The sequence below is a fragment of the Streptomyces sp. NPDC020681 genome, assembly GCF_044334895.1.
GTDB lineage: Bacteria > Actinomycetota > Actinomycetes > Streptomycetales > Streptomycetaceae > Streptomyces.
On the sequence record NZ_JBIRTX010000004.1, the window covers coordinates 57672 to 173014 of the forward strand.

92 protein-coding genes, 1 tRNA gene and 1 pseudogene (1 of these 94 only partly in view) are annotated in these 115343 nt (G+C 69.8%); 53 read left to right on the forward strand and 41 right to left on the reverse strand.

Translation table 11 applies throughout. The features are described 5' to 3' along the window. The 3 genes in view from eboE to ACH4YL_RS10480 are tightly spaced (at most 33 nt apart) and all read left to right on the forward strand, a layout consistent with a single transcriptional unit that may run on beyond the window. Positions 1-24 carry the 3' portion of a metabolite traffic protein EboE gene (eboE, locus tag ACH4YL_RS10470; RefSeq protein ID WP_398506734.1) on the forward strand. Its footprint begins 1146 nt before the window's first position, so only the last 24 of its 1170 coding nucleotides appear in the window; the start codon falls outside the window, past its left edge; its stop codon occupies positions 22-24. Beyond that, positions 21-1418: a nucleotide pyrophosphatase/phosphodiesterase family protein gene (locus tag ACH4YL_RS10475; RefSeq protein ID WP_398506736.1), complete on the forward strand. Its 1398-nt coding sequence runs from the start codon at positions 21-23 to the stop codon at positions 1416-1418. The genes eboE and ACH4YL_RS10475 overlap by 4 nt, the downstream gene beginning before the upstream one ends. Before the next feature lie 33 nt (positions 1419-1451). Continuing rightward, complete coding sequence (locus ACH4YL_RS10480; protein ID WP_398506738.1) at positions 1452-2522, forward strand: sugar phosphate isomerase/epimerase family protein; 1071 nt, start codon at positions 1452-1454, stop codon at positions 2520-2522. A gap of 83 nt (positions 2523-2605) precedes the next feature. Here the strand turns inward: ACH4YL_RS10480 and ACH4YL_RS10485 are convergent, their stop codons facing one another. From ACH4YL_RS10485 to ACH4YL_RS10500, 4 genes are all read right to left on the reverse strand, one after another. Continuing rightward, positions 2606-3991 (reverse strand): OFA family MFS transporter, encoded by a 1386-nt coding sequence (locus ACH4YL_RS10485; RefSeq protein ID WP_398506740.1) that lies wholly within the window; start codon positions 3989-3991, stop codon positions 2606-2608. 111 nt (positions 3992-4102) lie between these two features. Beyond that, positions 4103-6244 (reverse strand): acetate--CoA ligase family protein, encoded by a 2142-nt coding sequence (locus ACH4YL_RS10490; RefSeq protein ID WP_398506742.1) that lies wholly within the window; start codon positions 6242-6244, stop codon positions 4103-4105. Further along, positions 6244-7473 (reverse strand): formyl-CoA transferase, encoded by a 1230-nt coding sequence (gene frc / locus ACH4YL_RS10495; protein ID WP_398506744.1) that lies wholly within the window; start codon positions 7471-7473, stop codon positions 6244-6246. The genes ACH4YL_RS10490 and frc overlap by 1 nt, the downstream gene beginning before the upstream one ends. Positions 7474-7485: 12 nt before the next feature. Next, a complete protein-coding gene (locus ACH4YL_RS10500) occupies positions 7486-9186 on the reverse strand; it encodes a thiamine pyrophosphate-binding protein (protein ID WP_398506746.1) in 1701 nt (566 codons plus the stop codon). A 152-nt stretch (positions 9187-9338) separates the two neighbouring features. Here ACH4YL_RS10500 and sucC point away from each other — a divergent pair, with 152 nt between their 5' ends. The 3 genes from sucC (at position 9339) to ACH4YL_RS10515 (ending at position 13140) form a co-directional block, all read left to right on the forward strand. Further along, the gene (gene sucC, locus ACH4YL_RS10505) at positions 9339-10472 is read left to right on the forward strand and encodes an ADP-forming succinate--CoA ligase subunit beta (protein ID WP_398506747.1); all 1134 of its coding nucleotides are present in this window, start codon (positions 9339-9341) and stop codon (positions 10470-10472) included. 11 nt (positions 10473-10483) lie between these two features. After that, the gene (gene sucD, locus ACH4YL_RS10510; protein WP_398506749.1) at positions 10484-11371 is read left to right on the forward strand and encodes a succinate--CoA ligase subunit alpha; all 888 of its coding nucleotides are present in this window, start codon (positions 10484-10486) and stop codon (positions 11369-11371) included. A 197-nt stretch (positions 11372-11568) separates the two neighbouring features. After that, positions 11569-13140, forward strand: coding sequence for an aldehyde dehydrogenase family protein (locus ACH4YL_RS10515; RefSeq protein WP_398506750.1), 1572 nt, complete (start codon positions 11569-11571; stop codon positions 13138-13140). 33 nt (positions 13141-13173) lie between these two features. Here ACH4YL_RS10515 and ACH4YL_RS10520 read toward each other — a convergent pair whose 3' ends face one another. Beyond that, on the reverse strand, positions 13174-14478 hold the full coding sequence (locus ACH4YL_RS10520; RefSeq protein ID WP_398506751.1) for a DUF2254 domain-containing protein: 1305 nt from the start codon (positions 14476-14478) through the stop codon (positions 13174-13176). A gap of 185 nt (positions 14479-14663) precedes the next feature. Here ACH4YL_RS10520 and ACH4YL_RS10525 point away from each other — a divergent pair. Together ACH4YL_RS10525 and ACH4YL_RS10530 are read left to right on the forward strand one after the other, a co-directional pair. Then, a tRNA-Leu gene (locus tag ACH4YL_RS10525) sits at positions 14664-14748 on the forward strand. A 176-nt stretch (positions 14749-14924) separates the two neighbouring features. Next, the gene (locus ACH4YL_RS10530) at positions 14925-16598 is read left to right on the forward strand and encodes a DUF262 domain-containing protein (RefSeq protein ID WP_398506752.1); all 1674 of its coding nucleotides are present in this window, start codon (positions 14925-14927) and stop codon (positions 16596-16598) included. A gap of 209 nt (positions 16599-16807) precedes the next feature. On the opposite strand, the gene ACH4YL_RS10535 is transcribed toward ACH4YL_RS10530, so the two are convergent. Then, entirely contained in the window at positions 16808-17161 is a 354-nt protein-coding gene (locus ACH4YL_RS10535) for a hypothetical protein (protein WP_398506753.1), read from the reverse strand. Positions 17162-17352: 191 nt separating this feature from the next. Between ACH4YL_RS10535 and ACH4YL_RS10540 the strand changes: the two genes are divergently transcribed. Continuing rightward, the gene (locus tag ACH4YL_RS10540; RefSeq protein ID WP_398506754.1) at positions 17353-17976 is read left to right on the forward strand and encodes a restriction endonuclease; all 624 of its coding nucleotides are present in this window, start codon (positions 17353-17355) and stop codon (positions 17974-17976) included. Positions 17977-18037: 61 nt separating this feature from the next. Here the strand turns inward: ACH4YL_RS10540 and ACH4YL_RS10545 are convergent, their stop codons facing one another. From ACH4YL_RS10545 to ACH4YL_RS10600, 12 genes are all read right to left on the reverse strand, one after another. Further along, the gene (locus ACH4YL_RS10545) at positions 18038-18352 is read right to left on the reverse strand and encodes a hypothetical protein (protein WP_398506755.1); all 315 of its coding nucleotides are present in this window, start codon (positions 18350-18352) and stop codon (positions 18038-18040) included. Positions 18353-18363: 11 nt separating this feature from the next. Beyond that, positions 18364-18558 carry a hypothetical protein gene (locus tag ACH4YL_RS10550; RefSeq protein ID WP_398506756.1) on the reverse strand — a complete coding sequence of 65 codons (195 nt, stop codon included), beginning with the start codon at positions 18556-18558 and terminating at the stop codon, positions 18364-18366. An 87-nt stretch (positions 18559-18645) separates the two neighbouring features. After that, positions 18646-19485: a helix-turn-helix domain-containing protein gene (locus ACH4YL_RS10555; protein WP_398506758.1), complete on the reverse strand. Its 840-nt coding sequence runs from the start codon at positions 19483-19485 to the stop codon at positions 18646-18648. Next, positions 19482-20015 (reverse strand): DUF6879 family protein, encoded by a 534-nt coding sequence (locus ACH4YL_RS10560; RefSeq protein WP_398506759.1) that lies wholly within the window; start codon positions 20013-20015, stop codon positions 19482-19484. Before ACH4YL_RS10560 ends, ACH4YL_RS10555 begins: the two co-directional genes overlap by 4 nt. Before the next feature lies 1 nt (position 20016). Beyond that, complete coding sequence (locus ACH4YL_RS10565; RefSeq protein ID WP_398506761.1) at positions 20017-20700, reverse strand: hypothetical protein; 684 nt, start codon at positions 20698-20700, stop codon at positions 20017-20019. Between the two features lie 557 nt (positions 20701-21257). Next, positions 21258-24581, reverse strand: coding sequence for a type ISP restriction/modification enzyme (locus ACH4YL_RS10570; RefSeq protein ID WP_398506763.1), 3324 nt, complete (start codon positions 24579-24581; stop codon positions 21258-21260). Between the two features lie 296 nt (positions 24582-24877). Then, positions 24878-26287 (reverse strand): aldehyde dehydrogenase family protein, encoded by a 1410-nt coding sequence (locus tag ACH4YL_RS10575; RefSeq protein ID WP_398506764.1) that lies wholly within the window; start codon positions 26285-26287, stop codon positions 24878-24880. Beyond that, positions 26263-27981, reverse strand: a complete 1719-nt coding sequence (locus tag ACH4YL_RS10580) for an asparagine synthetase B family protein (RefSeq protein ID WP_398506766.1) — start codon at positions 27979-27981, stop codon at positions 26263-26265. Before ACH4YL_RS10580 ends, ACH4YL_RS10575 begins: the two co-directional genes overlap by 25 nt. Positions 27982-28040: 59 nt before the next feature. After that, entirely contained in the window at positions 28041-28595 is a 555-nt protein-coding gene (locus ACH4YL_RS10585; protein WP_398506768.1) for a hypothetical protein, read from the reverse strand. A gap of 40 nt (positions 28596-28635) precedes the next feature. Continuing rightward, positions 28636-29463: a hypothetical protein gene (locus tag ACH4YL_RS10590; protein ID WP_398506770.1), complete on the reverse strand. Its 828-nt coding sequence runs from the start codon at positions 29461-29463 to the stop codon at positions 28636-28638. A gap of 46 nt (positions 29464-29509) precedes the next feature. After that, on the reverse strand, positions 29510-30532 hold the full coding sequence (locus ACH4YL_RS10595; protein ID WP_398506771.1) for a hypothetical protein: 1023 nt from the start codon (positions 30530-30532) through the stop codon (positions 29510-29512). Then, positions 30529-31299 carry a cupin domain-containing protein gene (locus ACH4YL_RS10600; RefSeq protein WP_398506772.1) on the reverse strand — a complete coding sequence of 257 codons (771 nt, stop codon included), beginning with the start codon at positions 31297-31299 and terminating at the stop codon, positions 30529-30531. Before ACH4YL_RS10600 ends, ACH4YL_RS10595 begins: the two co-directional genes overlap by 4 nt. A 328-nt stretch (positions 31300-31627) precedes the next feature. Between ACH4YL_RS10600 and ACH4YL_RS10605 the strand changes: the two genes are divergently transcribed. The 3 genes from ACH4YL_RS10605 to ACH4YL_RS10615 all read left to right on the forward strand — a co-directional run bounded on the left by ACH4YL_RS10605 (position 31628) and on the right by ACH4YL_RS10615 (position 36125). Beyond that, the gene (locus tag ACH4YL_RS10605; RefSeq protein ID WP_398506774.1) at positions 31628-33955 is read left to right on the forward strand and encodes an AbfB domain-containing protein; all 2328 of its coding nucleotides are present in this window, start codon (positions 31628-31630) and stop codon (positions 33953-33955) included. Between the two features lie 138 nt (positions 33956-34093). Beyond that, positions 34094-35248, forward strand: coding sequence for a S1 family peptidase (locus ACH4YL_RS10610; protein WP_398506775.1), 1155 nt, complete (start codon positions 34094-34096; stop codon positions 35246-35248). A gap of 103 nt (positions 35249-35351) precedes the next feature. Further along, the gene (locus ACH4YL_RS10615; RefSeq protein ID WP_398506776.1) at positions 35352-36125 is read left to right on the forward strand and encodes a methyltransferase domain-containing protein; all 774 of its coding nucleotides are present in this window, start codon (positions 35352-35354) and stop codon (positions 36123-36125) included. Positions 36126-36144: 19 nt separating this feature from the next. Here the strand turns inward: ACH4YL_RS10615 and ACH4YL_RS10620 are convergent. Both ACH4YL_RS10620 and ACH4YL_RS10625 read right to left on the reverse strand, forming a co-directional pair. Next, positions 36145-38537 (reverse strand): annotated as a pseudogene (locus ACH4YL_RS10620) (RICIN domain-containing protein). 129 nt (positions 38538-38666) lie between these two features. After that, positions 38667-41363, reverse strand: coding sequence for a PA14 domain-containing protein (locus tag ACH4YL_RS10625; protein ID WP_398506778.1), 2697 nt, complete (start codon positions 41361-41363; stop codon positions 38667-38669). Between the two features lie 91 nt (positions 41364-41454). Here ACH4YL_RS10625 and ACH4YL_RS10630 point away from each other — a divergent pair, with 91 nt between their 5' ends. The 12 genes from ACH4YL_RS10630 (at position 41455) to ACH4YL_RS10685 (ending at position 55953) form a co-directional block, all read left to right on the forward strand. Next, on the forward strand, positions 41455-42486 hold the full coding sequence (locus tag ACH4YL_RS10630) for a LacI family DNA-binding transcriptional regulator (protein ID WP_398506780.1): 1032 nt from the start codon (positions 41455-41457) through the stop codon (positions 42484-42486). 161 nt (positions 42487-42647) lie between these two features. Continuing rightward, on the forward strand, positions 42648-43733 hold the full coding sequence (locus ACH4YL_RS10635; RefSeq protein ID WP_398506782.1) for an ABC transporter substrate-binding protein: 1086 nt from the start codon (positions 42648-42650) through the stop codon (positions 43731-43733). A 3-nt stretch (positions 43734-43736) separates the two neighbouring features. Next, a complete protein-coding gene (locus tag ACH4YL_RS10640; RefSeq protein WP_398506784.1) occupies positions 43737-45278 on the forward strand; it encodes a sugar ABC transporter ATP-binding protein in 1542 nt (513 codons plus the stop codon). Continuing rightward, positions 45271-46236, forward strand: a complete 966-nt coding sequence (locus tag ACH4YL_RS10645; RefSeq protein ID WP_398506786.1) for an ABC transporter permease — start codon at positions 45271-45273, stop codon at positions 46234-46236. The genes ACH4YL_RS10640 and ACH4YL_RS10645 overlap by 8 nt, the downstream gene beginning before the upstream one ends. Continuing rightward, positions 46233-47255, forward strand: coding sequence for an ABC transporter permease (locus ACH4YL_RS10650; RefSeq protein ID WP_398506788.1), 1023 nt, complete (start codon positions 46233-46235; stop codon positions 47253-47255). The genes ACH4YL_RS10645 and ACH4YL_RS10650 overlap by 4 nt, the downstream gene beginning before the upstream one ends. 111 nt (positions 47256-47366) lie before the next feature. After that, complete coding sequence (locus ACH4YL_RS10655; RefSeq protein WP_398506790.1) at positions 47367-47615, forward strand: hypothetical protein; 249 nt, start codon at positions 47367-47369, stop codon at positions 47613-47615. Next, on the forward strand, positions 47612-47701 hold the full coding sequence (gene kdpF, locus ACH4YL_RS10660; protein ID WP_242330691.1) for a K(+)-transporting ATPase subunit F: 90 nt from the start codon (positions 47612-47614) through the stop codon (positions 47699-47701). Before ACH4YL_RS10655 ends, kdpF begins: the two co-directional genes overlap by 4 nt. Positions 47702-47708: 7 nt before the next feature. Continuing rightward, a complete protein-coding gene (kdpA, locus tag ACH4YL_RS10665; protein ID WP_398506792.1) occupies positions 47709-49373 on the forward strand; it encodes a potassium-transporting ATPase subunit KdpA in 1665 nt (554 codons plus the stop codon). After that, positions 49370-51514: a potassium-transporting ATPase subunit KdpB gene (gene kdpB, locus ACH4YL_RS10670; protein WP_398506794.1), complete on the forward strand. Its 2145-nt coding sequence runs from the start codon at positions 49370-49372 to the stop codon at positions 51512-51514. Before kdpA ends, kdpB begins: the two co-directional genes overlap by 4 nt. Positions 51515-51519: 5 nt before the next feature. After that, positions 51520-52242, forward strand: a complete 723-nt coding sequence (locus ACH4YL_RS10675; RefSeq protein WP_398506796.1) for a potassium-transporting ATPase subunit C — start codon at positions 51520-51522, stop codon at positions 52240-52242. 259 nt (positions 52243-52501) lie between these two features. After that, entirely contained in the window at positions 52502-53191 is a 690-nt protein-coding gene (locus ACH4YL_RS10680) for a response regulator (protein ID WP_398506798.1), read from the forward strand. 8 nt (positions 53192-53199) lie between these two features. Further along, positions 53200-55953 (forward strand): ATP-binding protein, encoded by a 2754-nt coding sequence (locus ACH4YL_RS10685; protein WP_398506800.1) that lies wholly within the window; start codon positions 53200-53202, stop codon positions 55951-55953. Here the strand turns inward: ACH4YL_RS10685 and ACH4YL_RS10690 are convergent. The 4 genes from ACH4YL_RS10690 to ACH4YL_RS10705 all read right to left on the reverse strand — a co-directional run bounded on the left by ACH4YL_RS10690 (position 55853) and on the right by ACH4YL_RS10705 (position 62251). Continuing rightward, positions 55853-58717: an NHLP bacteriocin export ABC transporter permease/ATPase subunit gene (locus tag ACH4YL_RS10690; RefSeq protein WP_398506801.1), complete on the reverse strand. Its 2865-nt coding sequence runs from the start codon at positions 58715-58717 to the stop codon at positions 55853-55855. The genes ACH4YL_RS10685 and ACH4YL_RS10690 overlap by 101 nt on opposite strands. Position 58718: 1 nt before the next feature. Beyond that, complete coding sequence (locus ACH4YL_RS10695; RefSeq protein WP_398507326.1) at positions 58719-60959, reverse strand: NHLP family bacteriocin export ABC transporter peptidase/permease/ATPase subunit; 2241 nt, start codon at positions 60957-60959, stop codon at positions 58719-58721. 35 nt (positions 60960-60994) lie between these two features. Then, complete coding sequence (locus ACH4YL_RS10700) at positions 60995-61801, reverse strand: HlyD family efflux transporter periplasmic adaptor subunit (protein ID WP_398506802.1); 807 nt, start codon at positions 61799-61801, stop codon at positions 60995-60997. A 213-nt stretch (positions 61802-62014) separates the two neighbouring features. After that, complete coding sequence (locus tag ACH4YL_RS10705) at positions 62015-62251, reverse strand: type A2 lantipeptide (protein ID WP_398506804.1); 237 nt, start codon at positions 62249-62251, stop codon at positions 62015-62017. A 668-nt stretch (positions 62252-62919) separates the two neighbouring features. On the opposite strand from ACH4YL_RS10705, the gene ACH4YL_RS10710 reads away from it, so the two are divergent. Then, positions 62920-64791, forward strand: a complete 1872-nt coding sequence (locus ACH4YL_RS10710) for a cellulase family glycosylhydrolase (RefSeq protein ID WP_398507327.1) — start codon at positions 62920-62922, stop codon at positions 64789-64791. A 32-nt stretch (positions 64792-64823) separates the two neighbouring features. Here the strand turns inward: ACH4YL_RS10710 and ACH4YL_RS10715 are convergent, their stop codons facing one another. Genes ACH4YL_RS10715 through ACH4YL_RS10725 form a run of 3 tightly spaced genes read right to left on the reverse strand, consistent with a single transcriptional unit; the run spans position 64824 to position 66692 of the window. Beyond that, a complete protein-coding gene (locus ACH4YL_RS10715) occupies positions 64824-65627 on the reverse strand; it encodes an N-formylglutamate amidohydrolase (RefSeq protein WP_398506806.1) in 804 nt (267 codons plus the stop codon). After that, positions 65611-65817: a DUF397 domain-containing protein gene (locus ACH4YL_RS10720; RefSeq protein WP_398506808.1), complete on the reverse strand. Its 207-nt coding sequence runs from the start codon at positions 65815-65817 to the stop codon at positions 65611-65613. Before ACH4YL_RS10720 ends, ACH4YL_RS10715 begins: the two co-directional genes overlap by 17 nt. Further along, positions 65814-66692, reverse strand: a complete 879-nt coding sequence (locus ACH4YL_RS10725; RefSeq protein WP_398506809.1) for a Scr1 family TA system antitoxin-like transcriptional regulator — start codon at positions 66690-66692, stop codon at positions 65814-65816. Before ACH4YL_RS10725 ends, ACH4YL_RS10720 begins: the two co-directional genes overlap by 4 nt. A gap of 183 nt (positions 66693-66875) precedes the next feature. On the opposite strand from ACH4YL_RS10725, the gene ACH4YL_RS10730 reads away from it, so the two are divergent. The 7 genes from ACH4YL_RS10730 (at position 66876) to ACH4YL_RS10760 (ending at position 72018) form a co-directional block, all read left to right on the forward strand. After that, positions 66876-67145: a hypothetical protein gene (locus ACH4YL_RS10730; protein ID WP_398506811.1), complete on the forward strand. Its 270-nt coding sequence runs from the start codon at positions 66876-66878 to the stop codon at positions 67143-67145. Positions 67146-67285: 140 nt separating this feature from the next. After that, on the forward strand, positions 67286-67729 hold the full coding sequence (locus tag ACH4YL_RS10735; RefSeq protein ID WP_398507328.1) for an ATP-binding protein: 444 nt from the start codon (positions 67286-67288) through the stop codon (positions 67727-67729). A 59-nt stretch (positions 67730-67788) separates the two neighbouring features. Further along, entirely contained in the window at positions 67789-68412 is a 624-nt protein-coding gene (locus tag ACH4YL_RS10740; protein WP_398506813.1) for a GNAT family N-acetyltransferase, read from the forward strand. 108 nt (positions 68413-68520) lie between these two features. Beyond that, positions 68521-69333, forward strand: a complete 813-nt coding sequence (locus tag ACH4YL_RS10745) for an SAM-dependent methyltransferase (RefSeq protein WP_398506815.1) — start codon at positions 68521-68523, stop codon at positions 69331-69333. 54 nt (positions 69334-69387) lie between these two features. Then, the gene (locus ACH4YL_RS10750; protein WP_398506817.1) at positions 69388-70293 is read left to right on the forward strand and encodes a LysR family transcriptional regulator; all 906 of its coding nucleotides are present in this window, start codon (positions 69388-69390) and stop codon (positions 70291-70293) included. Between the two features lie 97 nt (positions 70294-70390). After that, on the forward strand, positions 70391-70987 hold the full coding sequence (locus ACH4YL_RS10755; RefSeq protein WP_398506819.1) for a cysteine dioxygenase: 597 nt from the start codon (positions 70391-70393) through the stop codon (positions 70985-70987). Continuing rightward, positions 70987-72018, forward strand: a complete 1032-nt coding sequence (locus ACH4YL_RS10760) for a YeiH family protein (RefSeq protein WP_398506821.1) — start codon at positions 70987-70989, stop codon at positions 72016-72018. The genes ACH4YL_RS10755 and ACH4YL_RS10760 overlap by 1 nt, the downstream gene beginning before the upstream one ends. 56 nt (positions 72019-72074) lie before the next feature. Here ACH4YL_RS10760 and xylB read toward each other — a convergent pair whose 3' ends face one another. Continuing rightward, the gene (xylB, locus tag ACH4YL_RS10765; protein ID WP_398506823.1) at positions 72075-73547 is read right to left on the reverse strand and encodes a xylulokinase; all 1473 of its coding nucleotides are present in this window, start codon (positions 73545-73547) and stop codon (positions 72075-72077) included. A 187-nt stretch (positions 73548-73734) separates the two neighbouring features. Here xylB and xylA point away from each other — a divergent pair, with 187 nt between their 5' ends. Beyond that, complete coding sequence (xylA, locus tag ACH4YL_RS10770) at positions 73735-74907, forward strand: xylose isomerase (protein ID WP_398506825.1); 1173 nt, start codon at positions 73735-73737, stop codon at positions 74905-74907. A 250-nt stretch (positions 74908-75157) separates the two neighbouring features. On the opposite strand, the gene ACH4YL_RS10775 is transcribed toward xylA, so the two are convergent. The 5 genes from ACH4YL_RS10775 to ACH4YL_RS10795 all read right to left on the reverse strand — a co-directional run bounded on the left by ACH4YL_RS10775 (position 75158) and on the right by ACH4YL_RS10795 (position 80294). Further along, on the reverse strand, positions 75158-76405 hold the full coding sequence (locus tag ACH4YL_RS10775; RefSeq protein ID WP_398506827.1) for an ROK family protein: 1248 nt from the start codon (positions 76403-76405) through the stop codon (positions 75158-75160). Then, positions 76402-77847, reverse strand: coding sequence for an FAD-dependent oxidoreductase (locus ACH4YL_RS10780; RefSeq protein WP_398506829.1), 1446 nt, complete (start codon positions 77845-77847; stop codon positions 76402-76404). The genes ACH4YL_RS10775 and ACH4YL_RS10780 overlap by 4 nt, the downstream gene beginning before the upstream one ends. After that, the gene (locus tag ACH4YL_RS10785) at positions 77844-79031 is read right to left on the reverse strand and encodes an MAB_1171c family putative transporter (protein WP_398506831.1); all 1188 of its coding nucleotides are present in this window, start codon (positions 79029-79031) and stop codon (positions 77844-77846) included. Before ACH4YL_RS10785 ends, ACH4YL_RS10780 begins: the two co-directional genes overlap by 4 nt. Positions 79032-79034: 3 nt before the next feature. Then, positions 79035-79565: a toxin-antitoxin system, toxin component gene (locus ACH4YL_RS10790; RefSeq protein ID WP_398507329.1), complete on the reverse strand. Its 531-nt coding sequence runs from the start codon at positions 79563-79565 to the stop codon at positions 79035-79037. 78 nt (positions 79566-79643) lie between these two features. Continuing rightward, positions 79644-80294 (reverse strand): helix-turn-helix domain-containing protein, encoded by a 651-nt coding sequence (locus tag ACH4YL_RS10795; RefSeq protein WP_398506833.1) that lies wholly within the window; start codon positions 80292-80294, stop codon positions 79644-79646. Positions 80295-80532: 238 nt separating this feature from the next. Between ACH4YL_RS10795 and ACH4YL_RS10800 the strand changes: the two genes are divergently transcribed. The 16 genes from ACH4YL_RS10800 (at position 80533) to ACH4YL_RS10875 (ending at position 101685) form a co-directional block, all read left to right on the forward strand. Then, positions 80533-81606 (forward strand): helix-turn-helix domain-containing protein, encoded by a 1074-nt coding sequence (locus ACH4YL_RS10800; protein WP_398506835.1) that lies wholly within the window; start codon positions 80533-80535, stop codon positions 81604-81606. Between the two features lie 73 nt (positions 81607-81679). Next, positions 81680-83155 (forward strand): M28 family metallopeptidase, encoded by a 1476-nt coding sequence (locus ACH4YL_RS10805; protein WP_398506837.1) that lies wholly within the window; start codon positions 81680-81682, stop codon positions 83153-83155. 100 nt (positions 83156-83255) lie between these two features. Next, positions 83256-85136, forward strand: a complete 1881-nt coding sequence (locus ACH4YL_RS10810; protein WP_398506838.1) for a glycoside hydrolase family 15 protein — start codon at positions 83256-83258, stop codon at positions 85134-85136. Between the two features lie 352 nt (positions 85137-85488). Continuing rightward, positions 85489-87282, forward strand: coding sequence for a fatty acyl-AMP ligase (locus tag ACH4YL_RS10815; RefSeq protein WP_398506840.1), 1794 nt, complete (start codon positions 85489-85491; stop codon positions 87280-87282). After that, a complete protein-coding gene (locus ACH4YL_RS10820; protein ID WP_398506842.1) occupies positions 87279-89129 on the forward strand; it encodes an acyl-CoA dehydrogenase family protein in 1851 nt (616 codons plus the stop codon). The genes ACH4YL_RS10815 and ACH4YL_RS10820 overlap by 4 nt, the downstream gene beginning before the upstream one ends. Then, a complete protein-coding gene (locus ACH4YL_RS10825; RefSeq protein WP_398506844.1) occupies positions 89123-90865 on the forward strand; it encodes an acyl-CoA dehydrogenase in 1743 nt (580 codons plus the stop codon). The genes ACH4YL_RS10820 and ACH4YL_RS10825 overlap by 7 nt, the downstream gene beginning before the upstream one ends. Positions 90866-90891: 26 nt before the next feature. Beyond that, complete coding sequence (locus tag ACH4YL_RS10830; RefSeq protein WP_398506845.1) at positions 90892-91221, forward strand: acyl carrier protein; 330 nt, start codon at positions 90892-90894, stop codon at positions 91219-91221. 2 nt (positions 91222-91223) lie between these two features. Further along, the gene (locus ACH4YL_RS10835; protein ID WP_398506847.1) at positions 91224-94130 is read left to right on the forward strand and encodes a beta-ketoacyl synthase N-terminal-like domain-containing protein; all 2907 of its coding nucleotides are present in this window, start codon (positions 91224-91226) and stop codon (positions 94128-94130) included. Positions 94131-94132: 2 nt separating this feature from the next. Continuing rightward, the gene (locus tag ACH4YL_RS10840) at positions 94133-95188 is read left to right on the forward strand and encodes a 3-oxoacyl-ACP synthase III family protein (protein WP_398507330.1); all 1056 of its coding nucleotides are present in this window, start codon (positions 94133-94135) and stop codon (positions 95186-95188) included. Next, positions 95189-97117, forward strand: a complete 1929-nt coding sequence (locus ACH4YL_RS10845; RefSeq protein ID WP_398506849.1) for an HAD-IIIC family phosphatase — start codon at positions 95189-95191, stop codon at positions 97115-97117. Further along, positions 97096-97323, forward strand: coding sequence for an acyl carrier protein (locus ACH4YL_RS10850; RefSeq protein ID WP_398506851.1), 228 nt, complete (start codon positions 97096-97098; stop codon positions 97321-97323). The genes ACH4YL_RS10845 and ACH4YL_RS10850 overlap by 22 nt, the downstream gene beginning before the upstream one ends. After that, positions 97320-98162 (forward strand): 2-oxo acid dehydrogenase subunit E2, encoded by an 843-nt coding sequence (locus ACH4YL_RS10855; RefSeq protein ID WP_398506852.1) that lies wholly within the window; start codon positions 97320-97322, stop codon positions 98160-98162. Before ACH4YL_RS10850 ends, ACH4YL_RS10855 begins: the two co-directional genes overlap by 4 nt. Then, on the forward strand, positions 98068-98934 hold the full coding sequence (locus tag ACH4YL_RS10860) for a 4'-phosphopantetheinyl transferase family protein (RefSeq protein ID WP_398506854.1): 867 nt from the start codon (positions 98068-98070) through the stop codon (positions 98932-98934). Before ACH4YL_RS10855 ends, ACH4YL_RS10860 begins: the two co-directional genes overlap by 95 nt. Then, the gene (locus tag ACH4YL_RS10865; protein ID WP_398506856.1) at positions 98931-100193 is read left to right on the forward strand and encodes an FAD-dependent oxidoreductase; all 1263 of its coding nucleotides are present in this window, start codon (positions 98931-98933) and stop codon (positions 100191-100193) included. Before ACH4YL_RS10860 ends, ACH4YL_RS10865 begins: the two co-directional genes overlap by 4 nt. Beyond that, positions 100190-101305 (forward strand): alpha/beta fold hydrolase, encoded by a 1116-nt coding sequence (locus ACH4YL_RS10870; protein ID WP_398506858.1) that lies wholly within the window; start codon positions 100190-100192, stop codon positions 101303-101305. The genes ACH4YL_RS10865 and ACH4YL_RS10870 overlap by 4 nt, the downstream gene beginning before the upstream one ends. Next, positions 101302-101685 carry a DUF4260 family protein gene (locus ACH4YL_RS10875; RefSeq protein ID WP_398506860.1) on the forward strand — a complete coding sequence of 128 codons (384 nt, stop codon included), beginning with the start codon at positions 101302-101304 and terminating at the stop codon, positions 101683-101685. The genes ACH4YL_RS10870 and ACH4YL_RS10875 overlap by 4 nt, the downstream gene beginning before the upstream one ends. Before the next feature lie 27 nt (positions 101686-101712). Here ACH4YL_RS10875 and ACH4YL_RS10880 read toward each other — a convergent pair whose 3' ends face one another. Further along, entirely contained in the window at positions 101713-102912 is a 1200-nt protein-coding gene (locus ACH4YL_RS10880) for a cytochrome P450 (RefSeq protein ID WP_398506862.1), read from the reverse strand. A 126-nt stretch (positions 102913-103038) separates the two neighbouring features. Between ACH4YL_RS10880 and ACH4YL_RS10885 the strand changes: the two genes are divergently transcribed. Continuing rightward, positions 103039-103644, forward strand: coding sequence for a DNA-binding response regulator (locus ACH4YL_RS10885; RefSeq protein ID WP_398506864.1), 606 nt, complete (start codon positions 103039-103041; stop codon positions 103642-103644). 38 nt (positions 103645-103682) lie between these two features. Here the strand turns inward: ACH4YL_RS10885 and ACH4YL_RS10890 are convergent, their stop codons facing one another. The 3 genes from ACH4YL_RS10890 to ACH4YL_RS10900 all read right to left on the reverse strand — a co-directional run bounded on the left by ACH4YL_RS10890 (position 103683) and on the right by ACH4YL_RS10900 (position 107614). Next, a complete protein-coding gene (locus ACH4YL_RS10890) occupies positions 103683-104900 on the reverse strand; it encodes a sensor histidine kinase (RefSeq protein WP_398506866.1) in 1218 nt (405 codons plus the stop codon). Positions 104901-105029: 129 nt separating this feature from the next. Next, positions 105030-107285 carry a TOMM precursor leader peptide-binding protein gene (locus ACH4YL_RS10895; protein ID WP_398506868.1) on the reverse strand — a complete coding sequence of 752 codons (2256 nt, stop codon included), beginning with the start codon at positions 107283-107285 and terminating at the stop codon, positions 105030-105032. Then, entirely contained in the window at positions 107282-107614 is a 333-nt protein-coding gene (locus ACH4YL_RS10900; protein WP_398506870.1) for a TIGR04351 family putative TOMM peptide, read from the reverse strand. Before ACH4YL_RS10900 ends, ACH4YL_RS10895 begins: the two co-directional genes overlap by 4 nt. A gap of 296 nt (positions 107615-107910) precedes the next feature. On the opposite strand from ACH4YL_RS10900, the gene ACH4YL_RS10905 reads away from it, so the two are divergent. From ACH4YL_RS10905 to ACH4YL_RS10915, 3 genes are all read left to right on the forward strand, one after another. Beyond that, positions 107911-108732 carry a BTAD domain-containing putative transcriptional regulator gene (locus ACH4YL_RS10905; RefSeq protein ID WP_398507331.1) on the forward strand — a complete coding sequence of 274 codons (822 nt, stop codon included), beginning with the start codon at positions 107911-107913 and terminating at the stop codon, positions 108730-108732. Between the two features lie 129 nt (positions 108733-108861). Further along, positions 108862-109632: a thioesterase II family protein gene (locus ACH4YL_RS10910; protein WP_398506872.1), complete on the forward strand. Its 771-nt coding sequence runs from the start codon at positions 108862-108864 to the stop codon at positions 109630-109632. Between the two features lie 29 nt (positions 109633-109661). Next, complete coding sequence (locus tag ACH4YL_RS10915; RefSeq protein WP_398506874.1) at positions 109662-110516, forward strand: BTAD domain-containing putative transcriptional regulator; 855 nt, start codon at positions 109662-109664, stop codon at positions 110514-110516. A gap of 22 nt (positions 110517-110538) precedes the next feature. Here ACH4YL_RS10915 and fabI read toward each other — a convergent pair whose 3' ends face one another. Genes fabI through ACH4YL_RS10935 form a run of 4 tightly spaced genes read right to left on the reverse strand, consistent with a single transcriptional unit; the run spans position 110539 to position 115281 of the window. Further along, the gene (gene fabI / locus ACH4YL_RS10920; RefSeq protein WP_398506876.1) at positions 110539-111330 is read right to left on the reverse strand and encodes an enoyl-ACP reductase FabI; all 792 of its coding nucleotides are present in this window, start codon (positions 111328-111330) and stop codon (positions 110539-110541) included. After that, on the reverse strand, positions 111327-112460 hold the full coding sequence (locus ACH4YL_RS10925; RefSeq protein ID WP_398506877.1) for a hypothetical protein: 1134 nt from the start codon (positions 112458-112460) through the stop codon (positions 111327-111329). The genes fabI and ACH4YL_RS10925 overlap by 4 nt, the downstream gene beginning before the upstream one ends. After that, entirely contained in the window at positions 112457-113863 is a 1407-nt protein-coding gene (locus tag ACH4YL_RS10930; protein ID WP_398506879.1) for a hypothetical protein, read from the reverse strand. The genes ACH4YL_RS10925 and ACH4YL_RS10930 overlap by 4 nt, the downstream gene beginning before the upstream one ends. Beyond that, positions 113860-115281 carry a DUF6002 family protein gene (locus tag ACH4YL_RS10935; RefSeq protein ID WP_398506881.1) on the reverse strand — a complete coding sequence of 474 codons (1422 nt, stop codon included), beginning with the start codon at positions 115279-115281 and terminating at the stop codon, positions 113860-113862. Before ACH4YL_RS10935 ends, ACH4YL_RS10930 begins: the two co-directional genes overlap by 4 nt. Between the last annotated feature and the right edge of the window lie 62 nt (positions 115282-115343).

The window sequence follows — 115343 nt, forward strand, 5'->3', positions numbered from 1 at the left end:
CTCGGACTCAAGGAACTGCCATGACCGACGCCGCGCACCGAGCCGCCCCGACCCCGCTCCTGGTCCTGGACGTCGTCGGCCTCACCCCCCAGCTCCTGGAGCACATGCCCCACCTCAAGGCCCTCGCCCACTCCGGCTCCCGGGCCCCGCTGTCCACCGTGCTGCCCGCCGTCACCTGTGCGGCCCAGTCCACCTTCCTCACCGGCACGCTGCCCGCCGAACACGGCATCGTCGCCAACGGCTGGTACTTCCGCGAACTCGGCGACGTCCTGCTGTGGCGGCAGCACAACGGCCTCGTCTCCGGCGACAAGATCTGGGACGCCGCCCGCCGCGCCCACCCCGGCTACACCGTCGCCAACATCTGCTGGTGGTACGCCATGGGCGCGGACACCGACATCACCGTCACCCCCCGGCCCGTCTACTACGCCGACGGCCGCAAGGAACCCGACTGCTACACCCGGCCGCCGGCCCTGCACGACGAACTCACCGAGAAACTCGGCACCTTCCCCCTGTTCCACTTCTGGGGTCCGGGCGCCGACCTCGTCTCCAGCCAGTGGATCGTCGACGCCACCCGCCACATCATGCGCACCCGCCACCCCGACCTGACCCTGTGCTACCTCCCGCATCTCGACTACGACCTGCAGCGCTACGGACCCGACGACCCACGCTCCTATCGGGCCGCCGCCGAACTCGACACCGCCATGGCCCCGTTGCTCAAGGACGCCGAGCAGGAAGGCCGCACGGTCGTCGCCCTCTCCGAGTACGGCATCACCCGTGTCAGCCGCCCCGTCGACATCAACCGCGCCCTGCGCCGCGCCGGCCTCCTCGAAGTCCACACCCAGGACGGCATGGAGTACCTCGACGCAATGGCCTCACGCGCCTTCGCCGTGGCCGACCACCAGCTCGCCCATGTCTATGTACGGCGCGCCGAAGATCTCGACGCCACCCGCGAGGCACTGGCCGGCCTCCCCGGCATCGACCAGCTCCTCGACGACGAAGGCAAAAAGGCCCATGGCCTCGACCATCCCCGCTCCGGCGAGCTCGTCGCCATCGCCGAACCCGACGCCTGGTTCACGTACTACTACTGGCTCGACGACGCCCGGGCGCCCGACTTCGCCCAGCTCGTCGAGATCCACCGCAAACCCGGCTACGACCCCGTCGAGCTGTTCATGGACCCGCTCGACCCGTATGTACGCCTGAAGGCGGCCAAGGCGATCGCCCGCAAGAAGCTCGGCATGCGCTACCGGCTCGCGGTCGTGCCCCTCGATCCGTCACCTATTCGCGGCAGCCACGGCCGCCTCCCCGAGAGCGACGACGAAGGTCCGCTCATCATCTGCTCTACCCCCCGCGCTGTAAGCGGCCGCGTCGCGGCCACCGATGTGAAGTCCCTGCTGCTTCAACTCGCTGGTCTCCACTGAAGCAGACGACACTGACAACGAGGAGTTATCCACATGAGCCGTACGAGCCGCATCAGCAAGAGCAGCGACCCCGAACTCGCCCACAGGCTCAGCAGACGAGGCGTGCTCGGCGTCGCCGCCGGCGCGAGTGCCGCCGCCATCATCGGCGCGGCCGCCCCCGCCACAGCGGCAACCACCACGGCGGCCGAGCAGACCGGGAGCAGCGGCCATGGACACGGCCGCCCCGTCCTGCCTCCCGGCCGCCTCGGCATCCAGCTCTACTCGCTCCGCGACAAGGTCTCCACCCTCGGCTTCGCCGCCGTGTTCGCCGAGCTCGAGAAGTACGGCTATGACGAGATCGAGTTCGCCGGCTACACCCAGGGAACCGCCGGTGCCATCACCCTCGCGCAGCTCAAGAGGCTCACCCGCGACTACGGCCTGAACCCCATAGGCAGCCATGTCGGTTACTACTCCAACGACCCCAACGCCTACACCTTCGCGCAGAACCTCGAGAAGGTGCTCGACGACGCCGAAGCCCTCGGCCTCAAGCACATCGGCACCGCGTCGGGCCCGTTCCGCTACGGCGCCACGGTCGACGCCTGGAAGAGGGCAGCCGAGGAGTTCAACACCTACGGCGCGGCCGCCAGAAAGCGCGGCATGAAGTTCTACCAGCACAACCACGCCGAGGAGTTCTCCTTCGCGACCGACCAGCCCGGCGTCCGGCTCTACGACGTACTCCTCAAGGAGACGGACCCCAAGCTGGTCCACCTCGAAATGGACATCTACTGGGCCTACGCAGGCCAGTTCCGCTTCAGCAAGCAGGTCGACGGCACCCCCGCCCCCTTCGACCCGCTCCGTTACGTCCTCAAGCAGCCCCACCGCTATCCGCTCTTCCACGTGAAGGACGGCATCCGCGACGAAGCCGCCCGCGACGGCTACCGCATGGTGGACGTCGGTGACGGTGACATCGACTACAAGCGCTTCATCTCCGCGGTCAACAAGACCCCCGGCGGCTACCGCGACCACCACTGGCAGGCCGAACACGACAACCCCGTCGAGTCCTTCGCCTTCGCCCGCAAGTCCAGCGCGCACCTCCACTCGCTGCGCGAGCGCTGCGGCGACTAGCGGTCCAGTAACGGCGTCGTTCTGTGCGCAAAACGCTCGGCCGGGAATCCCCGGCCGAGCGTTCTGCATGGACTGTTTGCGGCTCAGTCCGTCTCCCGGCTTATGGGCATCGGATTGGCCTCGATGCCATTTTTCGGTCGACCTGGTGCGGTGAGGAACAGCGCGATGAATGCGGCGAACAGTGAGATCGAGCCCGCCAGCGTGAATGCCCCGCTGTGGCCCCAGTTGTCCACCACGACCTTGCCCATGCCGGCTCCGAGCAGGCCGGACACCAGCTTGGAGCTGTAGACCAGGCCGTAGTTGGACGCGTTGTTGTTCTCGCCGAAGTAGTCCGCCGTCATCGCCGCGAACATCGGGAAGATGGCGCCTCCGCCGAACCCGGAAATGCTGGAGAAGAGCAGGAACAGCGGGAGGTTCTTCATGTCGGCCGCCCACAGGATGGCGTACTGCGAAAGGCCAAGGACGATACAGACGAAGATCAGGCAACGCTTGCGCCCGTAGCGGTCCGACAGCCAGCCGATCACGCCGCGTCCGGTGCCGTTGACGATGGCCTTCATCGACATGGCCGTTGCGACGATTCCGCCGGCGAAGCCGGCCTCTTCGCCTATGTCGACCTGGAAGGCGATGCCGAAGATGTTCACGCCCGAGGTGCACAGCAGGCAGAACCACATCAGCGCGACCCGCCCGGTCCGCCAGGCCTCACCGGGGGTGTACTGCTTCACGGCAGGAGGGTTCATCGCCAGTGCGCGACGGGCGCGTGGGTCGTCCGGTGCCCGCAGCGGGTCGACCTCGGCGGGCCACCAGTTCTTCGGCGGGTCCCGGAAGAAGTAGCCGGCCACGGCCACCGTCGCGGCCAGGAAGACACCGACCGAGACAAGCACCCAGCGGAAGTTCGTCAGATCCATGTAGTTGGTGAAGAGGAAGACGAACGGCACGGAACCATAGGCGAAACCGCCGTTGACGAAGCCCGTCTTGCCGCCCTTGCGTTCCGGATACCACTTGCCGACCATGTTCACGCAGGTCGCATAGACCATGCCGGCGCCCATACCGCTGAACATGCCGAACCCGACGTACGCGACGATCACATGCGGCGCGAACGCGAGGGACAGATATCCGAACAGCGTGCCCAGTGCGCCGAGCATCATCGCCCAGCGGGCCGGCAGTTTGCCGCTTTCCCTGAGCTTTCCGGCGGGAAAGGCCACCGCCGCCTGGAAGAACACCCAGACACCGAGCATCCAGAAAATGTGTCCGTCGTTCCAGCTGTGTGCGATGTGCAGAGTGTCCTCGGCCGAAGCGAACGCGTACTCGGCCGAGCTGATGCCCATCATGCCGACCCACGGCAGGATGACCATCCACTTGCGCTTACGGCCCATGATGTCGATATCGGTCTCGCCGAGCCGATAAACGCGGCCGTTCCGGTCCGTCACCTCCCTGAAGGCGACGGGTGTTGAGATGTCGGTGGTAGTCATGACGGATTGCACCCCTTGTGTCGAAAGAGCTGGCCAGCGCCCCCTGTCCAATACCTTTCGTTCTCTTGGGGTCGGGGGCGGCCCGCCTCGGCCGCCCCCGCCTCGCTCAACTCATTGACCACCACCCAGCAGGCCCGCCGCCCGCGCCCAGCGGTACTTCGCGCCGAGGGCCGCCACCGGCTTCTCCGTCGTGTACGGATACGCCACGACGCCCCGCTCGAAGAGGTACTGGCAGGCCGCTTCGACCTCGACGTCGCCCGCCAGCGAAGCCACTACGGGCTTCTCGATGCCGCGTGCCCGGAACTCCTCGACCACCTGCGCCGTGAGTTCGGCGAAGACCATCGGCGGAGTGACGATCGTGTGCCAGTAGCCCAGCACCAGCGCGTGGATCCGCGGATCCTCCATACCCAGCCGGATCGTCGCCTCGTACGTGGCGGGCGGCTCGCCGCCGGTGATGTCGATCGGGTTCCCGGCCGCCCCGAACGGCGGAATGAACGCCTTGAACGCCGCGTCCAGATCCTCCGGGATCTCCATCAGCCGCAGCCCGTTGTCGACGATCGCGTCCGAGAGCAGCACGCCCGACCCGCCGGCCCCGGTGATGATGACGACGTTGTCGCCCTTCGGCGTCGGCAGCACCGGCAGGGCTCGCGCGTACTCCAGCATCTCGTTCAGACCGGGCGCGCGGATCACTCCCGCCTGCCGCAGGATGTCCTCGTACACCGCGTCATCGCCGGCCAGAGCACCCGTGTGCGAACCGGCCGCCTTCGCGCCCGCCGCCGTACGGCCCGCCTTGAGGACCACGACCGGCTTCTTCGGAACGGTCTCGCGCGCCGCCGCCACAAACGCCCGGCCGTCCTTCAGATCCTCCAGGTGCATCGCGATGCACTCGGTGTTGGGATCCTCACCGAACCAGGTCAGCAGATCGTCCTCGTCGAGATCCGACTTGTTGCCGAGCCCGACGATCGCCGAGACACCGGTCTTGGTCGTACGGGCGAAACCCAGGATCGCCATGCCGATGCCGCCCGACTGCGAGGTGAGGGCCACACCGCCCTTCACGTCGTACGGCGTGCAGAACGTGGCGCACAGGTCCTGCCAGGTGGAGTAGTAGCCGTAGATGTTCGGGCCCAGCATGCGGATGCCGTACCGCTCGGCGATCGCCACGATCTCGGCCTGAAGCTCGTGCTCTCCGGTCTCGGCGAAGCCCGACGGGATCAGCACGGCGTTCGGTATGCCCTTGCGGCCGACCTCCTCCAGCGCCGATGCCACGAACTTCGCGGGAATCGCGAATATCGCCACATCGGGCTCACCCGGAACATCCATCACGCTCTTGTACGCCTTGCGGCCCTGAATGTCATCGGCCTTGGGGTTCACCGGATGGATGTCTCCGGAGAAGCCGCCGTCGATCAGATTGCGCATGACCGAATTGCCGATCTTGCCCTGCTCGTTGGAAGCGCCGATCACCGTCACCGACTGCGGCTTCATCAACCGCCGCATCGACGTCAGGATCTCCTCGCGCGAGTACTGGCGACGCCGCGCCGGAGCCTCGGTCGTGAGCAGGATCCGCACATCCGCCGCCATCACTCCGGCCGCCGAAGCGAACACGGGGTTGAGGTCCACCTCCGCGATCTCCGGGAAATCGGCGGCCAGCCGCGAGACCTTGACGATCAGCTCGGCCAGGGCATCACGGTCGACGGCCGCCCCGCCGCGCACCCCGCGCAGGATCTCGGCGGCCCGGATCCCGTCGAGCATCGACAGCGCGTCGTCCTTCGAGGCGGGCGCGAGGCGGAACGTGACGTCTTTGAGGACCTCGACCAGCACACCGCCGAGCCCGAACGCCACCACCTTCCCGAAGGTGGGGTCGGTGACCGTGCCGATCAGGACCTCCGTGCCGGCCGGCACCATCTGCTGCACCTGGACGCCGAGAATGCGCGCATCCGGGTCGTACGTCTTCGCGTTGGAGACGATCGCCGTGAACGCTCCCCGCACCTCGGCCGACGAACCGAGCCCGATCTGAACTCCGCCCGCATCCGTCTTGTGCAGGATGTCGGGCGACACGATCTTCATCGCCACCGGGAACCCGATCCGGTCGGCGAGCGCGACGGCCTCGTCCGCGGTCTCCGCGAGCGCCTCGGCCGGCGTCGGGATGCTGTACGCGTCCGTGATGACCTTGCCCTCGGGGGCGGTCAGGGCCGTACGCCCCTCGGCGAGCGCCGCGTCGAGCACCGCCCGTACAGCCGCTGTTTCGTGCGCCACTAGATGACTCCGTTCGTCTTGAGCAGCCGCAGCTCCTCGTCGCCGAGCCCCAGCTCACCGACGTACAACTCTTCGTTGTGCTCGCCCAGCAACGGCGGGGACAGCACTTCCACCGGCGAGTCCGACAGCTTCAGCGGACTGCCCACTGTGGTGAAGGAACCCCGCTTCGGGTGCGGCACCTGGACGACCATCTCGTTCGCGACCAGCGACTCGTCCTCGATGATCTCCTTCGTGGACAGGATCGGACCGCACGGAATGTTGTGGGCGTTGAGCCGCTCCAGCACCTCCCACTTGGGCAGCGTCGAGGACCACTCCTCGATCAGCTGGAACATCTTCGACAGCTTCGGAAGCCGTGCCTCCGGCGTCGCCCACTCCGGGTCCTCGGCCAGCTCGGGCCGGCCGATCAGCTCCGACAGCGGCTGCCAGCCCACCGGCTGCACAATGACGTACACATAGTCATTGGGGCCGCCCGGCGCGCACTTCACCGCCCAGCCCGGCTGACCGCCACCGGACGCGTTGCCGCTGCGCGGCACCTCGTCACCGAAGTCCTCGTTCGGATACTCCGCCAGCGGACCGTGCGCGAGGCGCTGCTGGTCCCGCAGCTTGACCCGGCAGAGATTGAGCACGGCGTGCTGCATGGCGACATTGACGCGCTGACCGCGCCCGGTGGACTCCCGCTGGAACAGCGCGGCGAGAATGCCGGCCACGGCGTGGACACCGGTACCGGAGTCGCCGATCTGCGCGCCGGTGGCCAGCGGCGGCCCGTCCTCGAAACCGGTCGTCGCCATCGAGCCGCCCATGGCCTGCGCCACGACCTCGTACGCCTTGAAGTTGGTGTACGGGCCGTCGCCGAAGCCCTTGATGGAGGCGTACACGATCCGCGGGTTGATCTCCTGGATCCGCTCCCAGGTGAACCCCATCCGGTCCACGGCGCCGGGGCCGAAGTTCTCCACCATCACATCGCTGCGCCTGATCAGCTCGGTGAGGATCTCCTTGCCGCGCTCCGTCTTGGTGTTGAGCGTGATGCTCCGCTTGTTGCAGTTGAGCATCGTGAAGTAGAGCGAGTCGACGTCCGGGAGATCACGGAGCTGCTTGCGCGTGATGTCGCCGCTCGGGGCCTCCAGCTTCACCACGTCAGCGCCGAGCCAGCCCAGCAGCTGGGTGGCCGAAGGGCCGGACTGCACATGTGTCATGTCGAGGACGCGCACGCCCTCAAGAGCCTTGGTCATGAGAGGGCTCCTCTACTTGTACATGGTCTGGTTCATGGTTCCGGGGGCGTACGCGTCCGGGTCGACCCAGACATTGATCAGCGAGGGCTTCCCGGACTCGCGGGCGCGCTGCAGCGCCGGCGCGATGTCGGCCGGGTCGCGGACTTCCTCGCCGTAACCGCCCAGCATCTGGGCGAACTTGTCGTAGTGGACGTCCCCGAGCGTGTTGCCGATCCGCTCGCGCTCCAGGCCGTACTTCTGCGCCTGGCCGTAACGGATCTGGTTCATCGACGAGTTGTTGCCGACGATCCCGACGAAGGGGAGGTTGTAGCGGACGAGCGTCTCGAAGTCCCAGCCGGTGAGCGAGAAGGCGCCGTCGCCGAAGAGCGCGACGACCTCCTTGTCCGGCCGCGCCTGCTTGGCGGCGAGGACGAACGGGACGCCGACCCCGAGAGTGCCGAGCGGCCCCGGGTCCATCCAGTGGCCCGGCGACTTGGGCTGCACGACCTGGCCGGAGAAGGTGACGATGTCGCCGCCGTCGCCGATGTAGATCGAGTCCTCGGTGAGGAATTCGTTGATCTCGCTGACCAGCCGGTACGGATGGATCGGTGAGGCATCCGACTTCAGGTTCGGCAGCCGCTTCTCGATGGCGGTCTGCTCGGCCGCCCGCAGCTCGTCGAGCCACTCCTTGTGCTTGGACGCACCGCCGTTGCTGTATCCATTAAAAGCGTGCCCGGAGACGGCCTCGGTCACCGACTTCAGGACCAGGCCGGCGTCCCCGACGATCCCCAGGTCGATGTCCCGGTTCTTGCCGACGGTCCGGTAGTCGAGGTCGATCTGCACGACGGTCGCGTCCGGCGAGAGCCGTTTGCCGTATCCCATACGGAAGTCGAAGGGTGTGCCCACGATGACGATGACATCGGCGTTGGAGAACGCGTACCTGCGCGACAGCTGGAAGTGGTGCGGGTCGCCGGGCGGCAGCGTGCCGCGCCCGGCGCCGTTCATGTAGGCGGGGATGTTGAGGCTGCGGACGAGGTCGATGGCGGATTCGGTGCCGCGGGTCGTCCATACCTGGCTGCCCAGCAGGATCGCGGGCTTCTCGGCGTGCACGAGGAGGTCGGCGAGCTTCTCGATCGCCTCGGGGTCACCGGCCGAGCGGGTCGAGGCCCGGTACTGGCCGGCCGCGGGGACCCGGGCCTTGTCCACCGGCACCTTGGCGTCGAGCACATCACGCGGGATCTCCAGGAACGAGGGTCCGGGCGCGCCGTGGTAGCACTCGCGGAAGGCCATCGAGACCATGTCGGCCGCGCGTGCCGTGTCCGGCACGGTCGCCGCGAACTTGGTGATCGGAGTCATCATGTCGACGTGCGGCAGGTCCTGCAGGGAGCCCATCTTGTGCTGGGTGTGGGCTCCTTGGCCGCCGATGAGCAGCATCGGGGACTCGGCGCGGAAGGCGTTGGCGACTCCGGTGACCGCGTCGGTCGTGCCGGGTCCCGCGGTCACGACCGCGCAGCCGGGCTTGCCGGTGATGCGTGCGTAGCCGTCCGCCGCGTGCGCGGCCACCTGTTCATGGCGTACGTCGACGACTTCGATGCCTTCGTCCACGCAGCCGTCGTAGATGTCGATGATGTGGCCGCCGCAGAGCGTGTAGATGACCTCCACTCCCTCTGCCTTGAGCGCTTTGGCGACCAGGTGACCACCTGAAATGAGTTGCTGGCTGTTGTCGTCGGGCATGGCGAAGTCCTGTCCCTTCGTAGGGGATCGGCTGGCGTCCCAGTACATTGCATACAGTCGACGAATACTGTATGAAGCTTGTTATCCCGCATCCGGTGGGTGGTGTCCAGGGGGCGTGCGGCACTTTTCACTCGTGAAATCGAGGGGCTGGCATGGATCTGTACGAGCACCAGGCAAGGGACCTCTTCGCGGACTACGGCATCCCGGTGCCGAACGCCGAGACGGTCGACACGGCCCGAGAAGCACAGCAGGCGGCCGAGCGACTCGGCGGCCGCGTCGTCGTCAAGGCCCAGGTCAAGACCGGTGGCCGGGGCAAAGCCGGAGGAGTGAAGCTGGCGGCCGACCCGGGCGCGGCCGAGATCACGGCACGCCAGATACTCGGCATGGACATCAAGGGGCACACCGTACGGAAGGTGATGCTGGCCCAACCCGTCGACATCGAGGCCGAGTTCTACGTCTCCTACGTGCTCGACCGGGCGGCCGGGACCTTCCTCGCCATCGCCTCGGCAGAAGGCGGCATGGACATCGAGGAAGTCGCCGCCACCCGCCCGGCGGCGGTGGCACGTATCCACGTCGACCCCGCGCTCGGCGTCAGCGCCGCCAAGGCCGCCGAGATCGCCGCGGCCGCCGGCCTGCCGCCGGAGACCGCCGGCGTGCTCTCCGCCCTGTGGCAGGTCCTCGTCCGCGAGGACGCGCTGCTCGTCGAGGTCAACCCGCTCGTACGGACCGCCGGCGGGAAGATCCTCGCGCTCGACGGCAAGGTCACCCTCGACGACAACGCGCGCTTCCGGCAGGCCCGTTGGGGCGAGGCCGACAACGACCCGGGCGGTGACCCGCTGGAAGCCGCGGCGGCCGCCAAGGGCCTCAACTACGTCAAGCTCGACGGCGAGGTCGGCATCATCGGCAACGGCGCGGGCCTCGTCATGTCCACTCTCGACGTGGTCGCCGGCTGCGGCGCGCGGCCCGCCAACTTCCTGGACATCGGAGGAGGAGCCTCCGCGCAGGTCATGGCCGACGGACTGTCCGTCATCCTCTCCGACCCGGAGGTCAACGCCGTACTCGTCAACGTCTTCGGCGGCATCACCGCGTGCGACGCCGTCGCCGAAGGCATCGTCCAGGCGCTCGAGTCCGTACGGCTGACCAAACCGCTGGTCGTACGGCTCGACGGCAACAACGCCGCACGCGGCCGCGCCATCCTCGACGACCGTGCCCACCCGCTCGTCCAGCAGGCCACCACGATGGACGACGCCGCCCGCCAGGCAGCCGATCTGGCTCTGGCCAACTAGAGGAGACAGACATGGCCATCTTCCTCACCAAGGAGAGCAAGGTCCTCGTCCAGGGCATGACCGGCGCCGAGGGCATGAAACACACCCGTCGCATGCTCGCCTCCGGCACGGACATCGTCGCCGGCGTCAATCCGCGCAAGGCGGGCACGGTCGTCGACTTCGACGACCGCGCCGTCCCCGTGTACGGCACGGTGCGCGATGCCGTCGAGGCCACCGGCGCGGACGTCAGCGTCGTGTTCGTGCCGCCGCCGTTCGCCAAGTCCGCCGTGACCGAAGCCGCGGAGGCCGGGATCGCCCTCGCCGTCGTCATCACCGAGGGCATCCCCGTCCACGACGCCGTGGCCTTCCACGCCTACGCCGCCGAGCGAGGCACCCGTGTCATCGGACCCAACTGCCCCGGCCTGATCAGCCCCGGCCAGTCCAACGCCGGCATCATCCCCGCCGACATCGCCGCCAAGCCCGGCCGCATCGGACTGGTCTCCAAGTCGGGCACGCTCACCTATCAACTGATGTACGAGCTGCGGGAGATAGGTTTCTCGTCCGCGGTCGGCATCGGCGGCGACCCGGTCGTCGGCACCACCCACATCGACTGCCTCGCCGCCTTCGAGAAGGACCCGGACACCGAACTCATAGTGCTCATCGGGGAGATCGGAGGTGACGCCGAGGAGCGCGCCGCGGCGTACATCGCCGAACACATCACCAAGCCTGTCGTCGGCTACATCGCAGGCTTCACCGCTCCGGAGGGCAAGACGATGGGCCACGCGGGCGCCATCGTCTCCGGGTCCTCCGGCACCGCGCACGCCAAGAAACAGGCCCTCGAAGCGGCCGGTGTACGCGTCGGAGCGACCCCGACCGAGACCTCGCGACTCGTCATCGCCCGCCTCGACGGATCCCGTTGACGTCTCGACGCCGTGACGTCCTGACGTCGCACTCGTTGTCGAGGCTGACGTTCCGCTGACGCGGCGACGCGGTCACTTTGACGTGCTTCCCGCCGATGCGGTTGCGTTGGCGCCACCGATCAACGACGCCCGGCGTGCCACCCCTCACGGCCCACCGTCCGGCCCCTCCCGCCCCCTTTCGAGCGGAGACCACCCTCATGGCACCCACCCTCACCGCACCGACTCCGACCACTTCGACTCTTTCCCTCAAGCCGGGCACCGCCTGGTACGACGCGTGGCAGCGCGCTCTCGCCGTCGCGCCGGAAGCCTTCCGCCACGACCGCGTGCTGAACCTGTGGGCGGCTGAATGGAAGGCCGACGGCAACACGCTGCCCGCCGCCAGCCCGGTCGACGGCAGTCCCATCGCCGGACCGCCGCGGCTGGACGCCGCCACCGCGGGGCAGGCCGTGCGCGCCTCGCTCGACCAGCACCGCGCCTGGCGGCACGTGCCGCTCGAAGAGCGCCGCGCCCGCGTCGGCGCCGCCCTCGACGCACTCACCGAACACCGCGAACTGCTCGCGCTGCTGCTGGTCTGGGAGATCGGCAAGCCGTGGCGGCTCGCCCAGGCCGACGTCGACCGTGCGATCGACGGAGTGCGCTGGTACGTCGACGGAATCGAGCCGATGCTTCAGGGCCGCACCCCGCTCGCGGGCCCGGTCTCCAACATTGCCAGCTGGAACTACCCGATGTCCGTGCTCGTCCACGCCATGCTGGTGCAGGCCCTGGCCGGCAACGCGGTGATCGCCAAGACGCCGACCGACGGCGGACTCGCCTGTCTCACCCTGGCCTCGGCGCTCTGCGCCCGCGAAGGCATCCCGATCACGCTGGTCAGCGGCAGCGGCGGCCAGCTCTCCGAAGCGCTGGTCAACTCACCGGAGATCGGCTGCGTGTCCTTCGTCGGCGGCCGCGACACCGGCGCGCGCATCGCCACGGCGGTCGCCGACCTCGGCAAGCGTCACATCCTGGAGCAGGAGGGCCTGAACACCTGGGGCATCTGGAACTACAGCGACTGGGACGCGCTCACCGCCGTGATCCCGAAGCTCTTCGACTACGGGAAGCAGCGGTGCACCGCCTACCCGCGGTTCGTGGTGCAGCGGGAGTTGTTCGCAGACTTCCTCGCGGCGTACCTGCCCGCCGTACGGTCCATCCGCACGGGCCATCCGCTGGCCGTCGAGAACCCGTCCGACCCGCTGCCGGTCCTGGACTTCGGCCCGCTGATCAACGCGGCCAAGGCCCAGGAACTCGCGGGTTATGTCAGTGACGCGATCGACCGGGGCGCTGTCCCGCTGCACCGCGGCAGCCTGGAGGACGGCGCGTTCCTGCCCGGCCAGGACACCTCCGCGTATCTTCCGCCGGTCACGCTGCTCGGCCCGCCGCCGTCGTCGCCGCTGCACCACGCGGAGCCGTTCGGACCGGTCGACACGATCGTGCTGGTGGACACCGAGGCGGAACTGCTCGCGGCGATGAACGCCTCGAACGGCGCGCTGGTGGCCACCTTGTCGACCGACGACGTGGAGACGTACGAGCGGCTGGCGCCACAGATCCGCGCCTTCAAGACGGGCCGGGGCAAGCCGCGGTCCCGTGGCGACCGCGACGAGCTGTTCGGCGGCTTCGGCGCGTCGTGGCGCGGTGCGTTCGTCGGCGGTGAACTGCTCGTCCGCGCCGTGACGGACGGCCCTGAGGGGGAGCGGCTGCCCGGCAACTTCCCCGACTACCACCTGATGCCGTGACGTCTCACCAGACCCAGGCCCAGGCGTAGCGGGTCAGCCGATCCCCTGGCGGTCGGGCCGGAGCGAGAACTCCCGCTCGGCCGCCTCGGGCACCTGCCGCTCGACCGCCTGCGCCAGCAGCGCGCGTTGCCGGTTCAGCGGCTCCTTGCGGTCGTCCGACGCGAGCAGCAGCAGATCGTCGATGGCGGCCACCAGACGCCGGGTGACCTGCGGGCTGCCGGTGGCGAACAGACGGATCTCGGCCAGCGCCAGATCCACCAGATCGGCCCACTCGGGCACGTCCTGCACCAGCCGCACCGCACCCTTCCGGTCCCGGTGCTGCACCGCACCGAGCGGTTCGTTCACGACGTACGTCAGGAACTGCACGATCCGGTCCAGACACTGCACGGCGGTCGTCGGGTCGTTCACGGCCGGCGACAGCGCACGCAGCGCGATGTCGGACAACTGCCGCAGCCCGAACCCGAGATCCTGGTGGAAGCTCCGCTCCACGCTGACATTCACGGGACGGGGCAGGGCCCGCCGCTGCAACCCGCCTTCGCCGTGCACGGCCAGCACCGGCGTCCCCGGAACGACGAAGTCCCCGATCCGCGGAATGAGCCGCAGGACGACACCGTGCCGCCGGGCGACCCGCACGAGCCGCCGGACGTTCACATCCCGCAGCACTCCGGCCCGCCCCCGGTACGGAATCCGGGCGCTCTCGGCCGCGAGCGGCTCCGGATCCGCCGTACCGGCTGGCAGCCTCCTCAGCACCCCGAACGACTCCCGCGCGATCCGGTCGACGACCGGCCCGATCTGCATCAGCCGCAGCGTCGACGACACATAGGCGATGAAGAGCAGCAGACTCAGCAGGACGAGCAGCATGGTCACCAGGCCCTGGATCACCGGCACCGACGTGACTTGCTGCGGGTCGGTTTCGCTCTCGTACGACGTCAGCACCAGCAGCGAGAACAGAAACGTCGCCAGGAACACGGTCAGCGTCAGCTTGCTGATCCGGCTCCGTACGAAGATCCGCACCACGCGCGGTGTGAGCTGCCCGCTCGCCATCTGCACGGCGACCAGCGAGATGCTGAAAACGACACCGATGAAGGTCATCATCGCCGCGCTGATGGTCGTGACGACCGTCTGGGTGTCGTCGGCGATCGAGACCAGGTCGGCGACGACCTCGTACTCCTGCTCCCGCTGCAGCAGCTCGATCAGCCAATCGTCTCCGGTGGCCGACACCACCCACAGTAGGAAGGAGCAGATCAGTCCCACGGTGGGCGCGAACCAGAAGGTGTCCCGCAGATACTCGCGCAGCGGCGAGAAGGGGCGGGGCCGTCGATAGCTGCGTTGCGTCACCTAGGTGAAGGTAGCGTCACCGAGCGCATGCGTATGGATACACGCTGTACGGGCCCCTCGGTGAGGTTGGAGCGGGTGCTTGATCGTCGCGGCTGCACCCCACTGACCACGGGAAATGCGGGTGAGGGGCAGCTGAAACCCCTGGTATTGTTGTCCCTGTCGCCGCGGGAGACCGCGGTCACCCTGTCCGGGTGGCGGAATGGCAGACGCGCTAGCTTGAGGTGCTAGTGCCCTTTATCGGGCGTGGGGGTTCAAGTCCCCCCTCGGACACTCAGCTGTACTCCATGTGGTCCTCATTAGCAGGTCTCATCAGCGCCCTCTCCGGCCGTAGGCCGTGAGCGGGCGTTTCTGCGTGTAGCCGCTCATCCCGCCCTGGATAGCGCTTAAGCGACCACAATCCCGGCAATCCGGCACCCGGCCACCACGCGTCTCGCCATCATTGGTTCATGCAAAAACTCGAGGCGCACGAGATGCCCCTGCACAAGGTCTTCAGCAGCGACTACGACTTCCAGATCCCGGACTACCAGCGTCCGTACGCCTGGGAGGAGGAGCAGGCGGTCCAGCTGCTGACCGACTTGGTGGAGGCACTCGACCGCGGGACCGAGGAGCCGTACTTCTTGGGCTCGGTCGTCCTCGTCAAGGGAAACGGGACACCCAGGGCTGACGTCATCGATGGCCAACAGCGTCTCACCACGCTGACCATCCTGTTGTCGGTGCTCCGTGATCTCGCGGAGGATCCCGATCTGTGTGGCGATCTTGACAGGTTGGTGACCGAGCCGGGCAACCGGATCCGTGGACTGGCTCCCAGGCCGCGTCTCACCCTGCGCCAGCGCGACGCCAAGTTCTTCGCTAAGTATGTGCAGACGAAAGGGACCATCGAGGCACTGCTGGCGCTGAACGCGAGCACCTTGCACACAGACGCGCAGAAGGCTGTTCTCCGCAATGCCGCTGCGCTTCACAGCAAGCTGGTCGGCTGGCCAGAGGATCGCCGGCTCAACCTCGTCCAGATGCTCGGGGAGCGCACCTTCCTGGTCGTGGTCAGCACTCCCGACCTCGACAGTGCGCATCGCATCTTCAGTGTCATGAATTCGCGAGGACTCGACCTGTCGCCCACGGACATCTTCAAGTCGCGCATCATCGGCGATCTCGGACAGGAGGCTTCCGACGAGTGTGCCACCAAGTGGGAAGACGCCGAAGAAGCCCTGGGCCGGGACGACTTCGCCGACCTCTTCCTCCACCTCCGCATGATCTTCGCCAAGAAGCGCGCCGAGCAGGAATTGCTCAAAGAGTTCCCGGAGCAGGTGCTCAACCACTATCTGCCGGGCAAGGCCCAAGCATTCGTCAACGACATTGTCCGCCCGTACGCCGACGCCTACGTCCAGATACGTGACGCCGCCTACGAGGCAGCATCTGGTGCGGAGAAGGTCAACGCTTGGTTCGAACGACTGCGGCAGGTCGACAACAACGACTGGCGGCCCGCGGCCCTGTGGGCGCTGCGCCACTACGAGAACGACTCGGTCTGGCTCGATCAGTTCCTCCGCGCTCTGGAACGGCTGTCGGCCAGCATGTTCGTCCGACGCGTCTACACCACACCCCGGGTCACTCGTTATGCCGAGCTTCTCCGTCAGCTTGATCTCGGCCAGGGACTGGACTCCCCGGCGTTCGAGTTGACGGACGGGGAGCAGGCAGAGACGCGGGCCCGGCTCGACGGCGACTTGTATCTCGTGGGCAGGATCCGCAAGTACGTGCTGCTCCGGCTCGACGAGTTGCTCGCCCGCGGGCAGGGAGTGACGTACGACCACCCGCTCATCACTGTCGAGCACGTCCTCCCGCAGAACCCCACATCCGATTCACAGTGGGTCGCATTCTTCGACGAGGACCAACGTGGCCGATGGACACACCGCCTCGGCAACCTGGTCCTCCTGAACCGGGCAAAGAACTCGGCGGCCCAGAATTACGACTTCGCAGTCAAGAAGGCCAAGTACTTTACGGGCCGCGGGGGAGTGGTGCCCTTCGCGCTGACAAGCCAGGTGCTCCAGCACACGGAATGGACCCCGGAACTCCTCCAGGCCAGGCAGGAGCAGCTGCTCGATCTGCTTGCCGAGGAGTGGCGCCTGTGAGGGGGGCGGCGCCGCGTTTGATCATCGACGTCCACTCGTACCCGACCGAGCGCCTGCCACGGTCCCGTCCTCTGGAGGCGGAGTTACTAGCGGAGTGATACGGCGGGGGCGGGGTAAAGACACGCCTCGCGGCGCACTGCACAGGGCAACCGGTGTGGCGCTGTGCTAGGTATGAGCGCATGCCGCTCCCGCACCTTGAGCTCACGGATTCACAGCGCCGCCTGCTGGCGGAGCTGGTGCTTCAGCCGATCCCGAATCCGGCTGTCGGCGAGGAAGCGCACATGGCGATCAATGGACGTGGGCTCGACTTGAGCGAGGTTCTCGCGGATGTCCGGGAGCTTGGTTTCCTGGGGCTGGCTGTAGACGAGGACGGCGCGGTGGCTGCCACTGATCTGGGCACCGCCGTCCATTACCAGGCGCTCCACGAAGCCGCGGAGTTGCGGCTGGCGGAAGTGGTGCGACTGGCCGAGGCCGTTGAGGACGGCCACCATCGTCTGGCGCGCGCCGTACGGCAGTTGGCGCAGGGTGACGTCTCGCTGGATCAGGCGCTCGCGAGTGTGCACCGGTAGAACTCGTTGCCCCTGCTCGGATCGTGGCCACATGCAGCATCCGGTAGGGCCGCCACACAGCCACTGACCGAAGGTGTGCAACTAGGTGCAAAGGCGGGAACCGCTGCTGTCTACCCGGACGTTCGGCTGCCCAGTGCACCAATGGGCCGATAGCATCCCAGCCTTACGCAATCCTGGGGGAACGTATGAGCGCACCCGCACGCCGCAGAACTTCCGATCCTGCCCCGCTGGGGCTACCCGGTTGCGCCTTCACCGCAGCCGTCCACGTGTTCGGGATCGTGGCGTTGCTGATGTGGGCGGACGGCCTGCGCGGCGGTGCCGTCTTCTTCGTCCTTCTTATCGTCGCCAGCGGCATCGCCCGTGGCGTGGCCAAGGCGAAGCGATCGGCAGAGACCAGGCGCGTGCGCGCCATCCAGTCCACGGAAGTCGTCCGCTATCACGCCATGAATCCGCGTCAGTTCGAGGAGGCCATCGCATTCCTCTGTGAGCGGGATGGATGCCGGGATGCCCGCGTGGTAGGCGGTGCCAACGACCTCGGCGCCGACGTTATCGCTACCGCTCCTGACGGACGACGCATCGTGATCCAGTGCAAGCGATACGGGCCGACTACCAAGGTCGGCAGCCCAGACCTACAGCGCTTCGGGGGTACGTGCTTCAGCGTGCACGGTGCGCAGGTGGCCGCTGTGGTGACGACGAGCGTGTTCACGCGCCCGGCTGCGAACTATGCAGCACAGCACGGAATCCTCGTCTTCGACGAGCAGGGCCTTGCGGCGTGGGCGACACACACCGGTCCCGCGCCTTGGATGTGAGAGCAGACAATACGACGGCCCCCGAGCGCGGACACGCGTACGCGCTTCGCGGGCCGCGCCGTCACCGGGGGGCGGTGGTCTCGGTAATCAGAACGGGCACCATCGCACCGGGCCCCGAACCGGTGTCGAGCCAGCGCCACTCGACGCGGTCGTCGTCCGGGCGCGGCCAGGCCCCGCCAGGCATCAGAGCCTCAGCGATCACCTCGACGGCAGCGGCAGGCAGCGCACCCAGATGCACCAGCGGCCGGCCGGACGCAGTCACCATGGGCCGTACGCCGCTCCACGCGCTCTCGGGCAGGCCGATGGACGCCAGCGCGGCCCGTACCGCCTCCGAAGCGTCAGTAGCCCGTGCGCGAGCGTCTCTCCATGTCCCCATCTCCAGCACGCTCACCGCCCCGCGTGCGCATGGTTGAGGAGTTCCACGTTCGCGTCCGAGACGGCCGACAAGTCGCACCGCTCGCGCGCTGCATCGCGCTGCTTCACGAGGGCCTCGCACACTCCGCAGCCGTCCATCGGCGTCGGCTCCGGGCCAGGCAACGGAAGGTGTACGGGATCGGCCATCGTCGTCTTCAGGCTCGTCATGCTCAGGACCGTAGGCCGGACTGTTTCTCAGAATCCGGCGTGTTTCTCGCTGTTTCTCATCCACCCCGGAGCGTTTCCCGATGTTGCTCAGGCAGCGATCAGCGCGCCCCGGGCACGGGAGATGAGCCGGTGCGCGTCCCGCCCGCGGACCGCGCCCGCAGCGAGCGCGTCCCACACCTTCGCGTACAGGGCTACGTCCTCTGCAGAGTCCAGCCACATCTCCGCATGCCACGACTCGGCGATGACGAGCCGGTCATCGTGGATCCAGAAGTCATCGCCGGCCGCGACCCGTACGTCCGCCGTGAGGGGGATGATGCCGAGCTCCACCGTGGACAGGCCGTTGACGGACATTAGCCGGTCGAGCTGGTCCGCGAGGACGGCAGGCGAGCAGATACGCGCGTGCAGCGCCGATTCGCCCATCAGCACCCGGTACCTCTTGCCCGGCACGTACAGGCCCTCTTGGCGCCGCAGCCGGGACGTCACCCCAGCCTCAATGTCCCGCGTCACGCCATGCAGCTCGGCGTACCGGGCCAGCACAGCGCGCGCATACTCCGGGGTCTGGAAGACGCCCGGCACGACCGATGTGAAGCCCCGGAACATGACGGTCCTCTCATGCTGCGCCCCCAGCGCGTCCTGAACCGCGCGATGCCCGCCGGCCAACTGCCGCCGCCACGAACGGTACGTCGACTCCAGCCCGGCGAGACGGCCACGTAGCTCCGCCGCTGCCTCCGGTCGCCCGACTCCCGCGGCCCACGCGTCCAGGTCGGCACCGGTGGCGGTCTGCTTCCCGTTCTCCAGCTTCGAAATCTTCGACGGTGCCCACGCGCACTCGGCGGCCAGGGCCCGAACTGTGAGCCCGGCCTCGGTGCGCAGCTCACGCAGCCGCGCACCGAGGGCGACTCTGGCCTGCTGGTAGTCAGTGCTCACACATCGGAACGTACCCGTGCCGCGAAGGTCTCGTACCGCTCCGCGTAATGCCAGGCGGCATCACGTGCCTGGCAAGCAAGGGCCACCGCTTGCGGATCGGTCGTCAACCCCATGCGCTTCTCAGCGTCCTCCCAGTTGAAGACGGCGAGAACGCGGGAGTCGAACAGCCAGAAGTCGAAGTTGGGCAACTCCAGTTCGTGCGCTCTTGAGCGGAGCATGTATCGGATGTCCTCGCCCGCGGCGAGGTTGTCCGGGGTGGTGGCCAGGAGGTACCGCTGCCCGTCCGTGGCGGGCTCGTCGACCAGGCGCACGCGCTCGATCCGCTTGCCTGCCGCGGTCTGTGCTCGAGCATTGGCGAACCACGGGCCGTCCACATCGGGCGGCGGCGCGATGCCGTCGAGGAACTGCTGGTACTCCTCGGTGTCTTCGTCTGCTGCGTACGACCGGCGGGTCTCCAGCCGCCACGCGGTGTGCTCGAAGCCGTGGCGGAAGAAGTCGAGGATCGCGCTGGCGGGTACGTGGTCCTGCACGTCAGGCCTTGGGTGCGAAGTTCACGAGGAGAGCGCGGTCGACGACGACCAGCGACTCCCCTTCCAATGGGTTGGCCATCTGCGCCAGTACCTCGGGGTCCGTCACGGTGTAGCCCTGTACGAGGATCTCGCCAGTCTCGACGTCCTCGTACAGGGTGGGGCATTCGCCGGTCTTGCTGTTGGTGCCGAGCATCCGCAGCCTGCGGGCCATGGGCGTCCCCTCTCGTGGTCCGGCGAAGTGCCGCCGAGAGGTGCACCGTAGCCCGGTGATCAAGAAACAGGTAAGGGCGGATCCTTCGCGGCCCACCGGCGCGCGGAGGATCGGGTCTCCGGTCATGCTGACCCCATGAGCGAATACACAGGCTTCGCCACAGTCATCGCAAGTGGCACGTGGATCGAGGTCGAAGCCGACCTGTGGAGCAGGCAGGCCGTTCTGCAGGCGCCGGGCGCGGCGCAGCAGCTCGGCACGTAGCCCCTCCGCGACGCGGGCCCGGTTACCGGGGTCACGGACGTCCACATCGCCCGGCATGATGGACCCGAGTGCCAGGGATGCGATCGAGCAGACCACGGTGACGAGGTCGTCCCACACGAGATCGACGAGCAGTTCATCGACGTCGCCGTCCCGGTTCTCTGCGGCGGCCGTGAGGATTGCCCAGCAGCGACCGTGCAACTCGGCGTCGGTCAACGGTCGGTCGGTCGGTCATGGCCTGCCTTCCTCGTCCTGGTGCAGGTTCTCGGCCCTGTGCCGAACGCCGAGGGCTTGGGCGAGCGCTCCGAGCATCGAGCGGGCCTCCTCCCCTCAGCCTCGGTGCCGTCCACCCCCGCGAGGCTTACGTGCGCGTCGGTGAGCACCGCAACCGAGCGGGCCAGGTCGAAGAAGTCCCGCGGCTCGGTTGTCCGGTGCAGCCGAACGCGCGCCTCAGCGATGTCATCGAGCAGGTTCGCGCGAGGTGAACTCTCCCCGCTTTGAGGTCGATCACGCGGGCCTCGACAGCGACGGCGGTAGCGGTCCGGTCGAAGGAGACGCCGGCCGCCGAGCAGATACGCGTGACCCTGGCCGGGGACACCCCGGTCTGTCGTGCCACCTCGTTCCGTGCGGCGCCGGGACGGCGAGCAGCAGTGAGAACGGTCTCGCGCTGTTCAGCGGTGAGGGGTGCAGGCATTGGCGTTGATCTCCTCGCGCGCGTAAGCCTTGAACTGGACCGTCCGCGCGGTCATATGGACTGAACTCGCGCCCCGGCCTCATCCGCCGCTGGTGCTCCCTCCATCCGGGTCGAACAGCCCGCCGATCGCCCGCAGTCTCGCCCTGCGAGCCGTCGGGCGTACCGGCAGGACCCCTCCGCTCTTCAGGTCTTCCTGCGTCGTGGTCGGACCGGCCAGGATCTCAGAGAGCAGCTTGGCCTGAGCCGGGGCGAGATCGGTGAGCCGGCGCAGCACGGAGAGCAGCTCGATGAGCTCGCCGGTCCACTCCGGATCCCAGCTGTCGACGTGGATGTCGTCCAGCGGACTGGTCCTCTTGCTGTTCGGCGACGCCTTGCGATAGCCGAACCACTTTTTGACGATCTCCATGCCGCCGACGTCGTACGTCCACACTGCCTCGGGCACCGGACCGAACGCGCCGTCACCGACAAGAAGCGTCTCGGACTCGGGCTCGTACCGGATCCGGGCGGGCAGCACATCACCGATGTGAGTCAGGTACTTCACCTGCCGTGCGTCCCCCGGGGCGAACGTGATGTTCCCAGCCGGGCGTCCGGCGGCCGGGTCAGCGCACCGTTCGCCGAAGGTGGAGATCCACAGGACCTCCCGGCCGAGGGCCACTGCTCTGTCCCAGAGACCGCTGGTCCGGGTGAGGGGCAGGCGCACGCCGGGAGTCAGCAACTCCTCCGTGAAGCGTTCGGTGAAGCCGGAATGCCCGGCAACGGCGAGGGTGTAGGCCGCAAGCTCGTCAGCGCCGACGCTTGCGCGGCCGAGAGCTCGGGCCAGGTACGGCAGGAGGCCGTGGGGAGTGTTGGGGGAGCCATCGGGGTGAAACAACGGCAGGATGCGACCGCCACGGCCGTTGAAGTGATGTGTATCGGGGATCAGTTGTGTCGCCACCACGGCCGGACCAGTGCTGATCTCGTGTGACGACTGTTGGTTGAGGAACAGCTGGCCCTCTTGGAGCGTGGCCCAGAGATCAGGGCGCGGGTAGTCGATGACTCGGTTGTCGGCGATGACGTACTGGCGGTCGAAACTGCGGAGAGCCATGCGTACGAGAGGCGGCGTGGTATGCGTCTCTTCGATGAGACGGCGGGTCGAGGAAGTGATGCCGGGTAACGGCTGTCTCCTGTCCGTGAGCTTGCGGTCGCGTGTCTCTTTGAACAGCTCGGCCTTCTGCCCCCGGTCCGACTCACGGATGAGCCGTGCCCATCTGCGGCGCAGGATCTCAGCGGACGGCGCGCTCACCCATGAGCGGTTCGCCTTGGTTCCCGGGCTCCCCCAAGGAAACAGGTCGTTCAGCTCGGGGAAGTCCTCCCAGCCGGACTCCGTGACCGGAGTCAACGGGCGTGCTCCTTGCGTATGGGTGTCACGCCATTCGCTGTCGTCGAGATGGATCTGCTGGAGCTGGCTGAACTTGTCGGCACGCGTGCCGGTCACGGCCCGGTAGTGGATGTGGGCCCGGTGTTCCGGTCCGCGTTCCATGCCCGCTTTGCGGACGAAGATGTAGATGGCGAGCGGCTGGGCGACTCCGGGAAACACGCGCGTCGCGATGTCGGGCCGCTGGCCTTCGGGTGAGAGATTGATGACCCAGCCCTCGTCGCAGGTGCGCCGCAGGTAATCCCGCATGCCACGGCCGCCGGGTCCGGTGGCCCAACCGGACGGGGTGATGAGACACACCACACCGTGCCGGTCCTCGTCATGGGCGTCGAAGACCTTCCAGGTGGCCCAACGCCAGAAGTACACATACATGTTCTTCAGCACGTGCTCATAGCGGCCGTTTCCCTCGTACCGAAAGGCGTCGAGAATGGGCGGCTCCTTCCCCTCCGGCCGTTTCTCGACCCAGCCACCGCGGCCCTCTGCCTTGTCGTCGTAAGGCGGGTTCGCGGTGAGCGTGGTGATGGGGATGTCGGCCTTGACCCTGTTGGCACGTCTGCGTGAGAGGGAGAGCGCCCCGTAGGTCGAGGCCAGGTACTCCTCCTCTGCGTAAGGATTGTCCAGGGTGTCGGTGACGAACAGGTTGAGCCCGCCCTCGGGCAACGGCACCTTGTACTTCTTCAGCAGGTCCGAGGCGCGTAACTCGGATACGGCGAAAGGCCCCATCTGCAACTCGAAGCCGAACAACCTTGACGCGAGCCGGGAGATGGCGTCACGGGCCATCGCCGGGCCGTGCCGCTCGACGGCCTGCTCGGCGACCCGTTCGATGATCGTGTGGAGGAACGTGCCTGTGCCCATGGCGGGGTCGACGATTCTGATGTCATCCGCCGCGAAGCCCAACTCCTGGTCCAGCCGTGTGCGGAGCACCTCCTCGGTGAGGCGGACCATCTCCGTGACGACCTCGCGAGGCGTGTAGTACGAGCCGCTCTGCTGGCGGAGCGCGGGGTCGTAGACCGTGAGGAAGTTCTCGTAAAGGTGCAGGTAGGCATCCCGGTTGCCGCTCCGGATGGCGGGCCAGTTCACCTCGGCGATCGTGCGGGTCAGTAGGTCGAGGGTGACAGTGAAGCGGGCGTTGACGTTGTCTGTGAGCAGTTGGAGTGCCTTGCCCATGAGGGCGTGGTCGGCGTCGAGATGCCGACCGATCTCGTGGAAGGAGTCCGGTGCGAGTGGAATGTCCTCGGTGCGGGCCAGGAGGAGAGCGAACGTGATGGTCTGCGCGTAGCCGTCAGCGAAGGTGGCATCGTCCGCGGTCGGGAACAGATACCTGCGCCAGTCGTTCTTGAGCCCCGTGAACGGCCGTGCGCGCATGTCGTCGTCCGCAGCGCTCGATCTGTTCTCGGCGGCCAGCTGCTCCAGCACGGCGGCCCGCAGGAGCCGGCACAGCGGGGCAACGTGCTGCACGAGGCGAGCGACCTGTGCGATGGGCCTGGGCTTCCACATCAGGAACTGCTTGAGCAGGATGTCGAAGGCGGCCGGATCACCCATGGCCAGATTGTCGCCCGAACCCTTGAGGGACCCTGAAAAGAGGACCGCGTTCCCGATCTGTCGCCCGTCACGGAAGAGCCGCCACTCCGTCCCGTTGGAGTACAGCAGGTTGGGCAAGTCCCGGAGTTTCTCCCATTGTTCGCGGTTGCTCTTGCCGAAGGTTTCCGGGTCCACGGACAGGCCGGGCCGCTTCAGCTCGATGTAACCGATGATGTCCTGCCCGGCGCGCACCGCGTAGTCCGGCCGCACGCCCAGGTCGGGCAGCCGGTACTCGTCGTGCCAGGTCACCTCGTGCTGTTCATGGTGTTCGCCGACCGCCTGTAGCAGTACTTCCAGGGGGCCACGTATCGCGGCCTCCGGACTGCCTCCACCCGACAGTTTCAGCTTGCACGAGGCGCCGAACCGTGTCACGGCAGAGCGCAGCCAGCTGTACTCGTCTCTGTGCACAGGCCCCCCAGGAAGAGGCCGCTGTAGGTGATGGCCGTCAGCCTCAACTGCACCATTTTTGAGGCTTTATGGCTGGGATGTCAGCAGGGCTGCACGTCTTTTCCGTCGGTATATGCGGCGCAACAGGCGCACACTGCGACACCGCGCTCCCCGCGTGCGCCCAGCTCACAATCCGGCGTCGAGCAAGACGTGGCTCGGTTGCCCCGACCACGAGGCCCATAGCCCGTCGCGGACCCGGGTGCACTCCCTCTTTAGCTGTGCAGTCGATCTTCGGATCGGCCCGCACAGCTGTTTTCTCAGACGGACCGCGCCGTCAGCCGCGCCGTAACCGTCTTCGGCCGCTGATACTCCTGCAACGCCAGCGTGCTCATGTCCGTCCCGTGCCCCGATGCGCCCCGCCCGCCGTGCGGGAGTTCCGCCGTCTGTACGAGGTGGCAGTTCAGCCAGACCTCCCCGGCGTCGATCCGGTCCGCCAGGTCGAGGCCCGTGCTCAGGTCCTGTGTCCAGACGCTGGCCGCGAGCGCCTGAGGGACGCCGTTGGCGAGGGCGATCGCAGAGTCCAGGTCGTCGGCCGACTGGACCGTCAGCAGCGGGCCGAAGACCTCCTCCACGACCGCCGGGTCGTCGTCCGGGAGGTCGGCCAGGACGCGGGCGGGGCGCCAGAAGCCGGACTCCTCGCCGGGGGAGGGGGCGATCTGAGCGGCGGTGTTGCGCTTGGCGGCGGAGGACGTGACCAGCCGGTCGTAGCGGGTGGCCTGGTCCGGGTTGTTGAGCGGGCCGAAGTCGCGGCCGGCCAGGCGTTCGGCCATCGCGGCGGTCAACTCCTCCACCGCCGTCTCGTAGTTGTCCCGGAGAGTGATCACACGCGCGGGGGCCGCGCAGCTCTGGCCCGCGTTGTACGTGCTCGCGCGGGCCAGTTCCGCCCAGGTGTCCGCCGGGGCGTCGGGCAGCACGATCGCGGGCGCGTTGCCGCCGAGTTCGAGGCTGATCCGGCGGGCTCCGGCGCGTGCCGCCACATCGGAGCCGGCGCGGCCGCTGCCGGTGAAGGCCACCATGTCGACGTCGGACTCGACCAGCAGCCTGCCGGTTTCGCGGTCACCCGGGAGCGTCTGGAGGACGGCCGCGCCCAGGGCGTCCGCGGCGTGTTCGGCGAGCAGGGTGAGGGAGTCGGGGGTGGTCTCCGCGGGCTTGGCCACCACCGTGTTGCCCGCGGCCAGCGCGGGCGCGCACCGCCACGCGGCCATCATCAGCGGGTAGTTCCACGGGACGACGACGCCCACGACCCCGATGGGTTCCCAGCGCACCCAGCTCTCGTGCCCGGCCACCAGCCGCCCGGCCGCCGGGGCCGACTGGGCGCGCACCGCGGAGGCGTAGAACCGGAACAGGTCCGCGACCTGCTCGACCTCGCCCGCCGTCTCGGCCTCGGGCTTGCCAGTGCCGGCCCGCTCACGGGCCCCGTACTCGGCGGCGTGCTCCTCGATCAGCGCGGCCAGCCGCTCAAGACGGCGCGACCGGTCCTTGGGGACGAGCCCGCGCCAGCCGGGCAGGGCTGCGCGTGCGGCGGCGACGGCCGAACGCACCTCGTTCTCCCGCGCATTGGGGACGGTTCCGCGTATCCGGCCGGTGCGGGGATCGACGAGCGGGGTGTTCATGACGGTGCAGGCCTCCATGCCGATGAGATTCAGAGTCCGTACGAGCGCAGCCACAGCTCCAGCGTGAGTACGAGCCACAACTTGCCGCCCTGACGCGGCAGCAGCGTGCCTTCGCCGCGCATCCAGGTGCGTACGGTGTCGGGGCGGAACAGCCCCCGCTCCCGCGCGGCCCTGCCCAGCAGCAGATCGCCGCCCAGCTCCCGCAGCGGTCCGCTCAGCCACTGCTGCACCGGCACTCGCATTCCGCTCTTGGGCCGGTCGACGACCGTGGCGGGCAGAAGGTCCCGTACGGCCTCCTTCAGCACCCATTTCTCCACGGTGCCGCGGAGTTTGAGGCCGGGCGGGGTCGCGAAGGCGTGGTCCACGACCCGGCGGTCGAACAGCGGGGCGCGGCCCTGGATGCCCTGGGAGGCGGTCAGGCGCTCGACCTTGGTGAGGATGTGATGGGCGCCCTTGGTCCGCAGATTGCAGTGCAGCAGCTGATTGAGCAGGTACGTCATCCGGTCCGGGCCGGTGAGGTACGGCTCGACGAACCGCTGCGGCGGCGGGGCGTCGTCGAGGGCGCGGAGGGTGTCCGCAGTCAGCAGCTCGGGCAGGTCGGTCCAGCACTTGCGGTACGAGCGCAGATACGCGGTGGCGCGGTCCTCCGCGGACGCGTCGTCGTGCATCGAGTGGACGAGCATCGGGAGGTTCTTCGGCCCGCCGAACACCGGGTCGCCGCCCTCCCCGTTGAGTACGACCGACAGACCGTCGGCCGCCACCGCCTCGGCGAGCATCAGGTTCGGCACCGTGAGCGGGTCGCCCACCGGGCTGTCCAGGAGCGCCGCCGCCTCGGCGAGCCGCGAGGCGACGGCGGCGCCGGAGACGGTCAGCACCCGGTGCCGGGTGTGGCAGTGGGCGGCGACGAGGCCGGAGTAGCCCAGTTCGTTGGGGAGTTCGTCGCCGAAGCTGATGGAGTACGTGTGCACGGGGTGCGCGTGCAGCTTGGCGGCAAGCGCGGTCACGAGCGAGCTGTCGACGCCTCCGGACAGCAGCACGCCGACCGCCTCGGCTTCGGGAAGCCGTCGCGCGGTGGCGTCCTCCAGCAAGGCGCGCAGAGTGAGGACATGGTCCGACTTGTCGGTGAGGTTTTCGCGAGGCTCCCAGTGGACCCGTTCCGTGACGGTGCCGTCCGGCGCGAGCCGCAGCACCCGGCCCGGGAGCACCTCGCGTACGCCGCTCAACAGCGTCTCGTCGCCGGGCAGATAGGCGAAGGTGAGGAACGAACGCACGGCGGACAGGTTCAGTCCGGTGCCGAGTGCGGCCCAGCGGCGCAGTGCGCGCAGGGACGTCGAGGCGGCCCAGCAGCCGTCGGCGCGGGCGTAGAAGAGAGTGCGTGCGCCGACGTGGTCGCGGATCAGAACGAGGTCGGCGCCGTCCAGGACGGCGAGCGCGAACATGCCCTCGGCGCCCTCGATTCCGCTCTCGCCGAGCCGGGCCCAGCAGCGCAGCAGCAGTTCACCGTCCGGGCAGTCGGGCGGCGCTGGGGCGTCGGCGGCGGCGAGGGCGGCGAGCAGTTCGGCGCGGTTGTGCAGGGTGACCTCGCCGACGGCGGTCAGGCCGTGAGCGGTGAAGGGGCCGTCGGCGTGGCCGGGTTCGTCCTCGACCAGCGCGAGGCCCAGCGCGTCGCCCACGGTGGCGCCCATCGCGGCGAGGTGGTCACGGGCCTGCCCGTGGGAGGGCGCGAGGCAGGCGCAGAAACGCGCCATCAACGGCTCCTTTCATGGGTCACTTGTCGGGTGTCACTTATCGGGTGTCGGTGTCCGGGTCAGCCGAAGTCGTCGTCGGTCCAGCCGCCGTCGTCGCCGTCCCAGGACGAATCCCACGAGTCGTCCCCGCCTTGGTCCCCTGAAGGGTCACCCGAGTCGCCCCCGCCCCCGTCGCTCCCGCCGTCCGAGCCGGACGACGAACTCTGTGCCGCCTGCTGTTGGCGCAGTGCCTCTTCCTGCTCCGGCGACAGATACAGCGGCGGGAGCTGGGCGGCGGTGACGGCGAGGCCCGTCACCCCGAGGCCGACGAGGATCGCGCCCATCCGGCCCCCGAACGAGGTCCGGTTGATCATGACGGTCTCGCCACGGCCCCAAACGGTCCGTCCGTAGCCGATGTCCCGGCCGTAGATCACGGTGCCGTCGGCGAGCACGCGCTTGAGGATTTTCATTCCGAGGAGTTCGTCGGTGCCGGAACCGCCCTGGCTGTCGTGCCAGTGCACGACATGGCGGGTTCCACGGCGGCGCCATTCCTGCCGGCCGTCTTCGTAGGCGCGGTGGACGCTGCCGTCGGCGAGCAGCCCGTCCGTGTAGCCGATCTCGCGTGGCCGGTTCATCGTCTGCGGTCCTCGGTTGTCGGGGCCTTGGGAGTCGGGGTCATGCGGTCGGCCAGGTCAGGAAGCCCGCGGTGCGCAGATCGCGCAGTTCGGTCCACACCGAGTGCCGGGGCGGCCGCGGTCCGCGGGTGAGCCGCAGCACCGTGCGCAGCAGTTGTGCCGGAGGAACGGCCGCGACCTGGGTGAACCTGCCCTCCGCCAGCCACGTGACCTCCTGCGGCCGCAGTCCGGCGGGCAGGGGCCCCGTGGGCGGTACCGGGTCGGGCCTGCGCCCGGACACCAGGTGCAGGGCCGCGGCGTGCCGGGGCACGAGCCCGAGCGAGGAGACCCGTACGCCCGGGACCGGCCCGAGCGCGGCTCGTACGTGCGCGGGCAGGGCGATTCCTGCCGCGCCGGCGTCGTGCACTACGTGGACGGTGGCGCCCTCGGCCTGTTCGAGCGCAGCCATGAGACGTGGGGTCGGCGGCAGGTCCTCGGCCGCCAGGACGGGGCAACCCGCTTCCAGGTGTATGTGGTTGGCCAGGAGCATCCGGGCGATGGAGCGGTCCTGGCAGACGAGGAGCCGGGGCAGCCCGTAGTCGTACAGGTCGGGCTCGCGGGGTGCCTCATCTCCTGGCCGGGGCCCGGGTGTCGGCTCCGGCAGCAGCCCGGGTACGGCGTCCCTGCCGAGGGTGTCCAGCGCCCGCGTGAACCGGGAGAGCCGCAGTGGCGGGGCCGGGGTGCGGGGGATGCGGTGGAGGATCGCGGGCGTGGGCCGCAGGACGCGGCAGGTCTCGTAGTACAGCTGGCGCTCGGTGAAGCGGATGCCACCGGGCGCGGCGGCGCGGGTGGCGGCCACGGTGATCGCCCGCTCGAGCGGTCTGGTCATCATGGCCTCCCGCCTCCCGGCGACGATCCGGACGGCTGAGGCCCGGTCATCGCTGCTCCCCGGGCCAGGTCAGGAAGCCGACTGAGGCTGCCCGCCGCCGTTGCGGGTCGGTGGCGGTGGCCACCTGCTCGGCGACCCGGGTGACGGCGGCCCGCAGCCGGGCGGGCGGTACCCCGACGAGCGGGAACGCCCAGCCCTTGGCCAGCCATTTCAGTTCGTCGGCTGTGTATTGACCCGTCGCGGTGAGCTCGGCGATGACGTCCTTGTCCGGCCTGCCGGCCCGGTAGGGCACCGCGCTCTTCAACTTCCTTACGGTGCGCAGCGGGAGCCCTGCGTCGATCACCTGGCGTCCGGGCATGGCCTGGCGGACGCGCCGGACGAGCAGCAACCCGTGCGGGTCCGCGTCGTGCAGGACGATGACGGGTCCGTGACCGCGTACGTCGCGCAGGTCGGCTTCGAGCGTGAGGCCGTAGCGGCCGGGGAGGCCGTCGGCGGCGAGGAAGTTGGCGATGGACAGGTCCGGACACAGCAGTACGGCACCGGAGCCGTCGGCCTTGGCCACGCCGCCGTACCCGGGCGTCGGGTACCGGTCGTCTTCGACCATGCCCGGCGGCAGCGATCCGTAGACGCTTCGCCATTGATTGATCACGCCGGAGCGGAAGGCGTTCCGGTTCATCCGCGGCTTCCCCCGGCCCCAGCCCAGCGCGGACGCGATCACGATGCCGAGGGCGATGAGCAGCAGCACGCCGCCGATGACCGCAAGCGACGGGTCACCGATGATCCCGATGGAACCGAGGACGAGCCCGATGATCAGCGCGATGCCGGCCCGGCCGAGGTGGGACTTGCCCTCGCGCAGCGACTTGCGGGACAGCGCGTACCACAACTGGCCTGGTGTGCACGGCACTTGGCCCTGGTCGGTCAGCTTGGCCATGACCCGGCGTATCCGCAGGTCATTGAGTTTCATCGGGTTGGTCTTCGGGTCCATCGCGTACCTGCGCCGGCATTTGCCGCACACGTTGCCGGTGCGCTCCTTGCGCAGCAGCGACTGCTCGCAGTTCGGGCAGATCACGGGGAGACCTCCAGTGCGCTCGCGGCCCGGCGCAGCCTGGCGGCCAGCCGTTCCCGGACGGTCGTGGTGCCCGTGCCGCGGATGCGCTGGACGTTCTCGATGTCGCGCAGCGCGGCGGCGAGCGTGCGGTAGTCGGTGCCTGGAAGGGTGACCGTGTTCAGCGGTCCGTTGCCGGTGGCAGTGGCAGTGGCAGTGGCGGGCGCGGCGGCGGCCGAGCGGCGCTCCGCCTCCTGGGCGGTGATCGCGTAGTCCTCGTGGTCGATGCCGTAGCCGGTGTTGGCGGCGAGGATGGTCAGCGGCGCGCTGCCCCGGTTGGCGAAGGAGTGGGGCATCATCTCCGGGATACGGATCATCAGCCCGGGCACCAGCGGGACTTCGACGACCTGGCCGCGGGCCGGGTCGTACAGGCCGCACGCCGCATGGCCGAGGCTGAGGACGAAGTGCTCGCCGCCGTGGGCGTGCGGCGTGAAGGCGCTGCGCGGGCCGACGACGCCGAGTTTGACGGTCGCGTTGGACGGCCGCTCGGGCGAGGTGGCGGCGTCGCCGACGAGGTAGTGGGCGAACTGGCCGTCGTCGATGAAGCGGAGGAAGTCGCGTTCGGGGCCTAGTTCCCGGGCGCCGTTGCGGTCGGCCAGGACGATGGAGCCGTCCAGCCCCAGGTGGAACAGCTCGACACCGCCGGGCAGCTTTCCGGCCAGGCGTCGCAGTTGGCGCAGCCCGCCCGGTCCCGTTCTGCCTGGTGTGCCGTCATGGGATATGTCGGACATCGAGCCTCCCCCAGCGCCCGGTTGCGCATAGGCATGGTAAGGCGCTGATCCAGAACCCGGTGAGCCTGCGTGGCGACTCTCGCCCAAGACACCGGTGAATGCTGGGTGAACGGCAGTGGTGTCGCCTCGGCCATCGACGTGAAAGGTCTGGACAAATCCTTGTGCCGATGCTGTCGTATGGTGCGCCGCGAATTTCTAACGTGAGAAAAGCACCGCTCCCAGCGTCACGCAGGTGATGGAGAGAACCGTGCCGAGACTTGCCGCACAACCCGACGCACAACCTGACGCACGACGTGGCGTGTTACGCCGCGCATCCCGTCCGCGCCGTATGCGTCGTCCACGCCGTGCGCATCGTCCGGTCGGCGTCTGGGCCATCGTGGCGGGCCTGATCCTTGCCCTGCTCACGGGTGCCGACACCGCCGCGGCGAGCGTGCCGGCCGCGGACTGGAACCCCAAACCGCCGCCGATGACCACGCCTTGGACCGCCGGCGTCCCGGTGGACAACCCGCTCCCCGAATACCCGCGCCCGCAGCTCACCCGGCCCGACTGGGCCAATCTCAACGGGATCTGGGACTTCGCCGTCACCTCCCGTGACGCCGGCCAGCCTGCCGCGTTCGCCGAACAGATCCGCGTGCCGTTCGTCCCCGAGTCGGCTCTCTCCGGCATCCAGCGCAAGATCACGGAGAACGACAAGCTCTGGTACCGGCGCACCTTCACCGTCCCGCCGGACTGGAACGGCCGCCGCGTCCAGCTCAACTTCGGGGCCTCCGACTGGCAGACCACGGTCTGGGTCAACGGACAGCAGGCCGGGGCCGTGCACCGCGGCGGCTACGACTCCTTCGGCCACGACATCACGCCGCTGCTCAACGGCGGCACGAACACCGTCGTCGTCTCGGCGTACGACCCGACCCAGACCGGCGGCGGCGCGGTCGGCAAGCAGCGCATCAACGACGTCACACCGCATCCCGGCGGCGGCATCTTCTACACCGCCGCCTCCGGCATCTGGCAGACGGTCTGGCTGGAGCCCACTCCCGCCGCGCGCATCACTCGGCTCGACCTGGTCCCGCGGCTGGAGGACCGCACCCTGCGCGTCACCGCGCACGCCGCGGGTGCGACCGGCCAGACCGTCACGGTCACCGTCTCCTCCGGCGGAAGCCCGGTCGGCAGCGCCACCGGACCGGTCGGGAGCCAGCTCTCCGTGGCCCTGCCCGGCGCGCGTCTCTGGACGCCCGAAGACCCGTTCCTCTACGACGTGACCGCCCAGCTCAGCAGTGGTGACAACGTTGGCAGCTACGCCGGTATGCGGTCGATCGCCGTCAAGGACGTCGGCGGCGTCAAACGGCCGGTCCTGAACGGGCAGTTCGTTTTCCAGACCGGCACGTTGGACCAGGGCTACTGGCCCGACGGCATCTACACCGCGCCCACCGACGCAGCGCTCCGATCCGATCTCCAGGCCCACAAGGACCTCGGGTTCAACATGGTGCGCAAGCACATCAAGGTCGAGCCGCAGCGCTGGTTCTACTGGGCCGACCGGCTCGGCCTGCTCGTCTGGCAGGACATGCCCGCGATGGACAGCGGCAAGACGCCCGACGCCGCGGCCCGCGCGCAGTGGGAGAGCGAGTTCCGCGCCGTCGTCGACCAGCACCGCAGCTCCCCGTCGCTGGTGATGTGGGTGGACCAGAACGAGGGCTGGGGCCAGTACGACCAGGCCCGTATCGCGGACGAGATCAAGGCGTACGACCCCTCCCGCCTGGTCGACAACATGAGCGGCGTCAACTGCTGCGGCGCGGTCGACGGCGGCAATGGCGACGTGGTGGACAACCACATCTACGTAGGGCCCGGGAACACGGCGCCGTCGGCCACCCGGGCGGCCGTGCTCGGCGAGTTCGGCGGACTCGGCTTCAAGGTCGCGGGCCACGAGTGGTACCCCGGCGGCGGGTTCAGCTACGAGGACCAGCCGAGCCTGACCGCGCTCAACAACCGGCTCACCGGACTCATCGACACCCTGCGCCTGCACTCGATGCCGGCCGGGCTGTCGGCCTCGGTCTACACCGAGATCACCGATGTCGAGAACGAGGTCAACGGGCTGCTGACGTACGACCGTCAGGTGCTCAAGGTGGACGCGCCGCGGATCAGAAGCGCCAACCAGGCGCTGATCGAGGCCTCCCGGGTGGCGGGTCCGCCGGTGGCGCTGCCCGTCGGCCAGTACCGGTCGCTGCGGGTGACCACGCCCGGCCACACCAACCGCTACGTCCGGCACTTCGACGGCCTCGGCTTCACCGAGGTGGTCGACGCGGCGAGCGGCGCGGTTCTGAAGAGCGACGCCACCTGGAAGATCGTGCCGGGGCTCGCCAACGGAGTCTGCCACTCCTTCGAGTCCCGCAACTATCCCGGCGAGTATCTGCGCCACCGCGGACACCGGATCCGGCGGGAGGCGAACGACGGCTCCGGCCTGTTCCGGGAGGACGCCACCTTCTGCGCGAGCCATACCGGCACAGGCGTACGGCTGTCGGCGGCCAACTTCCCCGGCAGCTATCTGCGGCACATCAACGCCGAGCTCTGGCTCGCCAAACCCGGCGGCCCGAACGCCTGGGACAACCCCGCCTCCTTCACCGAGGACACCACCTGGGCGATCGAAGCCGCCTGGGCGCCCTGATCCGCATCCCCACCGCGCAGGCCGGTGCCCACCCAGCACCGGCCGACGCGCCACATACCTGCTGAGAGCGCTCTCGGCAGCCTGCTCCACCCGTCTGTTCCACCCCCACATCAACGGAACAAAAGAAGGGTTCACCTCGTGAGACGCAAGATCGGAATACGTGCCGCCGTATCCGCACTCCTCGTGCTCGGCGCACTCACCGCCCCCACGGCAACCGCCGCCCCCGCCCCCACTCCCGCTCCCACTGCCAGAGAAACGCTCCAGGCCACGCCCGCCCTGGTGACCGCCATGCAGAAGGACCTGGGCCTGACCGAACAGCAGGCGCGGCAGCGCCTCGCGCAGGAGAAGGCCGCCTTCGCCGTCCAGAGCAAGGCGGAACGCGCCGCCGGAACCTCCTTCGCCGGCACCTGGTTCGACGCGGACAGCGGAAAGCTGACCGTCGCCGTGACCAGCCGTCAGAAAGCCGACGCCGTACGGTCGACCGGCGCGCTCACCCGGGTCGTCACGCACAGCGCCGCACAGCTCGATGCCGTCAAGAAGCGCATCGACAGCCAGTCCGCACCGGCCGGTGTGAGCAGCTGGCATGTCGACCCCAGGGCCAACACGGTCGTGATCAGCGTCGTGGCGGACCAGCGCCAGAACAGCGACGTACGGGCCTTCCTCGACCGCGCCCGCAAGGCCGGACCCGTTCAGGTCGAAACCGTGACCCAGGCCCCGACCACCTTCGCCGCCGGAACGGTCGGCGGCGACCCGTACTACACCGGCAACGTGCGCTGCTCCATCGGCTTCTCGGTGCACGGCGGCTTTGTCACCGCCGGGCACTGCGGCGGAGCGGGCAGCCATGTCCGCGGCTGGGACGGCTCCGCCATGGGCACCTTCCAGGGCTCGTCCTTCCCGGACAACGACTACGCGTATGTGAGCATCGGCTGGGGCTGGTGGACCGTGCCCGTCGTGCTCGGCTGGGGCCAGGTCTCCGACCAGTTGGTGCGCGGCTCGTGGGAGGCCCCGGTCGGCTCCTCGATCTGCCGCTCCGGTTCCACCACGCACTGGCACTGCGGCACGGTGCTCGGCAAGAACGAGACCGTCAACTACAGCCAGGGCTCGGTCCATCAGATGACCAGGACCAACGTCTGCGCCGAAGGCGGCGACTCGGGAGGCTCGTTCATCAGCGGCGACCAGGCCCAGGGCGTGACCTCCGGAGGCTGGGGCAACTGCAGCACGGGCGGCAACACCTGGTTCCAGCCGGTCAATGAGATCCTCGGCCGATACGGACTGACCCTGCACACCGCCTGACCTCGCCACCTCCCCGGCGAGGGCGGGGGCGCGGCTGTCCCACTGTCGTGGCAGCCGCGCCCCCGGTAGCGCCCCGGCCGACCGTGATGTTTGACTCTTGCCCATGTCGACGACCCTTGGTGCCTCCCGGCCCGACCAGGCTGCCTACATGCTCCGAGCCGCTGCCGGCGGGGCCGGACGTGCGTACAAGCAGGAGTTGCTCGATCTGCTGGACGTCCGGCCGGGTCAGACCGTGCTGGACGTGGGATGCGGACCGGGCACCGACCTTCCGGCGCTGGCCGACCGCGTCGGCGCGAGCGGCACGGTGATCGGCGTGGACCGGGACCCGGCCATGCTCGCCGAGGCCCGCCGGCGCACGGACGGCCTGCCTGCGGTGGAGATCCGCGAGGCCGACGCGCATGCCCTCCCGGTCGATCCCGGCACGGCGGACCGGGCCAAGATCGACCGGGTGCTGATGCATGTCGCCGATCCGGCGGCGGTCCTTGCCCAACTGCACCTGGCCACCCGGCCCGGCGCTCTGATCGGTCTCGCCGAACCCGACTGGGACACCCTGGCCGTCGACGCGGAAGATCTCGGCACAAGCCGCGCCTTCACCCGGTACACCACGTCGGACGTGGTCCGTAACGCCACCATCGGCCGGAGCCTCGCCCGCCACGCCGAGCAGGCGGGCTTCGTCGTCGAGACGGTGCTCGCGACGACACCCGTCTTCCGCGACTTCCAGGACGCCGATCACACCCTGGGACTCGGCCGCAATATGCAGCAGGCCATCAAGGACGGTCATATCGACGAGGCGCGCGGCCGCCGCTGGTTCGCCGCGCTCTCCGAAGGGCCGTTCTTCGCCTCCTTCACTCTCGTCAGTGTGATCTGCTCCCGCTGAGGTCCGATTCGGCCGGCGGTCAGACGAACCGCCACAGATGGTCGGCGGTGCCGTTGTCGTCGAACTGCACCACCTGCGCGCTGTTGGCCGTGGACATGCCGTCGACCCCGAGGACCTTTCCGCTGTGCCGGTTGCGGATGCGGTACCAGCCGTCGGCATCCGTGACCAGGGTCCACAGATGGTCGGCGGTGCCGTTGTCCTCGAACTGCACCACGATCGCGCTGTCGGCGGTCGACATGCCGTCGACCCCGAGCACCTTTCCGCTGTGCCCGTTGCGTACGAGGAACCAGCCGTCACCCCTGTCCACGAGTTGCCAGGCGTGGTCGCCGGTACCGGAGTTGTCGAACTGGACCACCCGCGCGCTGTTCGCCGTGGACATCCCGTCGACCGCGAGCACCTTGTTGCTGTGCTTGTTGAGGATGCGGCGGAACGGCGGCTCCGGAATCCAGGCCGTGCCGTTCGGCGCGGCCGTCGGGAACGCGGTGATGCGCAACCGCGCCGCCGCCATGGGAATGAGCGTGACCGTCTCCGCGAGCGCGTCACTGCGGGCCGGGCTCTGCTGAAGCGGTGCGACCACCTGCTCGTTGTCCGCGATCCACTCGTCGATGCGGCGCGCCCGCGCGGTCATGCGGACCGGCGTGGTGTCGTGGGTGAACGGGTTGTCGGGGACGGGCCCGCGCGGGCGGTGGAAGGCGAGTGAACTGCCGGGCACCAGACCGTAGTTCCACGCGGTTGTGGCATGCACCTCGTACTCCGGGAAGTTGTCCGAACCTCCGTGGCGGACGTACTCCTCGCCGATGCGCAGCGAGTACGTCAGTGGGCCGCGGTCGACGCTGACCGAACCGTGGTTGGCCGGCCAGGTGCGTACGGTCGTGCGCTGCGGCAGGCGCAGCGTCACCACATCGCCGTCCGACCAGGTGCGGTGGATCCGTACGAACGCCGGACCGTCCTGAGCGGCCACCGGCCGTCCGTTGACGGCGACGGACGGGCCACGGCACCAGCCCGGGATGCGCAGGTGGAGCGGGAAGGCCGACTGCCTGGGCGTGGCCAGTGTGAAGGTGACCGTGTCGGTGAAGGGGTAGCCCGTGGTTTCGGTGAAGGCCACGGTCGTGCCGCCGGCGACCTGCGCGGTCACCTCGCACGGCGCGTACATCGCGGCGGCGAGACCGCCGTCGGGCGTGGCCAGCCACAGCTCCTCGGTGAAGTACGGCCAGCCCATGCCGTAGTTGTGCGGACAGCAGCGGTACTGGTCCACGCCGGCTGGTACGACTGCATCGCAAAGCCGTTCTGGAACTGACCCTGGGTCTTGCGCGCATTGTCCAGGTCGACGCTGTTCGCGCTGGTGATGTAGTGCACGCCGGCCCCTTGCGGGTCGAGCGAGGCGGGCAGCATGTTGAACGCCAGGTCCTCGCACCTGTCCGCCCACACCGGGTCTCCGGTGATCCGGGTCAGCAGCTCGTGGCTGGCCATGAACTCGACGATTCCGCAGGTCTCGAAGCCCTGCCGCGGATCGCCGAAACCGGGCCGGACATTCTCGTCGCCGCCCAGACCGCCGCCGGGGAACTGGCCGTATGCGCCCATCACTTGTGCATAGTTGCGGTACGCGGCCCGGGTCAGCGCGTCGGCGCCGGTGAACTGCGCGTACTGAGCCGGTTCACGGAAGCCCTGGGCGATGTTGACGTTGTGCGGCGTCGGGATGTTGTCGTTCCAGTTCGCGCCATGGGTGTGCATCTTGGCGGCGAGGTCGAGCAGGAACGGCTCGCCGGTGCGCCGGTACAGCCACAGCGCGATGTCCAGCCCGTCGCCCCAGCGGTAGGAGATCCAGCTGGTGTTGAAGGCGCCCGGGCCCTGTGCGTTCATATAGCGCAGAAAGCGGATCAGGAACGGGACGATGCGGGCGTCCTGCGCGTACTCCTCATGCGTACGCAGGGCCATCAGCAGCGGCAGGAACGGCCAGAAGTCGGGGCCGCCGTTGAGCGAGGTGCGCAGCGAGCGCGGGCCGAAGAAGCCGTCGGCCTGCTGGGTGGCGAGAACGGCGTCGATCCACCGGCGGGCGTTCGCCAGCGCGGCCGCGTCACCGGTGGCGATGGCGAGCGGCACATAGCCGCGCAGCCAGTACGGCACCTCCTCCCAGCCGCCCCGGTCCGGGTGCACCCAGCCGGTGGTGTTGAAGTCGAGGAAGTGAGAGCGCTGTTCGTAGCGGCCGAACAGCCCGCTGAGCTGAAGCCGCAGCTGCCCGGCCAGCCAGCCGCGCGCGGTGACGCTGCCGGGCGGCAGCCTGAGGAAGGCGTCGGAGGCGGGTGCGGCGGCGCGGGGAGCCGCGGAGGCGGTGGTGACGAGAGGTCCGGAGAGGGCGGCGGCGCCGAGGGTGAGCGCGCCGGTCCGCAGGAAGCGGCGACGGTCGAGGGGCATGGAGGTGCTCCTTGCCGGTGGTGGGTGGGGAGCGGGAAGAGGACGGCCCGCCCGCCTCTGGCGGGAGGTGGGCGGGCCGGGGTTTGCCCGTCAGCGGGCGGTCATGAGGCGGCAGTCATGACGTGGCTGTCATGACGTGGTGCAGCTGAGCGTGCCGTTCTCGGCGCCCTTGATCAGCGCCTCGTGAGCGGCCTTGAGCCGGCCGGCGTCGGCCTTGAGCACCTTGCGGTCGTATGTGAGGAGTCCGTTCAACTCGCCCTCCAGATCGGTGATCTGGGTGTAGACCGCGCCGTTGCCGCCCTTGCACGCGGCCAGCTGCTCGACCTCCTTCAGCCGGTCGAGATAGACATCGGTGTACTTGTCCTTGGCGACGCCGACATAGGTGTGCTGGACCGGGAAGGAGTGTCCCGGCACGGCGAGACCGAGGCCGCCGTACTCGCCGCTGACCAGTGCACGTTTCCCGTCGGGAGCGGGCACCTGCGCGCTCGGATAGCCGTGTGCGTCGGCGATGTCGCCGTTGCCGCCGTCCACCGCGCCGCAGCAGTTGAGCCCGCTCATGTTGTTGACCAGACGGCTCGGGTCGAGCGACTTGGCGTAGTCGGCGATCCTGGCCTGGTCGTACTGGCCCCAGCCTTCGTTGAAGGTGACCCACATGACCACCGACGGATGGCTGTCGTGCTGCTCGATCATCTCCGACAGCTCGTGCTCGAACTGGGCCTTCTCGGCGCCGGACCTGGGGCTCCTGGCCATGGAGGGCATGTCCTGCCAGACCAGCAGGCCCAGCTTGTCCGCCCAGTAGAACCAGCGGTCGGGCTCGACCTTGATGTGCTTGCGCACCGAGTTGAAGCCCATCGCCTTGTGCGCCTTGAGGTCGTACGCCAGCGCCTCATCGGTCGGCGGGGTGTGCAGGCCGTCCGGCCAGAAGCCCTGGTCGAGCGTGGCCATCAGATACATTGGCTTGCCGTTGAGGAACGTGCGCTGCTTCCCGTCGAGCGTCCTGACCTCGACCTGGCGCATGCCGAAGTAGCTGCCCACCCTGTCGTTTCCGACGGTCACCTTCAACTGGTACAGATGCGGGTCGGCCGGTGACCACAGGCGCGGCTTCGGCACCGGAACGGACAGCGGGCTGCCGGTGGTTCCGTACGCCCTGCCGACCTCGCGCTTGCCGTCGTACGCGACAGCCGTGACGCGCACCCCGGCCCTGACTCCGCGCACCTCGACGGCCACCTTCTCGCCCGCGACGTCCGGGGTGGTCCTGACGTCCTCGGCGTGGACGGCGGCGACGGGCTCCATCCACACCGTCTGCCAGATGCCCGACGACGGGGTGTACCAGATGCCGCTCGGGTCCAGGCGCTGCTTGCCGACCGGCGGGTTCTCGCCGGCGGCGGAGTCGGTCGGGTCGTACACGCCGACGATCAGTTCCTGTTGGCCGGTTCGCTTCAGGGCGTCGGTGACGTCGACGCTGAAGCGGTCGTAGGCGCCCTTGTGGGTTGTCACCTTCTTGCCGTTGACGTACACCTCGGCCTGCCAGTCCACGGCGTCGAAGTTGAGCTTCAGCCGCTGGCCGCCGCCGACGTGCCAGTCCTTCGGCACGGTGAAGGTGCGGCGGTACCACATCCGGTCCTCGTGGCGCCCGATGCCGGAGAGCTGGGACTCGACGGGGTAGGGCACCAGGATCTTCTCGCCGAGCTGTTTGCCCACCGGCGGCCGCTCGCCGGGACGGGCCGACGCGAACTGCCAGGTGCCGTTGAGGTTCTGCCACGCGTCGCGGGTCAACTGCGGGCGCGGGTACTCGGGAAGGGCGTTGTCCGGACCGACCTGGTCGGCCCACTTGGTGCGCAGCTGGTACGTCGAGTTGATCGGGCCGCTCGTCCAGAATCCGGCGACGGCCTTGCCGTCGGCGCCGGACAGGCCGCCCTGGCCGTCGTAGCGCACATCGGCGGAGCCGCCGTGGCCGCCGACCACCGGCTCGTCGAGCGGGACGATCAGCCGTTTCGGGTTCGCCGGGTCGAGTCTGGCCGCACCGCGCGGCCAGGCGGTGCCGCCGATCTCGATGTCCAGATGCTCGTCCAGGCCGGCCGCGGGAGCGGCCAGCGGGGACGCGAAGTCGAGGCTGAGCGTTCGGCCGTCCTTCTCGACGGCGACGGCGGTCGGGCCGTCGTAGTCGAAGCCGTCGGGCAGCGTGAAGGCGGACTGGGGCACGGCCTTCTTCTCGCCGCCCGGCGGGGTCCAGCGCAGATGCAGGTTGGAGCCGCCGAAGTGCTCGAAGTACTCGACCTTGAAGTCGTAGGCGCGGCCCGCCTCGAGCGAAACGGGCTGGGAGTGCTGCTCGATGTCCCAGTCGTCGACCCAGTGGTCGATGACGAGCGCGCCGTCGACCCAGAGCCGGAAGCCGTTGTCGCCGGAGATCGAGAACACATGGTCGCCGGTCTTCTCCGGCGTGAGCTTTCCGGTCCAGCGGACGCTGGCGTCGTCGGCCTGGCCGGTGCGGGCGCGCAGCCGCGGTTCGAGGTCGTTGAAGTCGAGCGCCGGGTCGACCGCGGTGGCCTTGAGCGTGCCGAAGTCAAAGGCTCCTGGGGCGGACTGGATGTAGTAGTCGCCCTTCAGCCCGTGTGGCGCGGCCGGTTCCACGGCCTCGGCTCTGGTGGCTCCCGGGCCGGTCGTGGTGGCGAAGAGGGCGAAGACGGCGAGCAGGGCGACGGCCCAGCCGTACAGGCCGCGCCACGGACTGGGGGAGGATGTTCGCACGGTACCTCCGAGTGCGGAGAAGCGGGAGCTTGCTCTTACGGAGAAGCAGGTGCTGGCTCTGCCGGTTGTCTCCACCATCTTGTATAACGTTGGAAACAAGGGCAGTTGGCATGACAGCACGCCTCCTGCGCTCTGTCCAGGTGCCTGACGAACAGGGTTGGGGGAGTCGGTGAGGGTGAGTCTCAAGGACGTCGCCGAGCGTGCGGGTGTCTCCATCAAGACCGTCTCGAATGTCGTGAACAACTATCCGCATGTCACTCCGGCGATGCGGACACGCGTGCAGGAGGCCATCGACGAACTCGGCTACCGGCCCAATCTCACCGCCCGCCACCTGCGCAAAGGGCGTACGGGCATCATCGCGCTGGCCCTGCCGGAGCTGGGCAACCCGTACTTCGCCGAGCTCGCCGGCGCGGTCATCGACGCGGCCGCCCGGCACGAGTACACCGTGCTGCTCGATCACACCCAGGGCAGCCGGGAGCAGGAGATCCTCGTATGCCAGGGCTTCAGGTCCCGGGTCATCGACGGACTGATCCTCAGCCCGCTGGAGCTGGAGACCGACGACCTCGCCGCGCGCACGGACGACATTCCGCTGGTGCTGCTCGGCGAGCGCCGCTACGACCTGCCGTACGACCACATCGCGATCGACAACATCTCCGCGGCGCGTGCCGCCGTACGCCATCTGCTCGACCTCGGGCGCCGCCGCATCGCCTTTCTCGGCGCCCGGCAGGACCGCGTCCATCAACCCGCCCACCTGCGCCATCTCGGCTGGCAGGCCGAACTCGCCGCGCAGGGCGTGCCGATCGACGAGAAGCTGGTCGTGGCCAGCAGCGGCTGGGGCCGGGAGGACGGGGCCGCCGCCATGGCCCAGCTGCTCGACTCCGGCATGCTGCCGGACGCCGTGTTCGCGTACAACGACCTGGTCGCGGTGGGTGCGATGCGGGTGATGTCGGAGCGTGGGCTGCGGGTGCCCGAGGACATCGCGGTGGTCGGTTTCGACGACATCACCGAGTCGCGGTTCGGCGCGGTCAGTCTCACCACCATCGCGCCGGACAAGCAGGCCATCGCGCGGCTCGCCGTCGAGTCCCTGGTCGGACAGCTCAACCGCGACCAGGACGCCGAAGCGTCGCGGCCGTCACGGGAGCTCCAGCCCGGGTTCGTCCTCGTGGAGCGGGAGAGCACGCTGGGACGGAGAGGCGACTGAGGGTCCGTCAACTCACCTCCGTGCTGTGCTCGCTGTCGGCGGTGGTCGTCAAATCTCTTGCTGCGCGGGGTGTTTACACGGCTCTTCCAACGATGTAAAAACCTGTCCGGATGAGGTCCACCGCCGACCCCGGTCCTCGGCGCCTTGAGATGGGGAGTCCCATGAAGCCGCACGCCCGTGTCACCGTCACCAAGACCCTGCTCTCCATAGGCCTCGCGGCAAGCCTCACTCTGGCCGCCGGCTGCGCCAAGTCCGAGGACTCCGGCAGCAAGGACAGCGCCGCCGAACAGACCCAGGACAGCGGTCAGAAGGTCGCCGAGGGCGGCGGTGGCGAGAAGTGCGCCATCGACGCCTACGGCGGCAAGAAGCTCGACCTCAAGACCGCCACCGTCGGCTTCTCGCAGTCCGAGAAGGAGGCCAACCCGTTCCGTATCGCCGAGACCGCCTCCATCAAGGCCGAGGCGGGACAGCGCGGCGTCAAACTGCTGACGGCCAATGCCCAGTCGCAGTTCGCCAAGCAGATCAGCGATGTGCAGGACCTGATCTCCAAGGGCGTCGACCTGCTCGTCATAGCGCCGCTCAACTCCGACGGCTGGGAGCCCGTGCTCCAGCAGGCGAGCGCCAAGAAGATCCCGATCGTCACCATCGACCGGAAGATCAACGCCGAGGCGTGCAAGGACTATGTCAGCTTCATCGGCTCCGACTTCACCGAGCAGGGCAAGCGCGCCGCCGACCAGATGATCGAGGCCACCGGCGGCAAGGGCGAGATCGCCATCCTGCTCGGCGCGCCCGGCAACAACGTCACCACCGAGCGCACCAAGGGCTTCAAGGACCAGATCCAGGCGAAGGCCCCCGGACTCAAGGTCGTCTTCGAGCAGACCGGCGAATTCGCCCGCGAGAAGGGCCAGTCGGTCACCGAACAGCTCATCCAGTCCAAGCCCGGCATCACCGGGATCTACGCCGAGAACGACGAGATGGGCCTCGGAGCGGTCAACGCGCTCAAGGGCGCGGGCAAGAAGGCCGGCGACGTCAAGATCGTCACGATCGACGGCACCCGCAACGCGGTCCAGGGCATCGTCGACGGCTGGATCTTCGGAGTCGTCGAGTCCAACCCGCGCTTCGGCCCCCTCGCCTTCCAGACCCTCGACAGCTTCACCAAGGGCGAGGCGGTCGGCGAGAACATCGTCATCCAGGACAGCGAGTACGCGGCGGCCAACGCCAAGTCCGACATCGGCAAGGCGTACTGACCGGTGACGGCGGCCGCCGAGGTCCTCGCCGTACGAGGGCTGACCAAACGATTTCCCGGCGTCGTGGCTCTCGACGACGTGACGTTCACGCTCCGCTCCGGCGAAGTGCACGCGCTCGTCGGCGAGAACGGCGCCGGCAAGTCCACCCTGATCAAGGTGCTCACCGGCGTCTACCAGCCGGACGATGGCGAACTGGCCCACCAGGGACGGCAGGTGTCCTTCGCGACGCCGCTCGCCGCCCAGCACGCCGGCATCTCGACCATCTACCAGGAGGTCAACCTCATCCCGCTGATGAGCGTGGCCCGCAACCTCTTCCTGGGCCGCGAGCCGCGCACCCGCTTCGGCCTGATCGACTTCGGCCGGATGCACCGTGAGGCGGACCGGGCGCTGCGCGAGTACGGCGTACACGTCGATGTCCGCAGACCGCTGCGCGAACTCGGCGTCGGAGCCCAGCAGATGGTGGCTCTCGCCCGCGCAGTGTCCGTCGACGCCCGCGTGGTCGTCATGGACGAGCCCACGTCCTCGCTCGAACCGCGCGAGGTCGAGACCCTCTTCGGCGTCATCCGGCAGCTGCGCGAACAGGGCATCGCGGTCGTCTATGTCAGCCACCGTCTGGAGGAGCTGTACGCGGTCTGCGACACGGTCACCGTGCTGCGGGACGGCCGCGTCGTACACACCGGACCGCTCGCCGAGACGGACCGGCTGCGGCTCGTCTCCCTGATGCTCGGACGGCCGCTCGGAGAGGTACGCAGCGAGGGAGTCACGAAGTTCACCGGCTCGCACGACACCGGCGAGGAGCCCGTGCTGCGCGCCGAAGGACTGACCCGCCGCCATCAACTCCACGGCATCTCCCTGCAGATCCGGCCCGGTGAGGTCCTTGGTCTCGGCGGACTCCTCGGCTCGGGACGCACGGAGACGGCCAAGGCCATCGCGGGCGCGCTGCCGCTCGGCGCGGGCCGGGTCACCGTCGCGGGCACGCCCGTGCGCACCGGCTCGACGCCTGCCGCCATCCGCGCCGGGATCAGCCTGCTGCCCGAGGACCGCAAGTCCGAAGGCATCGTGCCGGGCCTGTCCGTACGGGAGAACATCGCGCTGGCCGCGCTGCCGAGGCTGTCCCGCCTCGGCCTCGTCTCCGAGAAACGCATCGACGCCGTCGTCGACACCTTCATGAAGCGGCTGCGCATCAAGGCCGCCGGCCCGCACCAGAAGGTCGGCGAACTCTCCGGAGGCAACCAGCAGAAGGTGCTCCTCGCCCGCTGGCTGGCCATGCATCCACGCGTCCTGCTGCTGGACGAGCCGACCCGCGGGATCGACGTCGGCGCCAAGGCCGAGGTCCAGAAACTCATCGACGAACTCGCCGACGACGGTCTCGGCGTGCTGCTGATCTCCTCGGACGTCGAGGAGCTGATCGAAGGATCCGACCGCGTGGTGGTCCTGCGGGACGGCGCGGTCGTCGGCGAGCTGACCGGTGCCGACGTCACCGAGGACCGGCTGATGCAGGCGATCGCCGCCGCGGCCGAAGGAGAGGTGGCCGCCCATGGCTGACCTGGCGCTGCGCAAGGCGGTCCCCGCCGACCGCGCCGAACTCGTCCGCAGACTCCAGGAGTACGGGGTCTACGGCGGACTCGTCGTCCTGCTGCTCTTCAACATCGCCTTCACCGACAACTTCGTGTCCGCCGAGAACTTCCGCACCCAGGCCGTCCAGGTCTCGCCCATCCTGATCGTCGCCCTGGGCATGGCCCTGGCGATCGGCACCGAAGGCGTCGATCTGTCCGTCGGCTCGGTGATGGCGCTGTCCACCTCCCTGCTGTCCCTCTACCTCGGCTACGGACCCTGGCTCGCGCTGCTCGTCGTTCTGGTCGGCGGCGCGGTCGTGGGCCTCGTCAACGGATCGCTGATCGCCTTCATCGGTGTGCAGCCGATCGTCGCCACCCTGGCGCTGATGGTCGGCGTACGCGGCCTCGCGCTCGTGCTGCTCCCGCAGTTGAAGGACGTACGCAACCCGAGCATGGCCTCGCTCGGCTCCGGCGACATCGCCGGCATCCCGTATCTGGTGCTCATCGCCGCGGCGCTGGCGGTTGTCGTCGGCTTCACGGTCCGCCGCACCACCTTCGGCCGGCAGCTGCTGGCCATCGGCGACAGTCGGCCCGCGGCCCAGCTCGCTGGACTTCCCGTGCGCCGGGTCCTCATCGTCGTCTACATCTGCTGCGGCATGCTCGCCGCGGTCGCGGGCTTCCTCGCCACCGCGCGCCTGCAGGCCAGCGACCCGACCTCGCTCGGCAACCTGATGGAGCTGTCCGCCATCACCGCCGTCGTCGTCGGCGGCACACCGCTCACCGGCGGCCGGGTGCGGATCGCCGGAACGGTGGCCGGAGCGGTGCTCATCCAACTGCTCACGGCCACGCTCATCAAGCACGATCTGCCGCCGTCCTGGACACAGATCGCCCAGGGCGCGGTGATCGTGCTGGCGGTCTACGCGGCTCGCGAGAGGGGTAAGCGGTGACCGTCATGAAGGAGCAGCCGAGCGCCGTGGCAGCGGCAGCGGACGAGGACCCGCCGGGCACCGGCCGCGGCGAGCGGCTCAGCGCACTGGCCCAGCAACACGGGGCGCTGGTGGCGCTCGTGGTGCTCGCCGCCGTCGCCTCGTTCTCCTTCGACTCGTTCGCCACCGGCGACAACCTCGAGAACATGGCGGTCTCCTCCGCCTTCCTGGCCGTCGTCGCGCTCGGCATGACCTTTGTCATCATCACCGGCGGCATCGATCTGTCGGTCGGCTCGGTGTTCGTGCTCGGAGGAGTGCTGGCGGCCTGGGGATCGCAGTACGGCACGGTGGTGGCCGTACTGCTGCCGCTGGTGGTGTGCGGTCTCGTCGGGCTGGTCAACGGGTTGCTGATCGCGAAGGCGCGGCTCGCGCCGTTCATCGTCACGCTCGCCACCATGCTCGCCGCCCGCGGCGTCATGCTGAACATCACGGACGAGGGCGGCAGGACCTATCTCGTCGACAAGAACGCCTTCTTCGCCCAGCTCGGCCAGGGCAAGCTGCTGGGCATCGGCGCGCCGGTGTGGATCACCGTCGTGCTGTTCGTCATCGGCGCCGTCGCACTGCGGCGCAGCCGGTTCGGCCAGCATGTGTACGCCGTGGGGGGCAACGAGGACGCGGCGGCGCTGATGGGTGCGCCCGTCGCCCGTACGAAGATCACCGTGTACGTGCTCTCCGGCCTGCTGGCCGGACTGGCCGGCATGCTCAACGCGGCCTGGCTCACCTCCGGCGTCACGATCCTCGGCATCGGCATGGAACTCGACGCCATCGCCGCTGTCGTCATCGGCGGGACGCTGCTCTCCGGCGGGCTCGGCTTTGTCAGCGGTTCGCTGGTCGGCGTGCTGCTGCTGAAGGTGATCCAGAACATCATCAACCAGATCGGCTCGCTCGACTCGGCCTATCAGCAGGTGGCGAGCGGGGCGTTCCTGGTGGTGGTCATCATCGCGCAGACATGGCTGGGGAGGCGGCGTCAGGTGCTCTGAGCCGCGGCCGGTCAGCCGGTCTGGTCAGTCGGATGTGGGGGCGGCCCCGAGTCGGGGCCGCCCCCACTGGCACGCTCAGCGCTGACCGGCGGTCAGCCGAGCCCGGGGATCGTGGAGACAAGCCATGACCTGCGCGGTATCCGGCCGGGGGCCCGTACGGGATCCGTAAAGAGCGAGGCCCCGGCCGTAAGGGACGCGTCAACGGCGGCCGCGTCGTGGCTGAAAAGCGGTTTCCTCGAACAGTCCGAGAATCCGAACCTCATCCAGGAGCTCACGATGGCCGACGTGGCCTTCGTCGTCACCACGATCGCGGTTTTCGCGCTGGTGGCTCTTATCGCCAAGGGGGTGGCAAAGCTGTGACTGCCGAGAACATTGTCGGTCTGATCGTGGCCGTCGCCCTGCTGGGCTATCTCGTCCTCGCTCTCGTCAAGCCGGAGAGGTTCTAGCCCAGACATGAGCCCCTTCCTTGCCGGTGTGCTCCAGTTGCTCGCGCTGATCGCAGCCCTTGCGCTGGCCTACCGCCCGTTCGGCGACTACATGGCCAAGGCCTACTCCTCCGACAAGCACCTGCGTGTCGAGAAGTGGATCTACAAGGCCATCGGCGCCAACCCGAACGCCGAGATGCGCTGGCCCGCCTATCTGCGCGGTGTCCTCGCCTTCTCCGTGGTGAGCGTCCTCTTCCTCTACCTGCTTCAGCGGCTCCAGGGCAGCCTGCCCGGCTCGCTCGGCTTCTCCGCCATCGACCCGGACCAGGCGTTCAACACCGCCGCGTCCTTCGTGTCGAACACCAACTGGCAGTCGTACTACGGCGAGCAGGCCATGGGCCACGTCGTGCAGACCGGCGGCCTCGCGGTGCAGAACTTCGTCTCGGCCGCCGTCGGCATGGCCGTCGCCGTGGCGCTGGTCCGGGGCTTCGCCCGCTCGCGCACCGGTGAGCTGGGCAACTTCTGGTCCGACATGGTCCGCGGCGTTGTCCGCATCCTGCTCCCCATCTCGGTGATCGCCGCGATCGTGCTGGTCGCCGCGGGCGCCATCCAGAACTTCTCCGGCATCCACGAGGTCGGCCAGTTCATGGGCGGCTCGCAGGAGTGGAACGGCGGCGCGGTCGCGTCGCAGGAGGCCATCAAGGAGCTGGGCACGAACGGCGGCGGCTACTTCAACGCCAACTCGGCCCACCCCTTCGAGAATCCCAACGCGTTCACCAACCTCTTCGAGATCTTCCTGATCCTGCTGATCCCGTTCTCGCTGACCCGGACCTTCGGAAAGATGGTCGGCAGCGTCAAGCAGGGCTACGCGATCCTCGCCACGATGGTCACCATCTGGATCGGCTTCGTGCTGCTGATGTGGTGGACCGAATTCGCGCACCATGGCCCGGCCTTCGAGGTCGCCGGCGGCGCGATGGAGGGCAAGGAGACCCGCTTCGGCATCGGCGCCTCGTCGATCTTCGCGGTCTCCACCACGCTCACCTCGACCGGTGCGGTGGACAGCTTCCACTCCTCGTTCACCGGCCTCGGCGGCGGGATCACCATGCTCGGCATGATGCTGGGCGAGATCGCGCCCGGTGGTGTCGGCTCCGGCCTCTACGGCATGCTGATCATGGCCATCATCGCGGTGTTCATCGCGGGCTTGATGGTCGGCCGCACGCCCGAGTACCTGGGCAAGAAGATCGGTACCCGCGAGATCAAGCTCGCCGCGTGCTACATCCTCATCACACCGGCGCTGGTGCTCATCTTCACCGCCGCGGCGATGGCGATGGACACCCCGGCGAACTCGATGACCAACTCGGGTGCGCACGGATTCTCCGAGATCCTCTACGCCTACACCTCCGGCGCGAACAACAACGGTTCGGCCTTCGCCGGACTCAACGCCGACACGCAGTGGTTCAACAGCACCATCGGACTCGCGATGCTGCTGGGCCGGTTCCTGCCGATGGTCTTCGTGCTGGCGCTCGCGGGTTCGCTCGCCGAGCAGAAGCCCGTACCGGCGACCGCGGGAACCCTGCGTACCGACAAGCCGCTCTACGCGGGCCTCCTCGTCGGCACCATCCTGATCATCACCGGTCTGACCTACTTCCCGGCGCTCGCGCTGGGACCGCTGGCCGAGGGGCTGGCGTCATGACCACAAACGTAAAGAAGCAAGAGGACGGAATGTCCACTGCCACTCCGACCCGGGCGCCGCACCAGGACGTGCCGACCGGTCACAAGCCCGAGAGCGGACGCATCGGCGGGGGTCTGTTCGACCCCAAGCAGCTGATCAAGTCCTTCCCGGACGCCCTCCGCAAGCTCGACCCGCGGGTGATGATCAAGTCCCCCGTGATGTTCGTGGTGCTCGTCGGCTCGGTGGTCACCACCGTGCTGGCGGTCAAGGACCCGAGCGACTGGTTCGGCTGGGCGATCGCCGCCTGGCTGTGGCTGACCACGATCTTCGCGAACCTCGCGGAGGCCGTGGCCGAGGGCCGCGGCAAGGCGCAGGCGGACACCCTGCGCAAGGCCAAGACCGACACCGTGGCACGCCGCCTCGGCAAGGACGGCACGACCGAGGAGCAGGTGCCCGGCACCGAGCTGCGCATCGGTGACCTGGTCGTCTGTGAGGCCGGAGACATCATCCCCGGCGACGGTGACGTCGTCGACGGTGTCGCGAGCGTGGACGAGTCCGCGATCACCGGTGAGTCGGCTCCGGTCATCCGGGAGTCCGGCGGCGACCGCAGCGCGGTCACCGGCGGTACGAAGGTGCTGTCCGACCGCATCGTCATCAAGATCACGACGAAGCCGGGCGAGACCTTCATCGACCGGATGATCAGCCTCGTCGAGGGCGCCGCGCGTCAGAAGACGCCCAACGAGATCGCGCTGAACATCCTGCTCGCCTCGCTGACGATCGTCTTCCTGCTGGCCGTGGTCTCGCTGAAGCCGTTCGCCATCTACGCGGGCGCCAACGAGCAGACCTCGCTCATCGTGCTGACGGCATTGCTGGTCTGCCTGATCCCGACCACCATCGGTGCACTGCTCTCCGCGATCGGCATCGCGGGCATGGACCGGCTCGTGCAGCGCAATGTGCTCGCGATGTCCGGCCGCGCCGTCGAGGCCGCCGGCGACGTGTCCACCCTGCTGCTCGACAAAACCGGCACCATCACGCTCGGCAACCGTCAGGCCGCCGAGTTCGTGCCGGTCAAGGGCACCACCGAGGCGGACCTCGCGGACGCCGCCCAGCTCTCCTCGCTCGCCGACGAGACGCCGGAAGGCCGCTCCATCGTCGTGCTGGCGAAGGAGAAGTACGGGCTGCGCGAGCGCCACCAGGGCGAGCTGGCGCACGCCGAGTGGATCGCCTTCACCGCCCAGACCCGTATGTCGGGTGTGGACGTGGACGGACGCAAGGTCCGCAAGGGCGCGACCGCCTCGGTCATCGCCTGGGTCCAGGAGAACGGCGGCGAGGTCGCCGACGACGCCGACGTGATCGCGAACCGGATCTCCGAGGCCGGCGGCACGCCGCTGCTGGTCGCGGGCAAGGACGAGAAGGGCGCCCGCATACTGGGCGTCATTCACCTCAAGGATGTCGTCAAGGACGGCATGCGCGAGCGGTTCGAGGAACTGCGCCGGATGGGCATCAAGACCATCATGATCACCGGTGACAACCCGCTGACGGCGAAGGCCATCGCGCAGGAGGCCGGCGTCGACGACTTCCTCGCCGAGGCCACGCCCGAGGACAAGATGGCCCTCATCAAGCGTGAGCAGGCCGGCGGCAAGCTGGTCGCGATGACCGGCGACGGTACGAACGACGCACCCGCGCTCGCGCAGGCGGACGTCGGCGTGGCCATGAACACCGGTACCTCGGCCGCCAAGGAGGCCGGGAACATGGTGGACCTGGACTCCAACCCGACGAAGCTCATCGAGATCGTCGAGATCGGCAAGCAACTCCTCATCACCCGGGGCGCGTTGACGACCTTCTCGATCGCCAACGACGTCGCGAAGTACTTCGCGATCATCCCGGCCATGTTCGCGATCGCCTACCCGGGCCTGGACAAGCTCAACGTCATGGACCTGTCCTCGCCGCAGTCCGCGATCCTGTCCGCGGTCATCTTCAACGCGCTGATCATCGTCGCGCTGGTCCCGCTCGCCCTCAAGGGTGTGCGGTACCGGCCGACCAGCGCGGACAAGATGCTCCGCCGCAACCTCGGGATCTACGGTCTCGGCGGCCTGATCGCTCCGTTCATCGGCATCAAGATCATCGACCTGCTCATCTCTCTCATCCCCGGAATCGGCTGATCGACATGAACAACTCTTTCGGCAACGCCGGCCGGTTGATCATCGCCGGTCTGCGCGCACTGCTCGTCCTCACCGTGGTGACGGGCGTCATCTACCCGCTGGCCGTCACCGGTGTGGCCCAGGCCCTGTTCAACGACAAGGCCAACGGGTCGGAGATCAAGAGCAACGGCAAGGTCGTCGGCTCCGAGCTCATCGGGCAGACGTACAACCTTCCCAAGAAGGACCCGAACGACGCGGAGGAGGCGGCGGTCGCGGACCTCAAGTTCTTCCAGCCGCGTCCGTCCAACGGCCTCGGCTCCAACAGCGTCAACACGCAGTATTCGCTGATCCTGTCCGGCGCGACCAACCGGTCGGGTGACAACGGCGCGGTGGACGGCGAGTGCCCCACCGACCCCAAGAAGATGGTGGACCCCAGCCTCTGCAAGTGGGTCGTGGACGCCAAGGACGCCGTCGTCAAGGACAACTCGGTTGACGGCTACAAGGTGAAGCCCTCCGACGTGCCGGCCGACGCCATCACGTCCTCGGCCTCGGGTCTGGACCCGGACATCTCGCCCGAGTACGCGGACATCCAGGTCCACCGGGTCGCCAAGCTGAACGGCCTGGACGTCAAGCAGGTCCAGAAGCTTGTCGACGAGAACACCGACGGCCGGATCCTCGGCTTCATGGGCGAACCCACCGTCAACGTCCTCAAGCTCAACATCGCGCTGAGGGAACTGACTCAGCGCTGATGGGCTCAGGGGGTGTCTCTTGGATCAGGCCGGGCTCGCGTGCCCTGGCACGGCGCCTCGCTGCGTTGTCGTCAGTCGCCGACGCTCCGCGTGGGCTCCTTCCTCCGCCTTGCGATGCACCATGCCAGACCCCGCTCGCTGATCCGGCCTGATCCAAGAGACACCCCCTACCGGACACATGCGAGAGCCGGCGGGCTTCAGAACACTCCGAAGCCCGCCGGCTTCCGCACAGCTACAACAACAGGAAGGCAGCACACCGATGACCCGGGTGCTGGTGGTGGAGGACGATCCTCAGCTCGTACGGTCCCTCGTGATCAATCTGCAGGCGCGCCAGTACGGAGCCGACGCCGCACCGGACGGCGCGACGGCGCTGCGGCTCGCCGCGACGAACCGGCCGGACGCGATCCTGCTCGATCTCGGCCTGCCCGACATGGACGGCATCGACGTGATCAAGGGACTGCGGGGCTGGACCAGCGCTCCGATCCTGGTCGTCTCCGCCCGCCACGGGGCCGCCGACAAGATCCAGGCGCTCGACGCCGGGGCCGACGACTTCATCACCAAACCGTTCAGCATGGACGAACTGCTCGCCCGGCTGCGGGCAGCGACCCGGCGTGGGGCCGACAGGTCTCCGGCGGGCACCGCCGAGACGACCGTCGTCAACACGCCCTCGTTCTCCGTCGATCTGTTCGCGAAGAAGGTCCGGCGCGACGGCCACGAGATCCGGCTGACCCCTACCGAATGGCATCTGCTGGAAATCCTGATCTGCAATCCCGGACGGCTCATCAGCCAGCGGCGGTTGCTCCAAGAGGTCTGGGGCAGTGGCGCCGGCGGAAAGACCAACTACCTCCGGGTCTACATGGCCCAGTTGCGCAGCAAACTCGAGGCGGACCCTTCGCGTCCGCGTCATCTCATCACGGAGCCCGGCATGGGATACCGCTTCGAGGTCTGAGGGAAAACATGGGACGCGGGAAACTTCGGATCTATCTCGGCGCGGCGCCGGGCGTCGGCAAGACGTACGCCATGCTGTCCGAGGCGCATCGGCGCGTGGAGCGCGGCACGGACTGTGTCGTGGCGTTCGTGGAGCACCACGGGCGGCCGCGCACGGAAGTGATGCTGCACGGCCTGGAGCAGATCCATCGCCGTGAAATCGAGTACCGGGACGCGGTGTTCACCGAGATGGACCCGGACGCCGTGCTCGCACGAAATCCCGCCGTGGCCCTGGTGGACGAGCTCGCGCACACCAATGTGCCGGGCTCGCGCAACACCAAGCGCTGGCAGGACGTCGAGGAACTGCTGGCCGCCGGGATCGACGTCATATCGACCGTCAACATCCAGCACCTGGAGTCGCTCGGCGACGTGGTCGAGTCGATCACCGGCGTACGGCAGCGGGAGACCGTGCCGGACGAGGTGGTCCGGCGGGCCGACCAGATCGAGCTCGTCGACATGTCGCCACAGGCGCTGCGACGGCGGATGGCGCACGGCAACATCTACAAGCCGGACAAGGTCGACGCCGCACTCTCCAACTACTTCCGGCCCGGCAACCTGACCGCACTGCGCGAACTGGCGCTGCTGTGGACGGCGGACCGGGTCGACGAATATCTCCAGGAGTACCGGACCGAGCACAGCGTCTCCACCATCTGGGGCTCGCGCGAGCGCATCGTCGTCGGCCTCACCGGCGGACCCGAGGGCCGCACGCTGATCCGCCGGGCCGCGCGGCTCGCGGAGAAGGGCGCGGGCGGCGAAGTGCTCGCCGTCTACATCTCCCGCAGCGACGGACTGACGTCCGCGTCGCCCAAGGAACTCGCCGTCCAGCGGACTCTGGTCGAGGACCTCGGCGGCACCTTCCACCATGTCATCGGCGACGATGTCCCGGCGTCCCTGCTGGAGTTCGCCCGTGGCGTCAACGCCACCCAGATCGTGCTCGGAGTCAGCCGCCGGCGCTCGTGGCAGTACGCCTTCGGCCCCGGCGTCAGCTCCACCGTCGCCCGCGAGTCGGGCCCGGACCTCGACGTGCACATCGTCACGCACGACGAGGCTGCCAAGGGCCGCGGACTGCCGGTCCCGCGCGGCGCGCGGCTCGGCCGCTCGCGGATCATCTGGGGCTGGCTGGTGGGCATCGCTGGGCCCGCCCTGCTGACGCTGCTGCTGGACAGGCTGGTTCCGGAAGTCGGGCTCGCCAACGACATGCTGCTCTTCCTGACGCTGACGGTCGCCGCCGCCATGCTCGGAGGGCTGCTGCCCGCGCTGGCTTCCGCGGCCGTCGGCTCGCTGCTGCTCAACTACTTCTTCACGCCGCCGATCCACGAACTCACCATCGCCGACCCGAAGAACATGGTCGCGCTCGCGATCTTCATCGGCGTGGCTTTCGCGGTGGCGTCGGTGGTCGACCTGGCGGCCCGGCGTACGCATCAGGCGGCGCGGCTGCGTGCCGAGTCGGAGATCCTGTCCTTCCTGGCCGGCAGTGTGCTGCGCGGCGAGACGACGCTGGACGCCCTGCTCGAACGGGTCCGCGAGACCTTCGGCATGGAGTCCGTGGCCCTGCTGGAACGGAACAGCGACGTCGACCCGTGGACCTGCGCGGGCAGCGTCGGACCGAGTCCGGTCGCACGTCCCGAGGACGCGGACGTCGACATGCCGGTCGGCGACCACATGGCGCTCGCGCTCTCCGGCCGGGTGCTGCCCGCCGAAGACCGGCGTGTGCTCGGGGCGTTCGCGGCTCAGGCCGCGGTCGTGCTGGACCGGCAGCGGCTGGTCGGCGTGGCGGAGGAGGCGCGTAAGCAGTCGGAGGGCAACAAGATCCGTACGTCGCTGCTGGCGGCGGTCAGTCACGATCTGCGCACCCCGCTGGCCGCCATCAAGGCCTCGGTCTCCTCGCTGCGCTCCGACGACGTCGCCTGGTCCGAGGAGGACCAGGCGGAGCTCCTCGAAAGCATCGAGGAGGGCACGGACCGCCTGGATCACCTGGTGGGCAATCTGCTCGACATGTCGAGGCTGCAGACCGGCACGGTCACTCCGCTGTTCCGCGAGACCGATCTGGACGAGGTGGTGCCGATGGCACTCGTCGGCGTGCCCGAGGACAGTGTCGAGCTGGACATCCCGGAGATCCTTCCGATGGTCGAGATCGACAGGGGTCTGCTGGAGCGGGCCGTCGCCAACATCGTCGAGAACGCGGTCAAGTACAGCCCCGACGGCGAGCCGGTCCTGGTGTCGGCGAGCACGATCGGCGACCGGGTGGAGGTCCGTGTCATCGACCGTGGGCCGGGCGTCCCGGACGAGGTCAAGGAGCGGATCTTCGAACCGTTCCAGCGCTTCGGCGACGCGCCGCGCGGCAACGGGGTCGGCCTCGGCCTCGCGGTCGCCCGCGGCTTCGTCGAGGCGATGGGAGGCACGATCGCGGCGGAGGACACTCCGGGCGGTGGCCTCACCATGGTGCTCACACTGAAGGCGGTCCCGACGCCCGTCTCGGACCCGGCGCCACCGGGCCCCGAACTCCCGGCCTCGCCAACCTCCCAGCGACCCCAAGCCCCGACCCCTGAACGCCCTTCGCCCGCGCGGGGTTTCGGGGCTCCGCCGGATCCCGCGATGCGGGGTCCGGGGCCGAGCCCCGGGGTCATGTCAGTTGACGGCGCACCAGGTCGTGCAGATGGCCGCCCGGATGCGCCAGCAGGTCCGCCGGGCGGCCCTCCTCGACGACCCGGCCGTCCGACATGACGATCACGCGGTCCGCGTCCATGACCGTCGACAGGCGGTGTGCGATCACGATGCGGCTGGCGCTCAGCCGGCGGGTGCTGTCGATCACGGTGCGCTGGGTCTCGTTGTCCAGCGCACTCGTCGCCTCGTCGAAGAAGAGGATGCGCGGGCGGCGGATCAGCGCCTGCGCGATCATCAGCCGCTGCCGCTGTCCGCCGGAGATCGCGCCGCCGCCGGCGATCATGGTGTGCAGGCCCATCGGCATCCGCTTGATGTCCTCGGCCAGGCCCGCCATCTCCGCGGCCTCCCACACTTCTTCCTGGGAGAAGGTCTCCGCCCCGCTGATGCAGTCCAGGATCGATCCGGTGAGCGGCTGCGCGTTCTGCAGCACGACGCCGCACTGACGCCGTACGGCCGCCTGGTCGAGCGCGGTCAGATCCTGGCCGTCGTACAGCACGCTGCCCGAGACCGGCCGGTCGAAGCCGATGAGCAGCCGCAGCAGCGTCGACTTGCCGCAGCCGCTGGGGCCCACGACCGCCACGAACTCGCCGGGACGCACATGCAGCGACACGTCGTCGAGGACCAGCGGGCCCTCGTCGCCGTAGCGGAACGAGAGCTTTCGGGCCTCGATGGCGCCGGACAGCACGCCCGGCTGCGCACTGGAGCCGCGGACTTCCGGCTGCTCGTCCAGGACCGGTTTGATCTGCTCGAACATCGGCAGCGCCGCGGCCACCGACACCAGTGCGCCGGTCACTTGGGTGACCGAGGCGAGCAGCAGGGTCACCGAGGTGTTGAAGGTCAGGAACTCGCCCGCTGTCATCGTGCCGCGCGCCGGACCGGCCAGCAGCATGAACATGATCAGCGAACAGAGCGGCAGATAGACCGAGTCGAGCACGGTCGTCAGATTCTTGATCCGGCCGGCCCGCTGCTGCAGCTCCCGGGAGCGCGCGAACTCCCGTGCCCACGCGGCGTACGCGAAGCTCTCGGCGGCCGCGACCCGCAGCTTCGGCAGTCCGCGCAGGGTCTGGAACGCCTGGTTGTTGAGCTTGTTGCCGAGTTCGACCAGCTCCCGCTGCCAGCGCAGCTGCCACAGCCCCATCCCGAGGAACACCGCTCCGATGACGGCCAGCATGCCGATCGCGGCCAGCGCGAGCGGCACGCTGAAGACGAGCAGCAGGATCACGTTCATCACACCGACGGTGCTTGCCTGCAGGGCCACCGGACCGAGGCCGGAAAGCACCCGGCGCACCGCGCTGACGCCCATCGCCGCGCTGGCCAGTTCGCCGGTGGAGCGTTCGGTGAAGAACTTCGTCGGCAACCGCAGCAGCCGGTCCCACACGGCCGGTTGCAGCGCGCTCTCGATGCGCCCCTCCATCCGCAGCACCGTGAGGTTCTGCAGCAGCATGAATGCCGCGGAGACGACACCGGCGATCATCACGGCCAGCGAGATCTGGACGATCAGGCTCCGTTGGGCCGTCGGCACCAGCACACCGAGGACCTGACCGGTGGCGATCGGCACCAGCGCGCCGAGCCCGACCGTCACCAGCGTGCCGACGGCCAGATTCCGCAGATCCGTCCGGGTGCCGCGGAGGCTGAAGCGCAGCAGCCGCCAAGGCGTCAGCGGCTTCTCCGGCAGCGGACGGTAGAACATCACGGCACGCGAGTCGAACTCCTCCGCGTTCTCCTCGCCGATGCGCAGCCGCAGACCCGACGCCGGGTTCACCGCCTCGTACCCGCCGCGCCGCCAGAGCAGCGAGACCGGCGCCTGGGACTTGGCCCAATGGCCCACCAGCGGGCCGGAGTTCGTGCGCCACCAGCGGCCGTCGAGCCGCACCGGACGGGTCCGGATCCGTGAATGCACGGCGACCCGCTCCACCGCGCTGACCCGTTCGTCGACCGCGCCGCCCTTCGGCGGCTCGGAGAGCGTGATCCCGGCCGCCTCGGCGACCCGGCGGCACACTGCGAACGTGGCGTCGTCGGCCGCCGTGTCGCGGCCCGCCGCCACCCGTCCGGCCCGGTCGCGGCCGATGGAGGCGATCAGCGCCTGGTCCGCCCGTGCCCGTACGGCCTCACCGGCGCGGATGCCGGCGGCCGTACGGTCCTCGTGCGCGCGCTCCAGTTGTTCGATCCAGCGGTCCACCGCGGAGAGCAGCCGGTACTGCTGGTTGACCATCTGCTGCCACATCGCGGCGTCGACCAGCAGGTCGCCGGCCGCGTCGGCGCTGTAGACCGCGCCGTACTGCACGCTGCCCGGAGAGACCGGCATCCAGAGGATGTCGTCGTCGGCGACGGCCATGTCCTCCGTCGGACGGCCGTTGAGCGCGGCCTCGAAGAGGACGCCGAGACCGCGTCCGGTGCCGAGCGCGTAGGCGTGCTCCAGCGGGGTCGGCGGGGTGCCGTCCTGACCGGTGTAGCCGTACTGCGGGTATCCGTGGTCGGCGTACTGGTGCTCAGGGGGCCGGTACAGCTCCCGCAGCTGGATCCTGCGCAGCAGGCAGTCCTGCGAGGGCCTGCCGAGCAGCGTGTGCTGCGGCCCCTCGACCGGGCCGAGCAGCAGCGTCCCGGCCTCAAGACGGCCGAGGAAGTGCCAGTGCCCCTCCGAAACGGCGTCGACGGCGAACACGTCGAGCGAGCCGGCCGCGACGAGCCACAGCACATGCGGACCCTCCAGCGGCACACTGCGCAGACCGGCGCAGTCGATCGGATGGCCGAGGCCGCCGAGGTGATGGGTCACCGGATCGGCCTCGCCGGGCCCCGCGACCGCGGACTGGGGTACGGACGACACGTCAGTGCTCCTTGACCAGCTCGGCGTACGCGCCCCGGGCCGCGACCAGTTCCTCGTGCCGGCCGCGTTCGACGACCGTTCCGTGGTCGAGGACGACGATCTCGTCGCTGTCGCGGACCGTGCTCAGCCGGTGCGCGATCACCACGCACGCACAGCCGCGCCGCCGCAGGTTGTCGATGATGGTCTGCTCGGTCTGCGCGTCCAGAGCGCTGGTCACCTCGTCGAGCACGAGGATGCTGGGCCGTCGCACGAGCGCCCGGGCGATCTCCAGACGCTGGCGCTGGCCGCCGGAGAAGTTGCGGCCGTCCTGTTCGACGCGGCTGTGGATGCCGTCCGGCCGGCGCCCGATCACGTCGTACAGAGCGGCGTCCTGGAGCGCGGTCACGACGGCGTCGTCCGTTATGGACGGGTCCCACAGAGCCACGTTGTCGCGGACCGTGCCTTCGAAGAGGAAGACGTCCTGGTCGACGAAGGAGACCGAGGCGGCGAGCGCGCTGCGCGGAATGTCCTCGAGCCGCTGTCCGTCGATCCGGATCGTGCCTTCCCAGGGGCTGTACAGTCCGGCGATCAGCCGCGAGACGGTGGACTTGCCGCTGCCGGAGCCGCCGACGAGCGCGACCTGCCGGCCCGGCCCGACCGTCAGCGAGAAGCCGCTGAGCAGAGGCTTGTCCAGCGGGCTGTAGCCGAACGTGATGTTCTCCAGCGTCACATGGCCCTTGAGCCTGCGGGTGCTCGGGTCCGGCTGCTGACGCGAGTACAGCTCGTCGACGGGGAAGTTCTCCACATCCTTGAGCCGTGCCACGTCGGCGGCGAAGTCCTGGATGCGCCCGGCGACGCCGTTGAGCCGGGTGATCGGCGCGGTGAAGCGGGTCACCAGCGCCTGGAAGGCGACGAGCAGACCGATCGAGATATGTCCTTCGACCGCTCGCATTCCGCCGATCCACAGGATCAGCGCGCTGTTCAGCGTCGCGAGCGTGGGCGCGACGACGGCCAGCCATGCGCTCGGCACGCCGAGCTTCTGCTGTTCCTCCAGCGTGGTCGCGTGCTGGCCGGCCCAGCGGCGGAAGTAGCCGTTCTCGCCGCCGGTGGCCTTCATGGTCTCGATCAGCTGGAGACCGGTGTACGAGGTGTTGGTGAGCCGGGCGCTGTCGGCGCGCAGCTTCTGCGTGTGGGTGGCGCGCAGCCGGATGACGATGCGCATCGCAACGACGTTGAGGAGGGCGATTCCCACGCCGATGACAGTGAGTTGAGGATCGTAGGTCCACAGCAGCACCGCGTAGAGGATGACGACCACGCCGTCCACGCCCGCCGCGGCAAGGTCCCGCGCCAGCGTCTCGGCCACCGCGTCGTTGGACTGCAGCCGCTGCACCAGATCGGCCGGGCTGCGCTGCGCGAAGAAGGTGACCGGCAGTCTCAGCAGATGCCGCAGAAAGCGTGCGCTGCCGAGGGTGGAGGAGATGATCCGGCCGCGCAGCAGGTTCGCCTGTTGCAGACCGGTCAGCACGGCGGTCAGCGCCACCATGGCGGCCATCGACGCGAACAGCGGCCCCAGCAGCGAGGTCTGGGAGCCGATCAGGAACATGTCGATGTATGTGCGGCTCAGCGCGGGCACCGCCGCGCCGACCGCGACCAGCAGCAGGCTGGCGATCAGCGCGGCCAGCAGTGTGCCGGTCGTGCCGCGCAGCCGCGCCGGGACGGCGCCCGCGATGCCCGGCTTGCGGCCGCCGCGGCGGAAGGCGTCGGTGGGCTCGAAGACCAGGACGACACCGGTGAAGCTGGTGTCGAAGTCCTCCATCGCCACGAAGCGACGGCCCTTGTCCGGGTCGTTGATGTAGACGCCGCGGCGGCCGAGCCGGCGGCCCATGCCGTCGTAGACGACGTAGTGGTTGAACTCCCAGAACAGGATCGCCGGCGCCTGCACCTCGGCCAGGGCGGCGACTTCCATCTGCATGCCCTTGGCCTGGAGTCCGTAACTCCGCGCGGCCTTGAGAAGGTTGCTGGCCCGCGAGCCGTCGCGGGACACGCCGCAGTCGATGCGCAGCTCCTCGAGCGGCACATGGCGGCCGTAGTGCGCGAGCACCATGGCGAGCGAGGCGGCGCCGCACTCCAGCGCCTCCATCTGGAGGATGGTGGGCGTACGGACGGACGCGCGCTTCTTGGGCTTCGGCTTCGGCGGACGGCCGCGCCCGTGTCCCTTCGGCGCGGTTTCCGGGCGATGGCGGCGGCGGCCCGGCGGCGGCAACTGCTGCTGCCTCGACGCGGATCTGCTCGGGGCGGTCACGGCAGCAGCCAATCGATCGGATGCTGTTCGTCGAGCCGGATGGCGGCGCTCGTCGGTGTCATGGAGTCGATCTCGAACGGCGGGCCGTCCGACGACGACCAGCGGTAGCCGGACTTCGTGCCCGACGACACCTCGAGCCGGACCAGCACCGACACGGGCTGTCCGTCCTTGGAGAACTGTTCGCCGAGCTGGCTGCTGCCGAGGAAGCCGGTGATGCGCTGCCGCGGCTGGGCGGTCCTGCCGACGGCCTTGACCCGGCCGCGGAGCACTCCGTACTGCTGGGTCGGCACCGACTGGACGGTGAGGTCGACGTGCGCACCCACCGGCACGGACGCTCCCTTGTCGGCGGGCACATAGATCATGGCCATCAGTGGATCGTCGGCCTTGCCGATGCGTTCGACGGCGGCCACATCGGCTCCGGTGGTGATCACGGAGCCGATGGTGGCGACGAGGGCGGTGAGCCGGCCCGCGGCGATGGTGCGGACGACGGCGTTGCCCTCGGCGGTACGGACCTTCACCAGAGGGGCGTTGGCGGACACCCGCTCGCCTTCCTCGGCGAGTACCTCGGTGACCTGGCCCGAGACCGGGCTCTGCAGGACGTAGCTGCCTTGTGCGTGGGTGAGGACGCCGGGCGCGTCGAGTGTGGAGGAGACGGAGCCGGTGACCGCCCAGAAAGCGGCGGCGACCATGACGACGACCGTCACCGTCATCACGAGCAGGCCCTGCGGCCGGGCGAAACGCACCGGCAGATCGATTTCCTCCGGCGACTGCAGCTTGGAAAGGGCCTGTTGGCGAAATTGCACGACACTCTTCCCTCTACTGCCCTTTGCTCCTGCGCAAACTGCGCTGTTCAGTCATGGACGACGCGTCGCCCGCGGTGGGGCACGGGCAACGGCCGCATTGCCCCGGAACCTGGACGGATCCGGGGCAACACGGCCCGGCGATCGGCAAGGAGGGGTCGCCGACGGCCGTCATCGACCGGTCGCTGCGCCGCCGTGTGGCGGCACACGGCCGAATCAGAGACCGGCGACCAGGCCCGTCACGCCGGCGGTGTTCAGGCCGGTGAGGCCCTCGACCGTGCCGACGACCGAGCCGGCCGTGCCGGAGGCGGCGGCGACAACGCCGGAGACCGGGACAACCGAGTCGAGGGTGCCGAGGACGGCGCCCGCCGCCTGGCCCACCAGGCCACCGGACACGTTGTCCAGGTCGGCGTCGGAGATTTCCTGGGTCTCAACCTGGGGGGTGTAGTTCATGATGTGAGCTTCCCTTCGCATGGATATCTCGAAATGGCCGCGACCGAGCCATTTGATGAGCGTCCGGCCGCGACAAGCGGTCGTCGGATGCCCGAAATACGGGAACCCTTGGTGCGACTCCCGCGGTGCGAAGGATCAAAGCACGCAGGTGTGTTGCTCAGCCAATCGGACGGCATTCGAACAGGCTCGTACAAGGGGCCTGGATTACCCGGACGTGCATGAGTGTCCATGAGTTGCAAGCAGCTTCTTCACGTGTGTGCACGGCTCGATCACCGCATGTCAGCGCTGCTTGGGCGGCGAACTGGACATTAACTCACCAAAGTCCTGCGGGTTTGGGCCGTGCCGGGCCCGACTCGAAAGGCAGTGCGGGACGCGGTGTGACGCCTGCGTATTCAGTGTGCAGATTCGCCGGAGAACGCCAAGTGTTTCGGCAATATGTCGGCCGGTGTAGCAGGGCGTAATCGGGGGGCTATTGCGGGCTACCGTCGGGCCGTTCAGGGGTGCACATAGAGGCATAACGGAGTTGCGCCGGACGAGCACCGGAATGTCGAGTTCCGGTGGATACCTCGGTTACCTGCGGATAGTGCGGACTTTGGTGCACTCGGAGTCGATCACGGTGCAGCCGTTGACAGTCTGACGGTCTGTCAGGAAACGTGATGGGCATGGGCATGTCGAAGGTGCGCGCGCATCTCATCGGTCTCCTCGTCCTTGTGACGGCGTCTCTGACCACGGGAGGCGCGCCGTCCGCCGTGGCGCCCGCACCCGACTCCCTCTGGTTCGACGAGCAGGCAGCGGCTGCCTTCACGGTCGAGGGCGGCCGGTTCACCGACGGCCTCGGCCGCGAGGTGGTCCTGCGGGGATACAACGTCTCCGGCGAGACCAAGCTGGAGGAGAACGGCGGACTGCCTTTCGCGTCCGTCGCCGACGCCGAGAAGTCCGCGACCGCGCTGCGTGCGCTCGGCGGCGGCAACACCGTCCGCTTCCTGCTGTCATGGGCCCACGCCGAACCCGTGCGCGGGCAGGTCGACCGCACCTATCTCGCGGCCGCCACCGCACAGCTGCGTGCCTTCCTCAAGGCAGGAATCCGGGTCTATCCCGACTTCCACCAGGACCTCTACTCCCGGCACCTGTTCAACCAGGGCAGTTGGTACACCGGCGACGGCGCTCCCAAGTGGGCGGTCGACGCCGGCGGCTACCCCAAGGAATCGTGCGGGATCTGCCTGTTCTGGGGCCAGAACATCACCCAGAACGAGGCCGTGAAACGCGCGACGTACGACTTCTGGCACAACAGAGGCGGCGTCCAGGACGCCTTCCTCGCGACCGCCCAGACCACCATGACGTACCTCGCCGAGCACCTCAGCGGCGCGGAGTTCGCGGCGGTCGCCGGATTCGACCCGTACAACGAACCGCACGCGGGCTCGTACGACTCCGGCCAGTCCAGCCGGGCCTGGGAGCGCGAGCTGCTCTGGCCCTTCTATGAGAAGTTCCGCGCCCGCATGGACGCGGCCGGCTGGCAGAACAAGCCCGCCTTCGTCGAACCGAACCTCTTCTGGAACGCCAACCTCTCCTTCCAGAAGCAGGAGGGCGGCCTGCTCGACGCGGGCACGGCGCTCGGCCCGCGCTACGTCTTCAACACCCACTTCTACGACCAGAAGGCCATCTCCGGCGTCTTCATGTGGGGCAAGGCCGCCGACGGCCAGTACGCGGGTGACTTCGGCACGGTCCGCGACCGCGCGGCGGGAGCGGGTACGGCAGCCATCGTCAGCGAGTTCGGCCACCCGCTGGCCGGGAGCGTCTCCGACAAGGCTCCGACCGTCGGCAAGGCGATGTACCAGGCCCTGGACTCCCGCCTGCCGGGCGCCGTTTGGTGGTCCCGCCCTCAGGACTCGGGACCGGTGCTGTCCGGCACGCAGTGGCAGTGGGACATCTACAACGGCCGCCACCACGAGCTGATGAACGGCAACCCCGACAAGGTCCTGACCGCCGCCGACGCCTGGAACGACGAAGACCTCTCCGCCGTCCGCCTCGACGACTCGGGCACGGCGGTGCTGCGCCAGGACGCGCGGCTGCTGGACCGCCTGTACCCGAGCGCCACGGCCGGCCACGCCTTGGCCTTCACCTACGAGGACCGCTCACGCGACGGCTCGACCACGCTCACCTGGAATCCCGTGCCCACGTCGCTCCCTCGGGTCGCCGAGCTCGTCGGCTCGGGCCAGTACGGCCTCCTCGTATGGCGCTCGGACGGCACCGCGGCCCCCACCGAGGTGCATCTGCCCGCGTCCTTCGGCACTGCTCGTACGACGGTGGTCTCCGACCTCGGCGCGATCACCGGACCGCCCGCGTACGCACAGTCGACACCGATCGCCGTCGCCCCCGAGCCGGGCGGGACGGGCAGCCGCCGCCTCCTGCTCACCACACAGAACGCGGGCGGCGTGCACTACGCGCTGGTGACGAACGGCGCGACGGATCCGTCGGCCGCCCTGCTGAAGGGCGCCCAGGACGAACTCGCCGCGTGGGCGGCGGGGCGGACGTGGTCCTGACGACATGCTCCTGACGCGGACCAGGTTCCGGCTCAGACCGACAGCGCGTCGACGAGCCGCGCCAGCGCGGCGGCCAGGTTGGTGAGTCCGGGCCCGGCCGCCCCGCCCGGTTCCGACATGTATGTGTCCCGGCGGATCTCGATCATCAGAGCGCTGACGCGCGAGTCCCTGCCGTAGTACTCCAGCGGCACATACGTCCCGGCGAAGGGGCTGTTGACCCCCGTGCCACCGAACCCGGCGAACGCGCTCTCCGCGTGGGCGAGCAGCTCCTCGGGAGTGTGGAAGCCGTCCGTGCCGAGGCAGACCGGTGGCCGTGGGCCGTCGCCGTGCAGCTCGTACGGCAGGGGCTCGGACGGATACGAATGGACGTCGACGACGACGGCACGGCCCGTCGCCGCCAGCCGCTCGCCGACCGCTGCGGTCATCGCCTCCGCATAGGGCCGGAAGTAGCGCTCGATCAGCGGCCGGGGATCCGTGTGCACGGGCCGGAGCTGCTTGCGGTGGGTGGTCCGCGTGTAGACCGCGCCCATGCCGACGGCCAGCATCTCCTCGCGCTCGTCGGGGAAGCGCTCGGGGTCGACGACCAGACGGGAGAGCTGGTTGACGAACCGCCAGGGCGTGGTGCTCGCGGCTTCCGCTGCGGCGGCGGCGATCTCGGCCGTGTGGGAGTCGGTGATGTGGTCCAGCTCCAGCTCGAGCGCTTCGTCGTCCAGCACGATGCCGCTGCGCACCGACTCGGGAATGACACGCGAGGAGTGCGGGACGTGGAGGATCACGGGGGAGTGGGCGACGCCGGGGAGGAGCACGGTGGACTGCTGATCAGTTCCCGGCGGCATACCGCACGAAGTCGGACCAGCCGGTCAGGCCGACGGAGAGATGGGGCCGGCCGAGGTCCTTCGAGTCGCGGACGAGCACGGCACCTGTGGTGGCGGCGACCTCGACGCACTCGCCGCCGTCCCCCGCGCTGTAGCTGCTCTTGAACCAGTGGAGCCCGGAGTCGAAGGCCGAGCTGCGCTCGATGTTCATGCTTCTCCCAGCAACTGCTCAATGAGTGCCAGGGACTCACGAGGATTGAGTGCCTGGCCGCGGATGCTTCCGTACCGTGCGGCCAGGATACGTACCTCTTCCGCATCGGTGATCAGCCGGTTCACGCTCTGGACCTCAACATAGGCGAGCTGCGGCCGGTCCTTGGGGGTGAGCAGAATGAAGGGGCCTTCCAGAGCGGCGTGGTCCTCGCATGCCATGGGGAGCACTTGGATCGTGGTGCTGCGCAACTGGCCAAGTCGCTTCAGGTGCTTCAGCTGACCCTGCCGGACCTCGTGACCGCCAACGCCTCTTCGGAGGACGGACTCGTCAATCACCACGCTGACCATGGGAGATGGCCATCCTGTGAGGATCTCCTGACGTGCCAGGCGAGCGGCGACACGCTGCTCGATCGTGGCCTCCTCCAGTAGGGGCTGCCTGGCCATGAACGTAGTCCGGGCGTATTCCTCGGTCTGGAGCAGACCGGGCACAGTCAGCGTGCTGAAGAAGCTGATCTCGACCGCGTCGACTTCCAGCTTGGCGTAGTCGCGGAACCACGCGGGATGCTTCACGCGCGCCCGCGCTTTCGCTCGCGCCACGTCCTCCGTCGCCGCCCGCAGCAGCCCTCCCGCACCGAGCAACTCGTCCGCCGCGTCCAGGAACTCCGCCTGCGGCGTTCTGCGCCCGCGCTCCAGAGACCGGATCAGCTCCTCGCTGTAGCCGAGTTGCTCGCCCAGCTCCTTCTGCGTCAGCCCGGCCCGTTCCCGCAGCAGCCGCAACTGCCGCCCGATCACGCGGAACAGGTCCGACGCGTCCTCGACCTCGTCGCTGTCGTCCGCCGGCCCGGTGAGCTCCACCCGTACCGCCCCGTTCTGCACGATCGACCCCGCCGGTACCCGACCCGCCCTGTACCGGCCCTCCACCGCAGGTTAGGGCGTGTAGGCAGCACAGCAGCTGGTATGCGCGAAACGGCACCCCATCGAGAGACCCCCGGATGAACCAATCGCACCGTAGCCGCGTCCTCTCTCGCGACCGCCACCACCCTCAGAGGAGCACAGGTCGTGACCGACAAGGACGTTGAGCATGCCGACGAGCGGAGTTACGGCTCGGGGCCCTGGTGGGCGGAGCTCGGGACTTGGGGGGCTGTCTCACTGATCGGCTTCGGTGGTCTCGCCGCGGCGTGGGTCTTCTTCCGGCTGCCCGGCGTGCCGGAGGAGCCGGCGGCCGGCTACTACCAGGCAGCCAAGGTCGTCGCCATCGGCCTGGTGGTCGCGGGAACAGCCCTGCTGGGCCGCCGTCGCGCCGGAGCCGCGGCCGACGCGCAGAACTGAACCGCCAGCAGCCCGTCGGCGGTGGTACTAGGAGCTGCCGGGACCTGTACGCATCCCGCATGTACCCCTTCCGTTGCTGGTCAGCGCGTTGGTGTGCCGTCACGCTGAATGACGTGAAGATCGAATCCGTACAGACCCACATGCCGCCCCAACCGGCCACACCCGCAGCACAGTTCACCCAGCTGCTCAGTGCCACGCGGCGCGGCGCTCGCCTCGCGCGACTGCTCACTGTCGAGCAGATCGCGGAGTGGGGCTGGCCGCGCGACAGTGAGCGCGCGGAAGCCGTCGCGGTCGTCGTCGCCGAGCTGGCGGCGAACGCCATCGTCCACGGACGGCTGCCGGGCCGGGGCTTCCGGCTGAGTCTGGTCCTGCTGCCGGGCTCCCGGCTGCGGATCGAGGTCACGGACCCGCGCGGCGACGTCCTTCCGTCTGTGTCGGGGGTGGCGGATGAAGGAGGCCGGGGGCTGGTCATCGTCGACGCACTTGCCGCCGAGTGGGGCGTGCGGCCGTATCCGCCGTCCGGGAAGACGGTCTGGGCGGAGGTCGGTTCGGTCCGCCTCGGGTCGCGCACTGACGGCCGGTGATCGCGAGTCGTAGTGTTCGAACAGTTCTGACGAGCGTCGAGTGGACAGGGGTTGCTGAGGTGCTGACGCTGACGGAGATCGCGGAGGACCCGCTCGTCCTGACCCGTCGGCGGAACCTGCCCGACGGTTCGGACGTCGTCGTCCGCCCCCTCACTCACACCGATGCCGAGGGCCTGGCAGGCTTCCTCGATGGCCTGTCCGCCGAGTCGCGGCGGTTCAGTACCTTCGCCGGCCACGACCTCGCGGCCGCGCGCGAGCTGTGTGACGCGATCGCGCGCTACGACAAGCTCAGGCTGGTGCTGGAAGTAGTGCCGTCAGGAAGGATCGTCGGCCTCCTCGAATTCAGCCTTGCTCTTCCCGCCGCGGACATCGAGCGCTATCAAAGTGCCGGCATCCGCCTCACCGAGACGACCGACTGCCGCTTCGGTCCCACTCTGGCCGACGACTATCAGGGGAAAGGGGTGGCGACCCTGGTCTTCCCGCTCGTTACGGAGGTCGCGCGGCGGCTCGGCAAGAAGCGGATCATCCTCTGGGGCGGCGTCCTCGCCGACAACGCTCGCGCCATTCGTTACTACGAGAAGAACGGCTTCCGGCCCGTCGGTTCTTTCGTCGAACCGGACGGCTCCTCGTTGCTCGACATGATGGTGGACCTCCAGCCGGTGCCTGACGCGTCCCCGGCCTGAACTCCCGCTCAGCCGCAGTGAGTTACTTGCCGGTGCCTCTTCCTCCTGCGAGGATCACTGAGCGTTCAACCGTTGACTTGAGAAGTTCTGAGCCCTCAGGAGCCTCCTATGACCGGGACCGAGCCGGCCGTCCCCAGGATCGACACCAGCAAGCCGCATCCTGCGCGGGTGTACGACTGGTTCCTCGGCGGCAAGGACAACTACCCGGTCGACGAGGAGCTCGGTCGGCAGATCATGTCCATCGACTCGCGCGCCAAGCATGTCGCGCGGACCAACCGGTGGTTCATGCAGCGCGTCACCCGGTGGCTGTCCAGCGAGGCGGGCATCCGCCAGTACCTCGACATCGGCACCGGAATCCCGACCGAGCCCAATCTGCACCAGATCGCGCAGGCCGCCGCGCCGGAGTCGCGCGTCGTCTACACCGACAACGACCCCATCGTGCTCACCCACGCCGAGGCACTGCTGCGCAGCACGCCGGAAGGCGTCACCGACTACATCCAGGCCGATGTGCGCGAGCCAGGCCGGATCCTCGAACAGGCCAGGAAAGTATTCGACTTCGACCGGCCGATAGCCCTCTCGCTGGTGGCGCTGATGCACTTCGTCGGAGACGCGGACGAGCCGTACGACCTGGTGAGCCGGCTGGTGGACGCGCTGCCGTCCGGCAGCTATCTCGTGCTGTCGCAGCTCACCGCCGACTTCGACCCGGTGTCCGTACAGCGCGGAGTCGAGATGTACGCGGCCGGCGGCGTCACGCTCGCGCCCCGCACCCGCGCCGAGATCACCCGCTTCTTCGACGGGCTCGACGTGGTGGAGCCCGGCGTCGTACAGGTGACCACATGGCATCCGGAACTCGGCGTCGACGAGGAGACCGAGGACGGCGAGGGGGCCTCGCTCTACGCCGCGGTCGGGCGCAAGTCGTAACTGCGGGACGCCGGACCTACCGTGAGGACCCCAAAATCTGCTTATGATGCGCGCGTGTTCGATTCTCGGCACATCAGAACCTTCCACGAAGTGGTCCGGGCCGGGTCGTACACGGCGGCCGCGCGGACGCTCGGCTATACGCAGCCCGCGATCACCCAGCAGATGAAGGCCCTCGAACGGGACGTCGGCACACCGCTGTTCATCCGCGTCGGCCGCGGCATCCGCCTCACCGAAGCAGGCGAGGCGCTGTCGCGGCACGCCACGGTCATCCTCGACAGCATGTCCGCGGCCCAGCAGCAGATGAACGCGCTCACCAGGCTGCGGGCCGGGCGCGTCCGGGTCTGCGCCTTTCCCAGCGCCAGTGCCACGATCTTCCCGGAGGCGATGGCGCGGCTGGCCGCAGCGCATCCGGGAGTCCGTGTCGACCTGCTGGAGAGCGAGCCGCCGGAGTCGCTGGGGCAGCTGGTACGCGGCGAGTGCGACATCACGCTCGCCTTCACCTACCCGGGCCTGCACGACGACGTGCCGGACGAGCTGGTGGAAATCCCGCTCCTCGAAGACCAGTTGACCGTACTGCTGCCGGCCGGCCACCAGCTGGCCAGGCGGCGCTCCGTGCGGCTGGCCGAGCTGGCGGACGAGCGCTGGATCGCGGGCTGTCTGCGCTGCCGCGCCAACCTCCTCCACGAATGCGCCGAAGAAGGCTTCGCGCCGGACATCGCCTTCACCACCGACGACAATCTGGTGGTGCAGAGCCTGGTCGCGGAGGGCCTCGGCATCGCCATGATCCCGGCGCTCGTGCTGAACTTCCTCTGCCACCGCAAGGTCACCGGACGGCCGCTGGAACCCGCCTCACGGCGGCGGGTCGCGGCATACGTCCTGCGGGAGCATCTGCGGATACCGGCGACGGCGCTGGTGCTCGACGCGCTGAAGACGGTCGCGGCCAACAAGACCGGCTGCTGACAGTACCTCCAGGACGACCAACTCATAAGCGGAGCTTGGGCAGTTACCAAGAAACCGTCGTTGGACGTGATGGGTCGCGCGGCTGGACGCTGCGCGTATGTCCCCTTCGACCGGATCTTCCACGTCCACCGTACCGACCGCCTTCAGGGCCGCGAGCAGGACCGAGCGGCTCGACGCGCTGATCGCCGAGATCCGCGAGGCCGTCGGACGCGGACTGCCGCCCGACCTGACGGCCTATCTGGTCGGCGAACGCCTCGCGCCCCACCTCGGAGCGGACGATCTGCTCACCCTCGAACAGCAGGAGAGCGACCCCGAGCGCTACCGCCAGCATCTGCTGCACGCCGAGCACGACGGAAGCTTCTCGGTCGTCGCACTGGTCTGGCTGCCGGGCCAGGGGACATCCGTGCACGACCATGTGTCCTGGTGCACCACCGGAGTCCACCAGGGCGAGGAGTACGAGCGGCGCTACCGCCTCGTTCCTGCCCCGGCGTCCGGCGCGGCGGCACGTCTCGTCGCCACCGGCGATGTCGTCAACGGCCAGGGTGAGGTCTGCGGATTCGCCCCGCCCGGTGACATCCACCGGGTCTGGAACGCGAGCGCCGCACCCGCCCTGTCGCTTCACGTCTACGGCGCGGACATCTCCCGCCTCGGCACCAGTGTCCGCCGGGTGTACGCACTTCCGGCCGACCGCTGATGGCGCTTCTCCGGGAGCGGCCGGCAGCGGCCACCACCGCCGCTCCGGCCCGGCTGCCCGGGCTGGGCCTCGCCGCACTCGGCGTCGCGCTCGCCTGGTCGGCGCACCAACTGCTGCCCGGCGTACCGATGCTGACGGCTTCGGTTGTGCTCGGGATTGCCGCCGCTCATCTGCCGCGAATACGCGCCGTCGTACGAGGAACTGCCCGGCCCGGTCTTTCCTACGCCGGCCGGCGGCTGATGCGCATCGGCATCGTGCTGCTGGGGCTCAAGCTGGGCCTGGACGACATACTCGGCCTCGGCTGGGCCACCGTCGCCCTCGTGCTCGGCGTCGTCGCCGCGACCTTTCTCGGCACCTGGTGGCTGGGCCGAAGGCTCGGCCTGCCCGGTGATCAGCCGCTGCTCGTCGCCGCCGGATACTCGATCTGCGGAGCGTCGGCGATCGGCGCGGTGAGTGAGGCGAACGACAGCGACGAGCGCGATGCGGCGGCGTCCGTTGCGCTGGTGACGCTGTGCGGGACGCTCGCCATCGCCGTACTCCCGCTGCTCCAGCAGCCGTTGGGGCTCGGCGACGCGGAGTTCGGCCGCTGGGTCGGCGCGAGCGTGCACGACGTCGGGCAGGTCGTGGCCACCGCGCAGACCGCCGGGCCCGCCGCGCTCGGCGATGCGGTTCTGGTCAAACTGATGCGGGTGGCGCTGCTTGCCCCGCTCGTCGCGGCCGTGGCGATGTCCGTACGGCACCGGAGCGGCGGTGGCACGACGGGCAAGCGGCCGCCGCTCGTCCCGCTCTTCGTCGTCGGCTTTCTCGCGGCGGTGGCATTGCGCAGCACCAGCCTGCTCCCGGGACCGGTGCTGGACCTGGCGGGGCATGCGCAGGAACTCCTGCTCGCCGCCGCGCTGTTCGGACTCGGCAGCGCGGTCGACCTGCCGACGCTGGCCCGTACAGGCGGACGGGTCGCGGCGCTGGGGCTGGGCGCCTGGGTGGTGGTGGCGGGAGTGTCGTACGCGGGAGTGCGCCTCATGACCGGATGACGGCGCAGGACCGTCAGCCGAGGGCTGTCAGCCGCACACCCGCCGTCCGAGCACTGTCACGCGAGCAGCGACGGCGTGGCCCGCTCCAGCACCTCCGAGACCCGGTTCCAGGTCGCCATGTCCCGCTCCACCGGCGGCAGTTCGACGGCTTCGCCCTGCCAGCCGCTCGCCAGCGCCACCGGATCCTCGCCGGTCGCCGCTCCCGCGGCCAGCGCCGCCGCGCCGACGGCCACCAGTTCCTCGTTCGCCGGGATGATCAGCGGCCGGCCGGACAGCCGGGCCACGGTCTCCACCCAGTAGTGGCCACGCGCCCCGCCGCCGACCAGACGCAGTGGACGGGACGCCGCCTGAGGGTCCGTGGGATCGAGGCCGCAGGCGCGCAGCACCTCGTCGAGCGCGCGCAGCACCGTCACGACCGCGCCTTCGTAGGCCGCGCCGAGCAGTTGCTGGCGGCTGGTGCTGTGCCTCAGTCCGGTGAGGAGGCCGGACGCGGCGGGCAGATCGGGGGTGCGTTCGCCGTCGAGATACGGCAGCAGGACGACTTCGCCGCCCGCCTCCGCCGTGTCGCGGCTCAGTCCGAGCAGCGAGGCGATCTTGTCGACGGCGAGCGTGCAGTTGAGCGTGCAGGCCAGCGGCAGATATGTGCCGTCGGCGGCGGCGAATCCGGCGAGTGCCGCGGAGGCGGGCCGCGTGCGGGTCGCGGCGAACACCGTGCCCGAGGTGCCGAGACTGAGTACGGGATGGTCCAGCAGGCCCGCGCCGCCGAGGCCGAGACCGACGGCCGCCGCCATGTTGTCGCCGGTTCCGGCGGCGACCGCGATGCCGGAGGGCAGCCCCAGGTCGTCTGCCGCGGTGGCGGTCAGCGAGCCGATGCGGGCCGCTCCGGTCGGGGCCACCGGAGGCAGCAGATCGGCGTCCAGGCCGATGAGGTTCAGCAGTTCCGGGTCGTACGCGCCGGTGGCGGTGGAGTACCAGCAGGTGCCCGAGGCGTCTCCGGGGTCGGTGGCCGCGACACCCGCCAGCCGTTCGGTGAGGAAGTCGTGGGGGAGGCGCACGGCGGCGGCGGCTTTGGCGGTTCGCGGCTCGTTCTCGCGCAGCCACTGCCATTTGGCGGCCGTCATCGAGGCGACCGGCACTGACCCGGTGCGGGCCGTCCAGGCGTCCGGACCGCCGAGCGCCTCCGTCAGCGCGGCGGCCTGCGGGGCCGAACGGGTGTCGTTCCACAGCAGCGCCGGACGCAGCGGACGCCCGGCGTGGTCGAGCACGACCAGGCCGTGCTGCTGCCCGGCGACCGCGATGCCGGTCACGGACGAGGCGGCGATCCCGGACTCCTTGAGACCGCTCGCCACGGCCTCCCGCAGCGCGTGCCACCAGACCTCGGGGTCGCTCTCGCGTGCCCCCTTCTCCCCGCTGACCTGGTGCGCCGCCCGGCCGACGGCGAGCGTCCGGCCGGTGGCCGCGTCGATGAACGCCGCCTTGGCGGACTGGGTCGAGCTGTCCACGCCGATGACGACAGCCTGCGTCGGCATTGCCTCCACCTCTCAGCTTCCCGGCCCCATTTGGCCGTAGGCAAAACAAATTACGTCACGCGTTCCGCGGGCAACAGGTGTTGGAGGGCTTCTGGGATCAGGTGGGGATGTGCATAATTAGTAAGGTCAGAAAACAAACTGGCTGGACACACTACCGGCACACTGTGGAACGAAGGCGGTCAGGGCGATGACGGAACGCTTCACTCCCACCATCGACGACAAGTTCAGCTTCGGCCTCTGGACGGTCGGCTGGCAGGGCAGGGACCCGTTCGGGGACGCGACCCGGGCGCCGCTGGACCCCGTGGAGTCCGTGCAGCGGCTCGCCGGGCTCGGGGCGTACGGCGTCACCTTCCACGACGACGACCTGATCCCCTTCGGAGCGTCCGAGTCGGAGCGCGAGTCGCACATCAAGCGGTTCCGGCAGGCGCTGGACGCCACCGGTCTTGTGGTGCCCATGGCCACGACCAACCTCTTCACGCACCCCGTGTTCAAGGACGGCGGCTTCACGGCCAACGACCGCGAGGTGCGCCGTTACGCGCTGCGCAAGACCATCCGCAACATCGACCTCGCGGCGGAGCTCGGAGCTCGTACGTATGTGGCGTGGGGCGGGCGCGAAGGCGCGGAGTCCGGCGCGGCCAAGGATGTGCGCACCGCGCTCGACCGTATGAAGGAGGCCTTCGACCTGCTCGGCGAGTACGTGACGGAGCAGGGCTACGACCTGCGCTTCGCCATCGAGCCCAAGCCGAACGAGCCGCGCGGCGACATTCTGCTGCCCACGGTCGGGCACGCGCTGGCCTTCATCGAACGCCTGGAGCGGCCGGAGCTGTACGGGGTGAACCCGGAGGTCGGCCACGAGCAGATGGCCGGGCTGAACTTCACCCACTCCATCGCGCAGGCGCTGTGGGCGGGCAAGCTCTTCCACATCGACCTGAACGGCCAGAACGGCATCAAGTACGACCAGGACCTGCGCTTCGGCGCGGGCGATCTGCGCTCCGCGTTCTGGCTGGTCGACCTGCTGGAGACCGCGGGTTACGAAGGCCCGCGGCACTTCGACTTCAAGCCGCCGCGGACCGAGGACTTCGACGGGGTGTGGGCGTCGGCCGCCGGCTGCATGCGCAACTACCTGATCCTGCGTGAGCGGGCGGCGGAATTCCGCGCGGACCCGCGGGTACGGGAGGCGCTGCGAGCGGCCCGGCTCGACGAGCTGACGCTCCCGACGGCGGCGGACGGACTGTCCGGCCTGCTCTCGGACCGGACGGCGTTCGAGGACTTCGACGCGGACGCGGTGGGGGAGCGGGGCATGGCTTTCGAAACCCTCGACCAGCTGGCGCTGGACCACCTGCTGGGCGTCCGGGACTGATCTAGGTCGTGTCCGCAACGTCTCGCCTGGCATGCGACGCCCTGCACGCACGCTCGCTGCGTTGCCGATACGCCCAAGTAGCTCCGCTACGAGGGCGCACCGGCGCCTTGCGATCGCACGCACCGGACGCCGCATGCCCCGCCCTCCGGGCGGACGGCGATACTTTGCGGACACTCCCTAGGGCAGGGGCTCCGCCCCGGCTCCTGCGGGGGCCGGGCGGAGCCGTCCCTCGCTGGAAGCGGCGTCGCGGTTACGCGACCCGCGCCGCGTACGCCACCGGGTCCGACAGGACGTCCTGGACCACCCTTGCCGCCGCGCCCCGTGCCGCGTCCGCCGCCGGGGACGACGCACGCAGGCGGTCGCCGGCCTCCGGCCACAGGCCCGACACCACCCGGGTGGCGAGTTCGGCGCCCGCCGTTGGGGACAGCCAGGGGACCAGCGGCCGGTAGATGCCGCCGAGTACGACCGCGTCCGGGTCGAAGAGGTTGACCGCGCCGGACACGACGCGGCCCAGCATCAGGCCGGCCCGTTCGAGCGCCGTCACCGCGCGCTCCTCGCCCGCGCGGGCCCGGCGCTCCAGCTCCGCCACGCCCGCCGCGCCGTTCGTCTCGTCGAGGCCCGCCGACCTCAGCAGCGCCGACTGGCCGGCGTACTGCTCCAGGCAGCCGCGCGAGCCGCAGCGGCACTCGGGCCCTTCGGGGTCGACCACGACATGGCCGATCTCGCCGGCGAAACCGTGCGCCCCGCGCAGCAGTTCGCCGTCCAGGACCAGCGCGCCGCCGACGCCGATCTCGCCCGTCAGATACAGGAAGGTCCGTACGTCACCCAGGCCGCCGAACCACAGTTCCGCCAGCGCCGCCAGATTCGCCTCGTTCTCGGCCCGCACCGGAAGCGGAGGCAGCCCGGGACGGTGCGCGGCGAGCGCGTCGGCGAAGGGAGCCTCGGCCGCGACCCGGCTCCAGCCCAGGTTCGGCGCCTGCCGGACCGTGCCCGCCGAGATCAGCCCGGGCAGCGCCAGCTCCGCGCCGACCGCCTGCAGGTCCTGCTCGGCCGCCGACGCCAGCGCCCGCGCGGCGATCCCCGCCGCCCGGCCCAGCACGCGGGCCGGCGGCGCGCCGCGGTTGTCGAGATGCTCGACGAGGCGCACCCGGTCGGTGCCCGCCAGATCCACCACACACACCGAGACATAGTCGACGTTGATCTCCACGCCGATGCCCGCGACGCCGGTACGAGCCACCTTCAGCACCGTGCCGGGCCGCCCCGCCTGACCGCTGAAGGTCTTCCCGGACTCCGAAAGGAATCCGCTCTCCAGCAGTTGTTCCACCAGCGAGGAGATCGCCGCGCGGGTCAGCCCCACCCGGGCGGAGACCCCGGCGCGGGTGACCTCGCCCTCGTCGCGCACCGCGCGCAGTACCAGGCTCAGATTGTGCCGGCGCACCGTGTCCCGGTCGGCCTTGGGCTCGAGCGGGATCTGGCCGCCGGAGCCGGACAGCCTCACGCGTCCGCCGGATCGGTCTCGAGCTCGCTGCGCGGCTCCTTGGCCGGCCGCAGCTCTTCCTCGGTCAGCGGCGGACCCGGCAGCTGCGCCAGCTTGGGCCCGCGCAGCACCGCCAGCACGACCTCCGGCTTGAGCAGCGACGTCGTCGGCGCCGACAGGGTCATCACATCGAACAGTGCCCGGGTGACCAGGGGGCGTCCGGTGGCGGTCAGCATCAGCCGGTCCACATAGCGGCGCAGCATGGTCGCGGCCGCGCCCGGCTGCTTGCCGATCGCGCCCGGGTAGAGGATGTCCTGGCCGGTGGCCAGGTCCCAGGCCATGCCGACCGGTCCGGCGACCGCGCGCTGCACACGGCGGGCGAGCCCTTCGGCGACCGGTCCGTGCTTGCGGAGCTCGTCGCGCAGCGTGAGAACGCCCTGTGCGGCGACCGACATGCCCTGTCCGTAGACCGGGTTGTAGGTGGCGACGGCGTCGCCGATGGCCACGAAGCCCTCGGGCCAGGCGGAGACCTTCTCGTAGAATCGCCGCCGGTTCACGGTGGAGCGGGAGACGACGACGTCGGTGAGCGGCTCGGCACCGCCGATGAGTTCGGCGACGATCGGATGCCGGACGGCGCGGGCGAAGTCCTCGAACTCGTCGGCGGCGCTGGTCGGCTGGCCGCCCCTCGTGCCGGACAGCGTCACCAGCCAGCGCCCGCCCTCGATGGGCACGATGGTCGCGGTCTGTCCCGGCCGCGGCTCGCGCGCGTCGGCCTGCACATTGACCACCGGATAGTTCTCGGTGCCCTCCGGCGCGCGGAAGATCCGGGTGGCGTACGCGAGACCCGAGTCGACCTTCTCCTCGCGCACCTCCGGCACACCGAGTGCGCCCAGCCAGTCCGGTGCGCGCGAGCCCCGGCCGCTCGCGTCGACCACCAGTTCGGCTTCAAGGACCTGCTCGTCCCCTTCGCCCGATCGCACGCGCACGCCCGTGACACGGTCCGACCCGCCGCGCAGGCCCAGCAGTTCGGTGTCCGCGAGCACGGTGACGCCCGGCTTGCCGACGACCTCTTCCCGTACGACCCAGTCGAGCAGGTCACGGCTGCACGCGATCAGGAACTGCATCTCGGGCCACCGGCGGAACCAGCCCTGCGCGGACATCGACACCAGACCGGTCGGCAGCGCGATCCGGCGCGCGCCGGCCGCCAGCCAGCGCTCGGTGATCCCCGGCAGCAGCGTCTCCATCGCCCGCGCGCCGCCCGACCAGAGCAGATGCGCGTGGTGCGCCTGCGGCAGGCTCCTGCGTGGCCGCGGTCCGGCGGGCAGCGTGTCGCGGTCGACGACGGTGACCTCGTCGACGTACTCGCTGAGCACGGCGGCCGCCAGCATGCCGGCCAGCCCCCCGCCGATCACGACGGCCCGGCGCGCGGCCGGACTCTGGCTGGTTCTCACAGGATCGGTCATAGGGAGCCGCTCTCTGACCTGGCCGCGTGGCGGCGGGCTGCTTCGACGACGGGTGAATGGCGCAGCGCGAGAGACATGCGCACGAGATCGCGCGGTCTCTCCGCTGCTTTGGAGGTGTAGGCCTCCGCCGAGCTTATGACCTTGCCTTCCGGGTCGGCGGTCCGGGCCTTCAGCGCGGCGGCGACCATGGCGGCGTCGGCGATCGCCTGGGCCTGCTGGGTGTCGGATCCCGCGTCGACGGCCGCCTGATGGGCGATGGCGCGCAGAGCGGGATCGAAGTACGGGTCGAGATGGAGCATTCCGTCGTGGATGTCGGATTCGCGCTGGGTGACGCGCAGATCCGCGGCGGACCACCAGGAGATGCGTACGGACGGCGTGCCGTCGGGCACGACGGTGCGCAGTTCGCGCCAGAGCGTGCCGAGCTGCCGGTAGGTGGCCCAGGTGTGCCAGTCGTCGGACAGCCGCTGGGCGATCAGCGGCAGGATGAAGCCGACGGCGCAGAAGAGCGCGCCCAGGGAGGCCAGCGGCGGCGCGAGCAAGGTGCTCAGAGCGTCCCAGTCCTGGCCCGCCCAGCGTGCGAACACGGCGGTGAACTTGCTGAAGCCGTACGAGACGTTGAACAGCGAGCCGATCACGATGCTGAGCAGGCCGGTCCGCAGCCAGCCGTGCACCTGGCGGGACCAGCGCCAGCACAGCACCGTCATGCCGATGGCGGCGATGATGTGCGCCGTCAGATACAGCACGACCATCTCGCGGATGTACGGCGTGTTGGCGTAGTACGTGTCCAGGTCGCGCAGCCGCTCGACGGGGGCCTCGCCGAGCACGAACAGCAGGATCAGCGCCACGTCCACCAGGCCGTAGGCGGTCATCCACCGGCGGGAGACCTGCCGCGTCTCCTCCGGCGGCCCGCCGCGCCAGTTGACCAGCAGCACCAGGCAGGAGGCGCTGAAGGCGCTGAGAATGCAGTAGACCAGCGGCCCGGAGAAGTTCGAGATACCGGTGATCTCGTTGACCTCGGCGATGGTCGGGGGCGCGGCGAAGAAGAAGGTGGAGGCCGCGAGCACCAGCAAGGCGCAGACGGAACGCAGCAGCGGGTCACGCCAGTCGCGCAGCAGCCCCGGCAGCTTGAACACAAGTGCGAACCCGAGTGCGACTGCGGGTATGTAGTAGTCCTGTCCGTCCACGCATCAGCCCTGTGGCCCGCGGTATCCCAGGGATGCCTCGATCCGTCCGGCCAGCCCGTCGCGCCGCACGGGCCCGCGGCCGGTCGAACCGGCCAGCCAGGTCCGGCACTTGCTGCCGAGCAGTAGCCCGAAGCTCTCCGCCTCGTTCTCCTCGGCCTGGTCGAAACGGGTCCTCGCCGCGACCTTGAGGACGGTCGCCTGCAGATCCGCCTCGTGCGAGAGCAGCCGTGCGGCGACGGCCGCGCCGTCGACGTGATGTGTGCAGTGTCCGGCCTTCATGTGCCAGAGCTCATGGCCGAGGATGACCAGCTGATGGTCGGGAGCGGTGCGCTCCTCGATGACGATCAGGTCCTGGTCCGTCATGTCCAGCCAGAGTCCGCTCGCCGTGCCCGGCGGGAAGGTCGCCATGCGGTACCGGACGGGCCGGCCGCGGCGCTCGCTCATTCCGGCGCACAGCGCGGCATAGAGATCGGCGGGCTCTGCCGGGGCGGGCAGATCGATTCCGGCTACCAGCTCACCGCACAGCCGACGCATCTCCTTGCCTATGCTCACCGTTCTCCTCTCCCCGTCAGCAGCTGTAAGAACACGTGAGGCTCCAACCCTGGCCTGAAATCAGGGTTCCGTCGGCCCGGACGCCCCGGTCGGCTTGACGCTCTCCAGGAGCATGTCGAGCCACTCGGTGACCTTGTCCCGGTGTTTGTCGGTGGGCAGTTGAGCGGCGCGCCAGGCGATGCCGCGCACGCCATGGTCCTGGAGCAGGCGCTCCAGCGGGTCGCCCTCGCCCGCGTAGTCCTGGAGCAGCCGCTGCTCGGTGCGCTGGAGGGCGCCGTTGAGCGCGTCGGCGTCCTCGGCGGTGAGGAACCCGGCGTGGACCTTGAAGAACCTCTGAATCGCATCGCAGTGCTCCATGGTCGGCCGGCGGTCGCCATTGATGAGCGCCCCGGCCTGCTGCCGGGACATGCCGGCACCGTCGGCTATCTCCTGCTGCGTGTACCGGCGGCCGTTCTCCTTCAGCCGGGTCCTGCGCAGCAGGTCGAAGCGCTGCAGAAAGCGTGCCTGGAGGTCGGGTTCGCCGGCGGGCCGGCCCGCGAGCAGGGCGGCGACCACTTCGGCCGGGACGCCCGAGGCGTCCGAGAGCTGGTGCACGTCGAAGATCTCGCCATGGCTCAGTCCGAGCCGTTCGGCGAGTTCGGCGACACGGGCCACGGATGCCGCCAGAGGGCCTGCGGCTGTCGGGCCCGGAACCAAGAAGCCGTCTGTCACCAGTAGGTCTCCTAGATCACGCGAGGTCGCTCCGCACACACAGTTGGCTGCCCGGAGGTTAGCCGCTTCAGAGAAATACAGCCAGGTCATGCCACAGCTGTGGCGCGATCTGAGCGCTCAGCGGCGTTGAATGCCACGATAGTTGACATGACTGTGTGTGCGGTAGCAGGATCGCCACGCGGGGTTAAGATCCAAAGGGCGCTGCCGCAGCGGGACTTCGAGAAGGGTGGCATTCTCGATGACACATGAGGCAGGCGTGGAGCGGCCCGGTGTCCACGGGCGTCGAGGGCGCGCGGGGGCGGCCCGCGGCACGCTCCGGACCAGGCGGCTCACCGATGTCCTCAGAAGGCGTCGCGAAGAGCTCGGCCTCAGCGTGGAGGATGTCGCCGCGCGCCTCGAGATCAGCACCGGCGCGTACGGCAGCTGGGAGAAGACCCCGGCCCAGGAGTGGACCGACGAGAAGCTCGCCGCCCTGGTCAAGGCCCTGGAGATGACCGACCAGCAGGGCGGCTGGCTGTTCCGCCTCGCCGTCGACCGCGATCCGCCGCTGGCCTGGGACGTACCGGAGTGCACGCCCGTGCCCGGGACGCCGCCGCTGGGTCCCGCGAGGCCGTCCGGACCGGCCTTTCCGTCCTTCCCCGTGCGTCCGTACGGCCCGGTCCCGCCGCGGCCCGTGGAACCGGCCGGCCCAGCTCACCCGGCCGAGCCCCAGAACCCCGAGACACAGGCCTATCTGCGCGACTACGCGGCCATGATGGACGCCGTGCCGCTGCCGTCGGTGCTCTTCGACCGGCGCTGGGACGTGGCCCACGCCAACCCCGCTTTCGAAACCCTGTTCCGTGGCATGCGCGCGCATCCCACGGCCATGCCTGGACAGAACTTCCTCCGCTTCGTGCTCTTCCACCCGGACGCCGGCATGGTGCTCGGCGACCGCGAGACGAGCTGGTGCCTGCCGCTGCTGGCTCAGCTCGACTCGGCTCTGGAGTGTTACGAGGACGACCATGTCCTTCAGGACATTCGCCACGACATCGCCGACGACCCGATCATGGACGCCGCCTACCGGTGCGGACTGCCGCACTGGATGCGGGTCATGGGTGCGGCCGCCGTGCACCACGACGGTGCCGTACGGCCGCTGAACCACCCGGACCCGCGGTGGGGGAGCACGGAGTGCCGGATCGTCGACGAGACCCCGGCGACGCTCCAGGACCGCGGCTACACCAGGATGACGCTGGTGCTGCGGGAGCCCAGGAGTCTGGCGAGTACGACCGCACGGCGCGGCAAGCCGCACCTGCGGGCCGTCTCCGGCGGCTGAGCCGGGACCGCCGGCAGTTGAAGCGGAACCGGCCACTCTTGTCAGGCGGTTGGTGCGCCACGACGATGAACTCATGTCGCAGCAGACGCCAGAACCCACAGGCACCTCCCGCAGAACGGTCCTCGCCGCCACCGTCGGCACCGCGACCCTCGGCGCCGCGCTGACCGGGGCCGGCGCGACGCCCGCGGCCGCGGAGACCGGCACCCCCGGCAGCCCACCGCCCCGGACCGCCGGGCCCGCCACCCCCGACCACGACCGTCCCGCCACCGCCCAGCCCCCGACACGTGAACTGCGCGCCCTCCTCGCGGAGATCGACCGCGGCCGCATCGAGGCGACCGTACGCAAACTCGCCTCCTTCGGCACCCGCCACACCCTCTCCAGCCAGGACGACCCGAAGCGCGGCATCGGCGCGGCCCGCGACTGGATCTTCGCCGAGCTGAAGAAGTACGCCGCCCGCAGCGGCGGCCGGATGACCGTCGAGCTGCAGAGCTACATCCAGGAGCCGGGGCCGCGCATCCCGGTGGCCACCCGGATCACCAATGTCGTCGCGACCCTGCGCGGATCCGCCGCCCCGGACCGCGTCTATGTCGTCTCCGGCCACTACGACTCACGCGCCACCGACGTCATGGACGCCGTCAGCGACGCGCCCGGCGCCGACGACGACGCCTCCGGTGTCGCCGTCGCCATGGAACTCGCCCGCGTCATGGCCACCCGGCGGCCCGCCGCCACCATCGTCTTCGCGGCTGTCGCCGGCGAGGAGCAGGGCCTGTTCGGCGCGGCCCACATGGCCCAGACCTTCAAGAGCGCGGGCGTGGACGTGCAGGGCATGTTCACCGACGACATCGTGGGCAGCCCGACCGCCGACGACGGCAGCCGGGACCCGCACACCATCCGGCTGTTCGCCGAAGGAGTGCCGACCGCCGAGACGCCGGAAGAGGCCGCCACGCGCCGCTCCGTCGGCGGCGAGAACGACTCGCCGTCACGCCAGCTGGCCCGCTTCGTCCGCGATGTGGCCGACAACGATGCCACCGGGATGCACGTACGCGTCGTCTACCGCCGCGACCGCTATCTGCGCGGCGGCGACCACATCCCGTTCCTCGAACGGGGCTTCCCCGCCGCCCGGTTCACCGAGCCCGCCGAGGACTACGCGCACCAGCACCAGGACGTGAAGGTGACCGACGGCAAGCAGTACGGCGACCTGCCGGAGTTCTGCGACTTCGGCTACATAGCTCGCGTCGCCAAGGTCAACGGCGCCGCGCTGTGGACGCTCGCCCAGGCCCCCGGCACACCCAAGGGCGCGAAGATCCTCACCAGCGCGCTCACCAACGCGACCGAGCTGGTGTGGCAGCGCGGCACCGAGAGCGATCTCGCCGGGTACGAGATCGTCTGGCGCGAGACCACGGCCCCGGAGTGGACCCATGTCGTCCCCACCGGTGACACCACCCGCCACACCGTCGACCTCTCCAAGGACAACGTCTTCTTCGGCGTCCGCGCGGTCAACCGGGCGGGACTGCGCAGCCCGGTCGCCTTCCCCGCCCCGCAGCGCTGATCCCGCAGCGCTGATCCCGCAGCGCTGATCCGGTGGCGCTGATCCGGCGGCCAGCCGAAACTTGAGGACCCGCGCGTAACGTGCCCAAATCCCCCGCGGTGTGCGGGGGAGACGGGGGTCCGCCCCCGGAAGACGGCGCGACGGTGTTCCGGGAGTTCGTGTGGCTGCGCTCATCGAGGACTATGCACTGATCGGGGACATGCAGACCGCGGCCCTGATCGCCAGGGACGGTTCGGTCGACTGGTTCTGTCTGCCCCGCTTCGACTCGCCCGCGGTCTTCGCCGGGCTGCTCGGCACCGAGGACCACGGCTTCTGGCGGCTCGCGCCGGCCGGGCTCCCGATCGGCGCCGAGGCCGCCACCCGCCGCCGCTACCGGGGCGACTCACTCGTCCTGGAATCCGAGTGGGACACCCCGGAAGGCACCGTGCGGCTGATCGACTTCATGCCGCCGCGGGGGCCTGGACGCGGTAGGCCGGATGCCGCACCCGCTCTCGTACGAATAGTGGAGGGCGTCTCAGGGCGGGTCCGTATGAGTTCTTCACTGCGGATGCGCTTCAGCTACGGCCGGATCGTGCCCTGGGTGCAGCGTGAGCGCGGACCCGGCGGCCGCGACCGGGTGGTGGCCGTCGCCGGTCCCGACGCGCTGTGGCTGGACTCCGACGTCGACACCTACGGCAGCGATCTGACCACCCACGCGGCGTTCAGCGTCGGCGCGGGCGAGCGGGTCACCCTCACACTGAGCTGGCAGCCCTCGCACGGCGACGCCCCGCCGCGGCCCGACGCCGGCCAACTCCTCGCCGACACCGAGCACTTCTGGTCCCGCTGGACGAACCAGTGCAGCTACAACGGACCCTGGCGCGAGGCCGTGGTCCGCTCGCTGATCACCCTCAAGGCCCTCACCTACGCGCCGACCGGCGGCATCGTCGCCGCTCCCACGACCTCGCTGCCGGAGGAGATCGGCGGCGTACGGAACTGGGACTACCGCTACGCCTGGCTGCGCGACGCCGCCATGACGCTCACCGCCCTGCTGCGCACCGGCTACCGCGAAGAGGCCCGCCGCTGGCGTGAATGGCTGCTTCGGGCCGTCGCAGGCGACGCGCAGAACCTGCAGATCATGTACGGGGTCGCCGGCGAGCGCGAACTGCCCGAGGCCGAACTCCCGTGGCTGCCCGGCTACGAGAAGTCGGGCCCGGTCCGCATCGGCAACGGAGCGGCCAACCAGCTCCAGCTCGACGTCTACGGCGAGGTGGTCGACGCCCTGTGGCTAGGCCAGACCTCCGGCCTCTCCCGCGACGACAGCACCCACATCCTGCAGATGAAGCTGATGAACCATCTGGAGTCCAACTGGCGCGAGCCGGACGAGGGCATCTGGGAAGTACGCGGCCCACGCCGGGACTTCGTCCACTCCAAGGTGATGACCTGGGTCGCCGCCGACCGCACCGTACGCAGGCTCAGCAGGCTGCCGCTGGAGAGCCCGGTGGAGCGCTGGCGGGCGCTGCGCGACGAGATCCACCGCGATGTCTGCGCCCACGGCTACGACGCGGAGCGCAACACCTTCACGCAGTACTACGGTTCGCGCGAACTCGACGCATCACTGCTGCTCATCCCGCAGATGGGCTTTCTGCCGCCGGACGATCCGAGAGTGGTCGGCACCATCGAGGCCGTGCAGCGGGAGCTGTGCGACGACGGGTTCGTACGCCGCTATCCGGTGCCGGACGGCGGCTCGGACACGCTCGGCGGCGACGGACTGCCGGGCGGCGAGGGCGTGTTCCTCGCCTGCTCGTTCTGGCTCGCCCACGATCTGGCGCTGATCGGCCGCCGGGACGAGGCGACACAGCTTTTCGAGCGGCTGCTTGCGCTCCGTACGGACCTCGGGCTGCTGGCGGAGGAATGGGACACCGGACGCGGCCGTCTCGTCGGGAACTTTCCGCAGGCTTTCAGCCATGTGCCTTTGATCGACACGGCGTTGAAACTGTCCTGAGGGTTGTGAAGGCTGGTCCGGGCTCTGCTCCTAGAGCGAGAGTCGACCGGTGAAGAGCATGGTCGTACGGCATCGGAAGAATTCCGTACAAGGAGACCGGCCATGTCGTCGTTGCGAAGTTTTGTGCTTGTCAAAGTGCTGCGCCCGGTGGGCCGTGCGCTTATCGCGTACGGGATGTTCTGGGTGTGGATCCCAGGCGTCAACCATGAGGAACTCCTGCCGCGGGACAGTTTTCCGCGAGAGGACAGCGATGAGTATCTCAGCCTTTTGGGCACGGTCGACTCGCCTTCAAGGTGGTCTTGAGACGGATTTCCCAAGCTCTGGCCATTAGTACGCGGCTCTGGGGGAAACGATGGCTGCACACCGGAACTTCACCGAACTCGCGTTGCACAGAACATCGGAACTCGCGCAGCAGGAGGCTTACTTCTGCGTCGGCGCGAACCAGCAGGGTGAGCTGGAATCCGATGTGCTCGGCTACGGCGAACTCGGGACGCGCGCCAAACGGCTCGCGTCCTGGCTCCAGCAGCGGGGCTCGCACGGCCACCGGGTGCTGATCCTGCAGAGCGACGTCCGCGAGTTCATGAGCAGCTTCCTCGGCTGTCTGTTCGCCGGCGCGGTGGCCGTGCCCGCGCCGGCGCCCGTCGGATCGCGCCAGAACGTCGAACGCGTCGCCAACATCGTCCGGGACGCCTCCGTCAGCTACATCCTCACCGACGCCTCACTGGCCTCCACCGTCTCTCAGCTGCTGGCCAACATCGGCCATCCCGAGGTCGCGTGCCTGGCCACCGACCGCGCCGACGTCGGCGACGCCGAGGCCTGGGAGCTGCCCGGCCTCTTCCCGGACGATGTGGCCTTCCTGCAGTACACCTCGGGTTCGGTGAGCGAACCCAAGGGCGTGATGGTCACCCACCGCAATCTGCTCGCCAACCAGCGCGCCATCCAGCAGGCGATGCACACCACGCACGAGTCCCGGGTCGGCGGCTGGCTGCCGTTCCACCACGACATGGGCCTCGTCGGCCATCTGCTGCACCCGCTGTGGCTGGGCAGCGCCGGTGTGCTGATGCCGCCGATGACCTTTGTGAAGCGGCCGCTGCGCTGGCTCCAGATGGTCGACCGGTACGGCATCACCACCGGCGGCGGCCCCAACCTCGCGTACGACCTGTGCCTGCGGCGGATCAAGGACGAGCAGATAGCCGAACTCGACCTGTCCCGCTGGGAGACCGCCGTCAACGGCGCCGAGCCGGTACGCGCGGAGACCATGGACGCCTTCGCCGAACGCTTCGCGCCCGCCGGCTTCCGCAAGGAGGCCTTCTACCCCTGCTACGGACTGGCCGAGTCCACCCTCCTCGTCAGCGGCAAGGAGCCGGGCCGCCCGGCCCGCACCCGCGAGGTGGACGCCGCCGACCTCGAACGCCATCTGATGCGGCACGCACCCGCCGGACGGCCGACCCGGACTCTCGTCAGCTCGGGCACCCCGCAGCAGTGCGAGGTGGCGATCGTCGACCCGTCGACCGGCAGCAGGCTTCCCGCCGGTTCGGTCGGCGAGGTCTGGATACGCGGCGAGAGCGTGGCCCGCGGCTACTGGAACCGGCCGCTGGAGAACGCGCATGCCTTCAAGGCCACCACCGAGGACGGCGACGAGGGCTATCTGCGCACCGGTGACCTCGGCGCGATGGACGGCGACGAGCTGTACATCACCGGCCGGATGAAGGACATGATGATCGTGGCCGGCCGCAATCTCTATCCGCAGGACATCGAGCGCAGCGTGCAGCGGGTGAGCGCGCTCTTCGGCTCCAGCGCCGCCTTCGCCGTCGAGTCCGACCGCGACCATGTGGTCGTCGTCCAGGAAGTGCGCACCGGCTCCGGGTTCGAGGCCGAACTGGCCTCGCTGTCGGCCGCCGTACGGATGTGTGTCTCCAAGGAGTTCGAGGTCGCGGCCGAGAACGTGCTCTTGGTCCGCCCCGGCACCGTACGCCGCACCACCAGCGGCAAGCTCCAGCGCACCGCCATGCGGCAGCTCTTCCTCGACGGCCGGATCCAGCCGCTGCACGAGGTGCTGCACCCCGAGGTCCGCGAACTGGTCTCGGTGGGTGCGCCCCCCGACATGGCCGACAAGGCCGACGGGGACGGCGGGGACGGCGGATGACGACGACCCAGGCAGGCCCCGCCGCACACACCGGCACGCACACGCCGCCGACCGCCGACGCGGCCACGCTGCGCTGGCGGCTCGCGGAACAGCTCGACGAGCGGCTCGGCGACCCGAACGGCGCCGGACCGCTCTCCTACGCGCGGGCCGCGAGCGAGGACGTCGCCGAGGATTTCCCCGCCGCGGCCTGCGAACTGCTCGGCGCGCTCGGCATCCACCACTACTACATCCCGGCCGAGTACGGCGGCGCGCTCACCGGCTTTCCGCAGCTGCTGGAGATAGTGCGCACCATCGCCCGCCGCGATCTGACCACCGCCGTCGGACACGGCAAGACCTTCCTCGGCGCGGTCTGCGTCTGGGTCGCGCAGGACTTCGCCGGAGCCGAGCGCCTTGCGTCGCTGGTGGCGGCGGGCGAACCGGTCTCCCTCGGACTCACCGAACGCACCCATGGCAGCGACCTGATGGCGGGCGAAGTCGTCGCCGAACACACCGACGGCGGCTACCTCATCACCGGCGAGAAGTGGCTGATCAACAACGCCACCCGCGGCAGGCTCGTGTGCCTGCTGGCCCGCACCGCCCCCGAAGGCGGCCCCCGCGGCTTCAGTCTGCTGCTCGTCGACAAGAACGAACTGCCCGCGCACACCTACCGCACCCTGCCGAAGGTGCACACCCTCGGCATCCGCGGCGCCGACATCAGCGGCGTCGCCTTCGACCGCGCGCCCGTCCACGGCTCCAGCCTGGTCGGCCGCGAGGGCGAGGGCCCCGAGACCGTACTCAAGGCCCTGCAGATCACCCGGTCCCTGTGCACCGCGCTCTCCCTCGGCGCGGCTGACCACGGACTGCGCGTCGCCCACCGCTTCGCCGCCGAACGCGAGCTGTACGGACGCACCCTGCTCGACCTCCCGGCGGCCCGCCGCACGCTCGCCGAGACCTATGCCGACCTGCTCGCGATGGAAGCGCTCAGCACGGTCGCCGCCCGCTCCATCCACACACTCCCCGACGAGCTCAGCGTCACCTCAGCCGTCGCCAAGTACCTGGTGCCGACGGTCGTGGACGACATTCTGAACCGGCTGCGCTCGGTGCTCGGCGCACGCGCCTTCCTGCGCGACTACTACGCGCACGGCCGGTTCCAGAAGCTGGAGCGCGACCACCGCATCGTCGGCATCTTCGACGGCAACACCATGGTCAACCTGTATGCGCTCACCGCCCAGTTCCGCACCCTGGCCCGCTTCCACCCGGTCCACGACCGCGAACCGCACACGCTCGCCGCCACCTTCTCGTACGCCGAGGAACTGCCCGGGCTGCGTCCCGGACAGCTGAGCCTGCTCGCGCGACGCGGCAGCACCGTACTCGGATCGCTGCCGGGGAACGCCGAAGTGCTCGGCGCGCAGGCGTCCCGCGAACCGGAGCTCGCCCGAGCCGCGGCGCTCGCCCGCACACTCGCCGTCGCCGCGGACCAACTGCACGCCAGGATGCGGGCCGCCCGGCCGGTGCCCGGCGGCGCACCGGTGGAGAGCTTCGACCTGGCCCGCGGCTACAGCGTCTGCTTCGCGGCCGCCTGCTGCCTCGGCGTCTGGCGGCACAACCGCAGACTCGCGCAGCAGAGCGGCACCGCCGGCCACTGGCGGGACGGGCTCTGGCTCGAAGCCGTACTCGCCCGGCTCACCGACCGGCTGGAACAGGCGGTGCCCGGCGTCACCGGGCCCCAGCCACGACCGCCCGCCGCCTACGACACAGAACTGGAGTCGCTGTTCGAGCGGCTGCTCGCGCGGCTGACCGAACAGTACGAGGCGGGAGAGCTGTTCTCCCTGCTGCCCGGCCGTATCGCAGAAGGACCGCCATGCTGAGCCCGAGCCAGGAAGAAATCATCGTCCAGCAGCGCGTCGCCGACCTGGAGAGGCGGCTCGGCGATCCCGGCGATCCCGGCAATCCGCTCGGCCTCGACGCGCTGCTCGCCGCCGACGAGCGCGGCGAACTCCTCGCCGAAGCCGAAGAAGCCCTCGCCGAATTCGGGCTCAACGCCGAGTTCGTGCCCACCGAGCTCGGCGGCCGGCTCGACCGGATCGACACGCTCGGCAGGGTGCTGCGCGGCGTCTTCCGCCGCGACGCCAGCCTCGGCCTCGGCTACGGCGCCACCACCTTCCTCGCCGCCATCGCCGTCTGGACCGCCGGCACACCGGAACAGCGACGGCAGGTCGCCGACCTGCTGCTCGGCGGCGGCCGGCTGGCCATCGCGTACCACGAACTCGCGCACGGCAACGACTTCGTGCGCAACGAGTTCCGGGCGGTGCCCACCGACGACGGCTATCTGATGTCCGGCGCGAAGCACGTCATCAACAACGTCGTACGCGCCGAGGCGCTGGTGCTGTTCAGCCGCACCGACGACACCGTGGGCAGCCGCAGCCACTCCGTGCTCCTCGTCGACAAGTCCCGGATTCCCGCCGACCGTTACCGCTATCTGCCGCGCTACGAGACCGTCGGCGTCCGCGGCTGCCAGAACGCCGGAGTGGAGTTCAGCGACTGCCCGCTGCCCGCCGACGCGCTGATCGGCCGGCCCGGCGACGGGGTCGAACTGGCCCTGCGCTCCTTCCAGATCACCCGCAGCGTCGTGCCGTCGATGATCCTCGGCGGCGGTGACACCGCGCTGCGCACCGCCGTCGGCTTCGCACTGGACCGCAGGCTCTACCACCGCTCCGTACTGGAGATCCCGCACGCCCGCGCCACCATCGTCGGAGCCTTCACCGATCTGCTGATCAGCGACTGCCTGGCACTCGCCGCGACCCGGGCCGTGCATCTGGTGCCCGAGGCCACCAGCGTGTACGCGGCCGCCGTGAAGTATCTGCTGCCCAAGCTGCTCACCGAGACCGCATACGACCTGTCCATCGTCCTCGGCGCCAACTTCTATGTACGCGACGGGGCTTACGGCGCCTTCCAGAAGCATGTCCGCGACCTGCCCATGATCAGCCTCGGCCACGCGGGCACCGCCGCCTGCCAGGCCACGATCATTCCGCAGCTGCCCAGGCTCGCGCGCAACGCGTGGTTCTCCGGCAAGCCCGCGCCCGAGGGGCTGTTCCGGATCCGCGACGGACTCCCGCCGCTCGACCCGGCCCGGCTGGTGCTGATCGCCGGCAGCGACGCACTGATCGGCTCGATGGAAGGTGCTGCCGAAGCGATCGCCGGCGAGAAGGCGGCCCGGGCCGGAGAGTACGCGGAGGCGCTCACCGCACTGGCGGCCGCGCTCGAGGACGAACTGCGCAGTCTGCAGAGCGAATGCCGCGCCATGTCGCCCAAGGACCGCACCGTGCTCGCCAGCCCCAAGGCGTACGCCATCGCCGACCGCTACACGCTGCTGCTGGCGGGCGCGGCCTGCCTCGGGGTGTGGCGGCACCAGGAGCCGGAGGACGACGAGTTCATCGCCTCGCCCGCCTGGGTCGCCGCGGCGCTCACCCGGCTGGTGAAACGGCTCGGCCACCCGCTCCCCAAACTCCCGGACGGCTGGGAGGACCAGCTGCTCGACGAGGTGCTGAACCGCTACCACGAAGCCCGCAGCTACGACCTGTACGACACCCCGATCGCCGGCTGACCGCAGACACGTGTGAGGAGCATCAGATGGTGCTGCATTCCACCGGGGATCAAGCCCCGGGCCCCTGGTCGACCAAGCCTGTGGCCGAGTTCGACGAACGCGACTTCCGGAACTGGCTGATCACCCGGCTCGGCGAGTATCTCCAGCGCCCGGCCGACGAGATCGGCCCGCGCACGCCGTTCGCGGAGTACGGCCTCGACTCCGTCGCCGCGCTCAGCCTCTACGGAGACATCGAGGAGGAGTTCGGGCTCTTCCTCGAACCGACCGTCGCCTGGGACCACCCCACCGCCGACGATCTCGCCCACCACCTCGCCGAAGAGTTCACCAAGGCCGGCGGCGAGTATCGGGAGGTATGACCATGGGCCGTGCACCTGGCCCGTCCCACCAGCCGGTCGCCGTGGTGGGAATGGACTGCAGATTCGCCGGCGCGCCGGGTACCGAGGCGTACTGGCAGCTGCTGATGAGCGCCACGACCGCGATCGGCGAACGCCCCGCCTCACGCGGCCGTTCCACCGTGCCCGGCGGCTTTCTCACCGACGCCGACGCCTTCGACCGTTCCTTCTTCGGCGTGCCCGCCGCCGAGGCGAGCGCCATGGATCCGCAGCAGCGGCTGCTGCTCCAGTGCTCCTGGCGTGCCGTCGAGGACGCCGGGATCTCCCCGACCCGGCTCGCAGGCAGCGGCGTCGGCACCTATGTGGGCTGCATGTCGGACGACTGGCTGCGGCTCGGCCTCGCCGCCGAGGAGGTGACGCCGCGCACCGGCACCGGCAGCGGACGCTCCATGCTCGCCAACCGGATCGCCTACCAGCTCGATCTGCGCGGCCCCAGCCTCACCGTGGACACCGCCTGTTCCTCCTCGCTGGTCGCCGTGCATCTGGCCTGCACCGCGCTGCGCGCCGGAGAGTGCGATCTCGCGCTCGCCGCCGGCGTCAACATCGTCGTCGGCTCCGTGCTCGACGAGATCTACGCCCAGGCCGGACTCGCCGCCGCCGACGGCCGCTGCAAACCCTTCTCCGCCGCGGCCGACGGCATCGGCCGCGGCGAAGGCGTCGGCGTGGTGGCGCTGCGCCTGCTGGACGACGCCGTGCGCGACGGCGACCGGATCCACGCCGTGATCCTCGGCAGCGCGGTCAACCAGGACGGCCGCAGCAACGGCATCATGGCCCCGCACCGCGCCTCGCAGCGCGATGTGATCGCCACCGCCTGCCGCCGTGCCGGAACCGAGCCCCGGGACATCCGCTTCATCGAGGCGCACGGCACCGGCACTCCGCTCGGCGACCAGATCGAAGTGCTGTCGCTGGGCGATGTGTTCCGCGACCCGGACGGCCTGCGGCGGTGGCCGCTGGCGATCGGCGCGGTCAAGGGCGTCGTCGGCCACACCGAGGGCGCCGCCGGAATGGCCGGACTGATCAAGACCGTACTGGCGCTGCGGCACGGCGTCGTGCCCGGCGGCCCGTCGTACGGGGACGAGAATCCGCGGCTCGGTCTCGGCCGCCGCTCCATGGAACTGATCACCGAACCACTGGAACTGCCCGCCGACGGCTGCCGCGCCGGCGTCTCCAGCTTCGGCATGGGCGGCACCAACGCTCATGTCGTCCTGGAGACCGCGCCGGCGGACCGCGAACCGCTGGAGAGCCGCCGCCGCGCCGGGGTCTTCACGCTCTCCGCCGACACCCCCCGCGCGCTGCGCCGCAATCTGCGCCTCCAGGCCGTCGACGTCGCGGGACGGCCCGGCGAGGAGCTCGGCAGGCTGTGCTGGACCAGCAACCGGTCCCGGGCCCAGCTCCCGTACCGCTTCGCCACCGCGGCGGACAGCACCGAGGAGCTCGCCTCGCGGCTGTTCGCCGGAGCCGAGCTGGAGACTCAGCACTTCGAGGACACGGCGGCCGTCGACGAGCCGGTGCCCGCCTTCGCGTTCACCGGCCAGGGCGCGCAGTACCCGCGGATGACCGCCGGACTGTACGAGCAGTCGGCCGTCTACCGGACCTTCCTGGAAGAGGCGTCCAAGGCGCTCCAGCAGTACACCGTCACCCCGGTCCACGAGGTGATCCTCGCCGGGGATCCGGCCGTGCACCGCACCGGGACCACGCAGCCCGCGCTGTTCGCGGTGCAGTACGCGCTGGCGCGGACGCTGATGGAGCTCGGAGTGCGGCCGGCGGCCGTCGTCGGGCACAGCATCGGCGAGTTCGCGGCGGCCGTCGTCGCCGAGGCGCTGGACCTCGCGGACGCGGCCCGGCTCGTCGCCGTACGCGGCGCCTTCATGCAGCAACTGCCGGACGGCGGCGGCATGCTGGCGACCCGCGCCCGGCCGGCCGAGGCCGCCGCGCTGATCGCGGACGAGCCGACGGTCGGTGTCGCGGCGCTCAACGGGCCGGGCGCCACCGTGCTCTCCGGCGATCTCGCGGCCCTCGGCCGGATCCGCGCCCGGCTGGAGGGGCGCGGACTCGCGTGCACGCCGCTGAAGGTCTCGCACGCCTTCCACTCGCCGCTGATGAAGCCGATGCTCGGCCGCTTCGAGCGGGTGGCGTCCCGGATCCCGGGCGGCCGGCCCAGGCTGCCGTTCCACTCGACCGTACGCGGCCGCCTCCTCGCGCCCGGCGAGGAACTCGACGCCGCCTACTGGACGGAACACATCTCGGGAACCGTGCGGTTCGAGGAGGCCGTCGGCTCGCTCTGCGCCCAACAGCCCACCCATGTGGTCGAGATCGGCCCCAAGCCGGTGCTCGCGGGCCTTCTCCGGCGGATCGGCGCGTCCCGCGACATCCCCGCACTCGGCGTCTGCCGCACCGAGGACTCCGGAGCGCGGGAGGTGGGCGAACTGCTCGCCAGGCTCCACCAGGACGGGCTCGACCCCGCCTGGGACACCTTCTATCCCGACGCAGAGAAACGGGCCGTGCGCATGCCTGCCCATGTCTTCTCCACCGAGTGGCGGTCCTGGCACCGCGGGACCTCGGCCCCGCCACCGTCCACCGCACCGGCCGCGTCCGTCACGGGCGGCCCCGACCCGGACCGGGTGCGCCGGGGCGTGCGCGAGGCCGTCGCCACGGTCAGAGGCGGCCACCACGACGAACTCGACGACACCCTGCGCCTCTATGACGACCTGGGCTTCGACTCCGTGATGCTCATGGAGCTCAAGTACCGTCTTGAGGTGCGTTTTCCGGAGGTCGGCGAGCTGTCGATGCCGGAGATGCTCTCCAGCCTCGTCAGCGTCGAGACTCTCATCGGCTACCTCAGCGAGCAGCTCGAAGCGGCGGTCGCGCCGTGACCCTGTCCGCAGCAGGCCGGTCCCCGGCCGCCCGTCCCGTCCGGCTGGCCGGGATCGGCACCGCGCTGCCCGGCGAACCGGTCGGCAACGACGCGCTCGCCGGCCGGCTCGGCATCGCCCCGGAGTGGGTCGAGACCTTCATCGGCACCAGGACCCGGCACTTCGCCCGCGACCTCGACGGCGGCGCCGTCCGCTGGACGCTGGAGGACCTGTGCACCGACGCCGCGGACCGGGCGCTCGCCGACGCTGCGGCCGAACCCGAGGACGTGGCCTTCATCGTGGTGGCCACCGCGACCCCCGACGCGCTGATGCCGACCACGGCCGCGCTCGTCGCCGACCGCCTCGGCATCGACGGCGTGCCGGTCTACCAGCTCCAGTCCGGCTGCTCCGGGGCGGTCCAGGCCCTCGCGCTCGCCTCCGCGCTGCTCGGCAACGGCGCCCGCGGCCGCCGGCCCGTCGGCCTGGTGATCGGCGGCGACGTGTGCAGCAAGCACCTCGATCTGGGCCAGAACTTCCGTGAGATGCCACCGTCCCAGCTCGTCAACTATGTGCTGTTCGGCGACGGCGCGGGCGCGGTCGCGCTGTCCCGCGAGGACGGCGCGGGACGCGCGGTGCTGACGGCGGCCGAGCACTGGCTCGACGGCCTCGGCCGGTCGCCGGGCCAGACCGTCGAATGGTTCGGCCTCGCCGACCGCCACACCGACCGGCCCGCCGTCGTGGAGGACTACAAGGCCGTCGAGTCGCGCGTGCCGGTCATGGCCCGCGAAGTGCTCGACAGCCTGCTCGACACGCTCGGCTGGCCCGCCGCGACCCTCGGCCATGTCCTCCCGCCACAGCTCAGCGGCCGGATGACCGAGCGGATCACGAGGGGTCTGCGGCAGGGCCTCGAGTGGGAGGAGGTCTCCTGTGTCGCACAGACCGGAAACAACGGAAACGCGCTGGTCTTCTTCCAGCTGGAGCGGCTGCTGCCGCGGCTGGCGGCAGGCGGACGCGCGGTCGGCATGGCGATCGAGTCCAGCAAGTGGATCAAGGCCGGCTTCGCAGTGGAGGCGACTTAGATGAGCCTGAGCGAGGCACAGCAGGAGCTGAGGGCCCTGCACGAGGCGGGCACGCTGGCCGACTCCTATCCGGAGCTGCCCGCGCTGCTCGCCCGGCTCGACGACGCCGGACTCGACTACGCCGGACGCCTCCTCGTCCGCGCCGGCGCGGCGGACGTGCTCGCCGCCCACCCAGGCACCCCCGTCGTGCGCATCGCGGTCAGCGGCCGTTCCACCACCGCCGGACTCGTGCCCGCGCTCACCGCCCAACTCGCCCGGCACGGACTGCTGCTGATCCCATACGCGGCCGGCAGCGGCGGCTATGTCCAGGACCTCGCCGACCCGGCATCGGACGTCTACGCGCACCGGCCCGACCTCACGCTCTGCGTCCTGGACCCGCTGACGGTCTGGGACCGGCTGCGCGCGCCGTGGCAGCCGTACGACGTGGCGCTCGAAGCCGAGCGCCAGCGGCTGCTGCTGGCCGAACTCGCCGCGGTCCACGCCGCGCACGCACCGGCCGGAGCCACCTTCGTACTGAACACGGTGCCGCTGCTGCGCCGGTTCACCCATCAGCTCACCGGTCTCGCGCAGCGGGCCGAACTGGGCGCGGTCTGGCGGGAGTTCAACGCCGACCTGCTGCGGATGTCCGACCCGGCGGCGGGAGTGGCCGTACTCGACCTCGAACCGCTGACCACAGCGGGCACACGGGCCGACGACCCGCGGCTCGGTGCGTACGCCGAAGCGCACTGCACCGCCGAACTGCTCGCCGGATACGCCCGCGAGGCCGCCCACCTCGCCCGGGCGCTGCGTGGCGACGCCAAGAAATGCCTGGTCCTCGACCTCGACGGCACGCTGTGGGACGGCATACTCGCCGAAGACGGACCCGAGCGTGTTCGGGCCGCGGACTCGCTGCGCGCGGGCGCGTTCGCGAGCTTCCGGCGCACCGTCGAGCAGCTCGCCTCACAGGGCGTGCTGCTCGCCGTCTGCAGCAAAAACGATTCTGAGCCCGTCGCCCGCGCGCTGGCCGCACACCCCGACTGGCCGCTCGGCGCAGGCGACTTCGTGAGCGTCGTCGCCGACTGGGGCTCCAAGGCCGACGGCATCCACAAGATCGCCGCCGATCTGGGCATCGCGCCGGACGCCGTCGTGTTCGCCGACGACAGCGCCTTCGAGCGGGAGGTCGTACGGGCCGGGGTGCCCGGAGCCGCCGTCGTCCCGCTGGACGCCGAACCGGCACGGCACACCGAACACCTGCTGGCCGACGGCTGGTTCGACGTCCCGTCCGTCACCGATGAGGACCGCGGACGGGCCGCGCGCTACCGCGAACGCGAACAGCGCGAACGGCACCAGGCCCGCGCGAAGGACTACCAGACCTTCCTGCGCGGCCTCGGCATCGTCGTCGACACCGGCCCGGCCGGGACCCACGAGACCGCCAGGATCGCCCAGTTGAGCCTGCGCACCAACCGGTTCAACCTCACGGGCACGCGTCTGACCGGCGCGCAGATCCAGCAGCTCGGCGCGGACCCGGACGCCCTGGTGCTGGCGGTGCGCGCCGCCGACCGTTTCGGCGACGACGGCGTCGTCGGAGCGGTCTTCGCCCGCAGGGACGGCGACCGGCTGCTGATCGAGAACATGGTCGTCAGCTGCCGGGTGCTGGGCCGCGGCATCGAGAGCGCCGTACTGGCCGGGCTGCTGCACGCGGCCTGCGACGCCGGCCTGTCCGCGGTGGAAGCGCTGTGGCGTCCGGCGGCGGCCAACGAGGCCCAGCGCGCGTTCTGTCCGGCGCACGGCTTCGAAACCGTGAGCGGCACGAGGGACGACGGCGGCGCGATCCGCTACCGGCACACCCTCGACCGGCTGCCGTCCGTACCGGCCCATGTACGGCTGCGCCTGCGCCTCACCGACAGCCCGGCCCAGGAGGTGGCGTCATGCACACCGTCGTCGATCTGATCTCGCTCGCCAACGAGCACCTCGGCACCGACCTGGAACCGGCCGACGCCGCCCGCGAGCTGACCGAACTGCCCTGCTGGGACTCGGTCCATCTGCTGCGCCTCGTCGGTCTGCTGGAGCAGGAGCTGGGCCGGCCCGTCGCGGTCGCCGAAATGCTCCAGGCGCGCAGCCTCAGCGAGATCTGGACCGCAGCGGTGGCGACATGAGCGGGCCCCGGGACCGGGCACGGCGGCATACGCGCTACTTCCTGAACTGGGCACGCGCCGCCGCGCCCGTCCATCTCGGCGCGGACATCGACATGACCCGCGTCGAGGACCACCGGGCCGCCGAGCGCGCAGCAGGCAGGCGGTACTCGGTCGTGAGCTATCTGCTGTTCGCGGCCGGGCGGATCGTCGCCCGGCACCCCGAGGCCCGCGCGACGGCGCGCGGCGTGCTGTGGCCGAGAACCGCGCCGCTGCCGGACGTGGCGGCCAAGCTCGCGCTCGACCGCACGACCGCGAGCGGCGAACGCGTGGTGCTCACGGCCGTCCTGCCGCGCATGGACGTCGCGTCACTGTCGGAGATCCAGGATGTGGTGGACCTGTGCCGCGAGAGCGATCCGCACGACCTGCCGGGCGCCGCGGCGGTCCGGCTGCTGAATCAGCTGCCGCCGCCTGTGGGGCAGTTGGCTTTCCGGCTCGGCGTACGCACTCCGGGCGCCAGGGGCCGGCGGCTCGGAACCTTCGCGGTGAGCTCACTCGGTCACCGCGCTGTCGATGTATTCCACTCCTACGGCGGCACGGCGGTCACCTTCTGCGCGGGACGGGTGACCGACCGTGCCGTGGTGCGCGACGGGCGGATCACGGCGGCGCCGGTCATGCGGCTGGGGCTGACCTTCGATCACAGGGTGCTCGACGGAGCCGCCGCGGCGGACGTGCTCGACGGAGTGGTGAAGCGGCTGGAGGGCTGGCATGGTGATCTTTCCGGGACCCGTGGCGAACCCCGCGACGGAGCAGGGGTTCGCCCGGCCCGTGCGGGTGACCGGCCCGGACGGACCCTGGGATGAGGTCCGTGAAGCGGTACGGCAGCACGGCAGCGTGGTCGTCCACGCCCAGCTCGACGACTGGCTGCCGGCCGACCTGGACTCGCCGGAGCTGCGCCCGCTGCTGGGCCGTGACTATGCGCGCTTCGCCGCCATGACGCACTATCAGATCCGGTCCCGTTTCGTGGCGTCCCGGCTGCTGCTCAAGCATGTCGCCTGCGCGATCATCGAGGCCTCGCCGCAGTCCGTCGAACTGGCCTACAAGCCGGGCGGACGCCCGTATCTGCGCGGCCTCGACCAGATCGACATCAGCCTCAGCCACACCGACACCCTGCTGCTCGTCGGGCTGACCCGGCGCGGCTGGATAGGCGTCGACGCCGAACTGCGGGACCGGCCGATGCTCGGACTCGGCACCGAGAACCAGGTGTGTACACCGCACGAGCGCGAGGCGCTCGCGCAGATCGCCGACGAACGGCGCAACGGCGCGCTGGTACGCCTGTGGACGCTGAAGGAGGCGTACAGCAAGGCGATCGGCCAGGGCATGCGCTTTCGCTTCACGGAGTTCGGCTTCGGCCCGCAGGAGCGCAGGGTGCAGGTCCTCAGACCCGACGGATCGCGCGGCACCGGCGACGAATGGACCTTCCACACCTGCCTGGTGGACCGGAGATACACGGTCAGCGTGGCCCTGTTCGACGCAGGCTTCGGCGATACCAGCGACACAGCGGCTTCCACCATGCTCGACGCCTCACTCATGGCGGCGCTGGTGGCAACGGGACAGGACGAGGCACCGGCATGACGATGACGACCGAGGTGTGTGTGGTGGGCGGCGGGCCCGGTGGGCGGGCGCTCGCCCTGGCGCTGGTACGCCTGGGGCACGAGGTTGTTCTGCTGGAACAGCGCTCCGGCGGCGCGCGCGCCTTCCGCGGCGAGTCAGTGTCCCCGGACGGCGTGCGGATCCTGGCCGGTCTGGACGTACTCGACCGGGTGCGGGACGACACGCACGAGGTGCACCGGCTGGAGATCTCCGACGGCGGCGCGCGGGTGCTCGACGTGCGCTTCGAGACGTTTCCGTACGCCTATCGCCATCCGGTGGAGCTGGCCCAGCCGGTGCTGCTGGCCGCGCTCGCCGAGGCAACGGCCGGGCACGGAGGCTGCACGGTGCTCGAACCGGCGTCCGCGGTCGGCCTGTTGCGCGACGGCGGCGCGGTCCGCGGGGTGCGCGCGAAGACCCCTGAGGGAACGATGGAGATCCGGGCCGAAGTGACGGTCGGCGCGGACGGCCGCTACAGCGCCGTACGCAGGTTCTCCGGCCTCGACCACACCGCGCGGCGCACGCCCCTGGAGCGTGACGTGGTCTGGCTGAAGCTGCCGTTCCCGGACGCCTGGGACCGGCGCGCCTACCGAGTGCGGATCAGCTCCGGGCGGCACGGACTCTTCCTCCCCTCCACCGACGGCACACTGCGGGTCGGCCTCAACATCCCCAAGGGCGGCCTGCGCGAGCTGCGCGCCGGCGGCCTGGAACAACTGCACGCGAGGCTCGCGGAGCTGGCACCCGAGCTGCGGCATGAGGCTGCGGACACCATCCGGAGCTGGTCCGACACTCATCTCCTGGACATCTTCACCACCGACGTACGGCGCTGGTCCGCGCCCGGAGTCGTACTGATCGGCGACGCCGCGCACACGCTGTCGCCGATCCTCGGCCAGGGCGTCAACCACGCTCTCGCCGACGCGGTCGCGCTCGCACCGCTGCTGGCCAGTGCCCTCGAAGCGCCGCGCAGCGCACGGGCGGCGGCACTCGGTACGGCGGTGGCCGCCTTCCAGCAGGAGCGAGAAGCGCCCGTGCGGCGCTCCAGGGGCCTGCAACTGCGCCAGGAGCGGATGTTCAGCCTCTCCGCACCACCCGCGGCGGCCCTGCGGCGGACCGTCTACCGGGCGCTCAACGCCAGTCCCGCACTCCAGCGTCGCGTCCTCGCGCCGGCGTACTTCCCGGGCCAACAGGCACGTGCCGACGGCGGCGGGACCGGGACCAAGACCAGTACGGAGCAACTGACATGAGCGAGAACGGTCCGGACTTGGCGGAGCTGCGGCGCCATGTGCTGCTGCACGCCCGGGCCCAGGGACTCGACCCGGCCCGCTGCGAGGCCCTGCTGGACCGGGTGACCACCGCACACGGAAGCCGTCCCGACTCCTGGCCCGCGGTGTGGAGCCGGGCCGGCGACCTGCTGGCCGGACGCGGCAGACAGCTGGACGCCTGCCGGCACTACGGCCTCGCCCGATTCCCGTACGCAGCCGCGGACGACATCGTCCGGCGCCGGGCCCAGTTGCTCTGCGTCCAGTCCTTCGACCAGTGGCGACGCGCTCGCGCGGGCATCGGCCGGCTGGACATCGCCCTGCCCGAAGGGCGGTTCGCCTGCTGGACGGCGGGCTTGTCGACACAGCGGAAGCGGCCGCTGATCGTCGTCATGGGCGGCATCGTCAGCGTCAAGGAACAGTGGGCGCCGATCCTGGCGCGCGCGGACGCCCTCGGCGTGGCTCTGGCAGTCACCGAACTGCCCGGCGTCGGCGAGAACACGCTCCCGTACAGGGCCGACAGTCACCGGATGCTCAGCGCCCTGCTCGACCGGCTCGCCGACCGGGCCGATGTACGCCACACCTTCGCCGTCGCGCTCAGCTTCGGCGGTCATCTGGCACTGCGGGCCGCGCTCACCGACGACCGGGTGCGCGGAGTCGCCACGGTCGGTGCGCCGCTGCGCCACTTCTTCCTCGACCGGGACTGGCAGCGCGGCGTCCCCGACACCACGGTGCAAACCCTCGCGCATCTGACCGGCTGCAAGCCGGAAGATGTCTTCGACGCCGTACGCGAATGGGCACTGAGCGAGGACGAGTTGGAGCGGCTGCGCATTCCGGTGACGTACGCCGCCGCGCTGCGTGACGACATCGTGCCGCTGACGGAGACGGGCGCGCTGCTGAAGGACGCGGATGCTTCCCGCCGGGTGCTGCTCCTGGACGACGAACACGGCGCGCCCGCTTCCTTGCCCCGGGTGCGCGTCACCCTGCTGCACGCGGCCCTGCGCACGGTGAAGGCACGCCCGCCGGCCAGGGTGGCGCTGGGAGCGGTCGCCGGTGTGCAGAGACTGCTGAGCAGGAAAGGACGGCTCGCGCTGTGAACGCCGTACGCAGGTCCGGCTGGAGCTACCACCATCCCGTCGGGCGGGCGCTGAGCGGCACCGTCGGTGTGGCCGCGCTCGTCGCCGGCGCGCGGCTCGGCGGCGTACGCAGCAGAGTGCTGTGGACCACCGCCGTACTCCCGGACGTCGCCCTGCTCTACGGCATCGCCGCGGCCCCCGACTTCGAGCGGCTGCCCGGCTACGCCGTACGCCCTTACAACGTCCTGCACTCTCCCGCCGTCCCCGCCGCGCTGCTCACGCTCGCCGCGGTCACCGGCAGCAGGACAGCCGCCGTCGCCGGTCTCGGCTGGCTCGGACACATCGGCGTGGACCGCGCCTTCGGCTACGGTCCGCGCCGCCCGGACGGCCTGCGCCACTGAACTGCCTGGTGCTGAACTCCCGCTTGCTCAGCCCCAGTTCAGCGGGAGCGACTCCAGCCGGTTGACCAGCAGCCCGGTGTGCATCCGGATCTCCTCCACCGGCACGGCGAGCCGCAGGTCCGGGAAGCGGCGGGCCAGAGCGGCCAGTGCGATCTGCAGTTCGGCCCGTGCCAGCGGCGCGCCCAGGCAGTAGTGCGGGCCGTGGCCGAACGCCAGATGGGGTGCGTCCCGGCGGGCCGGGTCGAAGCGCTCCGGGTCGGGGAACCGGCGCTCGTCGCGATTGGCGGAGCAGATCGCACCGATCACGGCGCTGCCCGCCGGCACCGTCCTGCCCGCCACCTCGATCTCGGCGGTGGTGACCCGCAGTGGGCCGCCGTCGCCGATCGGATTGAACCGCAGCAACTCCTCCACCAGCGTGGCCAGTTCCTGCGGGTCGTCCGGCACCAGACGCATGCCGCCGGCGTGCCGCAGCAGGGTGAACACCGAGGCCGCCAGCAGGCCGACCGTCGTCTCGTGCCCGGCGACCAGGAGCGTCATCGCCATGGTGACCAGCTCGTGCTCGGTCAGCGGACCGTCCTCGTCCCGCACCGACACCAGCGCGCTCAGCAGATCGTCGCCGGGCCGCCGCCGCTTGTCTTCGAGCAGCTGCTGGAGATAGGCGACGAGCGCCAGCTTGCGCTCCAGCATCTGTTCGGGTGTGTGCGCGGTGAGCGACAGGATCGCGTCCGACCAGCCGCGGAACAGCTCCCGGTCGGCGAACGGCACACCCAGCAGCTCGCAGATCACCGCCACCGGATACGGAAAGGCGAACGCGTCGTTGAAGTCGACCGGCCCGCCACGCTCGGCCATCCGGTCCAGCAACTCGTCGGCCAGCTCCTGGATTCGCGGGCGCAACAGGTCGACGCGGCGCGCGGTGAAGGCACTCGACACCAGCGAGCGCAGCCGGGTGTGCTCGGGCGGGTCCATGGTGAACAGGCCGCCGGCGTCGAACGGGACGGCCGTGAGCTTCGGCGACTCGGGAAGCACCGTCGCGGCCCTGCTGCACCTCGCGTCGGAGAGGACCGTACGCACATCGTCGTAGCGGCTGAACAGATGTGCCCCGTCACCGCTGGGCATGACGACGTCGGTTACCGGGGCGTCACTGCGCAGCTGCGCATACTCATCGGGAATGCCGGTCGCGGACCGGCGCGGGGGCGGGTAGCTGCGTACGGCGGAGTCGTGAGGCATGACCACACCGTCCGACCTGGTACTCGGGATGTGGTCGAGCAGGTGTTGTGAGCGACTCGGGGAGGTATTCTCGGCCTTCGCTGACGGCAGGCTGGGGGAGGCCGAGTGCTGCGTGAACCATCGCACATGATCAGAGTGGTCCTTGCAGAGGACATGCACATGGTTCGAGGAGCACTGGTCGCTTTGCTCAATCTCGAGCCGGACATCCAGATCGTTGCCGAGGTCGGCACGGGACGGGACATCGTGCCCGCCGTGCTGATGCACGATCCGCATGTGGCCGTGCTCGACATCGATCTTCCGGGCATGGACGGCCTGTCGGCCGCCGCCGAGGTACATGCGAAGCACCCGTCCTGCCGCACGCTGATCCTCACCGGCCTCGGCCGTCCCGGGAATCTGCGCAGGGCCCTGGAGGCCCAGGTGTCCGGATTCATCCTCAAGGACGCGCCGCCGAGTCAACTGGCCGACGCGATAAGACGCGTGGCGGTGGGGGAGCGGGTGATCGATCCGCAGCTTGCGCTGGACGCGTGGGCGGCCAGGGACAACCCCCTCACCGCCCGGGAGACGGAAGTGCTGCGGATGGCGGCGGACGGCGCGGAGGCGCCGGACATCGCCGGGCGGCTCTATCTGACCGTGGGGACCGTACGGAACTATCTGACGACCGTCGTCACCAAGCTCGGCGCGCGCAACCGCGTCGACGCGATCCGTATCGCAAGGGAGCAGGGCTGGCTCTGAGTCGGGCCGCCGCGCAGAAACGTTCAGACGGCGCTGCTTCAGACGGCGCTGCGCGTTCCGCCGTCGGGGTTCCGTTCGCCGCCATTGCGCAGCCGCTGGTCCACCAGCAGCCGAGGCCGCGGAAGCCGGCGGTCCACGCCGCAGTCCAGCGGCACCTTCGCCTCCAGATGGAAGCAGCCGTCGTCGCGCACGCCCGCGCTGAGCGTGCCGCCGATCGAGGTGACACGGGTCGAGAGGTTCCCGATGCCGCTGCCGTCGTGCGAGTCCGGGCCGCCGGGGCGGGCCCGGACGCCGTCGTTGCGCACATGGAGCAGCACATCGCCGTGGTCCGCCTTGCGGGCGTCGATCCGGCAGTGCCGCACGCTGCTGTGCCGCAGGACGTTGGTGATGCCTTCGCGCAGTACGGTCGCGAGTACCGTGCCCACCTGGTCCGGCAGGTCCACCAGGGTGCAGTCGACCTCGATCTCGACGCCCGCGGCGCCGAACACCGAGCGCGCCGAGGCCAGTTCGGCCGGGAAGGACATGTCGCGGTAGCTGCGGGCGACCTGCCGGGTGTCGGCGAGCGCCTGGCGCGAGATCTCCAGGACCGTCGACAGCTCTTCGCGCGCCCGCGCCGGATGCTGGTCGACCAGACGCAGCGTCAGCTCGCTGCGCAGCGTGATCGCCGAGAGGCTGTAGCCGAGCAGATCGTGCAGATCACGGGCGAAGCGCAGTCGTTCCTGCTCGACCGCGAGCCGGGCGATCTCCTGTTGCGCGCTGCGGAGTTGGAGCACCATCTCGGACAGCAGCGTGAGTCCGTAGACCACGATCGAGGTCGTGATGACCGAGGCGGCGAGCCAGGCGACTTCCAGTGCCTTGAAGCCGGCGGCGTACGACGCTCCCAGCACGCTGAGCCAGACCAGCCCGGCGGCCAGCCACGACCACGGCGGCCGGAACGTCAGCAGTACCGACCCGGCCAGGAATCCCGGCAGTCCGACCCATGCCTCACCGAGCACCAGGAAGGGCGTGTAGGTGAGGAGGGCCTGGACGCCGAGGAGCCAGTACTGCTGACGCCGGCGCAGCCTCGTGCCGCCGTGCGCGGAGCGCACCACCTGGGTGGTGAACACCACCGCGAGCGCCGCTCCGCCGAAGAGGATCTGGAGCGGACTCTGGTCGATGGAGAGCAGATGGAGGATGGCGGAGATCAGCATGCCCAGCAGAGCAATCATGAACAGCGAGACGGCGATCCTGGGGACCACCGCCACGTTGATGCCCATGGGCAGAGGTTGGTTTTCGCCATCGGGCGACTTGTGCGTCTGATCCGTTCTCACCATGCGCTCCCCCGCTGGACCACTGGTTATTGGCCAGAGCCTAAGTCGGACCAGCGTTTCGGTGAACGTCATTTACTAGACAAAGACAGGAATCGGGTTCAACTGGTCGTACGCCAGCGGTGCGGGCAGACGGCCGAGTCGGACGGGTACATCGTAGAGCCGACCCGGGGCGAACCGCGCCCAGAAGTGGCGCAGTCCCGGAACAATCACCTTCACCACCGGGATGCCGATGTCGGGCTGAGTCTGATCCAGCACCAGAAGTTCCATGCCGTGGGACCGGACCAGCGCGTCCACCGCCTCAATGTCGTCGAGGAGATCCTCGCGGGGTGTGTACCCGAACTCCGCGCGGGCGCGCGCCCCGGCGGACCCGGAGGGAGCCAGGTAGGGCTGGTTCTCCAGCGTCCGGCGCGTGCACCAGTCGACGAGAACGGGATCGTTCGCGAGCGCGCTCGTGTTGAGCAGACCGGGCAGGAACTGGTTCATTTCGGTGATCGCCCGGCGCAGTGCGATCGCGGGATCGAAGTGGCAGCCGAAGCCGAACACGATCTCCTCCTGCGCCGTGTCGGTGCGTCGGGAGACCGCAGCCATCGCCGGAATCCTGAGGTCCGAGGTGAGATCCAGAACCCACAGCTCCCGGTTCATCTCCGCGTATCGGGCCCGCATTTCGTCCAGCCAGGAATCGGCGAACGAACCGAGATCGACGGCCGGCTGGCGGGTGCGGTTGTACCACCACAGCGCGACCGAGTCTCGCTCCACGAGCTCCAGGAAGCCCTGGAGAACCGCGTCCTCCAGGCTGCTGCCCGCGGCGTTGCCGTTGGAGTCGGCCCGGGTGAAGACGCGTCCCGGCGGCTGCGGCGCGGCGTAGTAGAGCATGGCGGTCGGCACCATCCGGTGCCGTCCGCGGCTGACCGACCACACGGGCGACCAGTCGATTTCGGCTCGCTCGTCGAAGGGGTCGGGGACGTACTGGGGTGCTGTGTGCGCGGCGTTCCACTCGAGCCGCCGGGCGAACTGCCGCTCGTGGTACAGCTGGCAGAGGTCCGGGTGGACGGCGTCGTCGCCGAGCTCGGCGAAGCTGGCCCTGGTGCGCGGCTCGTCCCCGTGGAAGGTGGCCGAATATCGCTCCAGGGCCTCACAGAGCGCCCCGACCTTCGCGTCGAGCTCGGTGACGCCCTTGCCCCCGCTCTGGCTGCGCAGTCCTGAGCGCATACCGCCCAGACTCCGGCTGGGTACAGCCGGGTTGACGCCCGAGAGATAGGAATGCAGGGCATCCGGGCAGTGCGGATCGCGCCGCAGTGCCCGAACCACACCCGTGACGTCGCCCACCAGGTGCTCGTAGCGCTCCAGGACCTGCCGTGGCGCCAGAGCGCGGTGTCCGCCGCCGGTGAGCGCCGTCTTGGGTCGCGGCACGAAGCGCAGCGCCTGCTCGGCGCGCGAGCTGACCAGCTGCGGATCTCCGCACTCGGGGCACTGCGGGCGGCGGTCGACGCGATGGTGCTTGGTGATGCCCTGCAGGGTGTTGAGGGCCCAGATGGACGACTGGTTCGCGGACCGGAATCCGGCCAGCCACTTCGCCGTCTCCAGCGCCACGAGCTGCAACGCGAGGGCCGAGCTGGCCGGGATGGCCGCGCGTGGTGCGACCGGGCCGGAGGTGCCGAGGGCGGTTCCGATGTACTGCTCCGACTGCCGGTGCTGGCGCAGCCGGTGGGCCATACAGCTCCAGCAGGGCCCTGCTCCGGGTGTGAACACCGGGCCGATCCACGGCTCCACGCCATGGGGTTTGGCGAGCAGCCACGGTTCACCGCTGCTGCGCTGCCTGCGCTCGACCTCCGCGATGCCCGGTGCGAGGTAGTCGTCGCAGAGCACCACCGTCAGTTCGTGCTCAGGGGTGTCGACGACGGTGACGCCGGCGGCCCGCAGGACGACCCGGGCGGCTTCGGCGTCGGAGTTCGCGAGATCCGCAAGGGCGGCCCGTCCGGCCGCGATTGCGGTCTTCGCCTGTACGCAGTCGAGCCCGGCGGATTCCCAGAAGGCGTCCGCCGCCGCGCTCCGGGGGTCCTGTTCCACCGGTCCCGAGAATTCGCCGACCAGACCTGCTCGTGACAACTGGCCCAACAGACAGCCGAGTTGTGCGGCGGAGAGGACCCCGTCCAGATCCCGGACGAGAGCCGGCAGATCCCGGCTCCCGTCCAGGAGCGGAGCAAGAAGCTCCATGGAGTCGCTCTCCACCGCGGTGACACCGAGCTCGGAGACGAGGTACGTCGCGTCGCCCGCTACAACGGCCGGGGTGAGATGTCTCTTGAACCCGACCCGCGGCAGAGACGAGGTCACCTGCTGCTCGCCCCGGCTGACTTGAGGGCCGGCTGCGGCGGGAAGGGGCCCCAGGTGGAGCCACAGAGCTTGGCGGTCGCCTCCAGCTTGTCCAGCCGGGTGATGCGCACTTCCGGGAAACTGTCCTTCGGAAGGGCTGGGATGGCGGTTCCCGGTGCAAGCGGAATACCAAATTCGGCCAGAACGATGCGCGGGTCCAGCGCGTAACGCAGAGCAAGTTCAGGCTGCAGATAGCTGCGGGCGACGAGTTCGGCGAAACGCCAATCGTGCTCCACGGAACCGGTGCGAGCCTCTTGAGCTGTGGTTTCGCTGGTCGCGTAACCAGACATCTTGGTGCTCCCATCGTGATGTGAAAGGTGCCGGGCAGTTCATTTCCCGTGCGGATGTTCGGCTGCGCATACGAGAGAAGTGTGCTGTCGGGTGACTGAATTCGAACAGTGGAGACGTCATCACCGGGATGTGAAGATTTCATAGGCCCACGCCAGGTGATCTCCATATTCAGCTTGTGAGCTGGTCACTGTTCGTGCCCATGTGCTGCGTGGGACGCTCCCGGGAAACAGCTGTCCGCGATGGCGGAGCTGTCCGACGGGGTGAGGAAAAGGCCATGCCGAACAGGGGGCGCACGATGCGCGTGGAAGTGCTGGGAACTCTGCGCGGCGAGGCCGCGGGAGTCTCCGTACTGCCAAGTGCCTCCAAACCACGGCAGATCCTGGCGCTGCTGGCGCTCAACGCGCAGCACATCGTCCCGGTCCCGGTCCTGATGGAAGAGCTCTGGGGCGCCGGCCCGCCGCGCAGCGCGCCCACCACACTGCAGACGTACATTCTTCAGCTGCGTCGCAGACTGCGCTCGGCGATCCCCGGCGCGACCGGAGTGTGGGACAAGAATGTGCTGGTGACTCGGCACGGCGGCTATCTGCTGGACGCGGATCCGGCGGACATCGACGCCCTGGAGTTCGACCGGCTCACCGGGATCGGCCACACCGCCTACGAAGTGGGTGACATGGCAGCGGCATCGGGCAGTCTCACCGCCGCGCTGGAGCTGTGGCGTGGTCCTGCGCTGGCCGACGTACCGCACGGACGGCATCTGGGCATCGAGGTGACCCGGCTCAAAGAGAGCCGGCTCGGGGCGCTGGAGCGGCGCATCGGCGCCGATCTGCGGCTCGGCCGGCACCGGGAAGTCCTCGGTGAGCTGTGCGCACTGTGCGAACGCCACCCGCTGCACGAGTCGCTGCGCGCGCTGCAGATGCTCGCCTACTGGGCGGACGGCCGGTCGTCCGACGCGCTGATCGCCTACAAGCGCCTTCGCGAAACCCTGGTCGAGGAACTGGGCCTTGAGCCCTCTCCCCGTACTCAGCGGCTTCACCAGGCAATCCTCCGAGGTGAGGAAGCCATGGATGTGTGGAGCGGCCCCGCCCGCCTGAGCGGCGACGGTGAGCTCACCGGCTGAGTGCCACCCCCAAAGGGTGTCTCGCACACCGCTCCACCTCACTCCAGCTCCGATCAAGCGGCCTTCCAGCGACGGTCGTGAGGATCGGGGCCCGCGTAGTCGAGAACCGGTGCGGTGTGAGGAGGCGGCGTGAACCACTATCTAGCGGTTTCGCCCGGTACGGCGGAGCTGACGCAGCCGGCACTGAGGCTGTTCTGCTTCCATCACGCCGGTGCCGGAGCGCTCACCTTCGCCCGCTGGCGGGCCAGGTTCGGCGCCGACGTACAGGTGCTTCCGGTACGGCTGCCGGGCCGTGAGACCAGACTGCGCGAGCCCCGCATCGTCGACGCCGGGCAGCTGCTCGGCGAACTCGACGACCATCTGGGCCCGTTGCTCGACGCACCGCACGCCTTCTACGGGCACAGCCTCGGCGCACTGGTCGCCTACCGCTTCGCGCTCCGGCGCACCCGCGCGGGCCGCCGGCCGCCTCTCCTGGTCGGGGTCGGCGCAAGCGCCGCACCCCATCTGTCCACACCGCTCGTCGAGCAGGCCGATCTGCCGGACGACCGGCTGCTGGCCGCGCTCGCCCGCTACGGCACTCTGCCGCCGTATCTCTTCGAGCGGCCCAAGTGGCTGGCGCTGCTGCTCTCCACGATGCGCGACGACCTCCAGCTCGCGCGCAGCCTGCGCGAGGGCGCGGGCGACGCGCTGGCCAGTCCTCTCCATGCCTTCGTGGGCTCCGAGGACAAGGTCGCGACGGAGAGTGCCGTCGCGGCCTGGAGCCGCTACACGAGCGCCGGCTTCGAACTGCGGACCGTTCCCGGCGGCCACTTCTTCGTACGGGACGCGGAGCTGCCCACCCTGCTCGCGGCAGAGCTGCGCCGCCTGCTCGTCACAGCAACACCTCATTCGATCGTCTGAGCCTGAACGCCTCGAAGGGAGTAGCGGATATGGACATCAGCGTGCTGGGGCCGTGCCGGGTCGTCCAGTCGGGGGTTTCCGTTGTCCCCACTGCAGTCAAACCACGCAAGGTCCTTGCCCTGCTCGCCATGCATCCCGACCAAGTGGTGTCGGTGGGCGCACTGGTGGAGGAGCTGTGGGGCGAAGCACCGCCGCGCAGCGTGCAGACCACCTTGCAGACCTACATTCTGCAACTGCGTAATCTCATCGCCGCCGCCATCGGAGGCGCCCGCAGGCCCGAGCTGCCGAACGGCGCCAAGAGCATCCTGGTCACCGAGTCGGGCGGCTATCTGCTCGACACCCAGGGCGGCGTCGTCGACGTCAGCGAGTACGAACGGCTCGCCGGGACCGGACATCGTGCCCTGGAGAGCGGCAACTGCACGGTCGCGTCCGACTCCTTCCGCAGGGCGCTCGCTCTGTGGCGCGGTCCGGCGCTCGTCGACGTCCAGTGCGGCGCGCTGCTGGAGATCGAGGCCACCCGGCTCGAGGAGTCGCGGCTGAGCATCCTCAACCAGCGCATCGAGGCCGATCTGCGGCTCGGCAGGCACCATGAACTGGTGGGTGAACTCTCGGGACTTGCCGCGCAGCACCCGATGCACGAGGACACCCAGGGCCAGTTGATGCTCGCGCTCTACCGCTCCGGGCGGCGCGGCAACGCGCTGGAGGTGTACCAGCGGCTGCGTTCGGTGCTCTCCCAGGAGCTGGGGCTCGACCCGTCGCCGCGGCTGCAGCACTTGCAGCGCGCGATGCTGGAATCGTCACTCGAACTGGAGATCCAGTCCGAGCCGGTACGGGTCGGTGCGGGTGCGGGTGCGGGCTTCGAGCGGGCCCTGCGGGCACGCTGACCGTCTGCGGGCCCGCCGGACGCTACGCGCCCGTTGCGTGGAAGCCGCCGTCGACATGCACGATCTCCCCGGTGGTGCGGGGGAACCAGTCGGAGAGCAGCGCGACACAGGCCCGGGCCACCGGTTCCGGGTCGGAGGAGTCCCAGCCGAGCGGGGCGCGCTTCGCCCACAGCGCCTCGAACGACTCGGCTCCCGGGATGCCCCGGGCCGCGAGAGTGCGGACCGGGCCGGCCGCCACCAGGTTCACGTTGATGCCGGCCGGGCCGAGATCCCGAGCCAGATAGCGGGCCGTCGACTCCAGGGCCGCCTTGGCGACGCCCATCCAGTCGTAGTCGGGCCAGGCGACGGACGCGTCGAAGTCCAGGCCGACGACCGAGGAACCCCGGCCGAGCAGCGGCAGGCAGGCGACGGTCAGCGCCTGCAGTGAGTACGCCGAGATCTCCATGGCCTGCGCGACCTGCGGCCAGCCCGCCTTCAGGAACCCGCCGCCCATCGCCTCGGGCGGCGCGTACGCGATGGCGTGCACCACTCCGTCCAGCCCGTCGGTGCCGTCAAGATGGCCGCGCAGCCGGTCCGGCAGCGCGGCAAGATCGGCCGGCGCGGTCACATCGAGCTCGACCACCGGGGTCTGCCGAGGCAGCCTCGCGGCCGCGCGCGCGGTGTGCCGGGCAGTGGCCGCCGGGGCCGAGAGGATCACCGTGGCCCCCTCCTTCTGCGCGAGCGCCGCGGTGTGGAAGGCCAGCGAACGGCCGTTGAGCACCCCGGTCACCAGAATCCGCCTGCCCGCCAGCAGCCCGTCACCCGTTGCCGTCATCGCTGCATCCCGGCGGAAGCCCGTACGCGGACGGCATCCTCCGGATCCTCGCGCCGGCGCAGCGTCTGCGCCGTCTGCCACATCCGGGCCGCAGCCCACTCGGTCTGCGTGCCGCGGAATCCGTCGCACAGATCCGGCAGATGCGGACGCAGCGCCTCCTGCACCGAAGGAGCGAAGTGCACATCGCCGTCCGCGTCGATGCGTACGCCTTCCGCGAAGGTGAGCCGCTCGTTGTAGGCGACGGCATCGGACCGCGAGAGCCCGGCCGGCAGGTCCAGTGCGACATGCCGTCGCGAGACCCGTGCCGGATAGCCGCCGGGCAGGCCCTGCGGACCCGGCACGGCGGTACGCAGCTCCGGGCCGCCGTGGAGCGCGGTGAGCAGCCGGGCCACGGTGTGCGCGGTGACCGGGTTGAGCGCCTCGCGCGGCACTCCGCGCTGCTGCGACAACAGCTGTCCCACACCTCCGAGTTCATGGTTGCCGAGCCAGACCCGGGCCTCCTCGTCGGGCCGGTCGGGCCGGTGCAGATGGCGGTGGTGGGCCAGCACGCGAAGACCGCGCCGGGCCGCCGGGCCGAGCGCGGCCTCCACGGACGCGGTGACCAGCGTCCCGTTGCCCACCCCGCACACGACCGGGAGGCCGAGCCGGTACAGCAGCGGATTGACCGCGTCCGGATAGCAGGCGTTGACCAACTGGGCCTGGAACTCCTCCTGTTGCAGCGCGCGTCCGACCCGCAGCGCGACCGCGGCCTGCAACGGCAGTGTGGCGGCGAACCCGCACCGGTCCAGCAGCCGGGTCCACGCGGACGGCGTACGGTCGCGCTCCCACGGCGAGTGCCAGGAGGCGCACACCAGCACGGTGGCCGGCCGCAGCGCCTCCAGATGCTCCTTGAGTACGGCGTCGTCCGCGTCCAGGTCGCCCGGTGTGAAGCGGCGCGGCACCCGGCACAGCGCCGCCTCGGCCCGCGCCAGATAGCAAACGGACGCGGCCCGCCGGCTGTCCCGGCCCAGGACATGGACCTGGCCGGGGCCCTGCGCGGCCGGTGTGCGCGCGAGCGCCACGCACACCGCGCGGGCCAGCGAGCCCGTGCCGATGACGACGAGCGTCGGAGAGTCCTGTCGGCGGATCACTGGCCGTCCTCCTCGGTGTCCACTGGGCCGGGCCAGGCCAGCACCGCGTTCTCACAGGCGCTGGTCCCGCCGACGCTGATGACTCCACGGGCCGCCTGCCGGTCCGCGTCGTCGGGCAGATACCGCGCCCAGCAGCCGCCGGGGCGGTCGCCGAAGAGCATCGGGCTGAGGACGGGCGCGACCTGAGTGGTGAAAGCGGTGGCGCCGTCGGTGACTTCGAGCGCGCAGAGGGCGGGCTCGACGTACTCCTGGACGATGCTGTCCTCGGCGAGGAACGCCGCCTCCACTGCGTCGCGCCACTCGGCGGGCTGCGTATGGCGGCCGACGAGTACTTCGCGGCCCATCATTCCGATGGCCTTCTTCAGTACGAACAGCTCCGGCTCGGCGAGCACCAGCTCGATCAGTTCGTGCTCACGATCCCGCCAGCCGGTGCGGCCATGGAGCGTGAGACGCGTCCACGGCAGATGCCGCTGGGCGAGCCGCCGTTCGGCCCGGGTCATCCACGGACGGCCTTCCGAGACGAGTGCCAGTGCTTTCTTGTTGGCGAGGAGTCCGCTGCTCTGCGGAGGGAGCAGGAGCATGCCGGAGCGTTGTGCGTCGCGGACCGGTTCGAGGCTGATGCCGCGTTCCGTCCAGTCCGCGGGTGCGAAGTTGCGCAGTCCGAGCGGGTAGCGGAGGTTGCCTGGCCGGCCGAGTGCTTCGGTCAGGCGGTCGGGTTCGAAGAAGTCGGCGGTGAAGCCACGCCGCCGGAACTGGGCCAACTCCCGCTCCTGGAACCGGATGTCGGCATCGTCCTGAAGATCGCCCAGACTCCCGATGACGGCCACGGCCTTCGGCAGCCCGCGGCTCGCGCACACATCCTCGAAGGCACGCACCCGCGCGGCCAGTGGATCGTCTCCGAAGAACGTTTCCCGGTGGGTGTGCCGCCAGACCTCGGCCAGACCGTGTGCCTCGTTCGGCCCGCCGAAGGCCCCGCTGACGTTGAACTCCAGCAGCTGCGGGCCGTTTTCGCCGATGACGATGTCGGGCCGCGCCATCATCGAGCAGTACGCAGTCTCCGTGTTGTCCTGCCCCGACAGCAGCGGATAGCTGTCCGGGTCCGCGCCGAGCGCCTCAGCCCGCGCGGGCCAGCTCGGGCCGAGCGCCAGAACGGCCCGGCGCACGAGCGCCAGCAGCGTCCGGGCGACGCTGAACAGCTCCTCGTACGAACGCCGCGGCAGCACGAACGGCTGCGCAGGCAGCCACGGCCCGGGCAGCGACACGCTCAGCCCCGCCAGCTCCTCCCGCAGCAGCGCGGCCACCTCATCCGGTGATGCCGTGCGCAGACTCGACGGCTCCGGCCGTGCCTCGTCGCGGAACCACGGGTGTCCGGTCCCGGCCTGCACGGAGGCGACGCCGGTCATGGCCGCTGCCCCCGGTGCGACGAGGCGGGCCCCATGGCCCTGCCCACCAGCGGAAGCAGGGCGTCGGGGCTGTCCGCCTGCTGGAGCCGCTGAGCGGGAATCGGTGTGAAGTCCGTGTCCGCGTACGACCCGGAGCCGTGGACCAGCACCTCGTGCCCGGCATCCCGGCCCAGCAGCCCGCGGTCCATGGCCTCCATCACGCCGGTGAACACCATCACCATCGACCACTCGCGCAGCCCGCGCGGATCGTGCGGCAGCTCGACGCCGGCCGGCCGCAGCATCTCCCGTATCTGCGGATAGCGGACCAGGCACTCGTGCAGCGAGACGACGATGCCTCCGCCGCCGTGCTCCCGGATCAGCGGCGTCATCGTCCGGCTGGTGACGGGAGCACGGGTGTAGAAGGTCGGGTCGACGACCTCGTCCGGATGGTGGGTCGTCCGCGGGAAGTGCGGGTCCATGCTCTGGTGGAAAAGCCCGGTGACCGGGTCCATCGCATAGCGCGGCATCCGCTCCCGCGACGGGTCGCCGTGCAGCAGATCGAGCACCATGTCGGGCGTGTTCAGATGCTGTACGAGGAAGTAGCGCGACGGCATCCGCTCGTCGCCGCCGCCGGTGAACGACATCCCGTAGTGATGGCCGAGGAGACCGTAGGCGCTGGACACGGCATGCGCGTGGACCCGGCCGCCCGCCGGCGGCGCGGGCATCAGCTCCTCCTCCATCAGCGCCCTGACCGTGTCCGCGGCCTGGTAGTTGCCGATGTCGAGCGTGTACCACAGCGCGCTGCCGTACCGGGTGCGCAGCATGTCGGCGTACTCGTCGTAGAAGCCGCGGGCCAGCTCCTTCACACCCGAGGGATCCGTCCCGGAGTACGTCACCACCGGGTTGCGGCGGCGCAGTTCGGGATCCGAGCTGAGCGGCGAGTCCCACAGCTTCGAGCGCGAACGCTCCGGCACCACGCTCACGATCCGCAGCTGGTCCCGGTCCGCGAGCCCGGCCCGGTGAGCCCGGAGCACGGCGTCGCGCAGCGCCGTCGCCTTGTTGCCGGACGAGGGTGTGAGCAGCGTGACGGGCTCCGAGGTACGGCGGATGTACGCCACGGCTCTGGCCACCATCAGCAGTGAGCCGAAGGTCTTCGTCGTACGGGTGCCGGGATTGCGGCGCAGATCCAGCAGCCGCATGGGGGTTCCGCGGTAGTCGGCGAGCTCGACGACGGCTGCTTCGGAGGCTTCGAGGAAGCGGCGCATCGCCTCGTCCAGCGGTGGAAGCTCCGCGCCTGGGGTGAAGTCACCGGGCAGGGACCGCATGTCGTGCATGTCCCGCACGGCCCGGCCCACCGTCTCCCAGTACCGGGACAGCGCCTGGACCGCTGTCGTACCGGCGTGCTGAAGCTGCTGCTCGGTCGTCTCGGTGCTGTTCATGTCCGGCTGACTCCTGATTCTTCGTGTCGCTGGAGAGGGAGGAGAAGGGGAACGGTCGGTCG

Bases quoted from the DNA above. Each gene is read 5' to 3' on its own strand.
- ACH4YL_RS10475 (WP_398506736.1), top strand. From the start codon at position 21: ATGACCGACGCCGCGCACCGAGCCGCCCCGACCCCGCTCCTGGTCCTG.
- ACH4YL_RS10480 (WP_398506738.1), top strand. From the start codon at position 1,452: ATGAGCCGTACGAGCCGCATCAGCAAGAGCAGCGACCCCGAACTCGCC.
- ACH4YL_RS10485 (WP_398506740.1), bottom strand. From the start codon at position 3,991: ATGACTACCACCGACATCTCAACACCCGTCGCCTTCAGGGAGGTGACG.
- frc (WP_398506744.1), bottom strand. From the start codon at position 7,473: ATGACCAAGGCTCTTGAGGGCGTGCGCGTCCTCGACATGACACATGTG.
- ACH4YL_RS10500 (WP_398506746.1), bottom strand. From the start codon at position 9,186: ATGCCCGACGACAACAGCCAGCAACTCATTTCAGGTGGTCACCTGGTC.
- sucC (WP_398506747.1), top strand. From the start codon at position 9,339: ATGGATCTGTACGAGCACCAGGCAAGGGACCTCTTCGCGGACTACGGC.
- sucD (WP_398506749.1), top strand. From the start codon at position 10,484: ATGGCCATCTTCCTCACCAAGGAGAGCAAGGTCCTCGTCCAGGGCATG.
- ACH4YL_RS10515 (WP_398506750.1), top strand. From the start codon at position 11,569: ATGGCACCCACCCTCACCGCACCGACTCCGACCACTTCGACTCTTTCC.
- ACH4YL_RS10530 (WP_398506752.1), top strand. From the start codon at position 14,925: ATGCAAAAACTCGAGGCGCACGAGATGCCCCTGCACAAGGTCTTCAGC.
- ACH4YL_RS10540 (WP_398506754.1), top strand. From the start codon at position 17,353: ATGAGCGCACCCGCACGCCGCAGAACTTCCGATCCTGCCCCGCTGGGG.
- ACH4YL_RS10545 (WP_398506755.1), bottom strand. From the start codon at position 18,352: ATGGGGACATGGAGAGACGCTCGCGCACGGGCTACTGACGCTTCGGAG.
- ACH4YL_RS10550 (WP_398506756.1), bottom strand. From the start codon at position 18,558: ATGACGAGCCTGAAGACGACGATGGCCGATCCCGTACACCTTCCGTTG.
- ACH4YL_RS10580 (WP_398506766.1), bottom strand. From the start codon at position 27,981: ATGGCGCGTTTCTGCGCCTGCCTCGCGCCCTCCCACGGGCAGGCCCGT.
- ACH4YL_RS10585 (WP_398506768.1), bottom strand. From the start codon at position 28,595: ATGAACCGGCCACGCGAGATCGGCTACACGGACGGGCTGCTCGCCGAC.
- ACH4YL_RS10590 (WP_398506770.1), bottom strand. From the start codon at position 29,463: ATGACCAGACCGCTCGAGCGGGCGATCACCGTGGCCGCCACCCGCGCC.
- ACH4YL_RS10600 (WP_398506772.1), bottom strand. From the start codon at position 31,299: ATGTCCGACATATCCCATGACGGCACACCAGGCAGAACGGGACCGGGC.
- ACH4YL_RS10605 (WP_398506774.1), top strand. From the start codon at position 31,628: ATGCGTCGTCCACGCCGTGCGCATCGTCCGGTCGGCGTCTGGGCCATC.
- ACH4YL_RS10615 (WP_398506776.1), top strand. From the start codon at position 35,352: ATGTCGACGACCCTTGGTGCCTCCCGGCCCGACCAGGCTGCCTACATG.
- ACH4YL_RS10625 (WP_398506778.1), bottom strand. From the start codon at position 41,363: ATGGTGGAGACAACCGGCAGAGCCAGCACCTGCTTCTCCGTAAGAGCA.
- ACH4YL_RS10635 (WP_398506782.1), top strand. From the start codon at position 42,648: ATGAAGCCGCACGCCCGTGTCACCGTCACCAAGACCCTGCTCTCCATA.
- ACH4YL_RS10645 (WP_398506786.1), top strand. From the start codon at position 45,271: ATGGCTGACCTGGCGCTGCGCAAGGCGGTCCCCGCCGACCGCGCCGAA.
- kdpA (WP_398506792.1), top strand. From the start codon at position 47,709: ATGAGCCCCTTCCTTGCCGGTGTGCTCCAGTTGCTCGCGCTGATCGCA.
- kdpB (WP_398506794.1), top strand. From the start codon at position 49,370: ATGACCACAAACGTAAAGAAGCAAGAGGACGGAATGTCCACTGCCACT.
- ACH4YL_RS10675 (WP_398506796.1), top strand. From the start codon at position 51,520: ATGAACAACTCTTTCGGCAACGCCGGCCGGTTGATCATCGCCGGTCTG.
- ACH4YL_RS10680 (WP_398506798.1), top strand. From the start codon at position 52,502: ATGACCCGGGTGCTGGTGGTGGAGGACGATCCTCAGCTCGTACGGTCC.
- ACH4YL_RS10685 (WP_398506800.1), top strand. From the start codon at position 53,200: ATGGGACGCGGGAAACTTCGGATCTATCTCGGCGCGGCGCCGGGCGTC.
- ACH4YL_RS10705 (WP_398506804.1), bottom strand. From the start codon at position 62,251: ATGAACTACACCCCCCAGGTTGAGACCCAGGAAATCTCCGACGCCGAC.
- ACH4YL_RS10710 (WP_398507327.1), top strand. From the start codon at position 62,920: ATGTCGAAGGTGCGCGCGCATCTCATCGGTCTCCTCGTCCTTGTGACG.
- ACH4YL_RS10715 (WP_398506806.1), bottom strand. From the start codon at position 65,627: ATGCCGCCGGGAACTGATCAGCAGTCCACCGTGCTCCTCCCCGGCGTC.
- ACH4YL_RS10720 (WP_398506808.1), bottom strand. From the start codon at position 65,817: ATGAACATCGAGCGCAGCTCGGCCTTCGACTCCGGGCTCCACTGGTTC.
- ACH4YL_RS10735 (WP_398507328.1), top strand. From the start codon at position 67,286: ATGCCGCCCCAACCGGCCACACCCGCAGCACAGTTCACCCAGCTGCTC.
- ACH4YL_RS10745 (WP_398506815.1), top strand. From the start codon at position 68,521: ATGACCGGGACCGAGCCGGCCGTCCCCAGGATCGACACCAGCAAGCCG.
- ACH4YL_RS10755 (WP_398506819.1), top strand. From the start codon at position 70,391: ATGTCCCCTTCGACCGGATCTTCCACGTCCACCGTACCGACCGCCTTC.
- ACH4YL_RS10760 (WP_398506821.1), top strand. From the start codon at position 70,987: ATGGCGCTTCTCCGGGAGCGGCCGGCAGCGGCCACCACCGCCGCTCCG.
- xylB (WP_398506823.1), bottom strand. From the start codon at position 73,547: ATGCCGACGCAGGCTGTCGTCATCGGCGTGGACAGCTCGACCCAGTCC.
- xylA (WP_398506825.1), top strand. From the start codon at position 73,735: ATGACGGAACGCTTCACTCCCACCATCGACGACAAGTTCAGCTTCGGC.
- ACH4YL_RS10780 (WP_398506829.1), bottom strand. From the start codon at position 77,847: ATGACCGATCCTGTGAGAACCAGCCAGAGTCCGGCCGCGCGCCGGGCC.
- ACH4YL_RS10790 (WP_398507329.1), bottom strand. From the start codon at position 79,565: ATGCGTCGGCTGTGCGGTGAGCTGGTAGCCGGAATCGATCTGCCCGCC.
- ACH4YL_RS10800 (WP_398506835.1), top strand. From the start codon at position 80,533: ATGACACATGAGGCAGGCGTGGAGCGGCCCGGTGTCCACGGGCGTCGA.
- ACH4YL_RS10805 (WP_398506837.1), top strand. From the start codon at position 81,680: ATGTCGCAGCAGACGCCAGAACCCACAGGCACCTCCCGCAGAACGGTC.
- ACH4YL_RS10815 (WP_398506840.1), top strand. From the start codon at position 85,489: ATGGCTGCACACCGGAACTTCACCGAACTCGCGTTGCACAGAACATCG.
- ACH4YL_RS10820 (WP_398506842.1), top strand. From the start codon at position 87,279: ATGACGACGACCCAGGCAGGCCCCGCCGCACACACCGGCACGCACACG.
- ACH4YL_RS10825 (WP_398506844.1), top strand. From the start codon at position 89,123: ATGCTGAGCCCGAGCCAGGAAGAAATCATCGTCCAGCAGCGCGTCGCC.
- ACH4YL_RS10830 (WP_398506845.1), top strand. From the start codon at position 90,892: ATGGTGCTGCATTCCACCGGGGATCAAGCCCCGGGCCCCTGGTCGACC.
- ACH4YL_RS10835 (WP_398506847.1), top strand. From the start codon at position 91,224: ATGGGCCGTGCACCTGGCCCGTCCCACCAGCCGGTCGCCGTGGTGGGA.
- ACH4YL_RS10845 (WP_398506849.1), top strand. From the start codon at position 95,189: ATGAGCCTGAGCGAGGCACAGCAGGAGCTGAGGGCCCTGCACGAGGCG.
- ACH4YL_RS10850 (WP_398506851.1), top strand. From the start codon at position 97,096: ATGCACACCGTCGTCGATCTGATCTCGCTCGCCAACGAGCACCTCGGC.
- ACH4YL_RS10855 (WP_398506852.1), top strand. From the start codon at position 97,320: ATGAGCGGGCCCCGGGACCGGGCACGGCGGCATACGCGCTACTTCCTG.
- ACH4YL_RS10860 (WP_398506854.1), top strand. From the start codon at position 98,068: ATGGTGATCTTTCCGGGACCCGTGGCGAACCCCGCGACGGAGCAGGGG.
- ACH4YL_RS10865 (WP_398506856.1), top strand. From the start codon at position 98,931: ATGACGATGACGACCGAGGTGTGTGTGGTGGGCGGCGGGCCCGGTGGG.
- ACH4YL_RS10870 (WP_398506858.1), top strand. From the start codon at position 100,190: ATGAGCGAGAACGGTCCGGACTTGGCGGAGCTGCGGCGCCATGTGCTG.
- ACH4YL_RS10880 (WP_398506862.1), bottom strand. From the start codon at position 102,912: ATGCCTCACGACTCCGCCGTACGCAGCTACCCGCCCCCGCGCCGGTCC.
- ACH4YL_RS10885 (WP_398506864.1), top strand. From the start codon at position 103,039: ATGATCAGAGTGGTCCTTGCAGAGGACATGCACATGGTTCGAGGAGCA.
- ACH4YL_RS10890 (WP_398506866.1), bottom strand. From the start codon at position 104,900: ATGGGCATCAACGTGGCGGTGGTCCCCAGGATCGCCGTCTCGCTGTTC.
- ACH4YL_RS10900 (WP_398506870.1), bottom strand. From the start codon at position 107,614: ATGTCTGGTTACGCGACCAGCGAAACCACAGCTCAAGAGGCTCGCACC.
- ACH4YL_RS10905 (WP_398507331.1), top strand. From the start codon at position 107,911: ATGCGCGTGGAAGTGCTGGGAACTCTGCGCGGCGAGGCCGCGGGAGTC.
- ACH4YL_RS10915 (WP_398506874.1), top strand. From the start codon at position 109,662: ATGGACATCAGCGTGCTGGGGCCGTGCCGGGTCGTCCAGTCGGGGGTT.
- fabI (WP_398506876.1), bottom strand. From the start codon at position 111,330: ATGACGGCAACGGGTGACGGGCTGCTGGCGGGCAGGCGGATTCTGGTG.
- ACH4YL_RS10930 (WP_398506879.1), bottom strand. From the start codon at position 113,863: ATGACCGGCGTCGCCTCCGTGCAGGCCGGGACCGGACACCCGTGGTTC.
- ACH4YL_RS10935 (WP_398506881.1), bottom strand. From the start codon at position 115,281: ATGAACAGCACCGAGACGACCGAGCAGCAGCTTCAGCACGCCGGTACG.